This is a genomic window from Mycobacterium venezuelense (assembly GCF_054919535.1).
On the sequence record NZ_JBONDW010000011.1, the window covers coordinates 109,935 to 200,392 of the forward strand.

Here is a 90,458-nt window from a genome sequence, read left to right on the forward strand (position 1 = left end):
CCTGACGAAGTCGATGACCTACAAGGGCCTGATGCTCTCCGGTGTACCGAACATGGCGATCACCTTCGGCTACACCAACGCGTCCTGGACCCTGAAGGCCGACCTGGTCTCGGAGTTCATCTGCCGCCTGCTGAACTTCATGGACGCCAACGGCTTTGACAAGGTGGAGCCCGAGCACCCCGGCGACGCGGTCGACGAGCTGCCGTTCATGGACTTCACCCCCGGGTACTTCCGGCGGGCCATGGACAGCCTGCCGAAGTCCGGATCGGAAGCGCCGTGGAAGCTCAAGCAGAACTACTTCTTCGACATGCGTACCATCCGGTACGGCAAGGTCGACGAGGAATCGCTGCACTTCACCAAACACCGTGCCGCAGTGACGGTTTAGTTCTCCGGTGAGCAGACACAGAATCGCACGGCTCGAGAAGTGCGATTCTGTGTCTGCTCGCGTTATGGGGTGACCACGACGATCCCGTCCTCGTCGCAGTACGCGATGTCGCCGGGTACGAACGTGACTCCGCCGAACGAGACTTCGACGTCCCGTTCGCCCGCACCGGTTTTGGTGCCCTTGCGCGGATTGGTGCCGAGCGCCTTGATGCCGACGTCGATCGTGCGCAGCGCCGCGGCATCACGCACCGCGCCGTGCACGATCACGCCCGACCAGCCGTTGTCGGCGGCCAGACCCGCGATGATGTCGCCGACCAGCGCGGTGTGCAGCGACCCGTCGCCGTCGACGACGAGCACACCGCCGTCACCCGGCGTGGACAGGATCGACTTCAACAGCGCGTTGTCCTGGAAACAGCGCACGGTCGTGATCCGCCCGGCGAACATCGTCTTGCCGCCGTAGTTCTGCAATTGCAGGTCGCAGCTGCGGACGTCGGGATAGATCTCGTCGACGAGATCGGCGGTGGCGCGCGGTTCGATACTCACGCCGCGATTATTTCAGGACGCTCGCCGTGATGATGTCGTGCACGAACTGGGCCAGGCCGGGCTCGACGTCGTCGTAGTAGCGAGTGAACCGCTCGTCCTCCAGATACATCTGTGCGAGGCAGACGTGCATGTCGTCGCTGCAGTCGTAGAACCGGGAGATGTTGGCGCGGTGGCGGGCGGCCAACGCGTCGGCCTCGGGTGAACCCGGCCGCACGTCGGCGCGCTTGCCCTCGGCCAGCGCGCGCAGCAAGGCGTCGTTCTCGGCCTTGAACTCGATCCAGTCCTGTTTGCTCATCTCGGCCGTCCGGGTTTGCGACTGCCGCCACTCTTCGGTGCCGCCCCAGCGCTCCTCGGCCTCCTCGGCGTGCTCGTCGAATACCGCACTGCCGAAGATTTCCACCTGCTCCTCAGCGCTGAGCTGGATTCCGTTGTTGTGCGCGCTCATGAGTTCCTCCACTGCCTTGATGGTCTGCTGAAGCTGCTCGGCCCTCTCACACAGCAGGCTGTGCTGGCGTTGCAGATGGGCGAGTACGTCGGCGTCCGCGTCGTCGAGCAGCGTCCGGATCTCATCCAGCGCCAGCCCCACCGCCCGGTACACCAGCACGAGGTGCAGCCGCTCGATGTCGGTGTCGGTATAGCCGCGATAGCCCGCCCCGGTACGCACGCTGGGCACCACCAAACCGATGTGGTCGTAATGGTGCAGGGTCCGCACGGAGACACCCGTCAGGGCGGCTACCGCTCCGACGGTCTTGGCGTCCCGGTTGGCGTGCATGAGCCAACTATCGACCCTTACGTCACGTGAGGGTCAAGCGCAACCGGTCAGTCTTCGGCCGAATGGCGACGCGTGATGACGACGAGAAGAATCGCTAGCAGGCCGACAGCCACCGCGGCCGCCATGGGTAGCCGCGACTGTGCCGGTGTCTCCAACGGAACCGGGGCAGGGCCGGAAACCGGATTGGTGGCCGCGGCTACCGTCGACTTCGCCTGTGCCGCAGTTTCTTCCGCAGCCGCCGCGAGAACTTCAGGTGGCGGGGTCGCGGCAGGAGCCTTCTTGACGGGGGCCTTCTTCGCGGGTGCCTTTTTGGCAGGAGCCTTTTTGGCGGGCGCTTTCTTGGCGGCCTTGGCGGGGGCCTTCTTCGCAGGCGTCTTCTTGGCCGGTGCCTTTTTCGCCGGAGCCTTCTTGGCCGGCGGCGTGGCGGGAGCGGGCGGCTTGGCGGCAGCTGAATCGTCGCCGGAGCCCGACGGGCCTGCCGGTGCGGAGCCGGCTGGAGTATCCGGCTTCTCGGCGGGTTGATCCTGCTGCTCTGCCATTCTGGCTGCTCCTTCGCAGTGTCTGGTATTCCGCGCCAGCGCGGTCTCGGGGTGGCCGGCAGTGGGTTCCATCATGCCAGGCGGAGTGCGGTCAACCCGTGACGGCCAGGGCAGCGGCAAACGTGACCGCGACGGTCATCACAGCCAGCTCGGCAAGCGAACGATTCGTCGACAGGCTCGCGCTGGTCCGATGCGCGCGGGCCGCCGGAAGCCAGCCCGCCCGGTTACGCCAGGCCAGCCCCAGCAGACCTGCCGTCACCACCACTTTCGCCGCAAGGAGCCGCCCGTAGCCCGTCGTCCACAACTCGGCGGGGGAGTGCAGCCGGATCAGCGCCCCGACCACACCGGCCAGCAGCAGCACCGCCACGCAGCCCACCGACAACTGCGAGAACCGCGGCAGTACCCGTGCCCACTGACCGCGATGCGTCACGGTGAGCACCAACGCGGCGAGCACACCGCACCACACTGCCGCGGCGAGCGCATGGACCGCGACCGCCAAGCCACCGACCGGACTCTCCGCGAGATGGCCCGCCAAGGTGCGGGCGGCGACTCCGGCTGCCGCCGCTCCGACGGTCGCCACGATCGCCGTCGCGGTACGCGGAACCAGGAACGTCGCGGCGCACACGGCGGCCGCCGCAACGACGGCCACCAGACCCGACCTGCCCACAGTCGTGTGCAGGACGAACTCACTCACGGTGTGCACCCCGACGCGCTGCACCGGAACAGCCGCCGCCTGCGCGGCCACAACGATCAGGCGCACCAGTTCGGCCAGCAGCCAGATTGCGCTGCCGACCATGAGCGGGCGCGTCGCGGTCCGGGCCAGCTCAGCGCGATACCGGGTGCTTTCGAGCATCGGAACGGCCGCGAGACCGACCGTCACGACCGCTGCGCAATCGGCGACCGCGCGCACGAGCGCGCCGGTCAGCTGATTCTGCGGGTACGACAACCCCGCTGCGGCGACCGCAGCGGCGGCCACGACCAGCGCGCCGCCACCCACCGACCGCCAGGTTATGACTGTCGTCGGACCGCCCACCAGGCTCCACCGCCTACGATCACCACGGCTGCCAGCACGAACGGCCACACTGGAAGGCCCTCGTCGGACGAACTGGGGGCGGCGGCCGCCGGCCCAGGGGTGCCCGTTCCGGCCACCGTCAGATCGAACGTCCACGAACCCGACACCACGTGCCCGTCAGCCGAGGTCACCCGGTAATTCACGGTGTAAGTGCCGGTCGGGCCCAGGGGCCGGACCCCGACACTGACCACCGCACCCTCGACCTGCGGTTCACCGTCCGACCACAAGTTGCCGTCCGGCCCGACGACCGTCATCGCCGCGAACGCCTCCTGGAGCTGCTCGTTGAACGTGGCGCTGACCCGCTGCGGAGACTCGGTCAACGCGGCCTTTTCGGCGGGATCGGCGGCGACCCTGGTGGCATGCGCGGACGCGGTGCCGGCACCCGCGAGCGCCGACGCGGCGAATGCGAAGAGGGCCAGGACAATGGCCACTAGGCGCCTCACGAGCGGCGCCTGGCCAGCAACGCCGCGACCACGGCGACCGCCGCGACGGTCAGCGCGCCGCCTGCCAGCCAGCGCGCCGAGATGTCGGTGGTGCTCGCGGCCGGGGCGGCGGTGGTTGTGGCGGACGGCGTCGACGGTGCCGGCGATGCGACTGCGGGCCCGCCGTGATGATCGTCTTTGCCATCCGCGCCCGTCGAGTCCGACAGCGTCAATTGCGGTGCCGGATGCTCAGGTTCGCTGCCGTCGGGCAGCGGAGCCTGATCCCAGCGCACGACGCTTCCGTCGGAATAGGTCTGGGTGGCAGGGAAACTCACCGTCTCGGACTCCGGCAGCCGCACCGAGATCTTGAACAGTGCGAACTGGTCGGAGGCGATGCCGACGCCGGGCGCCGCGGTCCAGGTGACTGACTTGACCGTGCCCGCGGCGGTGTCACGGTCCAGCTTGGCCGTCCAGCCGGGCATCACCTCGGTGCGGGCCGAAGCGACGTCGGGCAGGGCGACGGTCAGTTGTGTTGTCAGCGCGCCGGATTCGGACTCGCCGGGGACGCGGAACGTGAGCACCGAGGAGCTTCCCGGTGCTGGGTTGTCAGCGTCGACGTGTACGTGGGCGGCCGCCGGTGCGGCGGTGAGCAGGCCGGCCGCAGTGCCCGCGGCGGCGATGCTGAGCAGGGCGCGCAGCGGCGCCCCGGATAGGGGTTTCATACGTGGTGTCTTTCGGAAGTCGAGTGGTGTCAGGTCAGGCGATCGCGCCGACCGGAGGCCCCCGATGTGACACCGAAGTGGCGAGGAAAAGCGTGGAGTGCAGCGGCTGATCGGTACTGCGCGCCGGGACGGACGCGCTCGCCATCGGCAGCCGTCCGCTTGGCGCCGCTACCGCGCGCACTGCGCGCGACAGCGCGGCGCAGAACCGGGCGCCACCGGCGATGAGCGCCGCACCGACGGACACCGCCGCGAGGTGTGCGGCGAGCATCGCCCCGCCGAAGCTCACCGGATTCGCGGAGTGCACATGATCGCCGGTGGCCAACAGCGCGTGCGCGAGCAGCTGTCCGGTGCCGAGCAGTGCCCATAGAACGGCGGCCCGATCGGCCGCGCGGGCCGTGGCGGCCACCGCACCCAACGTCAGTGCCAGGACGCCGAGCTGAGCAGTGATCGCGCCGTCCGGCAGCACACCGCCTGCCGCGCCGTGGGCGGCGACCGCGAGTGACCCGGTGAGGAGCCCGACGGCCGTGCCGCGCAGCGGTGCTGCCGGATCGGTGCGGGCTGGCGTCATCGGGCGGTCTTCGTCGTCAGACCAGGCCGAGCCGGGCCATCACATCGGCGTCGATGCCGTCGAGCTGCGTCGCTATCGCGGCGTGCGCACCGCGGCGGCGTGCCGATGGCATGTGCTCGGCGGCAGTGACAGCCGCCGCCAGATCCTTGAGCCGGTCACTGATCGCGCTGACGAACTGCTTTGTTTCGGCGTCCTTCGGGTTCTTCTCGGCCACCAGGCGCAGCGACTGCTCGGCGCCCGCGATGCGCGCCGACAGCTGCGCGCCGTGTCCCGAGAACTGGCCCAGCTGGCTGAGCGGCACCCCGAGCTGGTCGGCCCGACGCTCGTCCATGGCGCCTCTTGCGGCGATCGCGACGCGATAGACCACCGGAACCAGCACCGGCGCCAGCAAACGAGTGACGGTCAACATCCGGCGGATGCGGGCGGGGGAGAGAAGCTTGCCTTCGCGGGCCGCCTTGAGCTCGGCCTCGGCGATCTTGAGCGCATTGCGGTCACTGTCCCGCTGGGCTTTGAGCTGCGCCTGCAGCGCCTTGCGCTCAGCCTTGAGGCCCGCTTTCATCCGGCGAGCCTCGTTCTTTGCCGTGAGCCGGGCTTCGAGCTTGGCCTTGGCCTTGATGGCGCGGGCTTCGGCTCGGCGGGTAGCACGGCTTTTCCGTCGCGTGAACAGGCCCATTCCGGCTGCCTCCCGGTCATCTCGTCGTGTGTTGATGCGCGCCGCTGAACTGCTGCAGACCAACAGTATCGTCCGGCCTATTTGCTCTGCTCTTGCTACCCGGATGCGGCCCGGGCAATCCTCTCAGCTAGCAAACCAGAGAACCGGTTTGTGCGACAATCAGATGGCGTCAACGAGCCGATGAGGCGGTGCGCGGGGAGGGTGGTGACGAAGTGCGTTCGCGGTTGCGCGTCGCCGCCTCTACGTGTCTGGTGATCTCCGGCCTGTTCATCGCCGGTCTAGGTGGCGCATTGGCATTTGCCGATCCTGACCGTGGTGGCGGGCAGCGCCCCTCCAGCGGTAGCGATGACGGCGGCCCCCGAGGTAACGGCCATGACGGCGACCACGACCATACCCACGGTCACGGTCACGACGGTGAGGACGGCGACGGGGACGACGGAAACGGGCCGACGCGGCCGTCGCACGGCGGCACGAAGCCCACCAAGCCGACCAAAGACCCGACCAAGACCGACGATCCCACGAAGACCGACGAGCCGACCGGATCCCCCGAACCGACGGGCGGCGGGACAGTCTCGAACACCAACACAGCTACCTCGCAGTCGCACACGGAATCACCGTCGGAGACCCCGACGACGGAGTACCCGACGTCTGAGACGACAACAGCGACCACGTCGGCCACCACCTCAGTCACCACCACGACTCGAACGACCACAACGACGAGCCGCACGACTACAACCACGGAACCGACGACCACGGAACCGACCACCACCGAACCCACGACAACCGACCCAAGCACGACCAGTCGGACCACTTCGGCGACGACGACGATCGTCATCGGGGAGACCGGTGGTGGCGGTGGTGGTGGTGGTGCGATCCCGCCGCAGATCCGTCAGCCCCAACCGCCGGAAATGCAATTGCCGGAGGTTCCCGCACCTCGACCGGTGGACACCGGCGTGGTCGCGGCCGCGCCACCCGGCTTGGCCGCGGCCGTCGCGGCAGTGCCCCCGCCCCCGATCGTCATCCCGATCGTCGTGCCCCCTGTTGTCGTCCCGCCGATTGCGGGTCCTGGCAACCCCGATGACAACGACCGGCCGAACGGACCCGACCGTCAGCCCGATGTGACGGCGACGCTCAAACAGCAGCAGCCCACGTCCGGTGGCCCACTCGCGGTCGGGTACGACGCGGCCGTCCCGCCGGCATCGTTCCGCGTCGGATATACCGACTATCTGCGGACAGCAGGGGTATTCGAGATCGCAGCGGTGGCGGTACCCGGGGTCGCCGGCATCCTCGGACTCACCGGTTTGGGCGGGTTGGTCGGCTACCGACAGGCAAAGGCAGCGCTGTCTGTGCGGAACGGCACAACTCGGTTCATGAGCTAAGAGTTCGTCCTGGGAGAATTCCGGGTTACATAGTGCTAGGAAAGGGCGGAAGGGGGAAACATGTCAGCCAGTCGTAGCGTCACCCGCGCGGTGAACGCGGTGCTCGATCTCGCGCCGCGACGAGGTGAAGTGACATTGACCCGCCTGGTCGATGCGGTCAGCGAGGACCGTGGCAGACCGATCGAGGTCACGATGGCTGAGCTTCCTCCCGGCGTGTGTGGGCAGTGGCGTCAGTACGCCGACCACGACGTCTTCCTCATCCAGCAGGGCTTGCCCGCCTGGGACCGCACGCTCGCCCACGAACTCGGGCATCTGGTGCTCGGCCATGAAGGCATCTCGATCGTCGACGCCGCGCAGGAGACGGTCGAGGTGGCCAGTTCCGACCTCATCAGCTACATGCTCAATCAGCGGACCGGGTGCATGGGTCCCAATGGCGAGGACATCGAGCAGGAAGCCGAGGACTTCGCGGCGCTGCTTCTGTATCGCCTCGGGCGGTTACCGTCCGACCGGTCGTCGATCGTGCAGGTCCGCCTCGGAGAGGCGTTTGGTTGATCATCTGGGTGATCGCCGGCCTGCTCGGTCTCGCGACCGGACTGCGGATCGGCTGGGCGCTGGTCAACAAGCAGTCCCTAGTGAGTTCGGCGATGATCTTGGCGTTGGGCAGCCTCGGTGCTGTCGCCGCGCTCAACTGGCAGCCGCTCGCGCTGCTCATCGACACCTTGCTGCGGTGGCCGAACATCTCGATGGGACTCAGCCAGGTCGCCTTGATCGCGTGCGCGGCGGGCAGCTGCGTCATGATCACCACCGCATCCTCGGAACGGGCACCCGCAATCACTCGGCGAATTGCCATCGTGCAGTACGGCGTCGCCGGCGTGGTCGCCGTGGTCAGCCTTGTGATCTTCTTTCTGGCCGGCAAGCAGCCCGAGATGTCGCCCGAGGAGTTCTTGAAGCGCGAACTCGGCTCCAACGGCTCGTCGTGGCTGTTGCCGTTGCTGTACGTGCTTCTGGCGCTCACCTTGGTGGCCTGGGCGGGCCTGCGGTACTCCAATCGCAGCCGCCGAGGCCGTGCGTTGTTCGTCTTCACGGTCGGGATCGTGCTCATCGTCGCTGCCAGCGCGTTCTTCGTCCTGCGCGCGGTCGGGCAGACGCGCTCGGTCGGTGTCGGCACCGCCGCGACGCTGTTGGGCTGCGCCATGGTGATCGTCGCCGCCGGTTCACTGCTGCCGAGTATCGAAGACTGGTTCGGTGCCAGGCAGGAGTTGCGGACGATCGCACCGCTACTTTCCGAGCTCGGCCGTCGGCATCCCGACGTCGGCATCGGGGTACGCCCGCGCGGGCCGCTGGTGTTTCGCGTGGCCGAGCGGATGTCGCTGATATCCGACTCGCTGTATCTGGAGGCGACGGCGGCCGAGGCCAAACGACGCAAGGCCGGTGCTTCGCGCGGATCGTCGGCCCCGGAAGGCAACGCCCCGGTCCTCGATGCTCCTGCGGTTTCACCCCGTGAGCAGGCCCGGGCGCTCGCTCAGTGGATCTACGAGACACGCGATGACGCGGGCGACGAGGCAGCGGTGTCGGCGTTTCCGGGATTGAACTGGCTCAGGCAACCGAAGACGTTCTCGGACCGCGAGTGGATCTTGGCGATCGCGCAGCAGTACCGAGAGCTGGATCAGGCGCAAAAACAACCGTAGGCAGGGACCCGTTCGGATCCCCGCCTACGTGCCGATGCTGTTGTTTCGACGGATCAGGTGTCGAGGTTCTCGCGTCGGCGCAGCTCATCGACCTTCTGGGCAAGGTCCTGCTGAGCCTCCGGAGACAGCCCGACGGTGCGGGCAGCGATGCGGCGAACCCCTTCGTCGCGCATGCTGGCCAGCCAGGTCAATTCCTTGTCGAGCTTCTCGTAGTACTCGTCGTCGGTGAAGTACGCCGGCTTGATCCGGAAGAAGTTGGCAAGTGCGGCCATGGTTGCCGCAGACGGGTTGGTGCGGTTGCCCGACCGTAGTTGAGACAGGTACGGAGCCGACATGGTGACGCCCTCGGACTTGAGTGCAGCAATCACCTCGGCCGACGTGTGGGGTCCGCGCCCAGGCGGATAAACCGTGTCAAACAGGCGGTTTAGACGGGCGGCGAACGTCTTGCTCATCGAATTGACCTCCACATGCATCATGAGCGGAACGAAAAGGCGGCGTATTTGCTGACCATCGTAGCGAGTGTTGTGACGACAACCAAGTGCAAACCGCGTAAAAGTTAACCTTCCTTCGTGTTTTGGCCAACATGACCACTGAAACCCGCATCTTCGCCGGGGTCTGGCGGCGGGATTGCGCCGGGTGGCAAGGCAAATAGTGACGGTTGCGTTGTATTGGGCCGGATGAGCTGCGCTCACCCCGCCGAGCAGCGACTTTCGGGTTCTCTGCGGGCAACGGAACCCAGGCTGGTACTTGCCTAATCAGGTATTTGCTAGAGCACAGACCTCAGGAGCCCGGCGCAGCATCTGGCGTGGTTGTGGGTCAACGTGGAGCACACTACCGCTGCGGCGGCTGAATGCAAATGACGTTGGCGTCAAAGAATAGCCACGGCGTGGTCAGGCCGATTCTGGCGACGATTCAACGGGGGATTGCCGAGTCGGTTCGTCCATCCGCTTACGGCGTAGCCGCACGAGCGCGGCGCCGATCGCAGACAGTGCGACGGTTACGGTGACCGCGATGGCCACCGCGCGGAGGCCGAGTGCCGCGTCGAAAAGCATCCACAAGCCGAAGAGCAGGAACAGCACACTCGCAAGGACGTGGAGGAACCGCTCGGGCAGCCGGGTGTGCAACAGTGCACCGGCCGCGATGGCCACGCCGTCGGCCAGCACCATGCCGAGAGTCGCGCCGAGCCATACTCCCGCCCAGTGGTGGTCGCTGGCCAACGCCACCGTGGCCAGCATGGTCTTGTCCCCGAGTTCGGCGAGCACGAACGACGAGATCACGGCGAACAGCACATACCGCGGTTCGGCTACCCGCACTTCCTCGTCGTCGCCGCTGTTACGGCCCTCGCGCCAGGTCCACACGGCGAACAACAGAAACGCGATCGCCGCCGCGAACGCGATCGGCTTCTCCGGCAATGTGAGTCCGAGGAAGTGGCCGATGGTGACCGATACGCCGTGGACCAGAAACGCCGCGATGCCGACCCCGGACAGCACCACCCACCAGCGGTGACGCAGCGCGTACGTCATGGTGATCAGCTGGGATTTGTCTCCGAGTTCCGCGACGAAGACAACACCGAGACTGATGAGGGTTGCGGCGAGCATGACGACCTTTCGACACATCGCCGATGCACTGTGGAGACGGTGCACCGACATACGGTCGAAGGTCTCGCCCACCGCGGATGCGGTTCGCCGGCCGGGCTGGACGCCAGTATGTCGACACGACGATTGAGGGCTACTCCCCTTCGCTTACGCAGTCGACCATATCGGCTGCGCGCCGCATTGGCTAGTTTCCCTATCTATTTCGGGTAGCCGTATTCTGCGTTTCGCAGAACCCTCATGCGGCCAGCAGCATGGCAAGGATCGCCGTGTCGGGATGGCTGATCGGATCGACTCCGACCCGGCTGACCATCGAGGTCACGGTGCCGTCGGACTCGGCCTCCACCCAAGCCGCGCGGTGTTCGAGACCGAGATGTGGCAGCCCGGGCAGCAGCACGCAGCCGGATGCCGCGCCGGTGCACTCGGGCAGAGACGGCGTGGTCTCCGACGGCGGGTGGAGCATCAGCAGTGCGGGCGGCTGGTGATCGGCGAAATACCCCGGCGGCACCGCGGCCTCACCGACCACGGGACCTTCGGCCATCACGAGGCCGACGGTGCCGGGCTGCGGCTGATCCGGAAGTTCTTCGCGGACACCGAAAATCGTTGTGGTGGACAGCAATCCGGGCAGTGAAGCGATCCGGACCGTGACCATCAACAGCTGGGCCCACTCTTTCGTGGAATCCGGCCAGCGGCCCGACACGACAAAACCCTTGAGTGTTCCGCCGGAATGAAAAGGGGCGATTTCGATCGCCCGACCGGACCCCGTATCCATTTCGCCTCCGGGACATCGGTGTTGAGCTTCCCGCCCGACACGTCTGTGAGTCGATCAGATCAGCATGCGACAGCGAAGCGAGGCGTGCAAGGCGACACGGCAGGCCCGAATACGAGGGCGGGGCGCCGCGCGAGTTCGCACGACGCCCCTTGTGTAGAGATCGGAGTGTTGGGATCAGACACCGATCTGACCCTCGGACAGAATCAGCCGAAGATCAGGCCACCGGTCTTCGACGTGGCGGCCGCGTAGCGGTTCTGCACGTCCTCCCAGTTGACCACGTTCCAGAACGCCTTGACGTAGTCGGCCTTGACGTTCTTGTACTGCAGGTAGAAGGCGTGCTCCCACATGTCGACCTGCAGCAGCGGGATGATGCCGAGCGGCACGTTGGCCTGCTGGTCGTAGAGCTGGAAGGTCAGCAGCCGACCGCCGAGGCTGTCGTAGCCGAGCACCGCCCAACCCGAACCCTGCAAGCCGTTGGCCGCGGCGGTGAACTGGGCCTGGAACTTGTCGAACGAACCGAACTGGTCGTCGATCGCGGCCGCCAGATCGCCGGTTGGCTTGTCACCACCGTTGGGGGACAGGTTCTTCCACCAGATCGAGTGGTTGATGTGGCCACCGAGGTGGAACGCGAGGTTCTTCTCGTTGAGGAAGATCGCCGCATGATCGCCGTTGGCCCGAGCCTCCTCGAGCTTGGCGACCGCGTCGTTGACTCCCTTGACGTAGGTGGCGTGATGCTTGCTGTGGTGAAGCTCGTTGATCTGTCCGGAGATGTGGGGCTCCAGCGCTCCGTAGTCGTAATCCAGGTCTGGCAGGGTGTATTCAGCCACGAGATTCCTTCCTCATATCGATCGATGGAGCATGGCGTCCTCAATGATCCTCAAGTTCGACTCTCAAGATCGCTGCCAACATTGCTCCATCGCAGCGCGCACCGCAAGGACGCGCGTCACCACCCCACGTATACCCGACGGAGCTGCGATCAGAACCAGACGATGAGCGCCAGGATGCCCAGCAGAAGCACGGCGATGATGCCGGCGCGGAGAAACGCCATCATCTGATTACGCGTGTGCAGATGTCCGGATGACTGCCATTCAGGTTGTGGTAACGCTGATCCCGGTCCCATCGGATGCGACGCCATCAAACACTCCTGACCTGCACGATCAATGTCTGGCCCCCAGTGAGTTCTGTCACAACATCTGGTGTGACCGCGATCATAGCCCGTTAAACGGTCAGGTAAAAATCGGCCCTACGCGCCCGTGGTCGCAGGGGCGTTCCCGGACGAAATCACGTTGATTGCAATGGCGTCGGGATGGGTATCCCCGGGACCGTGGCGCTCGGCGGGTCCTTAGCCCGCCGAGAAATTTCGCTCGCACCACCGAGATGTTGTTGATCGCTGCCCTTTCGAGTACCGGGTTATCCACAGGCGCCGACAGCAAGCACACAGCTAAAGCCCATCGAGCAATATCTGCGCAGGTGTCAGCCTGTGGATGAACCTGTGGAAATTGTGGATAGCCGCGAATTGCTGGTCCTGCCGGATGTCAGGGGTGGGTGCGTCGGCGGGGGGTGCGTGCGAGCATGGACGGCATGGACGATGTGGAAGTCGCGCAGGCGGACATCGCTGCTGTTCCCACGACGTTCGGCGAGTCAGTGGTGCTGCTCGACGTACGTGAAGACGACGAATGGCAACGAGGTCATGTCGCCGGTGCACAGCACATTCCGATGGGAGACGTGCCCGCCCGCATGGGCGAGATCGATCCCGATGCCGAGCTGTTCGTGATCTGCCATGCCGGCGGGCGGTCGCTGCGGGTCGCGCACTATTTGGCGCGCAACGGCTACACACCCGTCAACGTCGACGGCGGAATGCTGTCCTGGGTCGGTGCGGGGCGGCCCGTGGTCACCGACGACGGCAGCGCGGGCAGCCTCTGACCGGCTGCCGCGCGGGCAGTCGGGGAACCGTCGCTAGGCTGGTCAGATGATCCAGGTGTGTTCGCAGTGCGGGACGCGCTGGAACGTGCGTGATCGGCAACGGTCGTGGTGCCCGCGGTGCGGTGGCACGCTGCTCGCGCCGGCAACAGAGCAGCAGTGGGCGGCCGACGCCGGCTCACGGGCGACTCCGCCACGGCTGGCGCCCGGGTACCGCTGGATCGCGGTCCGGCCCGGCGCCCCTCCGCCGACCCGCCGCGGGCGGCGGCCGCTGGGGCCGACTCCGCGGTACCGGACCATTCCGAGTTGGGGTCTGCAGCAGCAGTTCGAGGTCGCCGACGATGAGGTGGTGGCCAAACGTCGCGGCCCCGGCCCCGACACGGTGCGCCTGATGCTGATCCTCGCGATGATCGCGCTGGGGATCGCGGCGTTCACCCACATGGTCCGGTACGTGCTGTTGCTGATCAACCGCAGCGTGCTGCTGCATCCGGTGATCGCCTGGACGGGCGTGACCATCGGCCTGCTGGCCAGCCTCATGGTGCTGGCCGTCATGTTCATCACGGTCGTGATGCTGATCTACTGGCTCGTGGACCGCCGCAGCGCGGCGTACGCCCGACGCGGACAGGACGATCCGCGCGGCGCGGCCGAACTGTGGATCTGCTGCCTGCTACCGCTCGTGAACTTGGTCATGGCACCGGTTTTCGTACTCGAACTCGCATCTGTGGAAGGCCGCCTTTCGCATCTGCGCCGCCCCATCGTGGTGTGGTGGATCGTGTGGCTCCTCAGCGCGGTCGTGGCGGTGTGGTCGATCGTCAGCACAGTCGTGGTCACGTTCTTCGCCAACAATCCGCAGAACATCGCCGACAACACCGTGACGGTGACGATCGGCTACCTGTTCGCGCTGGCGGCCCTCGTGCTGATCACGCGAGTGTTCAACGGTTTCGAACGCACCTCCACTGCGCAGCGCAGCATCCACCGCTGGGTGGTGGTCGATTCCGGGTCGACGCCGTCCGGCCGCCCGGCCCCCGCCGTGGAGTCCGACGAGGCGGATCAGCCCAAGAATGAGTCCGAGCAGCGGGATCGGTCCGAATCCGCCGCTCCGGTTGAGTCCGAAGGGCAGAACCCGGCAGCATAGCCATATGAACGTGGGCGACGCGGGAGCCGCTGGGCAGGCGACACCGGGCCCGGGTCATCCGTTCGTGGTTGCGCATCGGGGAGCGTCCGCCGACCGACCGGAGCACACTCTCGCCGCTTACGAGCTTGCGCTGCGCGAAGGTGCCGACGGCGTCGAATGCGATGTGCGGTTGACGCGGGACGGGCATCTGGTGTGCGTGCACGACCGCAGGGTCGACCGGACATCGACCGGATCGGGCCTCGTGAGCGAGATGACGCTCGCCGAACTCAGGAAGCTGGATTACGGGTCGTGGCATGCCAGTTCGCGCGCTGACGGCGGCAACGGCGAGACCGGTCTGCTCACCCTCGATGAGCTCGTCGCCCTCGTATTGGACTGGAACCGGCCGGTCAAGCTGTTCATCGAGACCAAGCACCCGGTGCGCTACGGCGCGCTCGTCGAGAACAAGGTGCTGGCGTTGTTACACCGTTACGGCATCGCGGCGCCGCCCTCGGCCGACCTCTCCCGCGCGGTGGTGATGTCGTTCTCGGCGGCCGCGGTCTGGCGGATCCGCCGTGCCGCGCCGATGCTGCCGACCGTGCTGTTGGGAGAGACGTCGCGCTACCTCGGCGGCAGCGCGGCGACAACGGTCGGCGCCACGGCCGTCGGCCCGTCGATCACGACCCTGCGGGAACATCCCGAGCTGGTCGATCGTGCGGCAGCCCAGGGGCGTGCGTTGTACTGCTGGACGGTCGATCATTATGAGGACGTCCGGTTCTGCAGGGACATCGGCGTGGCCTGGGTGGCCACGAACCATCCCGGCCGCACCAAAGACTGGCTGCAGAACGGCCTGACCGGTGCGGGCCGGGACTGAGCGGTTCTAGAGGTTCCCGCCGGCAGCCTTGGGCGCCGTCGGATCGGCTGCGCCGCCGGACATCTCACGCGCGACGAAGTCCTCGAGGTGGAACAGGTTCGCACCGGCGCGATCGGCGATGCGCACGAGCGTCGTCATCGATGCGACCTCTTCGATCTGCTCCTTGAGGAACCACTGCATGAACTGCTCGCCGAGGTAGTCGCCCTCCTCGCGGGCCACGCTCGCCAGCCGGCTGATCTGCTCGGTGACCGTGCGCTCCTGGTTGAGGGCGAGGACGAGCGCCTCACGGGGAACGTCGAAGCGGTTGCACACGGCGTCGATCCCGGGGATCTCGACGTCGATGTCGCGGTCGAGCAGGTACTGCACGAGCATCATGGCGTGATTGCGCTCCTCGACCGCCTGGCCGTAGAAGTGCTTGGCGAGCTGGGGCAGATCGGCGCCATCGAAATAAACAGCGATCGCAATATATTGCTGCGAAGCAGTGAATTCGCTGCGGATTTGATCCTGGATCAGGGCGTGGAATTTCGTGTCGATTGCGCCGGACGTTGTCATGCCGACGAGGATATAGCAGGTCAGACGGCATTGTCAGCGAAGGTAGACCTCATTGAGGTCAGCTTTACCTAACCCGTGTGACCGCGCTTACATTCCACGTCGCGAATTTGCTGTTGCTAATTTAGCTTTGCCTAAGCTCAAGTTCCCGGCGTATTGACCACGTCGGGCGGGACGGTCGCGTCGGTCGCCAGCGCCTCGAACAGGCGGCCTGCCGCGTCGCTGTCCCACACCACGACGGCGCCGGAATCGCTTCCGGTGAACTCACCGATCGGCACCGTGGTGGTCAGCAGATCGCCGCGTAGCGCCCACGCCAGCCAAGCCAGGTCCCACACGTGGGCATTTTCGTCGACCGCGATCGTGCCGCCTGCGGCCTTGGCCATCGGATACCAGCGCAGCGGATTGAGCAATACCGCCGGGCTCGCGGCCCGATGCAGCAGTGCGGACATGAACTCGCGCTGGTTGACCATGCGGTCCAAGTCGGCACGCGGGGTGGCGCGGGTCCGGACGAAACCCAGCGCGCTGCGGCCGTCGAGCAGCTGGCATCCGGCGGGCAGGTCGATGCCGGCCAGCGGATCGCTGATCGGTTCGGCCGGGCACATGGTCACGCCGCCGACGGCATCGACGAGCGCGGCGAATCCGTCGAACCCGATCTCGGCGTAGTGGTCGAGATGCAGGCCGGTCGCGAGCTCGACCGTCTGCGCGAGCAGGGGCGCCCCACCCAACGAGAAGGCGGCATTGATCTTGTCCTCGCCGTATCCGGGGATCGGAACGTAGGAGTCCCGGGGAATCGACACCATGGTCGCCGGGGTGTCCGAACCGAAACCGGGTATGTGCACGAGCAGGATCGTGTCCGTGCGGCCCGTCCCGATGTCACCGCCCGTGGCCAGCTCGGCCTGCTGATCGGGTGTGAGGCCCTGCCTGCTGTCCGAGCCGACGAGCAGCCAGGTGGTGCCGCGGCCCGCGCCCGGACGCTCCGGATACTCCGCCAGTGCGGGTATGCGCTGCAGCGACGAATCTATCCACACGCCGCCTGCGACGATCGCCAGAAAGCCGACCATGAACAGCGTCAAGATGATTCGGCCCCAGCGGCGCCGTTTCCGTGGCTTACGGACGACGGCTGGTTGGGGCGGCTTGGGCGCGGGCCGCGCCGATGGTGGGGCCGGCCGAGGCGGCGGCTGCCGCGGAGGTTGTCGCGGCGGCGGCGGCGGTGGCTGGCGCGGGGGGGTCGGCGGATTGGGCGGCCAGCCCGGCCGGTAATTCGGGTCACGCCGGATCGCCTGCGACGGTTCGGCGGATGGACGGCGCGGCACCGGACGCCGCAACCGCGGGTCGGGGTGCCGGTTCTGGTCCATTCCAGCAATGTACGTGTCGAACGGCCCCGCCTACTGCAGCCAGCCGAGCCGGTCGGCCACGAGTGCGTAGCCGACGAACGCCACCGCGTCGATCAGGGCATGGGCGATGATCAGCGGCCACAGCCTGCCCGTGCGCTGCCACACGTAGCCGAACACCAAGCCCATCACGATGTTGCCCAGCCCGGCGCTGTACCCCTGGTAGAGGTGGTAGGCGCCGCGCAGCAGGCTGGAGATCACCAACGCGCGGGCCGGGCTCACGTCGAGTTGGCGCAGGCGCGTCAGCAGGAATGCGACGACGATGATCTCTTCCGCCCAGCCGTTGGCGAACGCCGCCCCGAGCAGCACGGGTATCCGCCACCACGTGTCGTAGAGCTCGGCCGGTTCGACGTTGGCGCTGAGCCCGAGCACCCGGGCAATGACGTAGAAGGCGAGCCCGGGCAGCCCGATCAGCGCGGCAAGCCCGAGGCCGCCCAATCCGTCGGCACGCCACTGCGGGCGGGCCAGCCCGATGGCGGATGGTCCGAAACCGCTGCGCCACAGCAGGTATATGGCCAGCGCGCCCCATGCGAGCAGTTGCAGGATGCCTGCCAGATGCAGGCCCAGATCGATGAGGTCGAACGGGGAGCGGCGGGGGTTGAGCGCGACGGTCTGCCCGGACAGGCCGAGCAGCACGCCTTCGGTCAGCTTCAGCAGTGCGGTATAGGCGCTGAGGCCGAACGTCACCGCCAGGACGACGGCGATTTCGATTTTGAGGGTTCGCCGCTGCGGCTCGAGTTGTTCGTTGGGCCCCGTCACCGGAGCTACGGTAGCGGCGCTAGATCTTGCGCGCGCGTAGGCCGTTGAGGAACGGGCAGCCCATGAGCACCCGGATCGCCTGGCTCAGCCCGGTCACGTCGTCGACCGGCTTGGCGAACGGCAGCCGCACGTCGTGGTCGCCGTTCTCGTTCTCGACGCGCAGCTGTACGCCGTAGCGGTCGAGGCCCAACGGCCGCACCCGGCCTTGGCGCAGTGTCATCGGAAGCCGCGTCGCGAGGCGTTCCACCACGTCTCGGTGCGCCGATTCCATGTGCTGCAGCCAGCACGATTCCATGGCGCAGAACGGGTCGGGACGGGCCTGTAGCAGCGCGCCCAGGCTCACCGACTCGGCACCCGTCGCGTCGGCCACCACGACCGACTCGATCTCCAGGCGCATCAAAGCGTATGTGTCGTCGATCTGCCCGGACCCGGAATTCACCTGCAGCAGTGCGGGATTCGGGTCTTCGGCGGCGACGAGGTCGAGCAGCGCGGGAATCTCGCCGGACGGCACGTGCTGCAGGCGGCCGCGGATCCACACCAGCGAGCGCACCGGTTCACGCAGCGGCAGCGGCGCGTAGTCGGTCATCTCAAGCACCGCCTGCACGCCTGCCGAGCCGGCGGACAGCACCATGCCGACCAGCGGACCGGCCTCGGGAACGGTGATCGCGAACGATCCGTCGTCGAGGAGGTGGTGCACGGGAGACTCGACCGGCTCGATGCCCTCGACGGCGAGCATGGCGCCGCCGCCCCTGGCGCACGCGCTGCGAATCCGCTCGGCCGTCGTCGGTGCCGCTACTGCCATTCTCGCCGCCTTCCACTTAGGTGAGGTAAGCCTAACTTAACTGGATGCGCGAACGGCGCGCAAGGCTTACCGAAAGAGCGACCGGGCCGATGAAGCCGGGGCGGGCGGGGTTGCCATTAATGTTGACGGCGTGCAGCGCATCGCCTATCTCGGACCGGAGGGAACCTTCACCGAAGCGGCGTTGCTGCAGATGGTGGCCCAGAACATGGTGCCTGGCGGCCGAGCCGACAGTGGATTCACGCCGGTACGCACCGACAGCACACCCGGTGCGCTCAGCGCGGTCCGCGACGGGCAGGCCGACTACGCCTGCGTGCCGATCGAGAACTCGATCGAGGGGTCGGTGCTGCCGACCATGGACAGCCTGGCCGCCGGAAGCCCGCTGCAGATCTATGCCGAGCTCACCCTCGACGTCGCATTCACCATCGTCGTCCGCCCCGGCCACACCGCACCGGTCCGCACGGTCGCGGCGTTCCCGGTGGCCGCTGCGCAGGTGCGCAACTGGCTCGCCGCCAACCTTCCCGACGCCACGGTCGTGCCCGCCAACTCGAACGCCGCGGCCGCGCACGATGTCGCCGACGGCAAGGCCGACGCGGGTGTCAGCACCCGGTTGGCCGCCGAGCGGTGCGGGCTGGACGTTCTGGCCGCCGACGTGGTCGACGAGGTCAACGCGCGTACCCGGTTCGTGCTGGCCGGGCCGCCCGGTCCGCCACCACCTGCCACCGGAGCCGACCGCACCTCGGTGGTGCTGCGGCTCGACAACACCCCGGGTGCCCTGGTTGCGGCCATGACCGAGCTCTCGATTCGTGACATCGATCTGACCCGTATCGAATCCCGGCCCACCAGAACCGAGTTGGGCACCTACGTGTTCTTCCTGGATTGTGTCGGCCACATCGACGACGATTCGGTCGCCGAGGCACTCAAAGCGCTCCACCGACGTTGTTCAGATGTGCGATATCTAGGTTCCTGGCCCACGGGATCGGCGGCCGGCTCGCCGCCACCGCAATTCGAAGAGGCAGCCCGGTGGCTGGCGCGATTGCGTGACGGATCGGGTGCGTCGTGAGCGGCCGGCTCGTACTTGTCCGGCACGGGCAATCTCTCGCCAATGTCGAACGACGGCTCGACACCCGGCCACCCGGCGCCGAGCTGACCGACCTCGGCCGCGATCAAGCCCGGTCGTTCGCCAACACGTTGAGCAACCGGCCGCTGATCGTCGCCCACTCCCAGGCGCGGCGTGCGGCCCAGACCGCTGCCGGCATCGCCGAGGAGACCGGCCTGACGCCGTACGAGTTCGACGGCGTGCACGAGGTGCAGGTCGGCGAGTTGGAGGACCGCAACGACGACGCCGCGATCACGCAGTTCAACGCGATCTACCAGCGGTGGCACGAGGGCGACCTCGACGTGCCGATGCCCGGCGGTGAGTCGGCAAGCCAGGTGCTGCACCGGTACGTGCCGGTCGTGACCCAACTGCGGATGCGCTACCTCGACGACCACGCCTTCGACGGGGACATCGTGCTCGTCAGCCATGGCGCGGCGATCAGGTTGGTGGCTGCGGTGCTGGCCGGGGTCGACGGCGGCTTCGCACTCGACCACCACTTGGCCAACGCGCAGTCGGTCGTACTCGCGCCGATCACCGACGGGCGGTGGAGTTGCGTCCAGTGGGCGAACCTCACCCCGCCGTTCTATCCCGAGCTCGACGTGCATCCAGTCGAGGATGCGCTCAAGTCGAACGATCCGATGGGCTAGATCGCCGACACGCGCAAGGCTTGGTCGCGCCCGCAGGGGCAGCCGACCGCCTCACAGTCAACGCTGAACACATGCGCTGCTTCTGGAGTGGTGCAGCCGTCGTCAGTGCACTCCATGCGGAACCGGACGTGATGGATGACGGTGCCGTGGCAGTGCTCCAGTCCGGCCACACACTCCGGGCACTGGAAGGTCATGGCCTGTTCATAGCACTGTGCGCCGACATTGCGGGGTTGCCGCGCGGGCCGACGGAGTACCTAGCCCCACTTTCCGGTCTTCGCGCAAGCGCTCATCCCCAACCCAGCTCGTGGAGACGCTCGTCATCGATCCCGAAATGGTGGGCGATCTCGTGGATCACCGTAATCGCGACCTCGTCGACGACCTGCTCCTCGTCGTCACAGATGTCGAGCAGCGCGTCGCGGTAGATCGTGATGGTGTCCGGCAGCGAGCCTGCGTACCACGAGTCCCGCTCGGTGAGCGCGATGCCCTGATACAGGCCGAGGATTTCCGGTTCGTCGGGATTGCGGTCCTCGACGAGGACGACGACGTTGTCGATCGCCGCGGCCAGTTCGGGGGGCACGAGATCCAGTGCGTCCGAGACCAATTCCTCAAACCGTTGCGGGCTCATCCGCACGGCCACGGGTTTACGGTCCCGGCGGCGGTGGCGGCGGCAACAAGGGGTCACCCGGCGGCGGTCCGGCCGGCGGGGGCGCAGGTGCGGGAGCCGGTGCCGGTGGCGGCGGAGCCTGTTCGGGTGCCGGGGGCGGCGGCGCGGGGGCAGGCGGTGCGCCGGGCGGCGGCGGGTTGAACGTGTTGGACTGCGGAGGCGCCGGCTCAGCCGTGGTGCTCGGTGCCGACTGCTGTGGCATGTGCTCGGACTGGCTGCTCGACGACGAACCGGATGAATCCGACGACGAATCAGACGATGACGAGGACGAGCCCGACGACGACGATGACGAGGACGAGGATGAGTCAGACGACGAGGAACCGTAGGACGAGTCTGACGAGCTATCCGCGTCGGGCATCGGAATCGGCGGCAGGTTCAGGCGCTCTTCCGGGATGTCCGGTGGCGCGACCGGTGGCTGGCCATTGATCATGAGCGGACCTTTGGCACTGTTGACCAGCGTCGACCAACCGCCGTTGCCGAGCGTGGCGCCGATACTGCAGGACACCTGATGGCTGCCGGCCGACCAGCTGGGCAGCGAGATGGTGCTGTAGCTCAGTGCCAACGTCGTGGCGCGCAGTTGCACAGGTGCCAGATAGGCATCGGTCAGCTTGGTGCAAGTCTCCTTGATGTACTCGTCCTGGTCGGCATCCGCGGGCAGGCCGCCCGGGAACTTCTCGGCCAGGTTGACCGCACCCGTCACCTCCATGGCGTGGGGGGCAGCGCAGTCGACCGGAACATCGGTGGGCTGATTGGTGGCCGGATCGATGCCGAGGCATGTGCCGGGAGGCCACACCTTGGATTGGTCGATGTCGGCGACCTTGCCCTGGAACTCGAGCTGGCTGTCGCCCGGCCCGAGCAACTGCAGGCCGCACAACATGCGCCGCTCACCGGACTGTTTCCAGGCCTTCTCGCCCGACCACAACAGGCCGATGGTGAACTTCCCGTTCGGATCGAACTTCGGGCCCAGATAGGACTTCAGCGCTGGGGTGCACTGCTCCTGGCTGATCTGTTTGATGCGATCCACCGACGGCGGCGCGGCGCCCGGCCCGTACTCACTGCCGGGGAACGTGCGCATGTCGATGGACTCGGCGACCTCGAACCGGTGCTGATCCTTGCAATCGACGATGTGGGCGGCGTCGGGGTTGCGCCCCGGCCAGTTCAGGCAGTCACCGCTCTTCACGTGGTCGAATGTGTCGTTGCCCCTTGGCCCCAGCGAGATCGCGCCGGCGTTGAGCGCCGTCTGGGCGCCTTCGCTGCGCGGCAGCGCGGTGATCAGGCCCGCGATGAGCAGACCGCCGAGTGCGGTCAGCAGCAACGCACGCCGCGTCGACGCGGCCTGCAGGCTCTGCCACCAACGTCCCTCTGGCGGATCGCCATCGGTCCGGTCGGGGAGCCGGTCGGGGTGCTCGGGTGCCTCCAACATCCGCTCCATTGTGACAGGCGTGTCAGGCGCTGTGACAAGTGAGGCGGTTGTAACGTTACGAGGTTGTGCTTGCGGACGGTCGACGGCCGTGGCTTTCGACACCTCGGATGTACGAGGCGGCGCGCCCAAAAGTAGGGTTGCGCCCGTGATCGACCTCAGGTTGCTGCGCGAGAATCCCGATATCGTCCGCGCGTCACAGCGGGCCCGTGGTGAGGACCCGGCGCTCGTCGACGCACTCTTGGAGGCTGACACCGCGCGCCGGGCGGCGGTTTCGGCCGCCGACAATCTGCGCGCCGAACAGAAGTCCGCGAGCAAGCTCGTCGGCAAGGCGTCGCCGGACGAACGACCCGCGCTGCTGCAGCAGGCCAAGGATCTTGCCGAACGGGTCAAGGCCGCCGAAGCCGCTCAGGTCGAGGCCGACAAGGCGTTCACCGCGGCCCACATGGCCATCGCGAACGTCATCATCGACGGCGTGCCCGCGGGCGGCGAGGACGACTTCGCGCTGCTCGACACCATTGGTGAGCCGCGGGCCATCGAAAACCCGAAGGACCACCTCGAACTCGGCGAAGCGCTCGGGCTCATCGACATGGAACGCGGAGCCAAGGTTTCTGGCTCGCGGTTCTACTTCCTCACCGGTGCAGGCGCCCTGTTGCAACTGGGCCTGCTGCAGTTGGCCACGCAGCTTGCGGTGTCCAACGGCTTCACGCTGGTGATCCCGCCGGTGCTGGTGCGTCCGGAAGTCATGGCGGGCACGGGGTTCCTCGGCGCACACGCCGATGAGGTCTACCGGCTCGAGGCCGACGACTTGTACCTCGTCGGCACGTCGGAGGTTCCGCTGGCGGGCTATCACGCCGACGAGATCATCGACCTGTCCACCGGTCCGCGCCGGTACGCGGGCTGGTCGTCGTGCTTCCGCCGCGAGGCGGGCAGCTACGGCAAGGACACTCGCGGCATCATCCGGGTGCACCAGTTCGACAAGGTCGAAGGGTTCGTCTACTGCAAGCCAGAGGATGCCGAGGCCGAGCACCAGCGGCTGCTGGGATGGCAGCGCGAAATGCTCGCCGCCATCGAGGTGCCGTACCGGGTGATCGACGTGGCCGCGGGAGATCTCGGTTCCTCTGCGGCCCGCAAGTACGACTGCGAGGCGTGGGTGCCGACGCAGCAGACCTACCGCGAGTTGACCTCGACGTCGAACTGCACGACGTTCCAGGCGCGCCGGCTCGCCACCCGTTACCGCGACGAGAACGGAAAGCCGCAGATCGCGGCGACGCTGAACGGGACGCTGGCCACGACACGATGGCTGGTGGCGATCCTGGAGAATCACCAGCAACCCGATGGCAGCGTGCGCATCCCCGCCGCGCTGGTTCCCTTCGTCAGAACGGAAGTGCTTGAGCCATGATCGATATCGACCTTGCTGAAGTGCGCAACTGGTTCGGGTTCGGGGTTGCCGGGAACTTCGCCGGCCATCTGGAGCAGGCGGGAGAGGCGGGAGATTTCGTCAAGGTCGTGACGGAAGGCTATGCGCCCAAGGGGATCTTCCCGTGGTATGCGCCCGGCCGCGACGACTTCCTCGGCGAGTTCCCCTTGTCCAGCGACACCATCCTGCTGCCGGAGACAGCCGAAGGTGACGGCCCGCTCAACCTGCAGATCGAACCTGAGGTCGGGGTGGCCTGCCACGTCGTGTGGAACGGCGACACCGTGGTGCGCCTTGAGCCCTTCGCGCTCGGTGCGTTCAACGACTGCTCGATCCGCAGGCCGAATGCGCCGAAGATCAGCTACAAGAAGAACTGGGGCCCGGCATCGAAAGGTGTTGCCTCGCAGTTCTTCGAGATCAGCGATCTGACGCCGGACGGTCCGACCGCCGACATGCGGTTGGTGTGCTACCTGCGGGAGGACGGCGGCCAGCAGCACGCCTATGGCGTCGACTCCCCGCTCGTGGGGTACTCGTACTACGGCGAGGTGCTGCTGGACTGGATCGTCGAGCGGCTGGCCAACCAAAAGGGTTCGGCGGACACACCTTTGGAGGACGTCGGTGCGCTCATGGTCGCCAGCGGGCATCCGGAGAACGTGTTGATCGGCATCGGCGCGACCCGGTACACGCCGCTCGGGGAGTCGACGTATCTCAAGCCGGGCGACGAAGCCATCGTGCGGGTCTACGACAGCGCCTCGAGTGAGGCTTCCGAGCTGCGCCAGGTGGTTTCGACGGGTTAGTGGCCGAGAAGCTCGTCGAGCATCTCGGTGAACGTGTGCGGGTCGGCCGGTGTGAACGCCGGCCGCCAGCGGGTTCCCGCGACGTCGAGGGTCACCAGCGTCGACCGCAGCGGCCGCCCGGCGTCCAGCGGCAGCCACCGGCGCAGATCCGAGCTGCCCCAGAGCCGGAACCGGTGCAGCAGGTTCAACGACGTCACGGTGTAGCTGCGGACATCCCGTAACGGGATCACCTTGGATGTGCCGGACGGAAAGTGGTAGCGGCGCAACGTGATGGCCTCGCGGTCCAGTTGGACGAGGCCGTCGTCGTAGTACTGCCGCGGCGCGCTCACAACTTGCTGGACCTCAGCTCGTGGCCCTTGGTGGTCAGGCACCGCCCGTTCTCCAGATTCCACTGCCATCCGTGCAGATTGCAGGTGAGGGTTTTGCCGTCCACCACGCCGAACTTCGACAGGTCGGCCTTGAGGTGCGGGCAGCGGCGCTGAATCTCCCAGCCGTCCAACGTGATCGACGCGGAATCGTCGTGGGCTTCGGCGAACCAGCCGTCGGCGTAGGCGATGCGCTCGTCGGTCAGGCACTTGAAGAACGTGTACAGGTACTCGTTGTAGCCGCCGACACGCCAGGCCTTGAACCGCGTCGACAGGAAGATCGTGTTGACCCAGTCGGGCTCGTTGTCGCGCAGCACCGTCCGCACGAGTTCGGGCGCGATCTCGAAGCCATATCGGAATTTCTCGTCCGGAATAGGCTCGCGCACAACCCTTTTCGGGAAGTCCAGCACCACGGTCTCGTTGTGGTCGCGCCCGGCCAGACGGAGCTCGACCGGGTAGCCGATGCCGTCACAGATCTGGTCGGTCTGGCTCATGATCGGCTCGAACATCGCGCGCAGCGGCTCCAGCAGGGGCTCGCCGGCCGACGGCGCCCAGCTTGCCTTCTCGGCCGCCAGCACCGGGGCCATCCGCTGCGCGTACTCCTCGATGTAAGCGGCCTTGCCGGTGGTGAAGATCGTCTCAGGATCTTCGACCGGATGCGTCAGCGAGTTGAGCTTCGAGCCGGTGAAATCGGCTGTGCTGCCCGGGATCATCAGCAAGCCACCGTCGTGGCCATGCGTGCGCAGCTGGTCGAGGAACACCATCTGGTCGGGGAAGATGTTCGCCGGGTCGCCGTGGTCGTCGTTGAGGTCGCGCAACTCGGGATCCAGGAAGCACGGCGGGCCCGCCGACGGCACGACCCACGTCGCTCCGACCTGGGCGATGTACTGGCGGCAGCGGTCCATCTGGCGCTGGCGTTTCTGCGTGCCGAACGCCTCTTTGGCCCGCGCGGGCATGTCGTAGACCATGGGGTACCAGATCGCGCCCGAGTACTGCAGCATGTGGACGTCGATCTGGCCGAAGTCGGTGTGCAGGACATCGAGCTCTACGGGCCGGGCATCGTTCATGTTGAACGCGACGGTCTCGCCGTCGTCTACCACGAGCCCCGAGTCGCCGATCGGGCCGTCGGCCGGTGCCCGCAGCGCGATGATCATGATGTCGAGGTCGCCCTTGGGTCCGCTCACCCGGTGCTTGACCGAGTCGGTGGTCTCGAAGAACTTGGAGAAGCCCAGCTTCTCCAGCTCGCGTCGCAAGTCCGGCACCGGATAGTCGGGCAACAGCACGACGGCGTCTTTGTTGACGTGGCGGCGCAGGTTCTCCGGGTCGTAATGGTCCTTGTGGAGGTGCGAGACGTAGAGGTAGTCGACGTCACCGAGCGCGTCCCAGTCCAGCCGGCTGTTGTCGGGAAACGGGAACCACGAGGCGAAGTACGCGGGATTGACCCAGGGGTCGCACAGGATGCTGCCCGCCCTGGTTTCAATCAGGAAGCCGGCGTGTCCGACACTGGTGACCTGCACAAACAGCCTTTCGTTGGAAACGTGAACGCCTGGCAAGCCTAGCCGGAGTTGGGCGACGCGCCGAAGTCCGACAGGTCAGCGTGCGTCGGTCTCCGGAGGCGTCCACCGAATTTGCCGTACCCCGGGTTACCGGGTACGCACGCGGACCGGCTGGCATTACGCTGGCGGCTGTGGAACCGGTATACGGAACTGTCATCCAGCTCGCCCGCCTGGCCTGGCGGTTGCAGGGGCTGAAATTCACCGTGACCGGTGTCGAAAATCTTCCGGTGACCGGTGGCGCGGTCGTAGCCATCAATCACACCAGCTACTTCGACTTCACGTTCGCCGGGCTGCCCGCCTACAAGCAGAAGCGCGGCCGCAAGGTGCGGTTCATGGCGAAGAAAGAGGTCTTCGACAACAAGATCACCGGGCCGATCATGCGCAGCCTGCGCCACATCGAGGTGGACCGGGCCAGCGGCGCGGCCTCGTTCGACGCGGCCTGCGAATACCTGAGGGCCGGCGAGCTCGTCGGGGTCTACCCGGAAGCCACGATCAGCCGCAGCTTCGAGATCAAAGAGTTCAAGTCGGGTGCGGCGCGCATGGCGATCGCGGCCGGCGTACCGATCGTTCCGCACATCGTGTGGGGCGCGCAGCGCATCTGGACCAAGGGGCATCCCAAGAACCTCTACCGGCCCAAGGTGCCGATCACGGTGGCGGTCGGCGAACCGATCCAGCCGACCTTGCCCGCGGCCGAGCTCACTGCGTTGTTGCACTCGCGCATGCAGCACCTGCTCGAACAGGTGCAGGATGCGTACGGGCCGCACCCGCCGGGTGAGTTCTGGGTTCCGCACCGGCTCGGCGGCGGCGCGCCGTCGTTGGCCGAAGCCAATCGGATGGACGCCGAGGAAGCCGCCGAGAAGGCCGCCAGGAGAGCTGAGGCCGGGCCCGCTGGGCCTCCTGGACCCGCCGGGGCGCCGGGGTAGCACGCCTATGGAACCGGTTTTCCGTAGTTTGGAGATCGCTGCACGGCTCGGGGTCCGCGCGACCGGATCGCGAATCACCTTCACCGGCCTGGAGAATCTGCCGACGACGGGCGGTGCCGTCGTCGCGATCAACCACACCAGTTACGTCGACTTCCTGCCCGCCGGACTCGCCGCGACCGAACGCGGCAGGCGCATGCGCTTCATGATCAAGGCCGAGATGGAGCAGGTGAAGGTCGTCGGCTACCTGATCAAGCACACCGGCACGATTCCGGTGGACCGGAATGCGGGGGCGGGCGCGTATGCGGTCGCGGTCAAGGCCCTGCGCGCGGGAGAACTTGTCGGGGTCTACCCCGAGGCCACCATCAGCCGTAGCTTCGAGCTGAAGGACTTCAAGACTGGTGCTGTGCGGATGGCGCTGGAGGCAGGCGTGCCCATGGTCCCGCTGATCGTGTGGGGCGCGCAGCGCATCTGGACCAAGGATCATCCGAAGTCGGTGGGCCACAGGAAGATCCCTATTGCCGTCGCGGTGGGCAAGCCCATTCCGCCGACCGGGTCGGTCGCCGAACTCGACGCAGCCTTGCGCGCCGCGATGTCGGCCGTGCTCGACCAGGTGCAGCGCGACTATCCCGCGCCGGAAGGCGCCTACTGGGTTCCGCGCCGGCTCGGCGGTGCGGCCCCGACACTCGCGGAGGCCAAACGCCTCGACGAGGCCGAACTGGCCGAACGCGCGCGCAAACGCGCCGAACAGGAAGCGACGGGAAACAATCGGTGACCCCTGACAGAACGCCGGGGCTGATCGCCACCGATGTGGACGGCACCCTGCTCGACGAAGACGAGAAGGTCACCCCGCGCACGCGGGCCGCGGTGCAGGCCGCGGTCGAAGCGGGCACCACGTTCGTGCTCGCGACGGGCCGCCCGCCGCGCTGGATCCAGCCGGTGGTCGACGGTCTGGGTCTCGCGCCGATGGCGGTCTGCGCCAACGGCGCGGTGATCTATGACCCGTCGACCGACCGGATCGTGTCGGCGCAGACGCTTTCGGCTGATGTGCTCGGTGAGCTGGCGGAGATCGCGACGCGCGTGATCCCCGGTGCGGGGCTTGCGGTCGAGCGGGTCGGGCGTTCGGCTCACGACGCGGCCACGCCGCAGTTCGTGAGCTCACCCGGCTATGAGCACGCGTGGCTGAACCCGGACAACACCGAGGTGTCCATCGAGGATCTGCTGAGTGCGCCAGCGGTCAAACTGTTGATCCGCAAGGCGGGTGCGCGCAGCGCCGACATGGCTGCCGAGCTTCTCAAACACGTTGGGCTGCAAGGTGATATCACGTACTCGACCAACAATGGATTGATCGAGGTGGTGCCGCTCGGCATCAGCAAGGCCACCGGCGTCGCGCAGCTGGCCGGTCCACTCGGGCTCACCGACGCCGACATCGTCGCATTCGGCGACATGCCCAACGACATCCCGATGCTGAGCTGGGCCGGGCGTGGGGTGGCGATGGGTAACGCGCACCCGGAAGCCGTTGCCGCCGCTGACGAGGTCACTGTCACGAATGCCGAGGACGGCGTCGCGCGGGTGCTCGAACGCTGGTGGTCTTAGGAGATCCGGCTGAAGCGCTCGAGCTGTACGGGCTCGTGATCCGGTGAGGGTGGCGGCAGTTCGAGCGGAACACCGTCGATGACGCGGGTGACGGTGCCTTTCTCGCGGTCGTAGTTCAACGTGCCGTGCTGGAAGTTCTGCACGATCCATTGAGGTTCGTGAATCTCGCCGCTTGTCGGTAGACCCAGTGCGCCCCGTTCGAAACCCAATGCGCCCCAAGCTTCGTAGATCGCGCCGGTCACCGGCTCGGCCCCGCTGGACGGCGACCAGTACACCGCACCCTTCTCGAACCTGGCGTAGCGCGCGCCGTCGAGCGCCGGGGTTTCGGGGGAGGTGGGGTTGCCAAGCAGACCGCCGGGCCCACCAAGGGCTTGCCAGCGGTCGTAGATGGCGCCGCCACGCATCTGCTCGGCCAGATCCTCAGGGCCGGGTGGGCGGTTGAACCGCGCGGCGATGTCGCGCAGCAGACCCATCTGCGCGTATGCGGCATTGCCTGGGCAGTCGGTGATTCCGACATCGCGGTGCGTGAAGATGGTCGGCAGGGTGGGTGTCGCGCCGCGCGGGAAGTGGGTGAACGAACCGCCTGCCGAGGTCAGCACCACCGTGCCGTGCGGGTCGATGTGATCGAGTCCGAGTCGCCAGCCCAGAAGTCTTCCCGTGGTGCGCAATTGGATCGGCGTGGGCGGGACGGTGTTGAAGTCGCCCATCATGGCCACACCCCACGTGTCGTGGTTGAAGCCCCCGGTGTGGGATCCCTCGACGGGCTTGTCCATGCCGCCGGCGCGGCCCTCGAACACCTGGCCGTACTTGTCGACCAGCGCGTTGTAGGCCATGTCGCACCAGCCCAGTGTCCTGGTGTGGTACTCGTAGATCGACCGAACGATGCCTGCCGAGTCCTCGGGCGCATAGTCGTTGCTGCCCGCCGTGTGGTGCACGATCCCGGCCCGAACTGCCTTGTCGTACCTGACGGGTCCGCAGCGCATCGACTCGTCGGCACCCCACTGCCCGCGGCTGATGATGTTGGGCGGTACGCCCGGTGCGGTGACGGCCGTCGGCAGCGGCCCGATGTCCACCGGCGTCTGCGGCGGGCTGATCAGCACTGCGTTGATGTTCTCGGCGAGGGGTTGTTGGACCGTTGCCGGTTTGTAGCCGAGGCCGGGACCCTCGGCAGCGGGCGGCGCGGCGGGGGTGGGGGTGGCATCGCGGGGCCGGGTGACCGCGATCTGCACGGTGTTGGTGCGGCCGACGAACACCGGCTCGGTTCCGCGTGGCCCCGGGGTGTCGGCGCCGACGCCGTCGAGATTCTCGGCCTGGTACCACGGCCCCCAGGAACCGTCGGCCTTGCGGGCGCGCACGCGGGCGGAAGTCCCACGCAGGTCTTGTGCGGTCAGCGCGACCATCGAAAACGGTTCGTCCTGGTGGATCTCGCGGATGCTCTCGCCGCCGCCGAGGTTCTCCAGGGGCTGCTGGGTCAGCGCGGGTGCGCGATTTTGCGCGTCAGGCTCGTCGCTTCCGGGTATGCCGGTGAACGCCCACGGCAGGATCACGACGGTCGCCGCGATTGCGGTGAACAGGATCGACGGCGCTGGGCGGCGGGACTGCACGGACTGATGTTACGTATGAGTCTGTTGTTACCAATGTTTCGACACGGCTCGATAGCCCGCCTAATTGCGCAACGGCACCGCAGAGCCTCGATGGCTTCTGCGGTGCCGTTTCGTTATAGGACTACTTGATTAGGCCGGAGGTGGCACCGGCGCCGGAGCTGCGGGCGGGGCCGCGGGCACACCCGACTTCATGGCCGACGTGATGGCCGGGATGACCATGCCCTTGAGCAGGTCGATGGCCTGGCCGGCCCCGAGCTGCTCGGCGGCGCTGGAGAGGTCGCCGAACAGTCCGCCGCCACCTGTGCTGGCCGCGGGCATCGCACCCAGCGACGGGTCGCCCAGGATCGGATAGGTGGCGCCCAGTCCTGGATCGAGACCGATCGGCGCCGAGATCGGCACCTCACCCGGTGCGGGCAACCCGGCCGTGTTCGATATCGGGGTCAGTGACGGATCGGTGCCGAGGGCAGGCGTCGTCAGACCCGGCGTACCGAGGTCCGGCGTGGCCAGGCCGCCGGGCACTGCGCCTGCCGGGCTCGTGAGCGCGGGATTCGTCAGTGCCGGATTAGTGAGCGACGGATTGGTCAGGCCAGGATCGGTCAGCGACGGCGTCGACGGCAGCGCGCCGTCCGGTGATGTCAGCCCGGGGGTGGCGAGCGCCGGATCGGTGAGACCAGGGGTGGTGAGACCAGGCGTTGTCAGGCCGGGTGAGGTCAAGCCGGGCGTCGTCAGACCGGGGGACGTGAGACCCGGTGAGGTCAACCCCGGCGAGGCCAGACCGGGCGAGGTCAGGGTCGGTGACGCGAGTGACGGCATCGGGCTGCTGCCGGTGAGCATGCCGGTCGGCATGGGCGGCAGGTTGATGCCGAACTGCGACAGGCCCTGGGAAAGCGCGGACATCAGCTCGCCCGGGAGGTCGGTGACCAGGGCGGCCTGGGTGAACTCACGATGCTGTGGTGCAGGGGAAAGCTGAGTTACGGCCACTAATGCGACTGGACTTGCGACTGCCAGGGCGGCGACTGCGCTCATGGCTGTCGAGGCCTTGCGTCGACGTCGGTTCGGCACGGAAGTCTCCTCAATATCTGGACTGCATGTCGGATTGCAGCTGGTGCGCTCCGCTTGCTTCGTCAGCGGCTAGGGACGGGATCGTGCGAAGCCCATGAGCGCCAACGTGATCGATGGTACGGGTGTGACTACTGGGTCTAGAGTGACGATATTGAATTGTGAGCGAATCGCGACCTGCGACCGCGATCGAATTCGGGACGCGGCGGGGCGGTCGGATACCCTGGCTGCCGATGACCGCTCGTTTTGACCTCTATGTCGTCGGTTCCGGATTCTTCGGTCTGACGATCGCCGAGCGCGTGGCGACGCAACTGGACAAACGCGTCCTTGTTATCGAGCGTCGCCCGCACATCGGCGGTAACGCCTATTCCGAAGCCGATCCGCAGACCGGTATCGAAGTCCACAAGTACGGGGCGCACCTGTTCCACACCTCCAACAAGCGGGTGTGGGACTACGTGCGGCAGTTCACCGAGTTCACCGGTTACCAACACCGGGTCTTCGGGATGCACAAAGGCCAGGCGTACCCGCTGCCGATGGGCCTTGGCCTGGTGAGCCAGTTCTTCGGCCGCTACTTCACGCCCGACGAGGCCCGCGTGCTCATCGCCGAGCAGTCCTCGGAGATCAAGACCGAAGATGCGCAGAACCTCGAAGAGAAGGCCATCTCGCTGATCGGCCGTCCGCTCTACGAGGCCTTCATCAAGCACTACACCGCCAAGCAATGGCAGACCGACCCCAAGGAACTGCCCGCCGCCAACATCACCCGGCTGCCGGTGCGCTACACGTTCGACAATCGCTACTTCAACGACACGTATGAAGGGCTGCCCGCCGACGGCTACACCGCGTGGCTGCAGAACATGGCCGCCGACGAGCGCATCGAGGTGCGCCTGGACACCGACTGGTTCGACGTGCGGGACGCACTGCGGGCCGAAAACCTCAATGCCCCGGTCGTCTATACCGGGCCACTGGACCGCTACTTCGACTACGCCGAGGGCCGGCTGGGCTGGCGCACACTCGATTTCGAGGTGGAAGTCCTCGACACGGGTGATTTCCAGGGCACCCCGGTGATGAACTACAACGACATGGAAGTGCCTTACACGCGCATCCACGAGTTCCGGCATTTCCACCCCGAGCGGGCCTACCCGACCGACAAGACCGTGATCATGCGGGAGTTCTCGCGGTTCGCCGCCGACGACGACGAGCCGTACTACCCCATCAACACCGAGGCCGACCGAACCCTGCTCACGGCCTACCGGGCCCGCGCGAAGGCCGAAACCGCCTCGGCGAAGGTGCTTTTCGGTGGCCGGCTGGGCACCTACCAATACCTCGACATGCACATGGCCATCGCGAGCGCGCTCAGCATGTACGACAACACCCTGGCACCGCATCTGTCCGACGGTGCGCCGCTGATAACCGATCTCGAGACTTGAACAGGAAGCAGCAACGCATGAGTGACATCCCGTCCGGCGCACTTGATGCCGGAGAATCCAGGGCGGTCAGTCTGCTGGCCCGCGTCATACTGCCTCGACCGGGCGAGCCGCTGGACGTGCGCAAGCTCTATATAGAGGAATCGACCACCAACGCCAGGCGCGCGCATGCGCCGACCCGCACCACGCTGGAGATCGGTGCGGAGTCCGAGGTCTCGTTCGCCACCTACTTCAACGCGTTCCCGGCCAGCTACTGGCGGCGCTGGTCGACGCTCGACACCGTGGTGCTGCGCGTCGAACTCACCGGCAGCGCGCGCGTCGACGTTTACCGGTCGAAGGCCACCGGTGCGCGCATCACCGTCGGAGGCGCCCCGGTCTCAAGCGGCGACTCCGCTGAACCCGCTGCCGTGGAATTCGAGATCGACATCTCGCCGTTCGAGGACGGCGGCTGGATCTGGTTCGACATCACCACCGACACGGCGGTGCGCGTGCACAGCGCCGGTTGGTATGCCCCCAAACCCGCGCCGGGCCGCGCCAACGTCGCGGTCGGAATCCCGACCTTCAACCGGCCGGCGGATTGCGTCAACGCGCTGACCGCGCTGACCGCCGATCCGCTGGTCGACGAGGTGATCTCCGCGGTCATCGTGTCCGACCAGGGCACCAGCAAGGCCAAGGACCACCCTGGCTTCGACGAGGCCGCCGAGCGCCTTGGCGACCGGCTGTCCGTGCACAACCAGCCCAACCTTGGCGGCTCGGGCGGCTACAGCCGCGTTATGTACGAGGCGCTGAAAAACACCGACTGCGAACAGATCCTGTTCATGGACGACGACATCCGCATCGAACCCGATTCGATCCTGCGGGCGCTCGCGATGAACCGGTTCGCGAAAGAGCCGACCCTCGTCGGCGGTCAGATGCTCAACCTGCAGGAGCCGTCGCACCTGCACATCATGGGCGAGATGGTGGACCGCACGAACTTCATGTGGTCTGCGGCGCCCAACGCCGAATACGACCACGATTTCGCGAAGTACGCGCTGAGCGACGCCGAACAACCGCGTACCAAGCTGCTTCACCGCCGGATCGATGTCGACTTCAACGGCTGGTGGATGTGCATGATCCCGCGGCAGGTCGCCGAAGAACTCGGCCAGCCCATGCCGCTGTTTATCAAATGGGACGACGTCGAGTACGGGCTGCGGGCCGGTGAGCACGGTTATCCCACCATCACCCTGCCGGGCGCCGCGATCTGGCACATGGCCTGGAGCGACAAGGACGACGCGATCGACTGGCAGGCCTATTTCCACCTGCGAAACCGCCTGGTGGTCGCGGCGCTGCACTGGGACGGCCCGATCAGCGGCCTGCTGGCCAGCCATCTGAAGGCGACGTTCAAACACCTTCTGTGCCTTGAATATTCGACGGTGGCCATCCAGAACCAGGCCATGGAGGACTTCCTGGCCGGTCCCGAGCACATCTTCTCCATTCTGGAGTCGGCGTTACCCGACATCCGCAAGCTCCGCTCGGAGTTCCCCGACGCCGTCGTACTCCCCGGTGCGACGGCGCTGCCGCCGGCATCGGACATGAAGCGCAAGAAGATCGGTATCCCGGTGTCCAAGGCCGCGATCGCGGTGAACCTGGCCAGGGGCGTCGTCCACCAGTTACGCGAACACGACCCAGAGACTCACGTCCGGCCGCAGATCAACGTGGCCACGCAGGATGCGCGGTGGTTCTCGCTGTGCCGGGTCGACGGTGTCACCGTCACGACCGCGGACGGCCGCGGCGTGGTGTACCGCCAGCGCGACCGCGCGAAAATGTTTGAGCTGCTTAGGGCTTCGTTGCGCCAGCAGGCGCGGGTGGCCCGCCAGTTCAACCGGATGCGCAAGGTGTACCGCGGTGCCCTGCCCACCCTGACCAGCACCCAGAAGTGGGAGTCCGTGCTGCTCACCGAGTCGGCGGAGAAAGTCTGACATGAGCGACGCCCCACGCGGCGAGGACGCCGTGCTGGTTGCCGTGCAATCGGCATTGGCCGGCCGGCCAGGAGTATTGGCCGGTGCGCGAGCCCTGTCGCACTTCGGCGAGCACAGTGCGGGATGGGTGGCGGTGGCCGCCGCGGGTGCGGTGGCGCAGCCGGCACGGCGCAAGTCGTGGATCGCGGTGGGAGTCGGCGCTTTCGTTGCGCACGCCGCGGCGGTGCTGATCAAGCGAGTCGTGCGCCGCGAACGGCCCCATCATCCCGACATCGCCGTCAATGTGGGGACACCCAGCCGGCTGAGTTTCCCGTCGGCGCATGCGACCTCGACCACGGCCGCCGCGGTGCTGCTGGCCAGGACGACCGGGCTGCCGATGCCTGCTCTGCTGGTCCCGCCGATGGCGCTGTCGCGCCTGGTGCTCGGCGTGCACTATCCGACCGATGTCCTGACCGGGGTGGTCGTCGGGACGCTCGTCGGAAAAACAGTCGGCAAGGCGGTCGGTAGGATCTCGGATTCTGTGGGTGCCGGGCCGAAGGAGACTGATGAGCGTCGGTGAGCAGGTCGCAACGGAGCGCGAGAACGATGAGCACAACCCACATGAGTGAGGAAGCCCAGCCGGTCGCCGGCCCGCCGAAGAATTTGGCTGCCGGGCTGGTCAAGGCGGTTCGGCCCCGGCAGTGGGTGAAAAACCTTCTGGTGCTGGCGGCACCGCTGGCCGCGGTCGGCAGCGGCATCGAGTATGACTACGGCGATCTCGCCGTCAAGGTGTCGATCGCCTTCGTGGTGTTCTGCCTGGCCGCGTCGTCGATCTATCTGGTCAACGACGCCCGTGACGTCGAGGCCGACCGGGCCCATCCGACCAAACGCTTCCGCCCGATCGCGGCCGGTGTGGTGCCGGAGTGGATGGCCTACACGCTGGCGGTCGTGCTGGCCGCGGCCTCGCTGATCATCTCGTGGTTGTTGACGCCCAACCTGGCGGTCGTGATGGCCGTGTACCTCGTCATCCAGCTGGCGTACTGCTTCGGCCTCAAACACCAGGCCGTGCTGGACATCTGCATCGTGTCGTCCGGCTTTCTGATCCGCGCCATCGCGGGCGGTGTGGCCGCCGACATCGGGCTGTCGCAATGGTTCCTGTTGGTGATGGCCTTCGGTTCGTTGTTCATGGCGGCCGGAAAGCGCTACGCCGAACTGCAGTTGTCGGAGCGCACCGGAGCCAAGATCCGCAAGTCGCTCGAGCGCTACACGAGCAGCTACCTGCGCTTCGTGTGGACGCTGTCGGCCACCGCAGTCGTGGTCTCGTACGGTTTGTGGGCATTCGGCCGCGACAGCGCCAGCGATCCGCTGGGGATCGACGGGCAGGACGCGTCGTGGTATGCGGTCACGATCGTCCCGTGGACGATCGCGATCCTGCGCTACGCAGTAGACATCGATGGCGGCATCGCCGGTGAGCCCGAGGAGATCGCGCTGAAAGACCGGGTGTTGCAGATCCTGTTCCTGGCGTGGATCGGAACCATCGGTGCAGCTATCTATTTCAGCTGACCGGCTGAATGCGCGCCGCCTGGCCGGCGGTGCCGGGGAACGCATGGCCCGCTGGCCTGCGTTCCCTTATGACATCTCGGTCCGCATCAGCCTGTGGGTCAGTGTGCTGGTGGTGGCCGGGCTGTTCGGGTGGGGCGCCTGGCAACGTCGCTGGATCGCCGACGACGGGTTGATCGTGCTGCGCACGGTGCGAAACCTGTTGGCGGGCAACGGCCCGGTCTTCAACGCCGGTGAGCGCGTTGAGGCCAACACCTCCACCCTGTGGACCTACCTCGTGACGTTCTTCGCCTGGATCGGCGGCTCGGTCCGGCTCGAATACGTCGTGCTCTACCTGGCTCTGATCCTGAGCATTCTCGGCGTCGTTCTGGTCATGCTCGGCACCGGGCGGCTCTACGCACCGAGCCTGCAGGGTCGCCGGGCCCTGCTGCTGCCCGCAGGCGCACTCGTATACATCGCGGTTCCGCCGGCCCGCGACTTCGCCACCTCGGGCCTCGAAAACGGTTTGGTACTGGCGTATCTGGGCCTGCTGTGGTGGATGCTGGTGTGCTGGTCGCAGGCCCTGCGGGCTTACCCGTCCCCGCCGGACCGCGGCGCGCAGCCGACCGGGCCGCGCGACATCCCCGGCCGCTTCTTCGAGGGCGCGCTGGCCGTCGTGGCGGGTCTGAGCGTGCTCGTTCGGCCCGAGCTGGCGCTCATCGGCGGCGGCGCGCTGATCATGATGCTGGTGGCCGCGCGCGGATGGCGCCGCCGGGCGCTGATCATCGTGGCGGGTGGGCTGCTGCCGGTGGTCTATCAGATCTTCCGGATGGGCTATTACGCCCTGCTGGTACCGGGCACCGCGGTGGCCAAGGACGCCTCTGGCTCGAAATGGTCGCAGGGTTTCGTCTATCTCACCAACTTCAACAAGCCCTATCTCCTGTGGGTGCCCGCGCTCCTGCTGGTCCTGTTGGGAATCGTGCTGCTGGCCACCAGAACTCGGCCGTGGTGGGTCCGCAGGCAGGTTCCGCGCGGGTACGGCTGGTTGGCGCGCACCGTCCAGAGTCCGCCTGCCGTCGTGATTTTCATGGTGTTGAGCGGATTGCTGCAGGGCATCTACTGGGTGCGTCAGGGCGGTGACTTCATGCACGGCCGCGTGCTCCTCACGCCGCTGTTCTGCATGCTGGCACCGGTGGCGGTGATACCCGTGGTGTTGCCCGACGGCACGAAGTTCACCAGGGAGACGGGCTATCTGCTGGCCGCGGCGACGAGCGTGCTGTGGGCCGCGGTGGTCGGCTGGTCGATCTGGGCGGCGAATTCACCGGGCATGGGTGCCGACGCCACGCGCGTCACCTACAGCGGCATCGTCGACGAGCGCCGCTTCTACGCACAGGCCACCGGCCACGCACATCCGCTGACCGCGGCCGACTATCTCGACTACCCCCGCATGCGCGCGGTGCTGACCGCTATCAACAACACGCCGGAAGGCGCGTTGCTGTTGCCGTCGGGCAACTATGACCAGTGGGATGTGGTGCCTGCGATTCCGCTGCCGCCTGACACTCCGCCCGAAGTGCGGGCGGCGTACGAAGCCCCGCACACAGTGTTTTTCACGAACATGGGCATGCTGGGCATGAACGTCGGTCTCGACGTCCGGGTCATCGACCAGATCGGCCTGGCAAACCCGTTGGCGATGCACACCCAGCGGCTGACCGACGGCCGCATCGGGCACGACAAGAACCTCTTCCCGGATTGGGCGGTGGCCGAGGGCCCGTTCATCAAGACCCGCCCATACGTGCCTGCGTATCTGGACGAGGACTGGATCGCCCAGGCCGAGGCGGCACTCAAGTGCCCCGCGACCGACGCGATGCTGAATTCCGTACGCGGCGAACTGACCCCGCGCCGGTTCCTGTCCAATCTGTGGCACGCCTACGAGTTCACCAAGTACCGGATCGACCGGGTGCCGCTCTACGAGCTGGAGCGCTGTGGTCTGGAGATCCCGGCGCCCAAACAGCCGCCGTACACCGGGATGCCGGCGACCGGTCCGTAACGCCCGGCCGCGGGGTGTCGATACCCAAGCGAGCACGTGGCCACGGACACACGAACGGACGGTAAGAAGCCGATGACTCCTGGGGTGAACGCTGCGCGGATTTGGGGTCGTCGGATCTTGGCGATCGCCGCCGCGGCTGTGTCGTTGCCCACACTCGCCGTCGTGACCGGTGAACCGACCGCGTCGGGGTTCAGTCGCGAAGGACTGCCCGTCGAGTACCTCGACGTGTACTCGCCGTCGATGGGCCGCAACATCCGGGTGCAGTTCCAGGGGCCGTCGGAGACCCCGGCGCCACCGGCCGACGGTACTGCGCCACCCGCGGCACCGGCTCCGCAGCCGAGCCGGGCCGTCTATCTCCTCGACGGTCTGCGTGCACAGGACGATTACAGCGGCTGGGACATCAACACCCCGGCGTTCGAGTGGTTCTACGGGTCGGGAATCTCCACGGTGATGCCCGTCGGCGGGCAGTCCAGCTTCTACAGCGACTGGTATTCGCCGTCGAGTTTCAACAACCAGACCTATACCTATAAATGGGAGACGTTCCTCACCCAGGAACTGCCGGCGTGGCTGGCCGCCAACAAGCAGGTCTCGCAGACCGGCAACGGCGTCGTCGGGCTGTCGATGTCGGGTAGCGCGGCACTGATCTTGTCGGCATATCACCCTGGCCAGTTCCGCTACGCGGCGTCGCTGTCGGGCTTTCTCAACCCGTCGTCGCTGCTGATGCAGCAGGCCATCCGGGTCGCGATGCTCGATGCCGGCGGCTACAACGTCGACAACATGTGGGGTGCGCCATGGGACGGCGCCTGGAAGCGCAACGACCCTGTCAAGCAGGTCGCCAAGATCGTCGCGAACGGTACGCGCCTGTGGATCTACTGCGCGCCGGGCGGCTCGACGCCGCTCGACGAGGGCGCCGACCCCAATCTGGCGATGAGCGCCAACAGTCTGGAGACGCTGGCGATCAAGAGCAACAAGGACTTTCAGGACGCCTACGTCAAGGCGGGCGGTCGTAACGCGAGCTTTCACTTCCCACCTGCGGGCAACCACGCGTGGCCGTACTGGGGCTCGCAGTTGACGGCCCTCAAACCTGACCTGATCGCGACACTGAACGGCTGAGGGGCAACCAGGACGACAACTGCTGGAAAGAAACGTCACGCGCACGTGTGGTTGACTACACGGGCACGCGAGCCGGCTGGGTCAGGGGACCCGGCTCGCGAAATATGACTGGAATACGACAGATGAGAGATCAGATAGGGAGCGGAATGAAGTTCGTTGGGAAGATGCGCGGCGCAGCGGCAGGCCTGTCGCGCCGGCTGACGGTTGCGGCCGCGATCGCGGCCGTGCTGCCTGGCCTGGTCGGCGTCGTCGGCGGCTCGGCGACCGCTGGAGCCTGGTCTCGACCCGGCTTGCCGGTCGAGTATCTCGAAGTGCCGTCGGCCGGGATGGGGCGCAATATCAAGGTCGAGTTCCAGAGTGGTGGCCCGGGGGCTCCCGCGCTGTACCTGCTCGACGGCATGCGCGCCCGCGAGGACCAGAGCGGTTGGGACATCGAACTCCCGACGTTCGAGTGGTTCCTGAACTCGGGCATCTCCGTCGTGATGCCCGTCGGCGGTCAGTCGAGCTTCTACGCCGACTGGTACAAGCCGGCGTGCGGCAGCAAGGACGGTGGCTGCAAGACCTACAAGTGGGAGACCTTCCTTACCCAGGAGCTGCCTGCCTGGCTGTCCGCCAACCGGGACGTCAAGCCGACCGGCAGCGCCGTGGTGGGTCTGTCGATGGCCGGTTCGTCCGCGCTGATGCTGGCGCTGCGCCACCCGCAGCAGTTCATCTACGCCGGTTCCCTGTCGGGGACACTCAACCCGTCCGAGGGTTGGTGGCCCACGCTGATCGGGGTCTCGATGGGTGACGCAGGCGGCTACAAGGCCGAGGACATGTGGGGCAAGTCGGACGACCCGGCGTGGAAGGCCAACGACCCGACCGAGAACGTCGCCGCACTGGCGAACAGCGGCATCCGCCTGTGGGTGTACTGCGGTAACGGCAAGCCGGGCGAGCTGGGCGGCACCGATATGCCTGCCAAGTTCCTCGAGGGCTTCGTCTGCCGGACGAACTCGACCTTCCAGGAGAAGTACATCGAGGCCGGTGGCCGGAACGCGGTGTTCAACTTCCCGCAGAGCGGTACGCACAACTGGGCCTACTGGGGCCAGCAGCTGCAGGCCATGAAGCCTGACCTGCAGCGCGTGCTCGGCGCCACCCCGACCGCCTGAGCGGACGGCGGCTGACGGCCGAATCGAGTTGAGCTGGCGGCGGCGATCCCTTCACGGGGTCGCCGCCGTCAGTCGTTTCCGGCGTAACCCGCGGCACGGATGTGGTTCACTACAACGCGGGTCGGCAGCAGGAGGGTTGAGGATGAGGCGTGCGTTGAGTGTGGTGCGAGCGATTCTGCTGTCGGCGGTACTGGCTGCCGGGCTGTGGACGGCGTCCACGGCCGCGGGCGCGCCCGCGCGGGCCGAAGGCGTCGAATTCCTCATGGTGCCGTCGGCGGCGATGGGCCGCGACATCCCCGTCGCGTTCCAGGGCGGTGGACCGCACGCGGTGTTCCTGCTCGACGCGTTCAACGCCGCACCCGATGTGAGCAACTGGGTCAACGCCGGCCACGCCATGACGACGCTCGCGGGCCGCGGTATCTCGGTGGCCGCGCCGGCCGGTGGCGCGTGGAGCCTGTACACGAACTGGGAGCAGGACGGCAGCAAGCAATGGGAGACGTTCCTGTCGGTTGAGCTGCCGGACTGGCTGGCCGCCAACAAGGGCCTGGCGCCCAACGGGCACGGCGTCGTCGGCGCGGCCCAGGGCGGTACCGCCGCGTTGACACTGGCCGCGTTCCACCCGGACCGGTTCCGGTTCGCGGGGTCGCTGTCCGGGTTCCTGACGCCGTCGGCCACGACCCTCAACGGTGCGATCACCGCCGGGCTGAACCGCTTCGGCAACGTGGACACCAATCGCATGTGGGGACCGCCACAGTTCGGCCGCTGGAAGTGGCACGACCCTGACGTGCACGTGCAGTTGCTGGCCAACGCGAACACCCGGTTGTGGGTGTTCAGCCCCGGAACGCTCACGTGTAGCGACCCGGCCGCGATGATCGGCTACTGCGATCAGGCCCAGGGCAGCAACCGTGCGTTCTATCAGCACTACCGTGCCGTCGGCGGCAGCAACGGCCACTTCGACTTCCCGTCGGCCGGGCAGCACGACTGGGGTAGCTGGGCGCCGCAGCTGGCGCTGATGTCGGGCGAACTGGTCGCCACGATCCAGTAGTCGACGCGAATCACCTGCGCCGGGGCACTTTTGGGCAGCCGGTACGGTGGAGTCGTGCAGCACACGGTACGGTCGGCCACCCCGGCCATCGCGACGGCCCTCGCGGTGTCGGCTGCATCGCTGCTGAGCGGGTGCGATGCGGGCAGCGACATCATGGCGCCCCTGGCATTGCCGAGCTCGCAAATCAAGGACACGCAGGCGCAGTCGGGCGTTCTCCCGTCGGTTGACGCGTCGCCGCAGCAGGGCCGTAACGGTCAGCTTGTCATCAGCAGCCAGCAGCAGGCGTATCTGGACGCGCTGCGCGAGGCCGGGGTCAAACCGTCCAGTGACCTGCTGGCACTGTCGATCGGGTCACACGTGTGCCAGGCCAGGGCTGCCAAGCAGAATGATCAGGCGGTGTGGGACTTTGTACTGCCGCTGGTGCGCAGCGATGTGCGCACCGCCCACTCGGGGGACGGGGGCGCCGAGGTGCCCGGCGAGGTCAACGCCGCGACCTCCGACTACATCCGCATCGCAACTGAACGACTCTGCTAGCAGGAGCACTCACAATTCATGGCAAAGAACGCTCGGCGTAAGCGCCACCGCATCCTGGCCCTGATCGCCGCCGGGGCGATGGCGCTCGTTGTGGTCCTCGTGGTGGCCATCGTTGTGGTCGTGATGCGGCGTCCCGAGACGCCGTCGGCGCCCCCTAGCGCCCAGCCACCGGCCGGCGTGCCCGTGCCGCCGACGACGCGCAAGCCCCGTCCGGAGTTCCAGTCCGCCGACTGCCCGGACGTGATGATGATTTCGATCCCGGGTACCTGGGAGTCCTCACCCACCGACGATCCGTTCAACCCGACGCAGTTCCCGCTGTCGTTGATGACGAACATCAGCAGGCCGCTGGCCGAGCAGTTCGGGCCCGAACGCCTGCAGGTGTTCACCGTGCCGTACACCGCGCAGTTCCATAACCCGTTCTCGGCCGACAAGCAGATGTCCTACAACGACAGCCGCGCCGAGGGCACCCGCGCCACGGTCAAGGCGATGACGGACATGAACGACCGCTGCCCGCTGACGAGTTACGTGATTGCCGGCTTCTCGCAGGGCGCGGTCATCGGCGGCGACGTGGCCAGCGACATCGGCAACGGCCGCGGCCCCGTGGACCAGGATCTCGTACTCGGCGTGACGCTGATCGCCGACGGCCGCAGGCAGATGGGCGTGGGCCAGGACGTGGGCCCCAACCCCGTCGGACAGGGCGCCGAGATCACGTTGCACGAGGTTCCGACGCTCTCGGCGCTGGGTCTGTCGATGACCGGGCCGCGGCCCGGTGGGTTCGGGGCGCTCAACGACCGCACGTTCGAGATCTGCGGTACGGGTGATCTGATCTGCTCGGCACCCGAGGAAGCGTTCTCCATCCTCAATCTTCCTAAGACTCTGGAGACGTTGTCGGGCAGCGCGGCCGGCCCGGTGCACGCGCTGTACAACACTCCGCAATTCTGGGTCGAGAACGGCCAGACGGCCACGCAGTGGACGCTGAACTGGGCCAAGGGGCTCGTCGAAAATGCGCCGCATCCCAAACACGGGTGATGCGCGCGCCGGATTTGGTCGGGACTAGTAAGTTCCCTTAACATTAAGAGAAAAGTAAGAGCACCTCGCACGCGAGGAGATGGCCAGCCGGGACCTGCTGATCGGTGAGTGCTGATCCGCAAGCCCGGTACGATGCTCCGGGTTTGGGTACGTTCGGCCGGTCGAGTGGCTGCGACGCACCGCGAATTACGTGCGACAACGCGATGAGTGCGGCTCTGACAGGAGAGTGATATGCCGTTCCACAATCCGTTCATCAAGAACGGACAGATCAAGTTCCCTGACGGCAGCAGTATCGTCGCCCACGTCGAGCGCTGGGCGAAGGTACGCGGGGACAAACTCGCCTACCGCTTCCTGGACTTCTCGACCGAGCGCGACGGTGTCGCCCGTGACCTGACCTGGGCGCAGTTCAGCGCCCGCAACAAGGCGGTGGCCGCCCGGCTGCAGCAGGTCACCGAGCCGGGTGACCGCGTCGCGATCCTGTGCCCGCAGAATCTCGATTACCTCGTCGCGTTCTTCGGTGCGCTCTATGCCGGCCGCATCGCGGTTCCGCTGTTCGATCCGTCCGAGCCGGGCCATGTCGGCCGCCTGCATGCGGTGCTCGACAACTGCCATCCCTCGGCGATCCTGACCACGACCGAGGCCGCCGAAGGCGTGCGCAAGTTCTTCCGCAGCCGGCCGGCCAACCAGCGCCCGCGAGTCATCGCGGTCGACGCGGTGCCCGACGACGTCGCGGCGACGTGGATCAACCCGGACGAGCCGGACGAGACCACCATCGCCTATCTGCAGTACACCTCCGGGTCGACGCGCATCCCGACCGGTGTGCAGATCACGCACCTCAACCTGGCGACCAACGTCGTCCAGGTGATCGAGGCCCTGGAGGGTGAGGAAGGGGACCGTGGCCTGTCCTGGCTGCCGTTCTTCCACGACATGGGTCTGATCACAGCGCTGCTGGCGCCCATGATCGGCCACTACTTCACGTTCATGACGCCCGCGGCGTTCGTGCGGCGCCCCGAACGCTGGATCCGTGAGCTCGCCCGCAAGGAGGGCGACACCGGCGGCACGATCTCGGTCGCCCCGAACTTCGCGTTCGACCATGCCGCGGCCCGCGGTGTGCCGAAGGAAGGCTCGGCGCCGCTGGACCTGTCCAACGTCAAGGCCGTCCTCAACGGCAGTGAGCCGATCTCGGCGGCCACGGTGCGCCGGTTCAACGAGGCGTTCGGCCCGTTCGGCTTCCCGCCCAAGGCCATCAAGCCGTCCTACGGCCTCGCCGAGGCCACGCTGTTCGTGTCCACCACGCCGTCGGCGGAAGAGCCCAAGATCATCTCGGTGGACCGCGATGCGTTGAACTCCGGGCGCATCGTCGAGGTGGACGCCGACTCGCCCAAGGCCGTGGCGCAGGCGTCTGCGGGCAAGGTCGGCCTGTCCGAGTGGGCAGTGATCGTCGATGCCGAGAGCGCGACCGAGCTGCCCGACGGCCAGATCGGCGAGATCTGGATCAGCGGCCAGAACATGGGCACGGGTTACTGGGGCAAGGACCGCGAGACCGTCGAAACCTTCCACAACATCCTCAAGTCGCGCACCAGCCCGTCGCACGCCGAAGGCGCGGCCGACGACGCCACCTGGGTACGCACCGGTGACTACGGTGCCTTCTACGACGGCGATCTCTACATCACCGGCCGCGTCAAGGATCTCGTCATCATCGACGGCCGCAACCACTACCCGCAGGATCTGGAGTACTCCGCGCAGGAGGCCAGCAAGGCAGTGCGCACCGGGTACGTCGCGGCGTTCTCGGTGCCTGCCAACCAGCTGCCCGACGAGGTGTTCGAGAACGCACACTCGGGCCTCAAGCGCGATGCGGACGACACCTCCGAGCAATTGGTGATCGTCGCCGAGCGGGCACCCGGCGCGCACAAGCTCGACGTCGGACCGATCACCGACGACATCCGCGCCGCGATCGCGGTGCGCCACGGCGTCACGGTGCGCGACGTGCTGCTGACCGCAGCGGGCGCGATCCCGCGCACCTCGAGCGGCAAGATCGGCCGCCGCGCCTGCCGCGCCGCATACCTGGACGGCAGCCTGCGCAGCGGCAAGGTGGCCAACGCGTTCCCGGACGAGACCGACTGATCTGACTTCCACCCGACCGGCGGTGTGTGCCGCCGACTGGCAAAGGTGACCTGAAAATGGATGAAACACAGAACGATTCGAATCTTCCAGAGGCCACCGAGCCTGCCGCTGCGCCGGCGTCGCGCCCGGATATGAGCGTCGCCGAGATGCGCGAGTGGCTGCGCAAGTGGGTGGCCAACGCCACCGGGCAGTCGCCCGACGCGATCGACGAGTCCACCGCGATGGTCGAACTCGGCCTGTCCTCGCGTGACGCGGTGGCCATGGCCAGCGACATCGAGGACCTCACCGGTGTCACGCTGACGGCCACCGTGGCGTTCCGCCACCCGACGATCGAGTCGCTGGCCACCGTGATCATCGAGGGTGAGCCCGAGGTCGAATTCAACCCCGACGACGAGGACTGGTCGCGTGATCGCGATGTCGAGGACATCGCGATCGTCGGCGTCGCAACCCGCTTCCCCGGCGATCTGAACAGCCCGGACGAGATGTGGGAGGCGCTGCTCGCCGGGAAGGACTGCATCACCGACCTGCCCGAGGGCCGGTGGGAGGAGTTCCTCGACGAGCCGCGCATCGCCGAGCGCGTCGCCAAGGCCCGCACACGTGGCGGATACCTCTCCGACATCAAGGGTTTCGACTCCGAGTTCTTCGCGCTGTCGAAGATGGAAGCCGACAACATCGACCCGCAGCAGCGCATGGCGCTCGAGCTCACGTGGGAGGCGCTGGAGCACGCCCGGATCCCGGCGTCGAGCCTGCGCGGCACGAGTGTCGGTGTGTACATCGGCAATTCGACCAACGACTACAGCTTCCTGGCGATGAGCGACCCGTCGGTCGCACACCCGTACGCCATCACCGGTACGGCGAGTTCGATCATCGCCAACCGGGTTTCGTACTTCTACGACTTCCGTGGGCCGTCGGTGTCGGTCGACACCGCGTGCTCGAGTTCGCTTGTGGCCGCGCATCAGGGTGTACAGGCGCTGCGTGCCGGCGAGGCCGATGTCGCGGTCGTCGGCGGCGTCAACGCGCTGATCACCCCGCTCGTGACGGTCGGTTTCGACGAGGTCGGCGGGGTGCTGGCGTCCGACGGCCGGATCAAGTCGTTCTCGTCGGATGCCGACGGCTACGCGCGTTCCGAGGGCGGCGGCATGCTGATCCTCAAGCGCGTCTCCGATGCCCGCCGGGATGGCGATCAGATCCTCGCCGTCATCGCGGGCAGTGCGGTCAACCACGACGGCCGGTCCAACGGCCTGTTGGCGCCCAACCCCGATGCGCAGGCCGAGGTGCTGCGCAAGGCCTACAAGGACGCGGGCATCAATCCGCGCGACGTCGACTACATCGAGGCGCACGGCACGGGCACGATCCTCGGCGACCCGATCGAGGCCGACGCACTGGGCCGCGTGGTCGGCCGAGGCCGCGCCGCCGAGAAGCCCGCGCTGCTCGGTGCGGTGAAATCCAATGTGGGCCACCTGGAATCGGCCGCCGGTGCGGCGAGCCTGGCCAAGATGACGCTGTCGCTGGCCAACGACAAGCTGCCGCCGTCGATCAACTACGCGGGGCCCAACCCCTACATCGACTTCGACAAGGAACACCTCAAGGTCAACGACACCGTCTCGGATTGGCCGCGCTACAGCGGGCACGCCATCACCGGTGTTTCGGGCTTCGGCTTCGGTGGTGCCAACGCCCACCTGGTGCTGCGCGAGGTGCTGCCGAGCGATCTCGTCGAGCCCGAGCCTGAACCCGAAGTCGCCGAAGACAAGTCGGCTTCCGACGATGCCAACGCCGTCTACGTTGGCGGTGTGCGGATGGACGAGTACGGCGAGTTCATCCGCGACGATGAATCCGGCGATGGCGATGGCTACCCGTCCTACGACGAGGCCAGCCACGAACTGCCCGGCCTGACCGACGAAGCCAAGCGCCTGCTCGAGGTCGCCCGTGCGGAACTCGAGGCGGCCGACGCCGCCGAGCCGACGAAGAAGGTTGTCCCGCTCGCGGTTTCGGCGTTCCTGACCTCGCGCAAGAAGGCTGCGGCCGCTGAGCTCGCGGACTGGATCGACAGCGAGGAAGGTCGCGCGTCGTCGCTCGAATCGATCGGGCGGTCGCTGTCGCGGCGCAACCACGGCCGGTCCCGTGCGGTCGTGCTGGCCCACGACCACGACGAGGCGATCAAGGGTCTGCGCGCGCTGGCCGACGGCAAGCAGCATCCGAGCGTGATCACCGCCGACGGTCCGGTGACCAACGGGCCGGTGTGGGTGCTCGCCGGATTCGGTGCCCAGCACCGCAAGATGGGCAAGAGCCTCTACCTGCGCGAGCCGGTCTTCGCGGAGTGGATCGACAAGGTCGACGCGTTGATCCAGGACGAGCGCGGCTATTCGATCCTCGAGCTGATCCTCGACGACTCCGTCGACTACACCGACGCCACGTGCGAATATCCCATCGAAGTGGTCCAGTTGGTGATCTTCGCCATCCAGATCGCGCTCGGTGAACTGCTCAAGGCGCACGGCGCGAAACCCGCTGCCGTGGTGGGTCAGTCGCTCGGTGAGGCGGCCGCGGCGTACTTCGCCGGCGGCCTGTCGCTGGCCGACGCGACCCGTACCATCTGCTCGCGCAGTCACCTCATGGGCGAGGGCGAGGCGATGCTGTTCGGCGAGTACATCAGGTTGATGGCGTTGGTGGAGTACTCCGCCGACGAGATCAAGACGGTGTTCTCCGACTATCCGGACCTGGAGGTCTGCGTCTACGCGGCACCGAACCAGACCGTCATCGGCGGCCCGCCCGAGCAGGTGGACGCGATCATCGCGCGCGCCGAATCGGAGGGCAAGTTCGCCCGCAAGTTCCAGACCAAGGGCGCAAGCCACACGCAGCAGATGGATCCGCTGCTCGGCGAGTTGGCCGCCGAACTGCAGGGTATCGAGCCCAAACCGCTTCAGACGGCCTACTTCTCGACCGTGCACGAGGGCCGCCTCATCCGGGCGGGCTCCGAGCCGATCCACGATGTGGACTACTGGAAGAAGGGTCTGCGCCACAGCGTCTACTTCACGCACGGAATCCGCAACGCCGTCGACAACGGCCACACCACGTTCCTTGAGCTCGCGCCGAATCCGGTGGCGCTCATGCAGGTAGGGCTGACCACGGCCTCGGCGGGTCTGCACGACGCGCAACTCATTCCGACGCTCGCGCGCAAGCAGGACGAGGTCGCGTCGATGATTTCGGCCATGGCGCACCTGTACGTGCACGGCCACGACCTCGATTTCCGGACGCTGTTCCCGCGCCCGTCGACCGGCCTGGCCGGGGCGCTGGACTTCGCCAACATCCCGCCGACGCGGTTCAAGCGCAAGCAGCACTGGCTCGATGCGCACTTCACCGGTGACAGCTCGGCGGTCATGCCGGGTAACCACGTCGCGACGCCGGACGGCCGCCATGTGTGGGAGTACGTGCCGAAGGGTGCGATCGATCTGGCCGCGCTGGTGAAAGCCGCTGCCGCGCAGGTGCTTCCGGACGCCAAGCTGACGGCGTTCGAGCAGCGCGCCGTGCCCGCCGATGGTGCGCGACTGGTCACCACGCTGACGCGCCATCCCGGTGGTGCGACCGTGCAGGTGCATGCGCGCATCGAGGAATCCTTCACGTTGGTCTACGACGCGATCGTCACCCGTGGCGGCGCGGCGGCGGCGCTGCCGACTGCGGCCGGCGCTGGTGTGGCCACCGAGGTGGTCGTCCAGGAACGGGTCGAAGACGACACTGAGTCTGATGTCGCCGCCGGGGCGGCTCCGGCGATCCTGCACGACAACCTGACTTCCGGAGCAGGCATGGGCGCCGAGTTTCAGAAGTGGTCGCCGGATTCGGGTGAGACCGTCGCGCAGCGGCTCGGCACCATCGTCGGCGCCGCAATGGGTTACGAGCCCGAGGACCTGCCGTGGGAGGTGCCGCTGATCGAGCTGGGCCTCGATTCGCTGATGGCGGTGCGGATCAAGAACCGCGTCGAGTATGACTTCGACCTGCCCCCGATCCAGCTGACCGCGGTGCGGGACGCCAACCTCTACAACGTCGAGGAGCTCATCAAGTACGCGATCGAGCACCGCGACGAGGTCGATCAGCTCGCCGAGTCCCAGAAGGGGCAGACGGCCGAAGAGATCGCCGCGGCGCAGGCCGAACTGCTGGGCGGAGCGTCCACGGTTGCCGAGCTTGAGGCCAAGCTGGCCGAGGCCGGGCATCCCATCGCCGCGGACAAGGCGGCCGAGTCGCCTGCCGACGACGGCGAGCTGAAACTCGAGATCCCGCCGCCGCCAACAGATCCCAGCGGCCCGGCAGTCCCGCCGCCGCCGACGGATCCGTCGGGCCCGTCCGGCCCGAGCAAGGCGACCGCCGCGGCGGCTGCCGCCAAGGTGCTGACCCAGGAGGCCGTCACCGAGGCGCTCGGCGCCGACGTGCCGCCGCGTGACGCGGCCGAGCGGGTCACGTTCGCGACGTGGGCGATCGTCACCGGCAAGTCGCCGGGCGGCATCTTCAACGAGCTGCCAGCGATCGACGATGCGACCGCGACCAAGATGGCCGAACGCCTGTCGGAGCGGGCCGAGGGCATCATCACGGTCGACGACGTGAAGTCGGCCAAGACCATCGAGGAGTTGTCGAGCACCGTTCGCGATCAGCTCGAAGAGGGTGTGGTCGACGGGTTCGTCCGCACACTGCGGGCGTCGAAAGAGGGCTCGTCGCACGTTCCCGTCTTCGTGTTCCACCCGGCGGGCGGGTCGACGGTGGTCTATGAGCCGCTCATGAAGCGGTTGCCCGCCGACACCCCGATCTACGGCATCGAGCGCGTCGAGGGCTCGGTCGAGGAGCGTGCGGCCGAGTACGTGCCGAAACTGCTGGAGATGCACAAGGGTCCGTTCGTGCTGGCCGGCTGGTCGCTCGGTGGAGCACTGGCATACGCGTGTGCGATCGGGCTCAAGCAGTCCGGAGCCGACGTGCGGTTCGTCGGGCTGATCGACACGGTGCGCCCCGGCGAGCCGATCGACCAGTCGAAGGAGGGCATGCGGGCCCGTTGGGACCGCTACGCGCGGTTCGCCGAACGCACCTTCAACGTCGAGGTGCCCGAGATCCCTTACGAGGAACTGGAGAAGCTCGACGACGAGGGTCAGGTCAAGTTCGTGCTCGAGGTCGTCAAGGAGAGCGGCGTGCAGATCCCCGGCGGGATCGTCGAGCACCAGCGCACGTCCTACCTCGACAACCGCGCGCTCGACACCGTGGAGATGAAGCCCTACGACGGGCACGTCACGCTCTACATGGCCGACCGCTATCACGATGACGCGATCGTGTTCGAGCCCGCGTACGCGACCCGTCAGCCCGACGGCGGCTGGGGCGAATACGCCTCGGACCTCGAGGTTGTGCACATCGGGGGCGAGCACATCCAGGCCATCGACGAGCCGTACATTGCCAAAGTGGGTGCGCATATGAGCGAGGCGCTCAACCGTATCGAAGCTGAGAGCGAGCACAAGTGACGAACAAGACCACTGCCGAACTGCTGGCCGAACTCCGCGAGAAGCTCGAACTGGCAAAGGAACCCGGCGGTGAGAAGGCCGTCGCGAAGCGCGAGAAGAAGGGCATCCCGAGCGCGCGGGCCCGCATCCACGCGCTGCTCGATCCGGGCAGCTTCCTGGAGATCGGCGCGCTCTGCAAGACGCCAGGTGATCCGAACGCGCTGTTCGGCGACGGCGTCGTCACCGGCCACGGCACCATCAACGGCCGCCCGGTCGGCGTGTTCAGCCACGACCAGACGGTGTTCCAGGGCACGGTCGGCGAGATGTTCGGCCGCAAGGTGGCCCGCCTCATGGAGTGGGTCGCGATGGTCGGCTGTCCGATGATCGGCATCAACGACTCCGGCGGCGCGCGCATCCAGGACGCGGTGACCTCGCTGGCGTGGTACGCCGAACTGGGCAGGCGCCACGAGCTGCTGCGCGGCTTCGTTCCCGAGATCTCCATCATCCTCGGCAAATGTGCCGGCGGAGCGGTATATTCGCCGATCCAGACCGACCTCGTGGTCGCGGTGCGCGATCAGGGCTACATGTTCGTGACCGGCCCGGACGTCATCAAGGACGTCACCGGTGAGGATGTCAGCCTCGACGAACTCGGCGGTGCGGACGCCCAGGCCCGGTACGGCAACATCCACCAGGTGGTCGAGGACGAGAAGGCCGCGTTCCAGTACGTCCGCGACTACCTGAGCTTCCTGCCCGCCAACACTTTTGACGATGCCCCCATCGTCAACCCTGGCCTGGAGCCGGAGATCACCCCGCACGATCTCGAGCTCGATTCGATCGTGCCGGACGCCGACAACATGGCTTACGACATGCACGAGATCCTGCTGCGCATCTTCGACGACGGCGACGTGTTCGACGTCGCGGCGCAGCGCGGGCAGGCGATGATCACCGCGTTCGCGCGCGTGGACGGTCACCCCGTCGGTGTGATCGCCAACCAGCCCATGCACATGTCGGGCGCGATTGACAACGAGGCATCCGACAAGGCCGCGGGCTTCGTCCGGTTCTGCGATTCCTACAACCTGCCGTTGATCTTCGTGGTTGACACCCCCGGCTTCCTGCCCGGTGTCGAGCAGGAGAAGGGCGGCATCATCAAGCGCGGCGGCCGCTTCCTCAATGCTGTCGTCGAGGCCGATGTGCCGAAGGTGACCATCACGATCCGCAAGTCCTACGGGGGTGCCTACGCGGTGATGGGTTCCAAGCAGCTCTCGGCGGACCTGAACTTCGCATGGCCTACCGCGCGCATCGCGGTGATCGGTGCCGAGGGCGCGGCCCAGCTGCTGGTCAAGCGGTTCCCGGATCCCACTGCGCCCGAGGTGCAGAAGATCCGCGCCGACTTCATCGAGGGCTACAACCTCAACATGGCCACGCCGTGGATCGCGGCCGAGCGCGGGTTCATCGACGCCGTCGTTCAGCCGCACGAGACCCGGCTGCTGCTGCGCAAGTCGCTTCACCTGTTGCGCGACAAGCAGAAGCACGGCCGCGTGCAGCGCAAGCACGGCCTCCTCCCGATCTAGTCGGATCTGGTCCCCTCGCACCGCGAGCGTGCGGGTCTGCTGCCCGACACACCGCCATTTCCTCTGCAGGTGCGCACGCTCGTTTGCGGTGAGCGTGCGCGTCGCGCGGTTACTCACAAGCGTGTAATTCGTTTGCGCCAGCGATGAGCTGCGGTGTCGGCGCGCCCCGGGAAAACCATCCACAAGTTCTCCACAGGGCAGGCGGGTTGGCTGGCCGCCGGGGCGGCTAGAGTGCTCTCAAAGACGGCGAAGGGGGATCGCCCATGAGCACAGCGGTCGTGGTCGGCGGCGGACCCAACGGGCTCGCCGCCGCAATCACGTTGGCGGTCAACGGTGTCGATGTCACCGTCCTCGAGGCCGCGGACGCGGTGGGCGGCGGCGTGCGCTCGAGCGAGGGCATCGTCCCCGGCCTGATCCATGACCATTGCGCGGCGATTCACCCGATGGCTGTCGGATCGGCCTTTCTGGCGAGCCTCGACCTGCAGCGCCACGGTCTGCGGTGGCGCTGGCCCGAGATCGACTGCGCACACCCGCTCGACGGCGGCGACGCGGGTCTGTTGTACCGCAGTGTCGACGAGACGGCCGCGGCTCTCGGCGCCGACGGTGCGCGCTGGCGCACCGTGTTCGGCGGGCCGTCCGCACGCTTCGACACGCTCGCCGACGACATCATGGGCCCGCTGCTACGCATACCGAACCACCCGCTCGCGCTGGCCCGGTTCGGTGCGCCGACGGTTTTGCCCGCCGCAGTGTTCGCACGGGTGTTCCGCACGCCGGAGGCCAAGGCTTTGTTCGGTGGCGTTGCCGCACATACCTTCCGGCCGCTGCACTACCCGATGACGTCGGCGATCGGACTCGGCATCATCACGGCCGGGCACCGGCACGGGTGGGCGGTTGCCGAGGGTGGATCGCAGTCACTCACCGATGCGTTGGCCGCGGCACTGGCCGATGCCGGCGGCAAGGTGCAGACCGGCGTCCGGGTCGCATCGGCCACGGACCTTCCGCCCGCCGACATCACGATGTTCGACCTCGCGCCGACGGCCGTCGTAAATATCCTCGGCGATCGCCTGCCGCGCCGCACTGCCCGTGGCTATCGTCGGTTCCGTTACGGCCCAGGCGCTTTCAAGGTGGACTTCGCGATTGATGGCCCGGTGCCGTGGACCAACCCGCGCGTCGGCCGGGCCGGAACGGTTCACCTGGGCGGCGACTTCGACGAGATCGCTGCGACCGAACGCGACATCCACGCTGGACGCATGCCGCAGCGGCCGTTCGTTCTGGTCGGCCAGCAGTACGTGGCCGACCCCGGCCGGTCGGCAGGCGGGGTGAACCCGGTGTACGCCTACGCCCATGTGCCGCACGGCTATACCGGTGACGCGACGAACGCGATCATCGCTCAATTCGAGCGGTTCGCCCCCGGATTCCGCGAGCGGATCGTCGGGACCGCGGTGCGCACGACCACCGAGTTGTCGGTGTACAACGCCAATTACGTCGGTGGCGACATCTGCACCGGTGCCAAGGATGTCAGGCAACTCGTGTTCGGCCCGCGTCCCGCGTTGAGCCCCTACGCCGTCGGCATACCGGGCACCTACATCTGCTCGGCCGCGACGCCGCCGGGCCCGGGTGCGCACGGTATGTGTGGTGCGAACGCTGCCGCGCAGGCGTTGAAGTACCTGCGCACCCGCTAGATCGCGGGGAGGTCGAGCCAGTCGTCGACCTGGAACCGGTCCCCACGCGCCACGATCGTCGCGCCGCCGTGGCCCGGGTAGTGCGCCGGTATCACCGTGGCGCGCCGCCGGGTCGCTTCGGTGAAGATGCGCCGACGGGTCGCCGCCGCGGCCGGGGCGTCCACATCGAATGCGCAGGGGTCGCCGGGGCGCGGGATCCGTATCGCACAGTGGGTCAGGTCGCCGACGAACAGTGCCGGGCGGCCGGCGTCGAGCCACAGCACCGACGACCCCGGCGTGTGTCCCGGTGCCGAACGTAGCCACAGTGATTCACTGAGTTGACGGTCGCCAGACCAAAGCACCATCTGGTCCGCGACTGGAACGACACTGTCTTCGAACACCTTTCGCATGCCGTTGTGGCTGCCGGCACCGTCCGGGCTGAAGAAGTGGTAGTCCGCCTCGGGCATCAGGTAGCGCGCGTTGGGAAACGTCGGCACCCAGCCGTCGCCGTCGCGTCTGGTGTTCCAGCCGACGTGGTCGGTGTGCAGATGGGTGTTGACGACAACGTCGACACTTTCCGGGTCGATGCCCGAATGTCGCAGGACGCCAAGGTAGTCGCTGTCGAGGTTCGCGAGCACCGGAAGGTGGGGGCGGTCGCGGCCGTTGCCGACTCCGGTGTCGACCAACACCCGCAGGCCGTCGACGTCGATGACCCAACTCTGGATCGCCACGCGCCACTTGCCGGTGTCGGGCGTGTAGAACGTCGGCACCAGTAAGTCGGCGTTGTCGTTCCACGCCTCGGCGGGCGTCTGTGCGAACAACTCGATCCCGGGCTCGAACGTCAGCTCCAGAGCGCGCGTGACGACGGCCTTGCCGAGCTTCACCCGGTCAGTCATGTCTCGACCGTACGCAGCGAGCGTGCGCGAACTGTCGCCCGGCAGCGGTGTGTCGGGCAGCAGACGCGCACGCTCGCGCAAACGGCGCTACGGCCCGATCCGGATGCGGCCCGGCTTGTAGAGCCCGCTGTGGGTGGACTCACCGAGTTCGATCTGGGCCGGCTCGGCGTCGACGATGGTGTCGAACCTGCGCAGTGAGCCCCAGTCCTGACCCCAGTCGTTCGACAGGTACGTCGACATCACCGAGGCCCGAAGCAGCAGGTCGGTGATGCCGAGCAAGCCGCCGTTGATGCCGTCCTGCCACGTGTCGGTGCTCTGCAGCTTGGCGTAGTAGTCCGGCGAGATCCGGAACTTGGGCACCTCGGTGACACCGTTGGCATGCAGCATCGGCTGCTGGCACGGGAAGGCCAAACCGACCGCCCAGTCCATCAGCACCGGCTGCTCTGATCCGACGTACTCCTGCACCGACCGGACCTCGGGCACGCGCGGCGGTGTGACGGCGATCCAGTCGCCCTGGCTCAGTGACAGGTCCTCGGCGATCACGCGTACCGCGACCGCGTCGGCGGGGATCTCGGCGCGCGGGTAGCGCAGGTTGCGCCAGGACGGCGTGGGGCCGACGTCGTATGGCTTGACCCGACCCGCGGGCACCGGAGCGCCGTCCGGGCCGCGGCGGGCGTATTCGAGTTCGACGGTCTGAGCGGTAGTCAGGCCTTCGGCGACACTGGTTCCGGTGATCGTGCCCGCGGCGGTGATGACGACCAACGGATGCGAGTCGTCGGGTGCGGGCAACTCGTACCAGGCCGACGCCAACTTGCTTTCCTGCTGTGCCCCAAGCGAATACGTTCCGGCGACGGGCACACGCGCCGGGTCGAGGCCGTAGGGAAGTGGCACGGTGGAACCGTTGATGCCGCGCGTGTCGAGCTTGGTGGGCCGATCCCAGTCGTAGTCGGTGCCGGGCTGCGGGTTGTTGAGCCTGATGGCCTCGGCAATGATGCGGTCGGGGACGCCGTTGGGGGAGAAGCCTGCCGGGTTCTCGCCGCCCAGCGGCCCGAGTGGACCGTAGTTGCCCGGCATCGCCTGCAGGAAGCCTGCGTTGGAGTCCGGTTCGACCAGGACGTCGTCGGCCAGGCCGCAGCCACCCGCGAACGCGCGGATGTTGGCCCACCCGTTGGAGTAGGTCGGGTATTGACGCACGACGCCGATCACCATGGACGCGATGAAGACGACGACCATGAAGCCGGCCGCGATCGGGACGGGTGCTGCGGTCAACCGGTCGACCAACTTGGAGTCGCCCCGGTCGGTCAGGTGGATCCAGAACGCCCATAGCGCCGCGATGGCCGACAGCGCGAAGAACACCGCGCTGACCGTGACGCCGCCGAACTCGGGCACCGAATTGTTGAACGGCGCACCGAAGTTCGAGACGTACCACCAACCGTTGGTCGACGCGAAGCAGAACGCCAGCACGAAGAACACGAGCGACAGGAACGCCATCCGGTTTCGCGCCGACCGCAGCACGGCCGGTGACACCAGCACCGTCGTGAGTGCCGCCATCGCACCGCCGACGGCGGCGAACAGCCCGAAGTGGTGAATCCACTTGGTGGGCGTGAACATCAGGAAGAACATCGTGGCGAAGATGATGCCCATGAGCCGCCACGCCGGGCCGCGTGCCACACCGGCGACCCGCTTGCGCCGCAACATCATGAACAGCGCCGGGAACAGGCACATCGCGGTGAACACGAAGGCCACGCGCCGTGAGATCGCGCCGTCGGTCGTGGGCAAAATCAGGTAGTAGTAGCGCAGGTTCTCGGTCCACCATTCCTGGCTGGGCCCGATCGCCGTGCGAATCCTCGTGGCCTCCAACACCGTTGCGAGCGTCTGGTCGGCGAACACCACGGCCAGGATCACGGTGCCCGCGGCCAGCAGCGGTGCGACGAGCGGCCACGTCCCGACCATGCGGCGCCGCCGCATCAGGATGCGCAGGATCGGCCGGCCACCGGCGAGCAGCGCGGCGACGGCGATCAGGCCCGTCGGCTGGATGCCGAGGGTGAACGCGGCCGTCGTGATCGCGAGCGCGGCCGGGGTCAGCCGGCCCGAGGTGACGGCACGTTCGATCAGCACGTAGGTGATCAGCGCGCCCGTCGCGATCTGGCCTTCGGGCCGAAGACCGTTGTTGAACGGCATCCATGCGCCCAGCAGTACGAGGCCGGCGGCCCACAGCGCGGGCCTGCTGCCCGACACGGCGGGTCCGAGTCGCGGCACCACCTCACGGGACAGCAGCAGCCAGCAGACCAGGGCGCAGACGAGGTCAGGCAGCCGAATCCAGATGCTGGCATCGCTGACGTGGGTCATCAGCGCCAGCAGGTTGTAGTACCAGCCGAACGGGTCCTCTGGGCTGCCGAACCAGCGGAAGTAGTTGGACATGTAGCCGGCGTGGTCGGCGGTGCGCGCCATCTGCAGGATGTAGCCGTCGTCGGACGAGTTGGCGCCGATGACGTACCACGCCAGGAATCCGCCGACGACGACTCCGTCGACTGCCGTGAGCGTGCGCCAGCGGGTCGGGATCAGCCGGTGCATGCGGTGACCGTCGAGCTGGTCCAGGCGCCACAGCGCGAGCAGCGCGATGACGGTCGAGATGATCGCCAGCAGCATGGCCGCGAGCTTGAGCGGTGTGGGGTGGGTCGTGAAGCGCGTATCGATCTCGGCGGACACCGACAGTCCTTGCGGCGCAGCGCCGGTGAGATCGGTGAACACCCCGACGATGGCAGGACGCAGGTTCGGGTCGGGGTAGCCGGTGCGCTGCGGAGACCCGTCGGCCTTCTTCAGACCCACGAACTCGGCGAAGGTGCCGTCGGTCGTGGACGTGATGTCGATCTGCTGGCATTCCGGGCCCGTCACGCGGTCGCGGTTGACGCTTGCGACGACGACGTTGCGCACGATCACGTCGACACGCGATTCCGAGACGCTCACCAGCATCGCGTTGAGTGCGGCGTCGCGGCCTTGCTCGGGTGCGGTGCCAAATACGAGGCCGCCATCGGCGGGCATGTCGCGCACCACCGAGCACGGCACCGTCGCGCGCAGGCTGACCGGGGCCTGGGTGATCAACGGCGCGGTGACATTGGTCAGTTGGCCCTGCTGGGGCCAGTTCAGCGTCGCCGTGGTCTGCGTGACGGGCAGCAGCGGGGTGGCCACGGCCATCACGAAGCCGAGCAGGCCCGCGATCGTGGCGACCCAGCGCGCGATCTTCACGTCCCTCATCACGGCAGGGCCCTGATCGGTCCGCCGCGACTCCAACCGAACACTCGCGTCGATCCTTCCTCGATGGCGGCGTTGGGCGCCCGATCCTGCGGCACCACCCGGATGTAGCGCTCGAGCGAACCCCAGTCGCGGTACCAGTCGTCGCGCAGATACGTCGGGATCGCCTCGGTGCGCAGCAGCGCCTGGATGAACAGGAACGGTCCGCCGTCGGCGGCCGACTGCCACTGATTGGACGAGGCCACCATCTGCTTGAAGTTCGGGATGATGCGGTACTCCGGAAGCTCGGCGACACCGAGACGTTCGGCGAACGGCCGCTGGCACGGGAAGTTCGCGGCGGTCGCGATGTCCATCAACACGGGCGTCTGGCTGCCCAGGAATTGCTGTGCGGTCTCCAGCACCGGCACGCGCGGCGGTGTGAACGCGAACCACTGGTCCTCGGACAGGTTCGGGTCGTCGGCGACGATGCGCGCGACGTTGGCCTCGGGCGGCGCCGTGGTCAGCGGGAAGCGCAGGTTGCGCCAGGCCTTCTGCTGGAAGATGTCGATCGGCTGCACCTCGTTGAGCGGCTGGTAGGAGCCGTCCGGCCGGTGCACACCCCACTGCAACTTGAGCGACTGGCCGTAGTTGAACGACCCGTCTTCCTCGTAGTACCAGATCGCGCCAGCGGCGGCGACGGTGACGAGCGGCCGGTCCGGTGTGCGGGGCGGCAACTGGTACCAGGACGACGTGGCCTTGGCCGCGACTGAAGCCAGATCTGAGCCGGGCTCAGCGAAGCTGCCCATGACCGGGGTGCGCTTGGGGTCGAGGCCGAACGGCAGGAAGACCCGCGATCCGTTGACGCCCTCGGGGCCGTAGCCGCCGCCGGTGCCGGCGGTGTAGCCGATGCCGATGTTGGGCTTGTCGACCGGGCCGTCGGAGTTGACGGTGCCGGGGTTGGCCGCGACGGGCTCGGCGGGCTCGAGTGTGTCGCTGACGCCGTTCGGGGTGAATCCGACGGGATCCTCACCGCCGAGGGGTCCGTATTCGCCGAAGCGCTGCCCGGGGACGGGCTGCAGCATGCCCGCGTTGGTGTCGGCCTCGACGAGGACCGAGTCGGCCATGGCGCAACTGTCCTCGGACAGCCCGGACCGCAACGCCGCGAGGTTGGCCGCGCCGGTGGTGTAGACGGGGTAGCGGCCTGTGGTCGCCTTGAGCATCGAGCCCAACTCCAGCACGACCATGATGGTCGCGACGATGAGCAGCGGGGTCGACGCCAGCGCACGGTTGCGGCCGGTGTCGGCGACCTCGGTGTGCCCGGCGTAGTCCATCCGGAAGTGCAGCCAGCCGGCGAGCAGGCCGCCCGCGATGGCGAGCACCAAGAAGATCGTGGTGACCGGGAAGCCGACGATGACGGGCTGCTTGTCGAACCACGGCACGCCGTAGTTGCCGACGTAGAACCAGCCGTTGAGGCCCGAGGTCGCCCAGGCCAGGATGAACAGCAGCGCGGTCACATACAGCGCAAGGTTTCGGCGGCTGTGCAAGCCGACGCGGGCGAACGCGAAGGCCGTGACACCGCCGAGGGCGCCCGCGAGACCGGCGAACGCGCCGAACTGCACGGCCCACTTCGTCGGCGTGAGCGTCAGCAGCAGCAGCCCGATGGCCGTCGTACCCGCCAGCCGCCACACCGGTCCACTGACGGCGCCGGGCACCCGGCCGCGGCGCAGCATCACCATGATCAGGCCGAACACGCACAGCAGCAGGACCAGCACCGCGAACCGGCGGGTCAGCGAGCCGTCGACACTGTCTTCGACCGTGAGGAAGTAGTACCGCAGGAACTCCTGGTACCAGGGGATGGTCGGCCCGACGACGTACTTGATGCGCACCGACTCGGCGACGGTCGCCAGCGTCTGGTCGCGGAACACGATGACGAAGACGAGCGCGGCCGACGCCGCGAGCGGGGCCAGTGAGGCCAGCATCCCGTCGGTTCCGCGGCGCGCGGACACGATCCGCCCGATCGCGCGGGCGCCGACCAGCAGCGGGGCCAACGCGATGAGACCCTGCGGCGCGAGCGTGACCGAGAACATCGCGATGACGATCGCGATGGCGGCGGGCAACAGCCGTCGGGTGCCGATCGTGCGCTCGACGAGTATCCAGACCGCGACGACGGCGAAGGCGATGAGCGGTTCGGGCCGCAGCCCGTTGTTGAACGGCAGCCAGGCCGCGAGGAACGTCGCGCCTGCCGTCAACACCGCGACCCGGTTCGCGGCGACGCGCCTGCCGATCCTGGGCAGGACGGCGCGGCTGATGATGAGCCACGTCGCGATGGCGGCCGCGGTCGCGGGCAGCCGCATCCAGACGCTGTCGGTGCTGATCGCGGCGAGGTGCGCCAAGACGCTCTGATACCAGTCGAACGGCGCTTCGGTGGCGCCGAAGTACCGGTAGTAGTTGGCCGAGTAGCCGGCTTCCGCGGAGACCCGGGCGATCGTGAGGTTGTAGCCGTCATCGGAGGACAGGGCGCCGACGACGTGCCAGGCGAGCAGGCCGCCGATGACGCCGGCGTCGGTCAGCCAGGTCCACAATCCCGCCCGGGGGCGGCTGCGGGGCGGCCGTCTGCCGGATACGCGGTCGAGCAGGTACAGCGCGACGATCGAGGCGATCACGCAACCCACGCCGAGCACCATCACGAGCAGCTTGAGAGAAGTAGGTGAGGTGATGAACCGGGTGTCGACGTCGACCCGCGCCGAAAGCCCGGGCTGCGGCGCGACGTCGAGATCGGTGAACAGACCCGAGACCTGTGGGCGCTTGTCGACGGGCAGTGTCCCGGTTGCGCCGGGGATGCCGACGAAGTCGGCGCCGACGGCACCGACGTTCGCCCACACGCGGATCTCACTGCAGGCGCCGGAGTTCACCGCGGCCCGTGGCGCGACGGCGGCGACGGTGTCGCGAAATGCGACGTAGACGACGTCGGCGTTCGCGCGGACGAACATGCCGTTACGGCCGGCTTCGATACCGCCGGCGGGGTTCGTGGAGAACACGACACCGCCGTCGGCGGGCAGCGTCGCGACGGTGCGACACGGGATCGCGACGTCGAGTGACTTGGGCGCGCCGGCCACCAAGGGCGCGGTCACATCGGTGATGTTGCCGTCGGCCCCGGTGCCCTGCGGCCACAGGACCGTCGCAGTGGTCTGCTCGACCGGCAGCAGCGGAACCAATCCGCACAACAGCACGCCTGCGATGCCGGCGATGACGGCGATCAGGCGTGCGATGCGGGACGGCTGGTTCGCTGCGCTGTCTGCTGTTCGCTCACGCTGTTCATCGCCCGGCACGAGGGTCGATCGTAGGCGACCCACATGTGAGGGCCGGTTTCCCCTGCCGACCGGCTCAGCTCAGGCGCAGCGGCGCGGGGCTCCACAGTCCGCTGCGCGTGGCTGTCCCGAGGTCGAGTCGCGCCGGTTCGGCGTTCGGGTACCACGGCGTCAACCGCTGCAGTGAACCCCAGTCGCGGAACCAGTCGTCCTTGAGGTAGGTCGGCACACTCGACGGCCGCAGCAGCAGCTCCGAGATGCCCAGCGGGCCGCCGCCCAGGTAGTCCATCACCGGGGAGTTGGCCTCGGCGCCGAACCGGTCCGGCAGGATGCGCCACTTGGGCACCTCCGTCACGCCGTATTGGTGGCCGAACGGCCGCTGGCACGGGAACGCCAGGCCGACGAGCCAGTCGAGCAGCACCGGATCGGATGAGCCGACCACTTCCTGAAGGGTGCGCAGCTGCGGGATCCGCGGGGGTGTCAGGGCGATCCAGTGCTGTGGTGCGAGATCGTCGTCGGTGGCCACCAAACGGATCTGGGTGGCCTCGCGCGGGATGGCGGCCAGCGGCGCACGCAGGTTGCGCCATGCCGGCGCGGCTCCGACATCGGCGAACCCGATGCCGCCGCCCGGTTTGTTCGCCGCGGCGCCCTCGTCGGTGGCCCACTGGACAAGGACCTCGCCCGGATCGAAGCGTCCGGCCGCCGCGACCACGAGCAGCGGCCCGGCCTGGTCGCGATCGGGCAGCCGGTACCACGCCGAGCGCATGACCGCGGGCTGCTGGGTGCCAGCCCGCCAGCTGCCGAGCACGGGTGTGGTGGCCGGGTTCAGGCCGTAGGGCAGCCGGGCGCGTGAGCCGTTGACGCCCGCGGCCGCGGTTGTCCCGCCCTCGGTCCCCACCTCACTGCCGGTGACGGTTTCGGAGTCGGTGTCGGCGAAGTTGTCCGAGCCGGGCTGTTCCATCACCGGGTCGGCCGAGACGTCGGACGGTATGCCGTTGGGTCCGAAGCCCTGCGAGATGACAGCGCCGAGCGCCTCACCGGGTGGTTCACCGATGGGCGCCAGCATGCCTGCGTTGGCGTTCTCCTCGACCATGACGTCGTCGGCCAGCCCGCAGCCCTTGCCGGTGAGCGCTTCCAAGTTGGAGCGGCCGACGGACCAGGCGGGGTACTGGTTCGTCATCGCGAGCGTCAGGGACACCACCTCGAACATCACGAGCAGCCAGGCCGCGATCGCGAGCGGTGACTGCATGATGCGTTGCCATCGGCGCTGTGGTCCGTCCGGTGACTCGTCGCGGCCGCTGAAGTGGAACCACGCCGCGCCGAGCAGTGCCAGCACCGACAGGCCAAGCAGGATGGTCGTGAAGCCGAACTTCCACTCCGGGAATGAGTTCGACCACGGCACACCGAAGTTCGACACGTACCACCAGCCGTTGACGGTCGCGAACGACAGCGCCATCACGAACAGCACTGCGGCGGCGAACATGGACCGGTTGCGCCGGGATTTCATGGCCGCGGCCATCACCGCGACGGCGGCCAGCGCGCCGAGCGATCCGGCGAGGCCCGCGAACACGCCGAAGTGGTGCGTCCACTTGGTGGGGGTGAACATCATCGCGAAGAACGAGATGATCGTGATGCCGACGATGCGCCGGCTCGGCCCCGCCGCGGTGCCGGGGATCCGGCCCTTGCGCAGCGACATCGCGACCGAAACCGCGAGCGCCAGAAGCAGAGTCAGGACCGCGAACCGGCGGGCCACCGACCCGTCCGGGCTCGTGGTGAACAGGCGCGAGTAGCGGATGTGCTCGTCGAACCACGCGAGGCTCGGGCCGACCGATGACTTGAATGTGCTCGCCTGGATCTCGCCGGCGAGGGTCTGGTCGCGGAAGATCAGGATGATGGTCACGGTGCAGGCCGCGAGGATCGGGGCCAGCAGTGCCAGGTAGCCGAACCGTGAAGTATGGCGCGCGACAATGGTTTTCAGTGGTCCGACGGCGACGAGAAGCGCGCCGACGGCCGCGATGCCGGTCGGTCCGGAGAACAGCGTGAGCGCACCGATGATGATCGCGATGGCCACCGGGAGCATGCGGTTGGTGGCCACGCCACGCTCCACCGAGCACCAGGTCAGCAGGATGCCCAGCGCGATGATGGGCTCGGGCCGCAGCCCGTTGTTGAGCGGTAGCCAGAAGGCCAGGAACATGCCTGCGGCCGTCCATGCCGCGGCCCGGTTGACCTTGACCGCGTGGCCGAGTCGCGGCAGCACCTCGCGGCTGATCACCCACCAGCACGCGAGGGCCATCACCAGGGTGGGCAGACGCATCCAGACGCTGTTCGTCGAGACATGGGCCCACAGCGCGAGCAGGTCGTAGTACCAGCCGAACGGGGCCTCGGGGGTGCCGAACCAGCGGTAGTAGTTCGCCATGTAGCCGGCGTGCTCGGACACCCTGGCCATGGTCAAGATGTAGCCGTCGTCGGACGTGTTGGCGCCGACGAAGTGCCACCACACCAAGACCGCGGTGACAAGTCCGTCCAGCGGTGTCATCGACCACCAGCGCGGCGGCAGGAACCGCCGGTGGCGTACCCCGTCGGCGGTGTCGAGCACGTGCAGTGCGCCCAGCGCGATGATGGTCATCGCGACGCCGACGATCATCGCGAGCATCTTGAGCAGCGTGGGTGCGCTGCTGTATCTCGAGTCGATCGTCGCCGAGAACTTCAGGCCGTCCGGCGCGGGCCCGGACAGGTCGGTGAAGACGCCGACGATCTGCGGGCGGAAGTCATAGCCGCCGCGCTCGCCGCGCAGCGGTTCGCCCGGATCGTCGTCGTCAGGGCCTTGGGTGAGGCCGACGAACTCGCCGGTCACCTTGTCGGCGTGGGCGGTGAAGGTCAGGTACTGACAGGCCGGGCTGAGCACCTGGTCCATCGGGGCGCTGACCACCGGGGTGTTGCGGACGATGACGAGCAGATCGTTGTTGACCCGTTCGATCAACAGTCCGCGGTCGATCGCCTTGGGGGCCTGCTTGGGCACCGTCGACAGGAGCACCGACCGGCCCCGGTCGCGGGGATCGGCCAGGCCGGCGGCCGCCTGGCAGGGCACGGTGATGGTCAGGTCGGTCGCGACGTAGCCGATCAGCGGTGCGTTGACGCTCTGCCAGACGCCGTTCTGCGGCCAGTTGAGCTCGGCGGTGGTCTGCTTGACGGGCAGCAGCGGCGTCGCCACCGCCATCAGCACACCGAGCAAACCCGCGACAATCGCGATGAGCCGGGCGGTCCGGTGGTTGCTGCCCTGTGCGATCACGGGCTTTGATGCTAATGGCGCGTCTGTGCCGGAATTAATGGCCATCGGGAGTGGGCTTCCTGATCGCGAGCACGAACGGCCCGATGTCGGATACCTCGAATCGCGGATCGTCGAACAGCGCCGAGTCCAGCTGCACGTGATAGCGCCGCACGTTGGGCTGATTCGGGTACACATCCGAGGCCAGCCGCAGCGTGTAGGTGTCGTTCGCGCCGTGCCGCATCAGGAACACCGTCGGCGGCTCCCACGGCAGATCGTCGAGTGCTTTGACGAATTGGTCAGCGGTGCTCAGCGTGGCCCAGCCTTCGATGGCCTCGGCGCGCTTGTCGAACTGGGCGAGCGGGTTCGCGTAGTGCGACGTCAGCCCCTGAAAACCGTAGTAGGGGTAATACGACAGGAAGCTGTAGTCGGCGGTGAGCACGACAGTCTGGTTGCGGGGCACCCCGGTGGTTTCGAGAATCTTGGCGTCGATCTCGCGGTAGTAGCGCTCGGCGCCCGGTGGTCTCCGGTCGGCGCGCTGTCCGGTGCCGTCGGTGTCGGTGTAGGCGACGTTGATGTCGGGCCGCAGCACGTCGGGGATGTCCTGACTGAAGGTGACGGCGCCGATGGCGCCCACCGCGGTCGCCGCGAGGATGACGCGGCGCGCCGTTTCCGGCCGGTAACGCCGGGCGATCGCCAGCGTCGCCTCGATGAACCCGAACGCCCCCGCGGTGGTGAGCAGCACGGTCAACGTGGGCTGCAGCCGGAACGACAGCAACGTGGTGCCCGCAAGCGTGGTGAGCATCGACAGCAGTGACCACGCGTACACCGCGAGCACGGCGATGGCGAGCGCGCCGGCCCGCGTCGAAGTGCGCGCACGGACCACGAGCCACAGCGTGCCGACCATGCACAGCGCGCCGAGCAGCGTGAAGCTGAGCATCGGGAACGTCAGCTGTGCCCCGGCGTCGGGCAGGTAGTGCTGGGCGGTGCCGGTCTCGGCGGGTTCGCCCCGCAGCGCGGCGAGCAGGTAGGGCGCCCACGTGAGCAGCGCGATCAGCCCGGAGATCACCGCGATGACCGCGAGCCGCAGGAGTGGTTCGATGCTGCGGCGGGAGACGGCCAGGCACAGCGCCATGATGGTGAGAGTGAACGCGGCGTAGCCGAGCAAGAGGGTGTAGAAGAGCGCGGCGACGCCGAGGAAGATCCCGACGCCGACGACCGCGGCCCACCCACCGTTGCGGGGGCGGCCGCTGAGCCCCGACCAGGCCAGCACGAACACCGGAGGCAACAGCACCGTGATGATCGCGGCGTACGGTTCGGCGGGTGAGTAGGCGAGCATCGCGGCAGTGCTCGCCGTGGTGACGATCAGCGCGTACTCGAAGCGGATCATCGCCGACCACAACACGAATGCGAGCGCGACGGCGATCGTGATCGACACGATGGCCCAGGGTTTGAACATCTCCCACGCCGGGGTGCCGGTCGCCGCGGCGATGCGGCCGCCCATCCAGAACCAGCCCGCCGGATAGTACGGCGGCAGGCCGATGTAGGTCATGTCGTGCAGGCCGGCGGTGTCGGTGAGCCGCGTCAGGTATTCGGTGCGGAACTGCTGGTCGACCGAGATGCCGAACAGGTAGAGCTTGGTGGCGCCGAGCGGCATGGCGATCGTCACGACCGAGAATGCCGAGAGGAAGATGAGCGCAAACAGCCGGGCCAGGGTGCGGCGGCCCAGCCGCCAGATCAGCCCGGCGGCGAACAAGCCTGCCAGACAACCGAACTGGCCCACCGTGGTGAGCGCGTGCAGTTGGTTGGAGGTGTTGTAGGCGGGCCACTCGACGCGGGCGATCGCCGCGATCGCCACCCCGGCCACCGCCGAGGAGATCAGCACGGCGATCAGCATCTGGCCGAGAGCCCTGCCCGCCGGCGCCGCCCCCATCAGATCGGAAGCTTGCGGAAGATGGGCCGCGGAATATGCCGCAACACCATCATCACGTACCGGAACGCGCCCGGGGCCCACACCAGTTCTTTGCCTTTCGCCGCCGAGGTTACGGCCAGTTCGGCGACGTACTCCTTGTCGACGGTCAGCGGTGCTTCCTTGACGTGGGCGCTCATGCGGGTGCGCACCTGGCCGGGCCGGATGACGAGCACCCGGACCCCGAACTCGCGCAGTGCCTCACCGAGGCCGAGGTAGAACCCGTCGAGCCCAGCCTTCGTGGAGCCGTAGACGAAGTTGGATCGGCGCACGCGCTCGCCTGCTGCCGAGCTCATCGCGATGATTTGGCCCCAGCCCTGCTCGCGCATCTTCTCGCCGAGCAGCACGCCGACGGAAACTGCTGCGGTGTAATTGATTTCGGCGATCTGGACGGCCTTGCGCTGGTTCTGCCACAGTTCTTCGGCGTCGCCGAGCAAGCCGAACGCCACGATCGCCACATCCACGTCGCCGCCCGAGAACGCCTTCTCGATCACGGCCGGGTGGCTCTCGGTGTCGACGGCGTCGAAGTCGATCACCTCGACCGAGCTCGCACCCGCGTTGCGCATCTGTGTCGCGGCATCGTCGCGGCCGGGATCGTCGGGCAGCGCGGCCAGCACGACTCGGGCCGAGGCATTGCGCAGATAGCGCGCACAGATCGCCAGCCCGATTTCGGAGGTGCCGCCGAGCAGCAGAATCGTCTGGGGGTTACCTACGGCGTCGAACACCATCTAGCGCAGCTCCAAGCCTCGGGGACATCGTGACGAGGGTACCGTGCGAGTCCCGCTCCAACGCCGAACGCCCAGGCCGGCCAACTGGCCGGCCTGGGCGTCCAGGCACTTGTCCGGCGTTACTTCGCGACGTCGAACCGGTCGGCGTCCATCACCTTGACCCATGCCGCGACGAAGTCCTTGACAAACTTGTCCTTGGAGTCGTCCTCGGCGTAGACCTCCGCCAACGCCCGCAGCTGCGAGTTCGAACCGAACAGCAGGTCGACCCGGCTGGCCGTGTACTTCTGCGCACCGCTGGCCCGGTCGGTACCGACGTAGGTGCCGTCGTCAGCCGGCGACGGCGCCCACTTGGTGCTCATGTCGGTGAGGTTGACGAAGAAGTCGTTCGTCAGCTGGCCCGGACGGTCGGTGAGCACACCGAGCTTGGTGCCGCCGTGGTTGATGTCCAGCCCACGCAGGCCACCGAGCAGCACCGTCATCTCGGGCGCCGTCAGGTTGAGCAGGTTGGCCCGGTCGATGAGGTGGTACTCGGCCGGGTACTGCAGACCCTTGCCCGCGTAGTTGCGGAAGCCGTCGGCCTTGGGCTCCAGGTAGGAGAACGACTCGACGTCGGTCTGCTCCTGGGTGGCGTCGCCGCGGCCCGAGGTGAACGGCACCTCGATGTCGTGGCCTGCCGCCTTGGCCGCCGTCTCGACACCGACGTTGCCCGCGAGCACGACCAGGTCGGCGAACGACACGTCGACGCCAGCGCCGGCCTGGATCTCCTCCAGCTTGCCGATCACCTGGGCGAGGTCGTCGGCTTCGTTGACCTCCCAGCCGAGCTGCGGCTGCAGCCGGATCCGGCCGCCGTTGGCGCCACCGCGCATGTCGCTGTGGCGGTACGACGACGCTGCCTTCCACGCGGTCGAAACCAGTTGCTGCACAGTCAGGCCCGACTCGGCGATCGCGGTCTTGAGCTTCGCGACGTCGTCGGCGGACAGCGGCTTGCCTGCCGGGATGACGTCCTGCCACTGCCAGGTCTGCTTCGGCACGAGCGGCCCGAGGTAGCGGGTCACCGGGCCCATGTCACGGTGCAGCAGCTTGAACCACGCCTTGGCGTACTCCTCGGCGAGCTCCTCCGGGTGATCCAGCCAGCGGCGGGTGATCTTCTCGTAGATCGGGTCCATCCGCATTGACAGGTCGGTGGTCAGCATCGACGGGTGGGTCTTGCCGCTGCCCTGCGCCATCGGCACCGAGTTGGCCCAGCCGTTGTCCTTGGGCTTCCACTGGTGGGCGCCTGCGGGGCTCTTGGTGAGCTCCCACTCGTTGCTGTAGAGGATCTCCAGGAAGCTGTTGTCCCACTTGGTCGGAGTGTGGGTCCAGGTCACCTCGAGGCCGCTGCTGACGGTTTCGTTGCCGACGCCCGAGTTGGCCCAGCCGAGTCCCATCTGCTCAAGCGGTGCGGCTTCGGGCTCGGGGCCGTTCTCGACCTCGGTGGCCCCGTGGGTCTTGCCGAAGGTGTGGCCACCGACGATCAGCGCGGCGGTCTCGATGTCGTTCATCGCCATGCGGCCGAAGGTCTCGCGGATGTCGATGGCCGCGGCCACCGGATCGGGATTGCCTTCTGGGCCTTCGGGGTTCACGTAGATCAGGCCCATGTGGCTGGCGCCGAGCGGGTTCTCCAGTTTGGTGCGGTCGCCGTTGGCGCCGGCGTAACGGTCCTGCGAGCCCAGCCACTCGTGCTCGGCGCCCCAGTAGATGTCCTCCTCGGGCTCCCAGTAGTCCGGGCGGCCGAATGCGAAGCCTGCGGTCTTGAAGCCCATGTGCTCCATGGCCCGGTTGCCCGCGTAGACGATCAGGTCAGACCACGAGATCTTCTTGCCGTACTTCTTCTTGAGCGGCCAGAGCAGGCGGCGGGCCTTGTCCAGGCTGACGTTGTCCGGCCAGCTGTTGAGCGGCGCGAAGCGCTGCATGCCCTTGCCGCCACCGCCGCGGCCGTCCTCCACGCGGTAGGTACCCGCGGCGTGCCACGACATGCGGACGAACAGCGGACCGTAGTGGCCGAAGTCTGCGGGCCACCACTCCTGGGAGTTGGTCAGCAGCTCGTCGAAATCCTTTTGGAACTGCTCGAAGTCGAGAGTCTGCACGGCTTCGCGGTAGTCGTAGCCCTCGTCCATGGGGTCGATGGCCTCGGGATCCTTCTGCAGGATCTTCAGGTTGACCGCGTTGGGCCACCAGTCCCGGTTGCTGCCACCCTCGACGGGCGGCTTGATGCGCATGGGGCAGCCTGCGGCGGGCTCGGTTTGGGCTTCACCAATCGGAGGGTGTGTTTCGGCTTCGGCCATGACAAATCCTTTCCGGGGCTGTCGGTTAAGGGTGTTAACTACGTGGCGCGGTGGAGCATTCGGGGCAGAAGCCCCAGTAGACGACCTCGGCTTCGTCGATCAAGAACCCGTGGTCGTCGGACGCGGTCAGGCAGGGGGCTGCCCCGACCGCACAGTCGACGTCGGCGATGGCACCGCACGACCGGCATACGACGTGATGGTGGTTGTCGCCGACTCGTGACTCGTAGCGAGCCACGGAGCCGGAGGGCTGGATGCGCCGTACCAGGCGCGCTGCCGTCAACGCGTGCAGCGAGTCGTACACGGCCTGGTGCGACACCTCGGGCAACTCTTCTCGTACGGCGCGGATGATCGTGTCCGTGTCGGCGTGCGGGTGCGTGTGCACCGCACTGAGAACTGCCACCCGAGGGCGGGTCACGCGCATGTCGGCTCTCCGCAGCATGTGCTGGAAGTCCGTAGTCGTGGCCACGGAAAGAAGTCTTACTGCTTTTCTGGAATTAGTCAAGAATAAAGTTCTCGCCGACTTCGGACGCGAGCGAGAGCACTGCTCTTGACTGCCGAGCCCGTCAACAGGCACGATGAAGCCCTGGAATCAGAGCAGTGCTCTCGGAAAGGAAAAGTGGTGTCGCTGCACGTCATCATAGGAGCAGGCGCAGTCGGATCAGCCACCGCAACTCTGCTCGCCGAGCGCGGAGAACACGTGAGGATCGTGAGCCGTCGCGGCTCGGGCCCGCAGCACACCGGCATCGAGAAGGTGGCGGCGGATGCGACGGACGCCGATCGGCTCAGCGGCATCGCGGACGGTGCCACGGCGCTCTACAACTGCCTTAGCCCCGAATATCACCGATGGCTCACCGACTGGCCGCCGCTGACCTCCGCCCTACTGACCGCAGCCGAGCGAACGGGGGCGGTGTACGCGATGACCGGCAACCTTTACGGCTACGGCGAAGTCGACGGACCGATCACCGACAACACACCGCTCGCGGCAACACATCCCAAACTGAAGCTACGAGCCGACATGTGGCGTGAAGCCCATGCCGCTGCGGAGTCCGGCCGCATCAAGGCCGTCACGGAGGTCCGCGCAGGTGACTACATCGAGGCCAACTCGATCTTTACGTTCGTGCTGGACAAGCCATTACGGGCCGGAAGGCGAGCCTATGTGCCGCACGTCGGCGCACTGGACGTGCCGCACTCGTGGACTTCGATCGCCGATGTCGCCCGCACTCTCGTGGCCACTGCCACCGACGAGCGAGCGTGGAATCGCGCATGGCTCGTACCCAGTAATCCACCGATGACCATCCGCCAGATCGCCGAGAAATTCACTGACGTAATCGGTGCGCCCAAGCCGAAACTGACGTCGATACCCGGTCCGGTGCAATGGGGTTACGGGCTTTTCAACCCGTTCGTGCGGGAACTGGCTGTCACGCGTTACCAGTGGGTCAAGCCGTTCACGTTCGATGCCTCGAGCACCGAACGCACCTTTCGACTGAGGCCGACAGACCTCGATGCCGCACTGCGCGCGGTCAAGCCTGTCGGCAGATCGGCGGCCTAGAGAAGCTCCAGCCGGCGGGCCATGTCGGACACGAAGACGCCGTCGGGGTCAACTTTGCGCCGGACCGCGATCCACTCGTCGATGCGCGGATACATGGCGTGGAACGTCTCGGCCGTGGTGCGCGAATCCTTGGCCGTGTAGAGGCGCCCGCCGAATTCCAGGACGCGCTTGTCGAGATCGTTGAGGAACTCGTTCAGCCCGGCCTTGATCGGGAAGTCCACGCACACGTTCCAGCCCGGGATCGGGAAGCTCAGCGGTGCCTGGTTGCCGGGACCGAACAGCTTGAAGACGTTGAGGAACGAGTAGTGCCCCGAACGCTGGATGTCGTAGATGATGTCCTTGAACTCTTCGACGGCCTCGGTGGGCACCACGAACTGGTACTGGCCGAATCCAGCGGAGCCGTAGGCGCGATTCCACTCCCCGAACATGTCGAGCGGGTGATAGAACTGCGTCAGGTTCTGCACTTTGTTGCGGTATGTGCCCGACTTGCGGTACCACAACTCGCCGATCGGCACGAACGTGAACTTGTTGGCGAGCCCGTTCGGGAAGATGTCGGGCAGGGTAAGCAGTTGCGGCGCATCGAATTTCAGCGGATTTTTCTGCAGTTTGGGCGGCAGTTGGTCGAGCTTGGCCAGCGAGCCGCGGGAGATCGCGGCCCGGCCCAGTTTGGGTGGCTTGCTGATCGCGTCGAACCACGCGCTCGAGTAGGTGTAGTTCGACTCGCTGCCGTCACTGTGGAACGCGATGGTCTCGTCGAGGGTCTTCGTCACGTCGCCGTCGGCGATGAAGTAGGCCGTCTCGGTCGGCGTCATCTCGATCGTCGCACGCAGGATGATGCCGGTAAGGCCGTTGCCGCCCACCGTCGCCCAGAAGAGTTCGGACTCGGGTCCGTCCGGGGTCAGGTGGCGGACCTCGCCGTTGGCGGTCAGCAGTTCCATCGAGCGCACGTGGTTGCCGAAGCTGCCCGCACTGTGGTGGTTCTTGCCGTGGATGTCGCAGCCGATCGCGCCACCGATCGTGACCTGGCGCGTACCCGGCAGCACCGGCACCCACAAGCCATGGGGGAGTGCGGCTTTCATCAACTGGTCGAGGTTGACCCCGCCGTCGACATCGACCAGCCTGGTGCCTGCGTCGATCGAGTGGATGCGGTTGAGCGCGGACATGTCGATGACGAGGCCGCCACCGTTCTGGGCGTTGTCCCCGTACGAGCGTCCGAGGCCGCGCGCGATCACGCCGCGGCCACCCTTTTCGGCCGCGGCCACGACGGCCTTGATGATGACCTCGGGGTCACGGGTCGACAGCACGTGCGCATAGGTCGGTGCGGTGCGCCCCCAGCCCATCAGGCGTTTGGTGGTGGTCGGAAACTCGGTGGTTGCCATCGTCCCGAAGCGTACCGCGTCGGCGGTCGCGTACCCGATACCTAATGGGAGGCGGTCAGCTGCTCGTCCTGCGTGTTTTCCGGGGCCTCGGGACGTCGCAGGAACAGCTGGAGCAGCACTCCCAGCAGGGCGCATGCCGACATCACGAAGAAACAGACGATGTATCCGGCGTGTGCGGTCCAGCCGCCGCCCAGCGAGATCAGCCGGCCCATGAGCAGCGGTGCGATGCCGCCGCCGATGAACATGGCCGTGGTGATGATGCCGTTGGCGGTGGACACCGCGCCTTCTGGAGCGGCGTCGGAGGCCGCCGCGTAGTAGATCGGCCACACCGCGTTCGCGACCAGACCGAATGCCAACTGGATGACCACGACGAGCAGTGACGACGTGGCGAAGTAGAAGCACGCCACGCTGATCGCCATCCAGATTCCGCAGATCATGATGGTGCTCTTGCGTCCGATCACGTCCGACAGCGTCGGCCACAGGATCTGGCCCAGGATCCCGGTGAACGCGAAGACGACGCTGAGGCCCGCCGATTCGGCGAGCGAGAGTCCCACGACGTTGTAGAGGTAGGCCGGAAGCACCACGTTGATGCCCATGTAGACGATCTGGGTGAGCAGGGTGGTGAGCGCGGTGAGATTGATGCTCCGGTTGCGGAAACAGGCCGAGATCAGTCCTTTTCCGCCGGCGCTGCGTCCGAGGTCGTCGGCGGGCGGCGTGAGCCCCTTGGCGGCGATGTCCTCGTACAGCGTGGTGATGCGATCGGCGGTGGAGTAGCGGCCCCAGAAGATCATCAGCGGGACGGCGACGATCAGGCCGAGGAACAGCGTGTAGGACCAGTTCGACGCGCCGAACATCGCGATCACGACGGCCGCGGACAGACCGCTGAGCAGCGATCCGACGGGGTAGCCCGTGTGGTGCACGCCCAGTGCGAATCCGCGGCGCTCCTTGGGCCACCACTCCGCGGTGTTGCTGACGCCGACGGGCTCGCCCCATCCGGCGCCGAGGTTGACGCCGACCCGCAGTGCGATGAACGCGACCGCGTTGGCGCTGACGGCCTTGAGCCCCGAGACGAACGACAGTGCGGTGTAACCGATCACGAGTGGCACCTGGAATCGGGCGCGTTTCCAGCCGCCGCCATACCGGTCGCTGAGCGTCGACCCCGGGATCGCCAGTACGGCAAGCGAAATCATGATCAACGACGCGATCGCGCCCCACGCGTCCGGGCTGAAATGAAACTGCTCCGAGATCGTGGGCCCGAGCCGCAGGATGATCTCGCGGTCGTAGGCGTTGAGGATCCAGATCAGCCAGCACACGGCCAGTGAGATCCACGAGTATTTGTGGGTGTCGCGCAGAGAGCCGCGCGGCGAGGCAACTTTCATGGGAGATGTCCTTGAGGGTGTGATGACTATGCGCCGAAGCGGCTTTCGGGAATGCCGTGTACTCCGAGGCCGCGGACCGCGAACAGCGATCCGCGCAGCTGCCCGTCGCCGGGGAAGCGGGGCAGCGGCGGGCGTGCCATCGATGTCACGTAGAGGACGTCGAGGTCGGGTCCGCCGAACATGACGCTTGTCGGTTTCCGGACCGGGAAGTCGATGACGCGGTCGACGGATCCGTCCGGTGCGTACCGAATGATCTTGCCGCCGTATACCAGTGCCTGCCACAGGTAGCCGTCGGCGTCGACCGTCGCACCGTCGGCCGCGCCACCCGAGCTCGTGTCGACCCGGGCGAACGTACGGCGGTTGGCCACCGCCCCGGTGTCGAGGTCGTAGTCGTAGGCCCAGATCTCGCCGGTCCACGTGTCGCAGAAGTACAGCGTTTCGCCGTCGGGGCTCCAGCACGGGCCGTTGGAAACGGTGATTCCTTCGTCGAGCACCGCCAGCGAACCGTCCGGGCGGTAGGAGTAGAGCTTGCCGCTCGGTGACTCCTCCAAGGTGTCCATCGAGCCGAACACGAAGCGGCCGCGTTTGTCGACCTTGCCGTCGTTCAGCCGGTTGTTCGGCAGGCCCGGTTCCGGGTCGATCAGGTGCGTGATGGTGCCGTCAGCCAGATCGAGCCTGGCCAGTCCGTTCTCCAGCGCGACGATCGCGTTCTCACCGTCGCGGCACAGTGCCATCGAGCCGATCTTCCGACCGACATCCCAGGCCCGGATGTGCGTGCCGTCCGCGGTCGACCGGAAGATGCGGCCGTCCGCGCTGTCGATCCAGTACAGCAATTGCTGCTCGCAGTCCCACAGTGGCCCCTCGCCCAGCGTGGTCTTGAGATCGACGACGACGTCGATCGTGGGTGTGGCATGGCGGTCTGACATTGGGGGAACGTTAGGAGCGCATGCGGATGTTCAGCAACGTTAAGTTGTGATCTTGAGCATGGACACCGATCGGCAGTGATCGACCGCACTCGCCAGGTGGGATTCACCTCCCGATTGGGCGGGGAGGACCGCACACCTGCCGGTCTGCTCAACTTAACGTTGCTTAACGATTTGGGTCACACTTAACGTCGGGGCACCAACACGGTGGAGGAGGTGAACCGGTGAGAGCACGCGTATCGGCGGCCGACGTCGCGCGAGCGGTCGGCGTCTCGCCGGCAACCGTCTCCTATGTGATGAACGGCCGCGGCGGGGTATCCGAGCAGACCCGCGCACGGATCCTCGAGGTCGCCGAGGAACTCGGGCACATCTCCAGTGCGCGTGCCGATCGGCTGCGCTCGCATCAGACGCGCGTCATCGGCCTCGTCCTGACCGACATCGCCAATCCCTTCTACACCGAGATCGCCGCGGGAACGATCGACGCCGCCCGGGCCCGCGGCTACGAGGTGTTCCTCGCCCACACCCAGGAAGACCCGGATACCTTGCGCACGGTCGTCGACGCCATGATCGCCCGTCATGTCGACGGCGTCGTGTTCACCGTGCTGCATCCCGACGATGGCGACGTGATCCGCGCGCTGCGCAGCGCTCATATCCCACTCGTGCAGCTGTCGCGTCGAATCGAACGCATCGACGCCGACTTCGTCGGGATCGATGATCGGGCCGCGGCCTCGGAGATGATGGAACACGTTGTGGGCCATGGCTACCGGGACATCGTGACGATCGTCGGCCCGCGCACGTCGAGCGCCTCGGCGGCCAGGGAAGAGGGATTCGTCAACACCGCGGAATCGCATGGCATTCGCAGCATCGCCTCACATCGCATCAGCACCTATCTCAGTGAACGCGGCGGCTATGTGGCCGTCGAACAGGTGCTCGCACGCAAAGCGTTGCCGCACGTGATCGTGTGCGGCAGCGACGCCATCGCCCTCGGCGCGATCAGCGCGCTGCGCGCGAACTCGATCAACGTGGGTGAGGATGTCGCCGTCACGGGCTTCGACGGTCTCTACCCCGGCACATCCCCGCTCGTCGAACTCACGACCGTCAACCAACCGCGCCGCGAAATGGCCGAGCAGGCAATCGAACTCCTGACCCGCCGCATCGACGGCGCCGGAGGATCGTTCCAATCGGTCCTTCGCGCACACCAGCTCCGGATCGGCACCACCTGCGGTTGCCCGCGCAAACGCGCGGCGGCCGCCTGACACAACCGAAACACCGCCAATCCCTGGGCAATACGGCCCACGGGACTACCTTTCGACACCCTTGAGAAGGGGCTTTGCCATGGGCACGGACACCGAGCTGAACAAGCTCATCTTCCGCAAGCTGATGCCGCTGTTGATCGCGGCCTACATCATCGCCTTCATCGACCGCACCAACATCGGTCTGGCCAAGAACCACCTCGAAGCCGATCTCGGACTCTCCGCGGCCGCTTATGGTTTGGGCGCCGGGCTGTTCTTCCTGGCCTACTCGCTGTGCGAGGTGCCGAGCAACCTCATCATGCACCGCGTCGGAGCCCGGCTGTGGATCACGCGCATCATGGTGACCTGGGGCCTGCTGTCGGCGGCCATGGCCTTTGTCCAGGGGCCGGTGTCCTTCTACGTCCTGCGGGTGCTGCTCGGTATGGCCGAGGCCGGGCTGTTTCCCGGCGTGATGCTCTACCTCACGTACTGGTTCGGACGCGAACAGCGGGCCCGTGCCAACGGCGCGTTCCTGGTCGCGGTCTGCCTCGCGAACATCATGGGCGCACCCATCGGCGGTGCGCTGCTCGGCATGGACGGCGTGCTGGGCTGGCACGGGTGGCAGTGGATGTTCGTGATCGAAGGTCTGCCCGCGGTCGCACTCGCCTTCGTCGTGTACAAGTTCTTGCCCAACGGGCCGAACGACGCGAAATGGCTTGACCCGCAACAGGCCCGTGAGCTCACCGCGCGGCTGGCCCGCGAGCAGCAGGAGGGCGCCCAGGCCTCGGGCACGCACTCATTCGCGGGCGTGTTCCGCGACAAGCAGATCCTGTTGGTCATCGCGGTGTACTTCACCCACCAGATCGCGGTTTACAGCCTCACCTACTTCCTGCCCGGGATCATCGGGGAGTGGGGCGAGATGACCGATCTCACGATCGGCCTGCTCACCGCCCTGCCCTGGGTGGCGGCCGCGATTGGGACGCTCGTGCTGCCGCGATACGCGACCGACGGCCGACGCTCCCGCACGATGCTGTTCGGCGGCATGGCCGCCATGGTCATCGGATTCACGATCGGGGCGGTCGCCGGGCCGGCTCTCGCACTCGTGGGGTTCTGCGTCGCGGCATCGACATTCTTTGTCGTCCAATCGATTCTGTTCGCGGTCCCGGCTTCCAGATTGGCCGGCGCGGCTTTGGCAGGCGGCCTGGCGCTAGTCAACACGCTCGGCATCCTCGGCGGTTTCGTCGGGCCGTTCGTGATGGGGCTGCTCGAATCGGCGACCGACAACCCCTCTGCCGGGCTGTGGTTCGTCATCGCACTCGTGTTCATCGGTGCCGTCGTGAGCCTGAGCCTCAAGATCCAGGACGCCCCGGCGAACGTCACAGAAAAAGAGGTAACAGCATGAGCGACCGAATCCTCGTCGTCGGCGCAGGCGCCATCGGTGGCGTCACCGCAGCCCATCTCGCGCGCGCCGGACACGACGTCGTGGTGCTCGACGCCAACACCGAACACGTCCGGTTGATGAACTCGCCGGGCCTGCGGTTCGACGAGCTCGGTGAGACATCGCTCGTCCCCATCACCGCGGTCGACAAACCCGCCGATCTGCCAGGCAGATACTCCTACGCCCTGGTCACCCTCAAGGCCCCCTATCTCGACGTCGCGCTTTCGCCGCTGGTCGCCGGTGACCTGGTGGACACCTACGTGTCTCTCGGAAACGGGTTGGTGCAGAGCACAGTTGGCGACATCGTCGGCTCGGATCGGCTGGTCATCGGAATCACCGAGTGGGGCGCGACCAACCTCGGCCCCGGCCATCTCGCGCAGACCACGGTCGCCCCGTTCGTGATCGGCGAGGCCGACGGCAGCCGCGGTCAACGGATCGAAAAGCTGCGCGACGTCCTCTCAGCCGCCGCCGAGGTGCGGATCTCGTCAGGCATCGTCGGGCAGATCTTCACCAAGCTGCTGCTCAACAGCACGTTCTCCGGGCTGGGCGCGGTCAGCGGAATGCTGTACCGCGAGGTCGTCGCCGAACCGCTCGGGCGCGAACTCGCCTACCGGCTGTGGACCGAGGCCTACGACGTCGCCCATGCGGCAGGCATCGAACTCGACGAGATCGTCGGTGTGCAGCCGGACCAGCTCGTCGTCCGATCCGGCGCGGATCTCGAACGTGCCGATGCCGCACTGGACATTCTCATGAACCGGCTCGGCGCGACCAAGGCCTCGATGCTGCAAGACCTCGAACGCGGCGCGATCACCGAGGTCGACGTGATCAACGGCGGTGTCTGCTCGACAGCCCAGAAGGCCGGTGTCCCAAGCCCATTGAACGACCGCATCGTCGAGCTGGTGCACGACTGCGAGCGCGGGAGCCGGGTGCCCGGCAGAGCCACGCTCGAAGCCCTCGCCGAAGTTCCCGCCTGATTTCCAACCCGTAAGGAGCAACACCGTGAACGACAAGGTCATCATCACCTGCGCACTGACCGGCGGCATGACCGTGCCCGCCCAGAGCAAGGCCATTCCCATCACCGTCGACCAGATCGTCGAAGAGGGGGTCAAGGCGGCGGAGGCAGGCGCGTCCGTTCTGCATGTCCACGTCCGTGAAGAAGCGACCGGACGCCCGGTGGCCGATCTCGATTTGTTCGAGCGCGCACTGTCGGAACTCAAGAAGAACACCGATGCCGTCATCCAGCCGACCACTGGCGGCGGCCGCGGCATGACCGTCGAAGAGCGGGCCTCGGTCCTCAAGTTCCGTCCCGAGATGGCGACCTTCAACGCCGGAAGCTTCAACTTCGGGCTCTTCCCCGTCGCGTCACGTGATCTTCCGTTCGCCGACTGGGAACGTGAGTATCTCGAAGGCACAACCGATTACATCTTCAAGAACACCTTCGCGGACATGGCCTACATGGCCGAGCAGATGCGGCAGGCCGAGACCCGCCCCGAGATCGAGGTGTACGACGTCGGCCATATCTACAACCTCGAGCAGCTCGTCAAGGACGGTGTCCTGGAGCCGCCGTTCAACCTGCAGTTCGTCCTCGGGGTGCTCGGTGCCAACGCCGCCGAGCCCGACCAGCTGATCCACATGTTGCGCACCGCCGAACGGGTCTTCGGCAGGGACGCGTTCACGTGGTCGGCCGCCGGCGTGGGCTATCGCGGCGAGTTCAGCCTCGCGGCCCTGTCGTTGACCCTCGGCGGCAACGTGCGGGTCGGGCTGGAGGACAACCTGCGCGTCACCAGGACGGAGAACGCGACGTCGAACGCCCAGCTGGTGCAGAAGGTCGCCGAACTGGCCGCACTGTTCGATCGCGCGCCGGCATCACCGGACGAGGCACGCGCGTATCTCGGCTTGAAAGGTGCTGGGGCAGTCGCGTTCTGATATGACGTCGGCTCGGCACTGTCGAGCCGGCGCTGCTCAGCGCAGCCGGAAGATGACTGCGCGCTGCACCACGAAGTTGATGACGGTCGCGGTGCCCTGGGCGATCACGAATGCGACCGGAACGCGCCACGGCTTGTCGTCCCACGCCATGTAGAACACGTAATTGATACCGACCTGCACGGCGTAGGTCAGCGCATACAGCACGCACACCGCGATGAACCGGGCCTTGCTGGGCGGTGCCTGGAACGTCCAGCGCCGGTTGATCAGGTAGGCCGTGGTGGTGCCTGCGATGAAGCTCAACGTCTTGGCGATGTTGACGTGCAGGCCCGTCGCGAGCAGCGCGACGTAGAGGCCGAAGTCAACGATGGCCGACAACCCGCCGGTGACGATGAACCGGAACGCCTGGGTCTTGAGACTCAGTGTTGACGACATTACGGGTTCGGCCACTCCGGCAGCTTAGCGAGGGCCTACCGTGCGGGTGTGTTGCAGATGGTGCTCAACTACCTCGGTATCGCCGTGTTCGCGTCGTCGGGGGCGATGGTCGCGATCCGTAAGGGCTTCGACCTGTTCGGCATCGCGGCCCTCGGGGTCATGACCGGCGTCGGCGGCGGTGTGGTGCGCGACCTGTTCCTCAACATCAGCCCGCCGACGTCGATCCAGCACTGGCCCAACATCACGGTGGCCCTTGCGGCCACCGCGGCGGCAACCCTGACCGCGCGGCTGTTCATCCGCATGAGGCGGAGTGTGCTCACGCTCGACGCCGTCGGAATGGGCTTTTTCGCGACGTCGGGTGCCGCGATCGCCGTCGACCATGGGGCGAGCTGGTTCGCGGCGGCGCTGATCGGCATGACCACCGCGATCGGCGGCGGCATCATCCGCGACGTGCTGGCCCGCGAGGTCCCGATGCTGCTGGGGCCGGACGAGCTGTATGCCGTCCCGGCGATGCTCGGCGCCACGGCGTACGCCGTGATCGACTACCTCGGCCCGCAGTGGGTGGGTCTGGTCGTGGGCACCGTGCTCGCAACGGTGCTGCGACTGGCCGGGCTGGTGTTCCACTGGCGGCTGCCGACCGGGCCCGCCGATCTCATCGTGCGCGGGGATACCTAACGCAACACCTCGGCCAGCACGTTCACGAGCGCGTCGACCGCGGGCGCGAACGCGTGTTCGGCCGGCCCACCGATGCCCACGAGCACCCCGTCCGGATTCGGGATCGCCGGGTCGGCCATGGGGTGGCGCATGATCGCCAGCCCGTTCAACGCGATGCCTGCCTCACCGGCCCGGTGCAGCACCTCGGGTTCGGCGCCGTCGGGCAGCGTCAGGAGCATGTTCACGCCCGCGGCCAGGCCGCCGATACCGACGTCGAACCCGTCCAGCGCGGAAACCAGCGCGTCCCGCCTGCGTCGGTACCGGTTGCGCATGCGCCGGATGTGACGGTCGTATCCACCGGTGCTGATGAAGTCGGCCAGGGTCAGCGCCGTGATCGCGTTGACGTGGTATTGCTGTCCGCCCGCCGCGGCGATCACCGGGTCGATCAGCGCCTCGGGAAGAACCATCCAGCCGACGCGCAGCGTCTGGGCCATGGCCTTGCTGGCCGAACCCAGGTAGATCACGCGTTCGGGATCGAGCGCCTGCAGCGCGCCGATGGGCTGGCGGTCATAGCGGAACTCGCCGTCATAGTCGTCGTCGATCACGTAGCCGCCGGTGCGCCGCGCCCACTCGACGAGCGCGGCGCGGCGCGTCGGGTGCAGCGCCATGCCGAACGGGCTTTGGTGTGCCGGGGTGAGCAGTGCGGCGGGGGTGTCCAGGCCGTCGAGATCGCTCACCACGGCGCCGTGCTCATCGATCCTGATGGGCGTGGTCTTGATGCCCATCGCGGCCCATGCGTCGCGAAAGATGAAGAGCCCGTATGCTTCCACGGCGATCGGTCGAGTTGTGCCGAACACTCTCCCGAGCAGTTCGACGGCGTCGCGCACACCGGCGCAGATGACGATCGACTCGGGCGTCGTGCGCACGCCCCTGACCCGGCCGAGGTATTCGGCGAGTGCCTCCCGCAGTTCGACATGCCCGCGCGGATCGCCCATGCGCAGTGCGGACACCGGTGCGTTCAACAGCGCGCGTCGCGTCGAGGCCAGCCAGGCGGTGCGGGGAAACTCCGCGACGTCCGGGGAGCCGGGCATCAGGTTGTGCTTGGGAACGATGGTTATGCGCCGCGGCCGCGGCGCCGGCGGCGTCACCGCGGTTCTGGCGACCCAGGTGCCCGCACCTTGACGCGATGCCAGCCAGCCTTCCGCGACGAGTTCGGCGTAGGCCTCGGCGACCGTATTGCGGGCCAGGCCGAGATCGGCGGCCAGGGTGCGCGACGGCGGAAGCACGGTGTCAGTGGCCAGCCGGCCGGACCGTATGCCGTCCCGCAATGCCTTGATCAGCTGTTCCCGGGCGGTCCGGCTGCCCGGCTCGATCACCGTGCGCAGCTCGAGGTGCAGATCACGACTGCCCGAATTGGCCCGCGAATTCATGTCTAGATTGAACCATCTATGCGGGACTTTGGTGGCTAGCGTTTATGGCATGACGCAAACACTCGAACCCACCAAGGCCGGCGACCGGCTCAAGATCTACAAGACTTCACCGGAGCTCTACGACGCCATGATGACGTTGTCCAACGCATCGGCCAAGGACGTCGACCCCACAATCGCCGAGCTCATCAAGATCCGCGCATCGCAGCTCAATCGCTGCGCCTTCTGCCTCGACATGCACACCCACGACGCCCGCAAGCACGGGGAAACCGAGCAGCGGCTCGCGCTGATCGCCGCGTGGGAGGAGGCCGGCGACCTGTTCACCGAGCAGGAGCAGGCCGCACTCGCGCTGACCGAGGCCATGACGGACCTGAGCCACGGCCCGGTCTCCGACGAGGTCTACGCGCGCGCTGCGGCGGCCTTCACCGAACGTGAGCTGGGCCAGGTCATTTCGATGGCGGTGACAATCAACGCGTGGAACCGCATCAACGCCGCGGTGAAGACGCTGCCGCCACGCCGCTGACACTGGAAACTGAAGGGGTGCAGACCCGGTCCGGTGCGCAGATCACCGTGCACGGTGCCGTCGTGCACAAGCTGCACCGGCCGGGTACCGACCCGCGGGCGCTGGCCGCTCGGCTGACCGTGGCCCGTGGGCTCGACGTCTTCGTGACCCCGCTGTCGATCACGCCAGAGCGGATTGCTGACCGTTGGCGGACTCGTTGGCCGCTCATGGAAACCCTTGCTGCCGAACCTGAGTCGGTTCCGTGGGAGGAAATCGCGCGACTGCTGGCGCGGCTGCACAACGCGTCGTACGCGGGCAGGCTCCCCGCCCACGGCTGGCCGGCTCGGCTGCGTCGGGCGGTGGGCCGGGCCCGCGGGTACGACGTGATCGTGCGCGCCGCCGCCGGTCTGCCCGACCAAGCATGGCGGGCCGGTTCGGCCGACCGCCCGTGCACACTCGTCCACGGCGATTTCCATCTCGGCCAGCTGGGCCGCCGGGCTCCGGGCCCATGGCAACTCATCGATGTCGACGATCTCGGCGTCGGCGATCCGGCCTGGGACCTGGCCCGCCCGGCCGGGTTCTGGGCCGCGGGCCTGATTCCCGACGCCGATTGGGGCGCGTTCATCGATGCCTACCAGGCGGCCGGCGGTCCAGCAGTGCCGTCAGGTGATCCGTGGCCGGTGCTGGAACCGTTCGCCCGCGCTGCCGTCATTCAGGCCGCCGCGAACGATTCCGACGACGAGGTGCTGGCGGCGGCCTGCGCTCGGATGCCTCAGCTGGAGAAGAACAGCCGACCGAAGCCCTGCTTGCGGTAGTGCTTGTTGCCGCGATGGCCCCAGCCCGGCCCGTAGTTCGAGTGCCCGTAACTCTGGCCGTAGCCGGAGTGCGGCGGTGGCGGCGGGGGTGCGGACTGCACGAACCGGTTCTCCATCTGGGTCAGTGCCTCGAGCTCGCCGAAGTCCAGGAAGATGCCACGGCACGTGTCGCACTGCTCGAGATGGATGCCGTTGCGTTCATAGGTCTTCATGACCCCGGCGCACTTCGGGCACAGCAGGTTGTTACCCACGCCGTGTGTCGGAGGGGTCTTCGGAGGCTCATATGGCGGGATGCTCATATCGCCATAACGACCAAAGGCGCTGTGAAGTGCCTGTGAACTTTTTGGCTCTACTATGCGGCTGATGGGCGAGAGTCGGGTGCTGGTTGTTCTCTCGGGGCTTCCCGGGGTCGGGAAGACGACCGTGGCACGCCGCGTCAGCGAACGTCTGGGTGCGGCGCATCTGCGCATCGACACGATCGAGGCCGCGATGGTGCGGTCCGGACTCGTCGCGGCAGCCGGTGGCTGGGACAACGCACCCGATGCGGGATACCAGGTCGCGTACAGCGTCGCGACCGACCTGTTGCGGGCCGGGCACGACGTCATCGCCGACAGCGTGAACCCGCTTGCGGTCACCCGGCGGGCATGGGCCGCTGTCGCAGGAGAGGTCAATGCGGTCGCAATCGACATCGAAATCGTCTGCAGCGACTCGGACTTGCACCGCGAGCGCGTCGAGACGCGGACGTCGGATCTGGATGGACTCGTGGTTCCCACGTGGGAGCAGGTCATGGGCCGGCGGTATGAACCGTGGAGCACCCCGGTCCTTCGCGTCGACACCGCCCAAGGTGCGGGCGCGGCGGCAGAGGAAATAGTGGCGACAGTACGCGCACGGTTCTTGAGTTCCTGAGCGAACTCAAATGATGGGACGGGTTCTACGCCCGCGATGATTCGGGCGAGTCGACCGGTTCGCACGGCAGGCGCACTGCCTTGTCATCGGGGAGGCTCAGGCCATCTGTGGACGGTGGCAACCGTAGCAATCGTCGGCTCAGATCGATGAACACCGCTTCAACCCCTGGGACACTGAGTCGACCATCGGGTCGGTACCATCGCGAGACGCCGTTACACATTTCGATCAGCGCCAGTCGGGTGACGGTGGGGTCGGCCACGTCGAACAGGCCCTGTGCCACCCCGGCGGCAAGCGCGTCGGCGAACATCGACTCGTAGGTGTCCCGGAGGGCGACGATGTCGTCGCGGCGCGTTCCGGTCAGAGACCGTACTTCCTGGTCGACGACGGTCGCGGTGCGCGGGTTCAGCGCCGTGGTTCCGACGTGCGCGCGGACCAAACCGATCAGCTGCTGATCCGGTTGGGTGGACGCGGAGATCGCGATCCGGCCTCGGCGTATCAACTCGTCGAGGCACATGCGCATGATCCCGTCGAGCAGTTCCTCCTTACCGCTGGGCGCGTAGTGGTAAAGCGTCGCCGAGTTCAGGCCTGCCGCCGCGGCGAGTTCCCTGATGCCGGTTGCCGCGAAGCCGCGCTGGGCAAACAGGGCCACCGCCATACGCTGAACTTCGCGGCTGCGCGTGGCGTGGTCCTCCGTCATTGGGCTCACGTCCACATTGTGACAAGTCGGCAATAGGGTCTTGTGCTTCGCAGGCACGTGTTCGTACAGTTCCCAATCAATCGATTGATTGGGAGGCTCATGGCATTCCTGCGAACCGTCCTCGGTGACGTGCCGACCGCAATGATCGGTCACACCCAGCCGCACGAACACCTGCTGTCCGACATCGGCGCCACCACGCGGCGACAAGGCACCGCCCTGCAAAACCACGATCCGATCACCCTGGAGAACCTCTACGAGATCCGTCGCCACCACAGCCCGGTGGACGCGAAGATGACCGACGTCGGCGAGGCGATCCACGAACTGGGGCTCTACCGCGAGGCCGGTGGATCGGCGATCGTCGATGCCAGCAGTGTGGGTCTGGGACGCAACCCGGCCGGGCTGGTGGAGGTATCGCAGGCCACGGGTGTGCACGTGGTCATGGGCAGTGGCTACTACGTCGCCGACTATCACCCACCCGAACTGGCGGACCGCTCCCGTGACGACATCGCGCAGGAGATCATCACCGACATCTCCGACGGGGTGGGCGAGACGGAGGTTCGTGCCGGCTTGATCGGAGAGATCGGCCTCACGTGGCCGGTCGACCCGGTGGAAGCCACCGTGCTGGTCGCCGCGGTGGACGCCCAATTGGCCACCGGCGCAGCGCTGATGATCCACCCCGGCCGGGATGCCGCCGCGCCCCTGGACGCGATGGCACGGGTGCTCGCCGCCGGTGCGGATCCCACCCGGGTGGTGATGTCGCACATCGACCGCACGCTGTTCACCGCCGACGATATGAGCCGGCTCGCCGACACGGGGTGCTACCTGGAGTTCGACCTCTTCGGCCAGGAGTCGAGCTATTACCCGTACGCGCCGATCGACATGCCCAACGACGCCACCCGCATCGACCACCTGCAGCGCCTTGCCGACGCCGGATTCGCCGGCCGGCTGCTGGTGTCCCAGGACATCTGCTTCCAGACCCACCGCCAGGGCTACGGCGGTGAGGGATACGGACACCTGCTGCGCAATGTCGTGCCCCTCATGCGTCGCAAAGGCATGAGCGACGACCTGATCACCGCACTGACCATCACCAACCCACTCACCGCCTTAGGACTTGAAAGATGACCGCTGAACCCGTGTCCACCCGTCCCACGGCCCGGCCTGGTGAGGCCGGCCAAGAGCACCGCCCCGGCACCGCATTGGCCGGTGCTTCGGTCGGAACCTTCGTCGAGTTCTACGATTTCGCCGTCTATGCCCTGACGGTGCCGATCATCGCGTCGGCGTTCTTCCCCGACGGGAACAGCACTGCCGCGCTGCTGTCTGCGCTGGCGGTCTACGGGGTGGCGTTCGTCATCCGCCCGCTCGGCGGGATCGTGTTCGGCATCCTCGGTGACCGGATCGGCCGCCGGTCGGTGCTGATGGCCGTCCTACTGCTGATCGGCACCACCACCGCGCTGATCGGTCTGCTGCCGACCTTCGACCAGATCGGTTATCTGGCACCGGCTCTGCTGGTGACTTTGCGCCTGCTGCAGGGGCTTTCGGCGGGTGGCGAGGTGACCAGCGCGACGTCGTTCGCCCTGGAGCACGCACCGGACGGCCGCCGGTCGCGGTGGATCACCACGGTCATCGCGATGTCGGCGGTCTCGTCGATCGTCGGGTTGATCGTCGTGCTGTCGCTGAATGCCGTGCTTTCGGATGAGGCATTCGAGAGTTGGGGATGGCGCATCCCCTTCCTGATCGCCTTGCCGCTGAGCGTGATAGGCCTGTACATCCGGTTGCGCACCGACGAGAGCCCGGCGTTCGTGCGGGCCCGCGAGCAACAGGAACTGAGCTCCGCACCGCTGCGAGAAGCGCTTCAAACCGAGCGCGCCGCAATCGGATTCACCGCCGCCCTGGCCGCGATGAGCGCACTGGCGTTCTATTACCTCGTGGGGTACTTCCCGACCTATCTGCAGGTGACCGCGGAGATGTCCCGTACCGGCGCCCTCGCCAGCAATGGCATCGCGCTTGCCGTCTTCACCGTCGCCCTCATCCTGGCGGGTACGGTCGGTGACCGCATCGGCCGGCGCACGATGATCCGGGTGGGCGCACTGGCGCTCATCGTCACCAGCATTCCCGCGTTCTACCTCGCCGCGCTGGGTGGCATGGCCAGCGTTGCGGGGCAGGTCATCGTCGCGTTGAGCCTGGCGATCTTCGGCGGTGGCAGTTACGCCACCCTGCTGGAGATCTTCCCGACCCGCACCCGGCTGACCGGATCCGCGCTCGGTTACAACATCGGCTACGCGGTATTCGGTGGCACCGCGCCGCTGCTGGCGGCCTACTTCGTGGAGGCCAGCGGCAGCCCGCAGGCACCAGGGTTCTACCTCTCGATCATCGCGGCGATCGTAGCGCTGTGTGTCTGGAAAGTGCCCGAGGCGAAGAGCTTGAAGGTGCATCGGTGACGGCGGGCCCACGTAGTAGCGGACAATCACGATTGATGGAGGAAACACAGGTGCACGTCACAGACGCCCGGGTACGACTTCCCGAGGAGCTGCGTCCGGCGCCGGCAGGGGAGCGGGATCCGTTGTCGCACAGTGAGTATGACCGGGTGCTCGATTTGGGCAACAAGACCGTCGCCGGTACGACGCAGGCGCTGCTGGCCGAGATGGACGCCGCGGGGGTCGCCGATGCGATCCTGCACGCCGAGACCGAGACGCCGGTTCCGGCGGCCGAACTGAACGATGCGGTGATAAAGCTCGTAAACGAATATCCCGACCGGTTTTCCGGTGTGGGAACCATCGACATGCCGCCGGCACGAGCGGGTGTGGCGGCCCGCGAGCTCGACCGGATCGCTGTCGGGGGACTCGTCGGTGTCAACATCGAACCGGCCTTTTTCGGATTGGATATCGATGATCGGTGGCTGTACCCCACCTACGCCAAAGCCGAGGAACTGGGCTTGGTGGTCAACCTGCACACCGGGGTGAACTACGCGCGCAACGCGCCGATGCGCCACGAACGGGCCGAACTGCTCGATCAGGTCGCCTGCGATTTCCCGGATTTGCGCCTCGTGGCCTGCCATGGCGGCTGGCCACAGGTCGATGAATTCGTCGCGGTGGCCCGGCGCCATCCGACGGTGTACCTCGAACTCGGCGGTCTGGCACCCAAATACGTCGCTCGGGCTGGATCCGGCTGGGACGTCCTGATGAGCATGCTCGGGCGTGTGCTCAGCGATCGCGTGCTGTTCGGCACCGACTGGCCGGTCATGCCGCACCAGCGCGTACTTGATGAGTGGCGTGCGATGGGGCTCGATGATTCAGTGTTGGAACAGCTGCTGGGCGCCAACACCCGCAGCCTGTACTCACGGGGTCCGCACCAGAAATGACAGATCCGACCAACCTGGCCACGCTGCCGGCGCTGGTGCGGCGTGCCGCCGACCGATGGCCAGACCGCAGGGCTTTGGTCTTCGATCCATCCGGGCACGAGCTGACCTTCGCCGAACTGGCCGCCGCTGTGGCGGACCGAGCCGCGGCGTTGCGGCAATATCACCGCGTCGCGCGTGCCGACCGGATCGCCGTCATGCTGCCCAACGACGCTGACTTCCCCGTCACGTGGCTTGCTCTGGCCGCGTTGGGGGCGATCACGGTACCGGTCAACACGCGGCTCGGGGCGGCCGACCTGGCCGCTGTGCTGACGGATTCTCGAGCCCGGTTGATCGTCACCAATCCGCAATTCCACAGTGCCGCAAGCGAAGCCGCTCCCGCCGTACCGGTCGTTACGTTCGACGAACTCGCCGGCGGCACCTGTGACGGCCAGGCGCCCGAGGTGTACCCGGAGGACCCGGCGAACCTGCAGTTCACGTCGGGCAGCACCGGAAAGTCGAAGGGGTGCCTGGTCTCCCACGGCTACTGGGCCGGAATCGCGCGTATCATGACCGAATTCGGCCCCCGGCTGGGCCAGGACGACGTACTGCTCACGGCCCAGCCCTTCTACTACATGGACCCGATGTGGAATCTGGCCACCACCCTGTTGACCGGTGCGCCGTTGGTGGTGACCGATGGATTCCATCCGAGCACTTTCTGGGCCACCGTGCGCCGTCATCAGGTGACGTATTTCTACTGCTTGGGCGTGATGCCGGCGATGCTGCTCACCACTCCCGTCGACCCGGATGAACGCGATCACCGGCTGCGCTACATCTCGTGTTCGGCGATTCCGCAGGGCCGGCACGACATTCTGGAACAGCGGTTCGGGGCTCGCTGGTACGAGCTGTACGGCAGCACCGAGACCGGCATCGACATGATGGTCGAGGAAGCCGATCACGACCGGTGCAAGGATTCCGGGGCGCTGGGCACGCTGATGCCGAACCGGGACGCGCGGGTCGTCGACCCCGACACCGCAATGCCGGTGGCGCGTGGTGAGCGGGGGATCCTGCAGCTGCGGGGCACCTGGATGAGCGACGGCTACCCGGACAGCCCCGCGGCCAACGACGAGGCCTACCGCGGTGGCTGGTACCGCACCGGCGATATCGTGTCGGTCGACGCGAACGGCTACTTCATCTTTCACGGCCGGGCCAAGGACATCATCCAGCGCAGCGGGGAGAACATCGCCGCTAGTCAGGTCGAGGCGGTGCTGCAAGCCCACGACGAGGTCGGTGTCGCGGCGTGTCTGGCCGCAACCGACCGGATACGGGGTGAGGAGATCGTCGCGTTCGTGGTGCCGCGCGAATCCGGCGGCGACACCGAGGACTTGCTGCGGTCACTGATGAGCCACGCGGCAAGGGACCTCGCGTCGTTCAAGGTGCCGCGCTATTGGGTCGTGCGGGAATCGCTGCCGCTGACACCGTCGGCGAAGGTGTCCAAGCCCGCCCTGCGACAGGAGGTTCTCGGCCAGGTCTACGACCGGGTCGACTGTCGATGGAGCACCGCGGTCACCCTCGCCTGAGATTGCCTCGCGGTGGCATTCAAGCGACCGGTGGTTGTCGGTGGGTGGGCGTAGCATCGATCATGTGTTCGAAAGTTTGTTCGATATCGATCCGGGGGCGTCGGAGGAGCAGCTGCGCGCCCTGGTCGAGACGTACGAACTGCTTAAACCGGCCCTCGCGGCCGCCCAGGCCCGGGCCACGGCGTTGTGGGATGCCAAGCGCCGCGCCCGTGAAGCCGCGCAGGGTGTGCCGGCGGCCAAGCGGGGTAAGGGGT

Annotated in this window: 82 protein-coding genes and 1 pseudogene (1 of these 83 only partly in view); 42 read left to right on the top strand and 41 right to left on the bottom strand. The window is 67.2% G+C overall.

The features are described from left to right. Positions 1 to 385, top strand: partial view of a flavin-containing monooxygenase gene (locus ACRCUN_RS19400; protein ID WP_462143251.1) — the end only. 1,085 nt of this gene lie to the left of the window's left edge; the window shows 385 of its 1,470 coding nt (coding positions 1,086-1,470); its start codon lies off the left edge, out of view; the stop codon is at positions 383 to 385. Positions 386 to 447: 62 nt separating this feature from the next. On the opposite strand, the gene rraA is transcribed toward ACRCUN_RS19400, so the two are convergent. The 10 genes from rraA to ACRCUN_RS19450 all read right to left on the bottom strand — a co-directional run bounded on the left by rraA (position 448) and on the right by ACRCUN_RS19450 (position 6,530). Further along, a complete protein-coding gene (gene rraA, locus ACRCUN_RS19405) occupies positions 448 to 927 on the bottom strand; it encodes a ribonuclease E activity regulator RraA (protein WP_462143252.1) in 480 nt (159 codons plus the stop codon). 7 nt (positions 928 to 934) lie between these two features. Then, positions 935 to 1,699 (bottom strand): MerR family transcriptional regulator, encoded by a 765-nt coding sequence (locus ACRCUN_RS19410; protein WP_462143253.1) that lies wholly within the window; start codon positions 1,697 to 1,699, stop codon positions 935 to 937. Positions 1,700 to 1,746: 47 nt separating this feature from the next. Next, positions 1,747 to 2,238 (bottom strand): hypothetical protein, encoded by a 492-nt coding sequence (locus tag ACRCUN_RS19415; RefSeq protein ID WP_462143254.1) that lies wholly within the window; start codon positions 2,236 to 2,238, stop codon positions 1,747 to 1,749. Positions 2,239 to 2,329: 91 nt separating this feature from the next. Beyond that, complete coding sequence (locus ACRCUN_RS19420) at positions 2,330 to 3,271, bottom strand: CopD family protein (protein ID WP_462143255.1); 942 nt, start codon at positions 3,269 to 3,271, stop codon at positions 2,330 to 2,332. Beyond that, positions 3,247 to 3,753, bottom strand: a complete 507-nt coding sequence (locus tag ACRCUN_RS19425) for a copper resistance CopC family protein (protein ID WP_462143256.1) — start codon at positions 3,751 to 3,753, stop codon at positions 3,247 to 3,249. Before ACRCUN_RS19425 ends, ACRCUN_RS19420 begins: the two co-directional genes overlap by 25 nt. Further along, positions 3,750 to 4,454 carry a YcnI family protein gene (locus tag ACRCUN_RS19430; RefSeq protein WP_462143257.1) on the bottom strand — a complete coding sequence of 235 codons (705 nt, stop codon included), beginning with the start codon at positions 4,452 to 4,454 and terminating at the stop codon, positions 3,750 to 3,752. The genes ACRCUN_RS19425 and ACRCUN_RS19430 overlap by 4 nt, the downstream gene beginning before the upstream one ends. Before the next feature lie 34 nt (positions 4,455 to 4,488). After that, positions 4,489 to 5,022, bottom strand: coding sequence for a hypothetical protein (locus ACRCUN_RS19435; protein ID WP_462143258.1), 534 nt, complete (start codon positions 5,020 to 5,022; stop codon positions 4,489 to 4,491). 16 nt (positions 5,023 to 5,038) lie between these two features. Further along, positions 5,039 to 5,695, bottom strand: coding sequence for a DUF6474 family protein (locus ACRCUN_RS19440; protein WP_462143259.1), 657 nt, complete (start codon positions 5,693 to 5,695; stop codon positions 5,039 to 5,041). Positions 5,696 to 5,973: 278 nt separating this feature from the next. Beyond that, the gene (locus ACRCUN_RS19445; RefSeq protein ID WP_462143260.1) at positions 5,974 to 6,099 is read right to left on the bottom strand and encodes a hypothetical protein; all 126 of its coding nucleotides are present in this window, start codon (positions 6,097 to 6,099) and stop codon (positions 5,974 to 5,976) included. Positions 6,100 to 6,101: 2 nt separating this feature from the next. Continuing rightward, on the bottom strand, positions 6,102 to 6,530 hold the full coding sequence (locus ACRCUN_RS19450; RefSeq protein WP_462143261.1) for a hypothetical protein: 429 nt from the start codon (positions 6,528 to 6,530) through the stop codon (positions 6,102 to 6,104). Positions 6,531 to 6,603: 73 nt separating this feature from the next. Here ACRCUN_RS19450 and ACRCUN_RS19455 point away from each other — a divergent pair, with 73 nt between their 5' ends. Genes ACRCUN_RS19455 through ACRCUN_RS19465 form a run of 3 tightly spaced genes read left to right on the top strand, consistent with a single transcriptional unit; the run spans position 6,604 to position 8,762 of the window. Continuing rightward, on the top strand, positions 6,604 to 7,074 hold the full coding sequence (locus ACRCUN_RS19455) for a hypothetical protein (protein ID WP_462143262.1): 471 nt from the start codon (positions 6,604 to 6,606) through the stop codon (positions 7,072 to 7,074). 60 nt (positions 7,075 to 7,134) lie between these two features. Further along, a complete protein-coding gene (locus ACRCUN_RS19460; protein ID WP_067854996.1) occupies positions 7,135 to 7,626 on the top strand; it encodes an ImmA/IrrE family metallo-endopeptidase in 492 nt (163 codons plus the stop codon). Next, a complete protein-coding gene (locus ACRCUN_RS19465; protein WP_462143263.1) occupies positions 7,623 to 8,762 on the top strand; it encodes a hypothetical protein in 1,140 nt (379 codons plus the stop codon). The genes ACRCUN_RS19460 and ACRCUN_RS19465 overlap by 4 nt, the downstream gene beginning before the upstream one ends. Before the next feature lie 53 nt (positions 8,763 to 8,815). Here the strand turns inward: ACRCUN_RS19465 and ACRCUN_RS19470 are convergent, their stop codons facing one another. The 5 genes from ACRCUN_RS19470 to ACRCUN_RS19490 all read right to left on the bottom strand — a co-directional run bounded on the left by ACRCUN_RS19470 (position 8,816) and on the right by ACRCUN_RS19490 (position 12,261). Beyond that, positions 8,816 to 9,214 carry a transcriptional regulator gene (locus ACRCUN_RS19470; RefSeq protein WP_462143264.1) on the bottom strand — a complete coding sequence of 133 codons (399 nt, stop codon included), beginning with the start codon at positions 9,212 to 9,214 and terminating at the stop codon, positions 8,816 to 8,818. A 438-nt stretch (positions 9,215 to 9,652) separates the two neighbouring features. Then, on the bottom strand, positions 9,653 to 10,360 hold the full coding sequence (locus tag ACRCUN_RS19475; protein ID WP_462143265.1) for a TMEM165/GDT1 family protein: 708 nt from the start codon (positions 10,358 to 10,360) through the stop codon (positions 9,653 to 9,655). Positions 10,361 to 10,592: 232 nt separating this feature from the next. Beyond that, complete coding sequence (locus ACRCUN_RS19480; RefSeq protein ID WP_462143266.1) at positions 10,593 to 11,126, bottom strand: peptidase; 534 nt, start codon at positions 11,124 to 11,126, stop codon at positions 10,593 to 10,595. A gap of 203 nt (positions 11,127 to 11,329) precedes the next feature. Further along, positions 11,330 to 11,953 carry a superoxide dismutase gene (locus tag ACRCUN_RS19485; protein WP_067855005.1) on the bottom strand — a complete coding sequence of 208 codons (624 nt, stop codon included), beginning with the start codon at positions 11,951 to 11,953 and terminating at the stop codon, positions 11,330 to 11,332. Positions 11,954 to 12,102: 149 nt separating this feature from the next. After that, positions 12,103 to 12,261: a hypothetical protein gene (locus ACRCUN_RS19490; RefSeq protein ID WP_462143267.1), complete on the bottom strand. Its 159-nt coding sequence runs from the start codon at positions 12,259 to 12,261 to the stop codon at positions 12,103 to 12,105. 446 nt (positions 12,262 to 12,707) lie between these two features. Between ACRCUN_RS19490 and ACRCUN_RS19495 the strand changes: the two genes are divergently transcribed. The 3 genes from ACRCUN_RS19495 to ACRCUN_RS19505 are packed head-to-tail and all read left to right on the top strand — an operon-like array spanning position 12,708 to position 15,031. Further along, on the top strand, positions 12,708 to 13,049 hold the full coding sequence (locus tag ACRCUN_RS19495) for a rhodanese-like domain-containing protein (protein ID WP_462143268.1): 342 nt from the start codon (positions 12,708 to 12,710) through the stop codon (positions 13,047 to 13,049). Positions 13,050 to 13,095: 46 nt separating this feature from the next. After that, a complete protein-coding gene (locus ACRCUN_RS19500; protein ID WP_462143269.1) occupies positions 13,096 to 14,181 on the top strand; it encodes a DUF4328 domain-containing protein in 1,086 nt (361 codons plus the stop codon). A 4-nt stretch (positions 14,182 to 14,185) separates the two neighbouring features. Continuing rightward, positions 14,186 to 15,031: a glycerophosphodiester phosphodiesterase gene (locus ACRCUN_RS19505; protein ID WP_462143270.1), complete on the top strand. Its 846-nt coding sequence runs from the start codon at positions 14,186 to 14,188 to the stop codon at positions 15,029 to 15,031. 6 nt (positions 15,032 to 15,037) lie between these two features. Here the strand turns inward: ACRCUN_RS19505 and ACRCUN_RS19510 are convergent, their stop codons facing one another. The 4 genes from ACRCUN_RS19510 to ACRCUN_RS19525 all read right to left on the bottom strand — a co-directional run bounded on the left by ACRCUN_RS19510 (position 15,038) and on the right by ACRCUN_RS19525 (position 18,532). After that, entirely contained in the window at positions 15,038 to 15,583 is a 546-nt protein-coding gene (locus ACRCUN_RS19510) for a ferritin (protein ID WP_462143271.1), read from the bottom strand. Positions 15,584 to 15,720: 137 nt separating this feature from the next. Beyond that, positions 15,721 to 16,935: an LCP family protein gene (locus ACRCUN_RS19515; protein ID WP_462143272.1), complete on the bottom strand. Its 1,215-nt coding sequence runs from the start codon at positions 16,933 to 16,935 to the stop codon at positions 15,721 to 15,723. 30 nt (positions 16,936 to 16,965) lie between these two features. After that, on the bottom strand, positions 16,966 to 17,730 hold the full coding sequence (locus tag ACRCUN_RS19520; protein ID WP_409504182.1) for a CPBP family intramembrane glutamic endopeptidase: 765 nt from the start codon (positions 17,728 to 17,730) through the stop codon (positions 16,966 to 16,968). A 19-nt stretch (positions 17,731 to 17,749) separates the two neighbouring features. After that, positions 17,750 to 18,532: a DUF2470 domain-containing protein gene (locus tag ACRCUN_RS19525; RefSeq protein WP_462143273.1), complete on the bottom strand. Its 783-nt coding sequence runs from the start codon at positions 18,530 to 18,532 to the stop codon at positions 17,750 to 17,752. A gap of 130 nt (positions 18,533 to 18,662) precedes the next feature. Here ACRCUN_RS19525 and pheA point away from each other — a divergent pair, with 130 nt between their 5' ends. Together pheA and ACRCUN_RS19535 are read left to right on the top strand one after the other, a co-directional pair. Beyond that, positions 18,663 to 19,592: a prephenate dehydratase gene (gene pheA, locus ACRCUN_RS19530; protein WP_462143274.1), complete on the top strand. Its 930-nt coding sequence runs from the start codon at positions 18,663 to 18,665 to the stop codon at positions 19,590 to 19,592. Further along, complete coding sequence (locus ACRCUN_RS19535) at positions 19,589 to 20,275, top strand: histidine phosphatase family protein (protein WP_462143275.1); 687 nt, start codon at positions 19,589 to 19,591, stop codon at positions 20,273 to 20,275. Before pheA ends, ACRCUN_RS19535 begins: the two co-directional genes overlap by 4 nt. On the opposite strand, the gene ACRCUN_RS19540 is transcribed toward ACRCUN_RS19535, so the two are convergent. From ACRCUN_RS19540 to ACRCUN_RS19550, 3 genes are all read right to left on the bottom strand, one after another. Further along, positions 20,272 to 20,469, bottom strand: a complete 198-nt coding sequence (locus ACRCUN_RS19540; RefSeq protein ID WP_462143276.1) for a hypothetical protein — start codon at positions 20,467 to 20,469, stop codon at positions 20,272 to 20,274. The two genes, ACRCUN_RS19535 and ACRCUN_RS19540, sit on opposite strands and share 4 nt — an antisense overlap. 92 nt (positions 20,470 to 20,561) lie before the next feature. Then, complete coding sequence (locus ACRCUN_RS19545; protein ID WP_462143277.1) at positions 20,562 to 20,912, bottom strand: metallopeptidase family protein; 351 nt, start codon at positions 20,910 to 20,912, stop codon at positions 20,562 to 20,564. 4 nt (positions 20,913 to 20,916) lie between these two features. Further along, entirely contained in the window at positions 20,917 to 22,371 is a 1,455-nt protein-coding gene (locus ACRCUN_RS19550) for a septum formation family protein (RefSeq protein WP_462143278.1), read from the bottom strand. 136 nt (positions 22,372 to 22,507) lie between these two features. Between ACRCUN_RS19550 and serS the strand changes: the two genes are divergently transcribed. Then, on the top strand, positions 22,508 to 23,761 hold the full coding sequence (gene serS, locus ACRCUN_RS19555) for a serine--tRNA ligase (protein WP_462143279.1): 1,254 nt from the start codon (positions 22,508 to 22,510) through the stop codon (positions 23,759 to 23,761). Next, the gene (locus tag ACRCUN_RS19560; protein WP_462143280.1) at positions 23,758 to 24,573 is read left to right on the top strand and encodes a DUF5718 family protein; all 816 of its coding nucleotides are present in this window, start codon (positions 23,758 to 23,760) and stop codon (positions 24,571 to 24,573) included. Before serS ends, ACRCUN_RS19560 begins: the two co-directional genes overlap by 4 nt. Here ACRCUN_RS19560 and ACRCUN_RS19565 read toward each other — a convergent pair. Then, complete coding sequence (locus ACRCUN_RS19565) at positions 24,570 to 24,902, bottom strand: hypothetical protein (RefSeq protein ID WP_462143281.1); 333 nt, start codon at positions 24,900 to 24,902, stop codon at positions 24,570 to 24,572. The genes ACRCUN_RS19560 and ACRCUN_RS19565 overlap by 4 nt on opposite strands. Then, on the bottom strand, positions 24,899 to 26,455 hold the full coding sequence (locus ACRCUN_RS19570; protein WP_462143282.1) for a Rieske 2Fe-2S domain-containing protein: 1,557 nt from the start codon (positions 26,453 to 26,455) through the stop codon (positions 24,899 to 24,901). Before ACRCUN_RS19570 ends, ACRCUN_RS19565 begins: the two co-directional genes overlap by 4 nt. 170 nt (positions 26,456 to 26,625) lie before the next feature. On the opposite strand from ACRCUN_RS19570, the gene ACRCUN_RS19575 reads away from it, so the two are divergent. From ACRCUN_RS19575 to ACRCUN_RS19585, 3 genes are read left to right on the top strand one after another with little or no spacing between them, the layout of a single operon-like run. Next, a complete protein-coding gene (locus ACRCUN_RS19575; RefSeq protein WP_462143283.1) occupies positions 26,626 to 27,417 on the top strand; it encodes a lysophospholipid acyltransferase family protein in 792 nt (263 codons plus the stop codon). Positions 27,418 to 27,424: 7 nt separating this feature from the next. After that, on the top strand, positions 27,425 to 28,189 hold the full coding sequence (locus ACRCUN_RS19580) for a lysophospholipid acyltransferase family protein (RefSeq protein ID WP_462143284.1): 765 nt from the start codon (positions 27,425 to 27,427) through the stop codon (positions 28,187 to 28,189). Continuing rightward, entirely contained in the window at positions 28,186 to 29,010 is an 825-nt protein-coding gene (locus ACRCUN_RS19585) for an HAD family hydrolase (protein ID WP_462143285.1), read from the top strand. The genes ACRCUN_RS19580 and ACRCUN_RS19585 overlap by 4 nt, the downstream gene beginning before the upstream one ends. On the opposite strand, the gene ACRCUN_RS19590 is transcribed toward ACRCUN_RS19585, so the two are convergent. Further along, positions 29,007 to 30,614 (bottom strand): N-acetylmuramoyl-L-alanine amidase, encoded by a 1,608-nt coding sequence (locus ACRCUN_RS19590; RefSeq protein WP_462143286.1) that lies wholly within the window; start codon positions 30,612 to 30,614, stop codon positions 29,007 to 29,009. The genes ACRCUN_RS19585 and ACRCUN_RS19590 overlap by 4 nt on opposite strands. A gap of 129 nt (positions 30,615 to 30,743) precedes the next feature. Next, positions 30,744 to 31,676 (bottom strand): hypothetical protein, encoded by a 933-nt coding sequence (locus ACRCUN_RS19595; RefSeq protein WP_462143287.1) that lies wholly within the window; start codon positions 31,674 to 31,676, stop codon positions 30,744 to 30,746. Positions 31,677 to 31,906: 230 nt separating this feature from the next. Here ACRCUN_RS19595 and glf point away from each other — a divergent pair, with 230 nt between their 5' ends. The 14 genes from glf to ACRCUN_RS19665 all read left to right on the top strand — a co-directional run bounded on the left by glf (position 31,907) and on the right by ACRCUN_RS19665 (position 54,331). Further along, positions 31,907 to 33,100, top strand: a complete 1,194-nt coding sequence (gene glf, locus ACRCUN_RS19600; protein ID WP_462143288.1) for a UDP-galactopyranose mutase — start codon at positions 31,907 to 31,909, stop codon at positions 33,098 to 33,100. 17 nt (positions 33,101 to 33,117) lie between these two features. Continuing rightward, complete coding sequence (locus tag ACRCUN_RS19605) at positions 33,118 to 35,055, top strand: glycosyltransferase (protein ID WP_462143289.1); 1,938 nt, start codon at positions 33,118 to 33,120, stop codon at positions 35,053 to 35,055. Position 35,056: 1 nt separating this feature from the next. Then, positions 35,057 to 35,614: a phosphatase PAP2 family protein gene (locus tag ACRCUN_RS19610; protein WP_462143290.1), complete on the top strand. Its 558-nt coding sequence runs from the start codon at positions 35,057 to 35,059 to the stop codon at positions 35,612 to 35,614. 41 nt (positions 35,615 to 35,655) lie between these two features. Further along, positions 35,656 to 36,597: a decaprenyl-phosphate phosphoribosyltransferase gene (locus tag ACRCUN_RS19615; protein WP_462143335.1), complete on the top strand. Its 942-nt coding sequence runs from the start codon at positions 35,656 to 35,658 to the stop codon at positions 36,595 to 36,597. Beyond that, positions 36,575 to 38,620, top strand: a complete 2,046-nt coding sequence (gene zomB / locus ACRCUN_RS19620) for a terminal beta-(1->2)-arabinofuranosyltransferase (protein ID WP_462143291.1) — start codon at positions 36,575 to 36,577, stop codon at positions 38,618 to 38,620. The genes ACRCUN_RS19615 and zomB overlap by 23 nt, the downstream gene beginning before the upstream one ends. A 72-nt stretch (positions 38,621 to 38,692) precedes the next feature. After that, complete coding sequence (locus tag ACRCUN_RS19625; protein ID WP_462143292.1) at positions 38,693 to 39,733, top strand: esterase family protein; 1,041 nt, start codon at positions 38,693 to 38,695, stop codon at positions 39,731 to 39,733. Positions 39,734 to 39,879: 146 nt separating this feature from the next. Continuing rightward, positions 39,880 to 40,881, top strand: a complete 1,002-nt coding sequence (locus tag ACRCUN_RS19630; RefSeq protein ID WP_462143293.1) for an esterase family protein — start codon at positions 39,880 to 39,882, stop codon at positions 40,879 to 40,881. Positions 40,882 to 41,023: 142 nt separating this feature from the next. Continuing rightward, positions 41,024 to 41,926: an alpha/beta hydrolase-fold protein gene (locus tag ACRCUN_RS19635; protein WP_462143294.1), complete on the top strand. Its 903-nt coding sequence runs from the start codon at positions 41,024 to 41,026 to the stop codon at positions 41,924 to 41,926. A 54-nt stretch (positions 41,927 to 41,980) separates the two neighbouring features. Beyond that, entirely contained in the window at positions 41,981 to 42,460 is a 480-nt protein-coding gene (locus ACRCUN_RS19640; protein WP_462143295.1) for a DUF732 domain-containing protein, read from the top strand. 18 nt (positions 42,461 to 42,478) lie between these two features. Further along, a complete protein-coding gene (gene culp6 / locus ACRCUN_RS19645; protein WP_462143296.1) occupies positions 42,479 to 43,489 on the top strand; it encodes a carboxylesterase Culp6 in 1,011 nt (336 codons plus the stop codon). Positions 43,490 to 43,720: 231 nt separating this feature from the next. Next, entirely contained in the window at positions 43,721 to 45,613 is a 1,893-nt protein-coding gene (fadD32, locus tag ACRCUN_RS19650; protein ID WP_462143297.1) for a long-chain-fatty-acid--AMP ligase FadD32, read from the top strand. 56 nt (positions 45,614 to 45,669) lie between these two features. Then, positions 45,670 to 51,099, top strand: coding sequence for a polyketide synthase Pks13 (gene pks13, locus ACRCUN_RS19655; RefSeq protein ID WP_462143298.1), 5,430 nt, complete (start codon positions 45,670 to 45,672; stop codon positions 51,097 to 51,099). Continuing rightward, the gene (locus ACRCUN_RS19660; protein WP_462143299.1) at positions 51,096 to 52,649 is read left to right on the top strand and encodes an acyl-CoA carboxylase subunit beta; all 1,554 of its coding nucleotides are present in this window, start codon (positions 51,096 to 51,098) and stop codon (positions 52,647 to 52,649) included. Before pks13 ends, ACRCUN_RS19660 begins: the two co-directional genes overlap by 4 nt. A gap of 263 nt (positions 52,650 to 52,912) precedes the next feature. Further along, positions 52,913 to 54,331: a phytoene desaturase family protein gene (locus tag ACRCUN_RS19665; protein ID WP_462143300.1), complete on the top strand. Its 1,419-nt coding sequence runs from the start codon at positions 52,913 to 52,915 to the stop codon at positions 54,329 to 54,331. Here the strand turns inward: ACRCUN_RS19665 and ACRCUN_RS19670 are convergent. The 8 genes from ACRCUN_RS19670 to ACRCUN_RS19705 form a co-directional block, all read right to left on the bottom strand. Further along, entirely contained in the window at positions 54,328 to 55,206 is an 879-nt protein-coding gene (locus tag ACRCUN_RS19670; protein ID WP_462143301.1) for an MBL fold metallo-hydrolase, read from the bottom strand. The two genes, ACRCUN_RS19665 and ACRCUN_RS19670, sit on opposite strands and share 4 nt — an antisense overlap. 87 nt (positions 55,207 to 55,293) lie before the next feature. After that, complete coding sequence (locus ACRCUN_RS19675) at positions 55,294 to 58,461, bottom strand: arabinosyltransferase domain-containing protein (RefSeq protein ID WP_462143302.1); 3,168 nt, start codon at positions 58,459 to 58,461, stop codon at positions 55,294 to 55,296. Next, complete coding sequence (locus ACRCUN_RS19680) at positions 58,461 to 61,766, bottom strand: arabinosyltransferase domain-containing protein (RefSeq protein ID WP_462143303.1); 3,306 nt, start codon at positions 61,764 to 61,766, stop codon at positions 58,461 to 58,463. Before ACRCUN_RS19680 ends, ACRCUN_RS19675 begins: the two co-directional genes overlap by 1 nt. 55 nt (positions 61,767 to 61,821) lie before the next feature. Next, positions 61,822 to 65,079 carry an arabinosyltransferase domain-containing protein gene (locus ACRCUN_RS19685; RefSeq protein WP_462143304.1) on the bottom strand — a complete coding sequence of 1,086 codons (3,258 nt, stop codon included), beginning with the start codon at positions 65,077 to 65,079 and terminating at the stop codon, positions 61,822 to 61,824. Next, positions 65,069 to 66,943 carry a galactan 5-O-arabinofuranosyltransferase gene (locus ACRCUN_RS19690; protein WP_462143305.1) on the bottom strand — a complete coding sequence of 625 codons (1,875 nt, stop codon included), beginning with the start codon at positions 66,941 to 66,943 and terminating at the stop codon, positions 65,069 to 65,071. The genes ACRCUN_RS19685 and ACRCUN_RS19690 overlap by 11 nt, the downstream gene beginning before the upstream one ends. Continuing rightward, positions 66,943 to 67,707: a decaprenylphospho-beta-D-erythro-pentofuranosid-2-ulose 2-reductase gene (locus tag ACRCUN_RS19695; RefSeq protein ID WP_462143306.1), complete on the bottom strand. Its 765-nt coding sequence runs from the start codon at positions 67,705 to 67,707 to the stop codon at positions 66,943 to 66,945. Before ACRCUN_RS19695 ends, ACRCUN_RS19690 begins: the two co-directional genes overlap by 1 nt. 119 nt (positions 67,708 to 67,826) lie before the next feature. After that, a complete protein-coding gene (gene katG / locus ACRCUN_RS19700) occupies positions 67,827 to 70,031 on the bottom strand; it encodes a catalase/peroxidase HPI (protein ID WP_462143307.1) in 2,205 nt (734 codons plus the stop codon). Positions 70,032 to 70,065: 34 nt separating this feature from the next. Further along, positions 70,066 to 70,470 (bottom strand): Fur family transcriptional regulator, encoded by a 405-nt coding sequence (locus ACRCUN_RS19705; protein WP_462143336.1) that lies wholly within the window; start codon positions 70,468 to 70,470, stop codon positions 70,066 to 70,068. 180 nt (positions 70,471 to 70,650) lie between these two features. Here ACRCUN_RS19705 and ACRCUN_RS19710 point away from each other — a divergent pair, with 180 nt between their 5' ends. Further along, positions 70,651 to 71,580: an NAD-dependent epimerase/dehydratase family protein gene (locus ACRCUN_RS19710; RefSeq protein ID WP_462143308.1), complete on the top strand. Its 930-nt coding sequence runs from the start codon at positions 70,651 to 70,653 to the stop codon at positions 71,578 to 71,580. On the opposite strand, the gene ACRCUN_RS19715 is transcribed toward ACRCUN_RS19710, so the two are convergent. The 3 genes from ACRCUN_RS19715 to ACRCUN_RS19725 are packed head-to-tail and all read right to left on the bottom strand — an operon-like array spanning position 71,577 to position 75,264. Beyond that, positions 71,577 to 72,959, bottom strand: a complete 1,383-nt coding sequence (locus tag ACRCUN_RS19715) for a decaprenylphosphoryl-beta-D-ribose oxidase (protein WP_462143309.1) — start codon at positions 72,957 to 72,959, stop codon at positions 71,577 to 71,579. The two genes, ACRCUN_RS19710 and ACRCUN_RS19715, sit on opposite strands and share 4 nt — an antisense overlap. Positions 72,960 to 73,000: 41 nt before the next feature. Then, on the bottom strand, positions 73,001 to 74,338 hold the full coding sequence (locus ACRCUN_RS19720; protein ID WP_462143310.1) for an MFS transporter: 1,338 nt from the start codon (positions 74,336 to 74,338) through the stop codon (positions 73,001 to 73,003). A gap of 26 nt (positions 74,339 to 74,364) precedes the next feature. Continuing rightward, positions 74,365 to 75,264: an SMP-30/gluconolactonase/LRE family protein gene (locus tag ACRCUN_RS19725; protein WP_462143311.1), complete on the bottom strand. Its 900-nt coding sequence runs from the start codon at positions 75,262 to 75,264 to the stop codon at positions 74,365 to 74,367. A 221-nt stretch (positions 75,265 to 75,485) separates the two neighbouring features. Here ACRCUN_RS19725 and ACRCUN_RS19730 point away from each other — a divergent pair, with 221 nt between their 5' ends. The 4 genes from ACRCUN_RS19730 (at position 75,486) to ACRCUN_RS19745 (ending at position 79,857) form a co-directional block, all read left to right on the top strand. Further along, the gene (locus ACRCUN_RS19730; RefSeq protein WP_462143312.1) at positions 75,486 to 76,517 is read left to right on the top strand and encodes a LacI family DNA-binding transcriptional regulator; all 1,032 of its coding nucleotides are present in this window, start codon (positions 75,486 to 75,488) and stop codon (positions 76,515 to 76,517) included. A 79-nt stretch (positions 76,518 to 76,596) separates the two neighbouring features. Further along, on the top strand, positions 76,597 to 77,895 hold the full coding sequence (locus ACRCUN_RS19735) for an MFS transporter (RefSeq protein ID WP_462143313.1): 1,299 nt from the start codon (positions 76,597 to 76,599) through the stop codon (positions 77,893 to 77,895). Next, positions 77,892 to 78,905: a ketopantoate reductase family protein gene (locus ACRCUN_RS19740; protein ID WP_462143314.1), complete on the top strand. Its 1,014-nt coding sequence runs from the start codon at positions 77,892 to 77,894 to the stop codon at positions 78,903 to 78,905. Before ACRCUN_RS19735 ends, ACRCUN_RS19740 begins: the two co-directional genes overlap by 4 nt. A gap of 25 nt (positions 78,906 to 78,930) precedes the next feature. After that, complete coding sequence (locus ACRCUN_RS19745) at positions 78,931 to 79,857, top strand: beta-keto acid cleavage family enzyme (protein WP_462143315.1); 927 nt, start codon at positions 78,931 to 78,933, stop codon at positions 79,855 to 79,857. Positions 79,858 to 79,893: 36 nt separating this feature from the next. Here the strand turns inward: ACRCUN_RS19745 and ACRCUN_RS19750 are convergent, their stop codons facing one another. Beyond that, on the bottom strand, positions 79,894 to 80,289 hold the full coding sequence (locus ACRCUN_RS19750; RefSeq protein ID WP_462143337.1) for a GtrA family protein: 396 nt from the start codon (positions 80,287 to 80,289) through the stop codon (positions 79,894 to 79,896). A gap of 48 nt (positions 80,290 to 80,337) precedes the next feature. On the opposite strand from ACRCUN_RS19750, the gene ACRCUN_RS19755 reads away from it, so the two are divergent. Continuing rightward, positions 80,338 to 80,964, top strand: a complete 627-nt coding sequence (locus ACRCUN_RS19755) for a trimeric intracellular cation channel family protein (RefSeq protein WP_462143316.1) — start codon at positions 80,338 to 80,340, stop codon at positions 80,962 to 80,964. Here ACRCUN_RS19755 and pdxR read toward each other — a convergent pair. Continuing rightward, entirely contained in the window at positions 80,961 to 82,373 is a 1,413-nt protein-coding gene (gene pdxR / locus ACRCUN_RS19760; RefSeq protein ID WP_462143317.1) for a MocR-like pyridoxine biosynthesis transcription factor PdxR, read from the bottom strand. The two genes, ACRCUN_RS19755 and pdxR, sit on opposite strands and share 4 nt — an antisense overlap. Positions 82,374 to 82,422: 49 nt before the next feature. Between pdxR and ACRCUN_RS19765 the strand changes: the two genes are divergently transcribed. Then, positions 82,423 to 82,893 (top strand): carboxymuconolactone decarboxylase family protein, encoded by a 471-nt coding sequence (locus ACRCUN_RS19765; protein WP_462143318.1) that lies wholly within the window; start codon positions 82,423 to 82,425, stop codon positions 82,891 to 82,893. Further along, entirely contained in the window at positions 82,845 to 83,687 is an 843-nt protein-coding gene (locus tag ACRCUN_RS19770) for a phosphotransferase family protein (protein WP_462143319.1), read from the top strand. Before ACRCUN_RS19765 ends, ACRCUN_RS19770 begins: the two co-directional genes overlap by 49 nt. Here ACRCUN_RS19770 and ACRCUN_RS19775 read toward each other — a convergent pair. Then, positions 83,645 to 83,986: a TFIIB-type zinc ribbon-containing protein gene (locus ACRCUN_RS19775; protein ID WP_462143320.1), complete on the bottom strand. Its 342-nt coding sequence runs from the start codon at positions 83,984 to 83,986 to the stop codon at positions 83,645 to 83,647. The genes ACRCUN_RS19770 and ACRCUN_RS19775 overlap by 43 nt on opposite strands. Positions 83,987 to 84,050: 64 nt before the next feature. Between ACRCUN_RS19775 and ACRCUN_RS19780 the strand changes: the two genes are divergently transcribed. Then, positions 84,051 to 84,593, top strand: a complete 543-nt coding sequence (locus ACRCUN_RS19780) for a P-loop nucleotide/nucleoside kinase family protein (protein WP_462143321.1) — start codon at positions 84,051 to 84,053, stop codon at positions 84,591 to 84,593. A 25-nt stretch (positions 84,594 to 84,618) separates the two neighbouring features. Here ACRCUN_RS19780 and ACRCUN_RS19785 read toward each other — a convergent pair whose 3' ends face one another. After that, the gene (locus ACRCUN_RS19785; protein ID WP_462143338.1) at positions 84,619 to 85,290 is read right to left on the bottom strand and encodes a TetR/AcrR family transcriptional regulator; all 672 of its coding nucleotides are present in this window, start codon (positions 85,288 to 85,290) and stop codon (positions 84,619 to 84,621) included. 99 nt (positions 85,291 to 85,389) lie between these two features. On the opposite strand from ACRCUN_RS19785, the gene ACRCUN_RS19790 reads away from it, so the two are divergent. From ACRCUN_RS19790 to ACRCUN_RS19810, 5 genes and pseudogenes are all read left to right on the top strand, one after another. Next, entirely contained in the window at positions 85,390 to 86,412 is a 1,023-nt protein-coding gene (locus ACRCUN_RS19790; protein ID WP_462143322.1) for a phosphotriesterase family protein, read from the top strand. Then, positions 86,409 to 87,728 (top strand): MFS transporter, encoded by a 1,320-nt coding sequence (locus ACRCUN_RS19795; protein WP_462143323.1) that lies wholly within the window; start codon positions 86,409 to 86,411, stop codon positions 87,726 to 87,728. The genes ACRCUN_RS19790 and ACRCUN_RS19795 overlap by 4 nt, the downstream gene beginning before the upstream one ends. 35 nt (positions 87,729 to 87,763) lie before the next feature. Continuing rightward, positions 87,764 to 88,648: an amidohydrolase family protein gene (locus ACRCUN_RS19800; RefSeq protein ID WP_462143324.1), complete on the top strand. Its 885-nt coding sequence runs from the start codon at positions 87,764 to 87,766 to the stop codon at positions 88,646 to 88,648. Further along, a complete protein-coding gene (locus tag ACRCUN_RS19805; RefSeq protein ID WP_462143325.1) occupies positions 88,645 to 90,204 on the top strand; it encodes a class I adenylate-forming enzyme family protein in 1,560 nt (519 codons plus the stop codon). Before ACRCUN_RS19800 ends, ACRCUN_RS19805 begins: the two co-directional genes overlap by 4 nt. Before the next feature lie 64 nt (positions 90,205 to 90,268). Next, positions 90,269 to 90,458: pseudogene (locus tag ACRCUN_RS19810) on the top strand (HNH endonuclease); the annotation flags it as partial.

Excerpts from the sequence above, each read along its gene's own strand:
- ACRCUN_RS19775 (WP_462143320.1), bottom strand. The coding sequence starts at position 83,986 with ATGAGCATCCCGCCATATGAGCCTCCGAAGACCCCTCCGACACACGGC.
- ACRCUN_RS19430 (WP_462143257.1), bottom strand. The coding sequence starts at position 4,454 with ATGAAACCCCTATCCGGGGCGCCGCTGCGCGCCCTGCTCAGCATCGCC.
- ACRCUN_RS19800 (WP_462143324.1), top strand. The coding sequence starts at position 87,764 with ATGGAGGAAACACAGGTGCACGTCACAGACGCCCGGGTACGACTTCCC.
- ACRCUN_RS19615 (WP_462143335.1), top strand. The coding sequence starts at position 35,656 with ATGAGTGAGGAAGCCCAGCCGGTCGCCGGCCCGCCGAAGAATTTGGCT.
- ACRCUN_RS19510 (WP_462143271.1), bottom strand. The coding sequence starts at position 15,583 with ATGACAACGTCCGGCGCAATCGACACGAAATTCCACGCCCTGATCCAG.
- ACRCUN_RS19450 (WP_462143261.1), bottom strand. The coding sequence starts at position 6,530 with ATGACGATCGTCGTCGTCGCCGAAGTGGTCCGACTGGTCGTGCTTGGG.
- ACRCUN_RS19630 (WP_462143293.1), top strand. The coding sequence starts at position 39,880 with ATGAAGTTCGTTGGGAAGATGCGCGGCGCAGCGGCAGGCCTGTCGCGC.
- ACRCUN_RS19665 (WP_462143300.1), top strand. The coding sequence starts at position 52,913 with ATGAGCACAGCGGTCGTGGTCGGCGGCGGACCCAACGGGCTCGCCGCC.
- ACRCUN_RS19410 (WP_462143253.1), bottom strand. The coding sequence starts at position 1,699 with ATGCACGCCAACCGGGACGCCAAGACCGTCGGAGCGGTAGCCGCCCTG.
- ACRCUN_RS19675 (WP_462143302.1), bottom strand. The coding sequence starts at position 58,461 with ATGAGGGACGTGAAGATCGCGCGCTGGGTCGCCACGATCGCGGGCCTG.
- ACRCUN_RS19705 (WP_462143336.1), bottom strand. The coding sequence starts at position 70,470 with ATGCTGCGGAGAGCCGACATGCGCGTGACCCGCCCTCGGGTGGCAGTT.
- culp6 (WP_462143296.1), top strand. The coding sequence starts at position 42,479 with ATGGCAAAGAACGCTCGGCGTAAGCGCCACCGCATCCTGGCCCTGATC.
- fadD32 (WP_462143297.1), top strand. The coding sequence starts at position 43,721 with ATGCCGTTCCACAATCCGTTCATCAAGAACGGACAGATCAAGTTCCCT.
- ACRCUN_RS19495 (WP_462143268.1), top strand. The coding sequence starts at position 12,708 with ATGGACGATGTGGAAGTCGCGCAGGCGGACATCGCTGCTGTTCCCACG.
- ACRCUN_RS19415 (WP_462143254.1), bottom strand. The coding sequence starts at position 2,238 with ATGGCAGAGCAGCAGGATCAACCCGCCGAGAAGCCGGATACTCCAGCC.
- ACRCUN_RS19605 (WP_462143289.1), top strand. The coding sequence starts at position 33,118 with ATGAGTGACATCCCGTCCGGCGCACTTGATGCCGGAGAATCCAGGGCG.
- ACRCUN_RS19515 (WP_462143272.1), bottom strand. The coding sequence starts at position 16,935 with ATGGACCAGAACCGGCACCCCGACCCGCGGTTGCGGCGTCCGGTGCCG.
- ACRCUN_RS19740 (WP_462143314.1), top strand. The coding sequence starts at position 77,892 with ATGAGCGACCGAATCCTCGTCGTCGGCGCAGGCGCCATCGGTGGCGTC.
- ACRCUN_RS19785 (WP_462143338.1), bottom strand. The coding sequence starts at position 85,290 with ATGACGGAGGACCACGCCACGCGCAGCCGCGAAGTTCAGCGTATGGCG.
- pdxR (WP_462143317.1), bottom strand. The coding sequence starts at position 82,373 with ATGAATTCGCGGGCCAATTCGGGCAGTCGTGATCTGCACCTCGAGCTG.
- ACRCUN_RS19610 (WP_462143290.1), top strand. The coding sequence starts at position 35,057 with ATGAGCGACGCCCCACGCGGCGAGGACGCCGTGCTGGTTGCCGTGCAA.
- ACRCUN_RS19725 (WP_462143311.1), bottom strand. The coding sequence starts at position 75,264 with ATGTCAGACCGCCATGCCACACCCACGATCGACGTCGTCGTCGATCTC.
- ACRCUN_RS19695 (WP_462143306.1), bottom strand. The coding sequence starts at position 67,707 with ATGGTGTTCGACGCCGTAGGTAACCCCCAGACGATTCTGCTGCTCGGC.
- ACRCUN_RS19690 (WP_462143305.1), bottom strand. The coding sequence starts at position 66,943 with ATGGGGGCGGCGCCGGCGGGCAGGGCTCTCGGCCAGATGCTGATCGCC.
- ACRCUN_RS19750 (WP_462143337.1), bottom strand. The coding sequence starts at position 80,289 with ATGTCGTCAACACTGAGTCTCAAGACCCAGGCGTTCCGGTTCATCGTC.
- ACRCUN_RS19460 (WP_067854996.1), top strand. The coding sequence starts at position 7,135 with ATGTCAGCCAGTCGTAGCGTCACCCGCGCGGTGAACGCGGTGCTCGAT.
- ACRCUN_RS19500 (WP_462143269.1), top strand. The coding sequence starts at position 13,096 with ATGATCCAGGTGTGTTCGCAGTGCGGGACGCGCTGGAACGTGCGTGAT.
- ACRCUN_RS19480 (WP_462143266.1), bottom strand. The coding sequence starts at position 11,126 with ATGGATACGGGGTCCGGTCGGGCGATCGAAATCGCCCCTTTTCATTCC.
- ACRCUN_RS19550 (WP_462143278.1), bottom strand. The coding sequence starts at position 22,371 with ATGGAGCGGATGTTGGAGGCACCCGAGCACCCCGACCGGCTCCCCGAC.
- ACRCUN_RS19525 (WP_462143273.1), bottom strand. The coding sequence starts at position 18,532 with ATGGCAGTAGCGGCACCGACGACGGCCGAGCGGATTCGCAGCGCGTGC.
- katG (WP_462143307.1), bottom strand. The coding sequence starts at position 70,031 with ATGGCCGAAGCCGAAACACACCCTCCGATTGGTGAAGCCCAAACCGAG.
- ACRCUN_RS19440 (WP_462143259.1), bottom strand. The coding sequence starts at position 5,695 with ATGGGCCTGTTCACGCGACGGAAAAGCCGTGCTACCCGCCGAGCCGAA.
- ACRCUN_RS19635 (WP_462143294.1), top strand. The coding sequence starts at position 41,024 with ATGAGGCGTGCGTTGAGTGTGGTGCGAGCGATTCTGCTGTCGGCGGTA.
- ACRCUN_RS19805 (WP_462143325.1), top strand. The coding sequence starts at position 88,645 with ATGACAGATCCGACCAACCTGGCCACGCTGCCGGCGCTGGTGCGGCGT.
- ACRCUN_RS19790 (WP_462143322.1), top strand. The coding sequence starts at position 85,390 with ATGGCATTCCTGCGAACCGTCCTCGGTGACGTGCCGACCGCAATGATC.
- glf (WP_462143288.1), top strand. The coding sequence starts at position 31,907 with ATGACCGCTCGTTTTGACCTCTATGTCGTCGGTTCCGGATTCTTCGGT.
- ACRCUN_RS19765 (WP_462143318.1), top strand. The coding sequence starts at position 82,423 with ATGACGCAAACACTCGAACCCACCAAGGCCGGCGACCGGCTCAAGATC.
- ACRCUN_RS19435 (WP_462143258.1), bottom strand. The coding sequence starts at position 5,022 with ATGACGCCAGCCCGCACCGATCCGGCAGCACCGCTGCGCGGCACGGCC.
- ACRCUN_RS19580 (WP_462143284.1), top strand. The coding sequence starts at position 27,425 with ATGGAACCGGTTTTCCGTAGTTTGGAGATCGCTGCACGGCTCGGGGTC.
- ACRCUN_RS19780 (WP_462143321.1), top strand. The coding sequence starts at position 84,051 with ATGGGCGAGAGTCGGGTGCTGGTTGTTCTCTCGGGGCTTCCCGGGGTC.
- ACRCUN_RS19670 (WP_462143301.1), bottom strand. The coding sequence starts at position 55,206 with ATGACTGACCGGGTGAAGCTCGGCAAGGCCGTCGTCACGCGCGCTCTG.
- pks13 (WP_462143298.1), top strand. The coding sequence starts at position 45,670 with ATGGATGAAACACAGAACGATTCGAATCTTCCAGAGGCCACCGAGCCT.
- ACRCUN_RS19625 (WP_462143292.1), top strand. The coding sequence starts at position 38,693 with ATGACTCCTGGGGTGAACGCTGCGCGGATTTGGGGTCGTCGGATCTTG.
- ACRCUN_RS19560 (WP_462143280.1), top strand. The coding sequence starts at position 23,758 with ATGATCGATATCGACCTTGCTGAAGTGCGCAACTGGTTCGGGTTCGGG.
- ACRCUN_RS19685 (WP_462143304.1), bottom strand. The coding sequence starts at position 65,079 with ATGGCCATTAATTCCGGCACAGACGCGCCATTAGCATCAAAGCCCGTG.
- ACRCUN_RS19475 (WP_462143265.1), bottom strand. The coding sequence starts at position 10,360 with ATGCTCGCCGCAACCCTCATCAGTCTCGGTGTTGTCTTCGTCGCGGAA.
- ACRCUN_RS19470 (WP_462143264.1), bottom strand. The coding sequence starts at position 9,214 with ATGAGCAAGACGTTCGCCGCCCGTCTAAACCGCCTGTTTGACACGGTT.
- ACRCUN_RS19720 (WP_462143310.1), bottom strand. The coding sequence starts at position 74,338 with ATGAAAGTTGCCTCGCCGCGCGGCTCTCTGCGCGACACCCACAAATAC.
- ACRCUN_RS19455 (WP_462143262.1), top strand. The coding sequence starts at position 6,604 with ATGCAATTGCCGGAGGTTCCCGCACCTCGACCGGTGGACACCGGCGTG.
- ACRCUN_RS19795 (WP_462143323.1), top strand. The coding sequence starts at position 86,409 with ATGACCGCTGAACCCGTGTCCACCCGTCCCACGGCCCGGCCTGGTGAG.
- ACRCUN_RS19735 (WP_462143313.1), top strand. The coding sequence starts at position 76,597 with ATGGGCACGGACACCGAGCTGAACAAGCTCATCTTCCGCAAGCTGATG.
- ACRCUN_RS19490 (WP_462143267.1), bottom strand. The coding sequence starts at position 12,261 with ATGGCGTCGCATCCGATGGGACCGGGATCAGCGTTACCACAACCTGAA.
- ACRCUN_RS19505 (WP_462143270.1), top strand. The coding sequence starts at position 14,186 with ATGAACGTGGGCGACGCGGGAGCCGCTGGGCAGGCGACACCGGGCCCG.
- ACRCUN_RS19540 (WP_462143276.1), bottom strand. The coding sequence starts at position 20,469 with ATGACCTTCCAGTGCCCGGAGTGTGTGGCCGGACTGGAGCACTGCCAC.
- ACRCUN_RS19715 (WP_462143309.1), bottom strand. The coding sequence starts at position 72,959 with ATGGCAACCACCGAGTTTCCGACCACCACCAAACGCCTGATGGGCTGG.